The organism is Phaeobacter piscinae, from assembly GCF_002407245.1.
Classification (GTDB): Bacteria; Pseudomonadota; Alphaproteobacteria; order Rhodobacterales; family Rhodobacteraceae; genus Phaeobacter; species Phaeobacter piscinae.
Genome location: NZ_CP010681.1, coordinates 173015 through 286504, shown reverse-complemented (window position 1 = coordinate 286504; position 113490 = coordinate 173015). Strand labels below are relative to the sequence as shown.

General features: G+C 60.1%; 106 protein-coding genes and 1 tRNA gene (2 of these 107 only partly in view). 37 read left to right on the top strand and 70 right to left on the bottom strand.

What is annotated here, in order from left to right:
* Both gcvA and yddG read left to right on the top strand, forming a co-directional pair.
* On the top strand, positions 1-242 hold the 3' end of the coding sequence (gene gcvA / locus phaeop14_RS01295; protein WP_096788520.1) for a transcriptional regulator GcvA. The gene continues 700 nt to the left of window position 1, outside the view; the window shows 242 of its 942 coding nt (coding positions 701-942); the start codon falls outside the window, past its left edge; the stop codon is at positions 240-242.
* Positions 239-1105 (top strand): aromatic amino acid exporter YddG, encoded by an 867-nt coding sequence (yddG, locus tag phaeop14_RS01290; protein WP_096788519.1) that lies wholly within the window; start codon positions 239-241, stop codon positions 1103-1105. Before gcvA ends, yddG begins: the two co-directional genes overlap by 4 nt.
* A 115-nt stretch (positions 1106-1220) precedes the next feature.
* On the opposite strand, the gene phaeop14_RS01285 is transcribed toward yddG, so the two are convergent.
* The 3 genes from phaeop14_RS01285 to phaeop14_RS01275 form a co-directional block, all read right to left on the bottom strand.
* A complete protein-coding gene (locus phaeop14_RS01285; RefSeq protein WP_014873441.1) occupies positions 1221-1400 on the bottom strand; it encodes a YdcH family protein in 180 nt (59 codons plus the stop codon).
* 158 nt (positions 1401-1558) lie between these two features.
* Complete coding sequence (locus phaeop14_RS01280; RefSeq protein ID WP_096788518.1) at positions 1559-2326, bottom strand: tRNA1(Val) (adenine(37)-N6)-methyltransferase; 768 nt, start codon at positions 2324-2326, stop codon at positions 1559-1561.
* Positions 2326-2538, bottom strand: a complete 213-nt coding sequence (locus tag phaeop14_RS01275) for a putative signal transducing protein (RefSeq protein WP_024098507.1) — start codon at positions 2536-2538, stop codon at positions 2326-2328. The genes phaeop14_RS01280 and phaeop14_RS01275 overlap by 1 nt, the downstream gene beginning before the upstream one ends.
* Before the next feature lie 57 nt (positions 2539-2595).
* Here phaeop14_RS01275 and phaeop14_RS01270 point away from each other — a divergent pair, with 57 nt between their 5' ends.
* Entirely contained in the window at positions 2596-3594 is a 999-nt protein-coding gene (locus phaeop14_RS01270) for a polyprenyl synthetase family protein (RefSeq protein WP_040171280.1), read from the top strand.
* Between the two features lie 74 nt (positions 3595-3668).
* On the opposite strand, the gene phaeop14_RS01265 is transcribed toward phaeop14_RS01270, so the two are convergent.
* The 4 genes from phaeop14_RS01265 to soxR all read right to left on the bottom strand — a co-directional run bounded on the left by phaeop14_RS01265 (position 3669) and on the right by soxR (position 8685).
* Positions 3669-4505: a 4-(cytidine 5'-diphospho)-2-C-methyl-D-erythritol kinase gene (locus phaeop14_RS01265; protein WP_096788517.1), complete on the bottom strand. Its 837-nt coding sequence runs from the start codon at positions 4503-4505 to the stop codon at positions 3669-3671.
* A complete protein-coding gene (locus tag phaeop14_RS01260; protein WP_096788516.1) occupies positions 4495-6243 on the bottom strand; it encodes a tetratricopeptide repeat protein in 1749 nt (582 codons plus the stop codon). Before phaeop14_RS01260 ends, phaeop14_RS01265 begins: the two co-directional genes overlap by 11 nt.
* 140 nt (positions 6244-6383) lie before the next feature.
* Positions 6384-8033 carry an electron transfer flavoprotein-ubiquinone oxidoreductase gene (locus phaeop14_RS01255; protein ID WP_040171285.1) on the bottom strand — a complete coding sequence of 550 codons (1650 nt, stop codon included), beginning with the start codon at positions 8031-8033 and terminating at the stop codon, positions 6384-6386.
* A gap of 157 nt (positions 8034-8190) precedes the next feature.
* Positions 8191-8685 carry a redox-sensitive transcriptional activator SoxR gene (gene soxR, locus phaeop14_RS01250; RefSeq protein WP_040171288.1) on the bottom strand — a complete coding sequence of 165 codons (495 nt, stop codon included), beginning with the start codon at positions 8683-8685 and terminating at the stop codon, positions 8191-8193.
* 148 nt (positions 8686-8833) lie between these two features.
* Here soxR and phaeop14_RS01245 point away from each other — a divergent pair, with 148 nt between their 5' ends.
* The 3 genes from phaeop14_RS01245 (at position 8834) to phaeop14_RS01235 (ending at position 11346) form a co-directional block, all read left to right on the top strand.
* Entirely contained in the window at positions 8834-9217 is a 384-nt protein-coding gene (locus tag phaeop14_RS01245; protein ID WP_096788515.1) for a VOC family protein, read from the top strand.
* A gap of 530 nt (positions 9218-9747) precedes the next feature.
* Entirely contained in the window at positions 9748-10218 is a 471-nt protein-coding gene (greA, locus tag phaeop14_RS01240) for a transcription elongation factor GreA (protein ID WP_024098515.1), read from the top strand.
* A 108-nt stretch (positions 10219-10326) separates the two neighbouring features.
* Positions 10327-11346, top strand: a complete 1020-nt coding sequence (locus tag phaeop14_RS01235; protein WP_096788514.1) for a hypothetical protein — start codon at positions 10327-10329, stop codon at positions 11344-11346.
* Between the two features lie 11 nt (positions 11347-11357).
* Here phaeop14_RS01235 and phaeop14_RS01230 read toward each other — a convergent pair whose 3' ends face one another.
* The 5 genes from phaeop14_RS01230 to phaeop14_RS01210 form a co-directional block, all read right to left on the bottom strand.
* The gene (locus phaeop14_RS01230; RefSeq protein WP_096788513.1) at positions 11358-12614 is read right to left on the bottom strand and encodes a molybdopterin-binding protein; all 1257 of its coding nucleotides are present in this window, start codon (positions 12612-12614) and stop codon (positions 11358-11360) included.
* On the bottom strand, positions 12611-13423 hold the full coding sequence (locus phaeop14_RS01225; protein ID WP_096788512.1) for a molybdopterin guanine dinucleotide synthesis: 813 nt from the start codon (positions 13421-13423) through the stop codon (positions 12611-12613). The genes phaeop14_RS01230 and phaeop14_RS01225 overlap by 4 nt, the downstream gene beginning before the upstream one ends.
* Positions 13420-13911 carry a molybdopterin-guanine dinucleotide biosynthesis protein B gene (gene mobB, locus phaeop14_RS01220; protein ID WP_040171301.1) on the bottom strand — a complete coding sequence of 164 codons (492 nt, stop codon included), beginning with the start codon at positions 13909-13911 and terminating at the stop codon, positions 13420-13422. Before mobB ends, phaeop14_RS01225 begins: the two co-directional genes overlap by 4 nt.
* Positions 13908-14549, bottom strand: coding sequence for a molybdenum cofactor guanylyltransferase MobA (gene mobA / locus phaeop14_RS01215; protein ID WP_096788511.1), 642 nt, complete (start codon positions 14547-14549; stop codon positions 13908-13910). Before mobA ends, mobB begins: the two co-directional genes overlap by 4 nt.
* Before the next feature lie 62 nt (positions 14550-14611).
* Positions 14612-15514 carry a formate dehydrogenase accessory sulfurtransferase FdhD gene (locus tag phaeop14_RS01210; protein ID WP_096788510.1) on the bottom strand — a complete coding sequence of 301 codons (903 nt, stop codon included), beginning with the start codon at positions 15512-15514 and terminating at the stop codon, positions 14612-14614.
* Positions 15515-15573: 59 nt separating this feature from the next.
* On the opposite strand from phaeop14_RS01210, the gene phaeop14_RS01205 reads away from it, so the two are divergent.
* Both phaeop14_RS01205 and phaeop14_RS01200 read left to right on the top strand, forming a co-directional pair.
* Positions 15574-16299, top strand: coding sequence for an AzlC family ABC transporter permease (locus tag phaeop14_RS01205; protein ID WP_040171309.1), 726 nt, complete (start codon positions 15574-15576; stop codon positions 16297-16299).
* Complete coding sequence (locus phaeop14_RS01200; RefSeq protein ID WP_040171311.1) at positions 16296-16631, top strand: AzlD domain-containing protein; 336 nt, start codon at positions 16296-16298, stop codon at positions 16629-16631. The genes phaeop14_RS01205 and phaeop14_RS01200 overlap by 4 nt, the downstream gene beginning before the upstream one ends.
* 79 nt (positions 16632-16710) lie before the next feature.
* On the opposite strand, the gene phaeop14_RS01195 is transcribed toward phaeop14_RS01200, so the two are convergent.
* The 6 genes from phaeop14_RS01195 to phaeop14_RS01170 all read right to left on the bottom strand — a co-directional run bounded on the left by phaeop14_RS01195 (position 16711) and on the right by phaeop14_RS01170 (position 21408).
* Positions 16711-17379: a hypothetical protein gene (locus phaeop14_RS01195; RefSeq protein WP_040180635.1), complete on the bottom strand. Its 669-nt coding sequence runs from the start codon at positions 17377-17379 to the stop codon at positions 16711-16713.
* An 8-nt stretch (positions 17380-17387) separates the two neighbouring features.
* Positions 17388-17522: an aa3-type cytochrome c oxidase subunit IV gene (locus phaeop14_RS01190; protein WP_024098525.1), complete on the bottom strand. Its 135-nt coding sequence runs from the start codon at positions 17520-17522 to the stop codon at positions 17388-17390.
* A gap of 88 nt (positions 17523-17610) precedes the next feature.
* The gene (locus tag phaeop14_RS01185) at positions 17611-18096 is read right to left on the bottom strand and encodes a hypothetical protein (RefSeq protein WP_096790194.1); all 486 of its coding nucleotides are present in this window, start codon (positions 18094-18096) and stop codon (positions 17611-17613) included.
* 82 nt (positions 18097-18178) lie between these two features.
* Entirely contained in the window at positions 18179-18643 is a 465-nt protein-coding gene (locus tag phaeop14_RS01180; protein ID WP_040171316.1) for a DUF6173 family protein, read from the bottom strand.
* Positions 18644-18667: 24 nt separating this feature from the next.
* On the bottom strand, positions 18668-19705 hold the full coding sequence (locus phaeop14_RS01175) for an MBL fold metallo-hydrolase (protein ID WP_096788509.1): 1038 nt from the start codon (positions 19703-19705) through the stop codon (positions 18668-18670).
* A complete protein-coding gene (locus phaeop14_RS01170) occupies positions 19702-21408 on the bottom strand; it encodes an acyl-CoA dehydrogenase (RefSeq protein ID WP_096788508.1) in 1707 nt (568 codons plus the stop codon). Before phaeop14_RS01170 ends, phaeop14_RS01175 begins: the two co-directional genes overlap by 4 nt.
* A gap of 132 nt (positions 21409-21540) precedes the next feature.
* Between phaeop14_RS01170 and phaeop14_RS01165 the strand changes: the two genes are divergently transcribed.
* Complete coding sequence (locus phaeop14_RS01165; RefSeq protein ID WP_096788507.1) at positions 21541-22488, top strand: L-threonylcarbamoyladenylate synthase; 948 nt, start codon at positions 21541-21543, stop codon at positions 22486-22488.
* 36 nt (positions 22489-22524) lie between these two features.
* On the opposite strand, the gene phaeop14_RS01160 is transcribed toward phaeop14_RS01165, so the two are convergent.
* On the bottom strand, positions 22525-23082 hold the full coding sequence (locus phaeop14_RS01160) for a YqgE/AlgH family protein (protein ID WP_040180640.1): 558 nt from the start codon (positions 23080-23082) through the stop codon (positions 22525-22527).
* A gap of 177 nt (positions 23083-23259) precedes the next feature.
* Between phaeop14_RS01160 and phaeop14_RS01155 the strand changes: the two genes are divergently transcribed.
* Both phaeop14_RS01155 and phaeop14_RS01150 read left to right on the top strand, forming a co-directional pair.
* Complete coding sequence (locus tag phaeop14_RS01155) at positions 23260-24114, top strand: protein-disulfide reductase DsbD domain-containing protein (RefSeq protein WP_096788506.1); 855 nt, start codon at positions 23260-23262, stop codon at positions 24112-24114.
* A 32-nt stretch (positions 24115-24146) separates the two neighbouring features.
* Positions 24147-24656 (top strand): NUDIX hydrolase, encoded by a 510-nt coding sequence (locus phaeop14_RS01150; RefSeq protein ID WP_096788505.1) that lies wholly within the window; start codon positions 24147-24149, stop codon positions 24654-24656.
* Positions 24657-24693: 37 nt separating this feature from the next.
* Here phaeop14_RS01150 and phaeop14_RS01145 read toward each other — a convergent pair whose 3' ends face one another.
* From phaeop14_RS01145 to phaeop14_RS01130, 4 genes are all read right to left on the bottom strand, one after another.
* Positions 24694-28086 (bottom strand): efflux RND transporter permease subunit, encoded by a 3393-nt coding sequence (locus tag phaeop14_RS01145; RefSeq protein WP_096788504.1) that lies wholly within the window; start codon positions 28084-28086, stop codon positions 24694-24696.
* Positions 28087-28091: 5 nt separating this feature from the next.
* Positions 28092-29582, bottom strand: coding sequence for an efflux RND transporter periplasmic adaptor subunit (locus tag phaeop14_RS01140; RefSeq protein WP_096788503.1), 1491 nt, complete (start codon positions 29580-29582; stop codon positions 28092-28094).
* 137 nt (positions 29583-29719) lie between these two features.
* Positions 29720-30262: a molybdenum cofactor biosynthesis protein B gene (gene moaB, locus phaeop14_RS01135; protein ID WP_096788502.1), complete on the bottom strand. Its 543-nt coding sequence runs from the start codon at positions 30260-30262 to the stop codon at positions 29720-29722.
* Positions 30263-30337: 75 nt separating this feature from the next.
* Positions 30338-31099 (bottom strand): uracil-DNA glycosylase, encoded by a 762-nt coding sequence (locus tag phaeop14_RS01130; protein WP_096788501.1) that lies wholly within the window; start codon positions 31097-31099, stop codon positions 30338-30340.
* Positions 31100-31206: 107 nt separating this feature from the next.
* Between phaeop14_RS01130 and phaeop14_RS01125 the strand changes: the two genes are divergently transcribed.
* The 6 genes from phaeop14_RS01125 to phaeop14_RS01100 all read left to right on the top strand — a co-directional run bounded on the left by phaeop14_RS01125 (position 31207) and on the right by phaeop14_RS01100 (position 35837).
* Positions 31207-32202: an aspartate carbamoyltransferase catalytic subunit gene (locus tag phaeop14_RS01125; protein ID WP_040171340.1), complete on the top strand. Its 996-nt coding sequence runs from the start codon at positions 31207-31209 to the stop codon at positions 32200-32202.
* Between the two features lie 3 nt (positions 32203-32205).
* Positions 32206-32763: a hypothetical protein gene (locus tag phaeop14_RS01120; protein WP_096788500.1), complete on the top strand. Its 558-nt coding sequence runs from the start codon at positions 32206-32208 to the stop codon at positions 32761-32763.
* Position 32764: 1 nt separating this feature from the next.
* Positions 32765-33172 (top strand): hypothetical protein, encoded by a 408-nt coding sequence (locus tag phaeop14_RS01115; RefSeq protein WP_096788499.1) that lies wholly within the window; start codon positions 32765-32767, stop codon positions 33170-33172.
* Positions 33169-34479, top strand: coding sequence for a dihydroorotase (gene pyrC, locus phaeop14_RS01110; RefSeq protein ID WP_096788498.1), 1311 nt, complete (start codon positions 33169-33171; stop codon positions 34477-34479). Before phaeop14_RS01115 ends, pyrC begins: the two co-directional genes overlap by 4 nt.
* Positions 34479-35084 carry a glycerol-3-phosphate 1-O-acyltransferase PlsY gene (gene plsY, locus phaeop14_RS01105; protein WP_096788497.1) on the top strand — a complete coding sequence of 202 codons (606 nt, stop codon included), beginning with the start codon at positions 34479-34481 and terminating at the stop codon, positions 35082-35084. The genes pyrC and plsY overlap by 1 nt, the downstream gene beginning before the upstream one ends.
* A gap of 279 nt (positions 35085-35363) precedes the next feature.
* Positions 35364-35837 carry a YHS domain-containing (seleno)protein gene (locus phaeop14_RS01100; RefSeq protein WP_014873405.1) on the top strand — a complete coding sequence of 158 codons (474 nt, stop codon included), beginning with the start codon at positions 35364-35366 and terminating at the stop codon, positions 35835-35837.
* A 98-nt stretch (positions 35838-35935) separates the two neighbouring features.
* Here phaeop14_RS01100 and phaeop14_RS01095 read toward each other — a convergent pair whose 3' ends face one another.
* The 5 genes from phaeop14_RS01095 to phaeop14_RS01075 form a co-directional block, all read right to left on the bottom strand.
* Positions 35936-36190, bottom strand: a complete 255-nt coding sequence (locus tag phaeop14_RS01095) for a hypothetical protein (RefSeq protein WP_014873404.1) — start codon at positions 36188-36190, stop codon at positions 35936-35938.
* 215 nt (positions 36191-36405) lie between these two features.
* On the bottom strand, positions 36406-37776 hold the full coding sequence (locus phaeop14_RS01090) for a glutamate--cysteine ligase (protein WP_040171354.1): 1371 nt from the start codon (positions 37774-37776) through the stop codon (positions 36406-36408).
* Between the two features lie 64 nt (positions 37777-37840).
* Positions 37841-38368: a hypothetical protein gene (locus tag phaeop14_RS01085; protein WP_040180656.1), complete on the bottom strand. Its 528-nt coding sequence runs from the start codon at positions 38366-38368 to the stop codon at positions 37841-37843.
* Positions 38365-39273 carry a GNAT family N-acetyltransferase gene (locus phaeop14_RS01080; RefSeq protein ID WP_096788496.1) on the bottom strand — a complete coding sequence of 303 codons (909 nt, stop codon included), beginning with the start codon at positions 39271-39273 and terminating at the stop codon, positions 38365-38367. The genes phaeop14_RS01085 and phaeop14_RS01080 overlap by 4 nt, the downstream gene beginning before the upstream one ends.
* On the bottom strand, positions 39270-39998 hold the full coding sequence (locus phaeop14_RS01075) for a 16S rRNA (uracil(1498)-N(3))-methyltransferase (protein WP_096788495.1): 729 nt from the start codon (positions 39996-39998) through the stop codon (positions 39270-39272). The genes phaeop14_RS01080 and phaeop14_RS01075 overlap by 4 nt, the downstream gene beginning before the upstream one ends.
* 11 nt (positions 39999-40009) lie before the next feature.
* Between phaeop14_RS01075 and ubiA the strand changes: the two genes are divergently transcribed.
* From ubiA to phaeop14_RS01060, 3 genes are all read left to right on the top strand, one after another.
* Entirely contained in the window at positions 40010-40972 is a 963-nt protein-coding gene (gene ubiA / locus phaeop14_RS01070; protein WP_096788494.1) for a 4-hydroxybenzoate octaprenyltransferase, read from the top strand.
* 77 nt (positions 40973-41049) lie between these two features.
* A complete protein-coding gene (locus tag phaeop14_RS01065; RefSeq protein ID WP_096788493.1) occupies positions 41050-42960 on the top strand; it encodes an OmpA family protein in 1911 nt (636 codons plus the stop codon).
* On the top strand, positions 42957-43271 hold the full coding sequence (locus phaeop14_RS01060) for a hypothetical protein (protein ID WP_040171367.1): 315 nt from the start codon (positions 42957-42959) through the stop codon (positions 43269-43271). Before phaeop14_RS01065 ends, phaeop14_RS01060 begins: the two co-directional genes overlap by 4 nt.
* Positions 43272-43321: 50 nt before the next feature.
* On the opposite strand, the gene phaeop14_RS01055 is transcribed toward phaeop14_RS01060, so the two are convergent.
* The 9 genes from phaeop14_RS01055 to phaeop14_RS01010 all read right to left on the bottom strand — a co-directional run bounded on the left by phaeop14_RS01055 (position 43322) and on the right by phaeop14_RS01010 (position 51755).
* On the bottom strand, positions 43322-43783 hold the full coding sequence (locus phaeop14_RS01055) for a molybdenum cofactor biosynthesis protein MoaE (RefSeq protein WP_040180664.1): 462 nt from the start codon (positions 43781-43783) through the stop codon (positions 43322-43324).
* Positions 43784-43786: 3 nt separating this feature from the next.
* A complete protein-coding gene (moaD, locus tag phaeop14_RS01050; protein ID WP_040171373.1) occupies positions 43787-44032 on the bottom strand; it encodes a molybdopterin converting factor subunit 1 in 246 nt (81 codons plus the stop codon).
* The gene (gene pgsA / locus phaeop14_RS01045; RefSeq protein ID WP_096788492.1) at positions 44032-44703 is read right to left on the bottom strand and encodes a CDP-diacylglycerol--glycerol-3-phosphate 3-phosphatidyltransferase; all 672 of its coding nucleotides are present in this window, start codon (positions 44701-44703) and stop codon (positions 44032-44034) included. The genes moaD and pgsA overlap by 1 nt, the downstream gene beginning before the upstream one ends.
* A gap of 196 nt (positions 44704-44899) precedes the next feature.
* Positions 44900-46789, bottom strand: coding sequence for an excinuclease ABC subunit UvrC (gene uvrC, locus phaeop14_RS01040; RefSeq protein WP_096788491.1), 1890 nt, complete (start codon positions 46787-46789; stop codon positions 44900-44902).
* A gap of 314 nt (positions 46790-47103) precedes the next feature.
* Positions 47104-47880: an SDR family oxidoreductase gene (locus phaeop14_RS01035; RefSeq protein WP_096788490.1), complete on the bottom strand. Its 777-nt coding sequence runs from the start codon at positions 47878-47880 to the stop codon at positions 47104-47106.
* Between the two features lie 34 nt (positions 47881-47914).
* Positions 47915-48859 carry a calcium/sodium antiporter gene (locus phaeop14_RS01030; RefSeq protein ID WP_096788489.1) on the bottom strand — a complete coding sequence of 315 codons (945 nt, stop codon included), beginning with the start codon at positions 48857-48859 and terminating at the stop codon, positions 47915-47917.
* Positions 48860-49033: 174 nt separating this feature from the next.
* Positions 49034-49831, bottom strand: a complete 798-nt coding sequence (locus tag phaeop14_RS01020; RefSeq protein WP_096788488.1) for a S49 family peptidase — start codon at positions 49829-49831, stop codon at positions 49034-49036.
* A gap of 236 nt (positions 49832-50067) precedes the next feature.
* Entirely contained in the window at positions 50068-50829 is a 762-nt protein-coding gene (locus phaeop14_RS01015) for an ABC transporter permease (protein WP_096788487.1), read from the bottom strand.
* On the bottom strand, positions 50826-51755 hold the full coding sequence (locus phaeop14_RS01010; RefSeq protein ID WP_096788486.1) for an ABC transporter ATP-binding protein: 930 nt from the start codon (positions 51753-51755) through the stop codon (positions 50826-50828). Before phaeop14_RS01010 ends, phaeop14_RS01015 begins: the two co-directional genes overlap by 4 nt.
* 195 nt (positions 51756-51950) lie before the next feature.
* Between phaeop14_RS01010 and phaeop14_RS01005 the strand changes: the two genes are divergently transcribed.
* A complete protein-coding gene (locus phaeop14_RS01005) occupies positions 51951-52607 on the top strand; it encodes an NAD(P)-dependent oxidoreductase (protein WP_096788485.1) in 657 nt (218 codons plus the stop codon).
* A gap of 9 nt (positions 52608-52616) precedes the next feature.
* On the opposite strand, the gene pobA is transcribed toward phaeop14_RS01005, so the two are convergent.
* Positions 52617-53798, bottom strand: coding sequence for a 4-hydroxybenzoate 3-monooxygenase (gene pobA, locus phaeop14_RS01000; protein ID WP_167385669.1), 1182 nt, complete (start codon positions 53796-53798; stop codon positions 52617-52619).
* A gap of 88 nt (positions 53799-53886) precedes the next feature.
* Here pobA and phaeop14_RS00995 point away from each other — a divergent pair, with 88 nt between their 5' ends.
* Positions 53887-54759, top strand: a complete 873-nt coding sequence (locus phaeop14_RS00995; protein ID WP_096788483.1) for a helix-turn-helix domain-containing protein — start codon at positions 53887-53889, stop codon at positions 54757-54759.
* 91 nt (positions 54760-54850) lie between these two features.
* Here phaeop14_RS00995 and phaeop14_RS00990 read toward each other — a convergent pair whose 3' ends face one another.
* From phaeop14_RS00990 to phaeop14_RS00950, 9 genes are all read right to left on the bottom strand, one after another.
* Positions 54851-56194: a S41 family peptidase gene (locus phaeop14_RS00990; protein WP_040171398.1), complete on the bottom strand. Its 1344-nt coding sequence runs from the start codon at positions 56192-56194 to the stop codon at positions 54851-54853.
* 3 nt (positions 56195-56197) lie between these two features.
* Positions 56198-57382, bottom strand: coding sequence for a murein hydrolase activator EnvC family protein (locus phaeop14_RS00985; protein ID WP_096788482.1), 1185 nt, complete (start codon positions 57380-57382; stop codon positions 56198-56200).
* On the bottom strand, positions 57379-58899 hold the full coding sequence (gene gpmI, locus phaeop14_RS00980) for a 2,3-bisphosphoglycerate-independent phosphoglycerate mutase (protein ID WP_096788481.1): 1521 nt from the start codon (positions 58897-58899) through the stop codon (positions 57379-57381). The genes phaeop14_RS00985 and gpmI overlap by 4 nt, the downstream gene beginning before the upstream one ends.
* A gap of 119 nt (positions 58900-59018) precedes the next feature.
* Positions 59019-60089 (bottom strand): bifunctional transcriptional activator/DNA repair enzyme AdaA, encoded by a 1071-nt coding sequence (locus tag phaeop14_RS00975; protein ID WP_096788480.1) that lies wholly within the window; start codon positions 60087-60089, stop codon positions 59019-59021.
* 103 nt (positions 60090-60192) lie between these two features.
* Positions 60193-61194, bottom strand: a complete 1002-nt coding sequence (locus tag phaeop14_RS00970) for an endonuclease/exonuclease/phosphatase family protein (protein ID WP_040180683.1) — start codon at positions 61192-61194, stop codon at positions 60193-60195.
* Positions 61191-62237, bottom strand: coding sequence for an ABC transporter ATP-binding protein (locus phaeop14_RS00965; protein ID WP_040171407.1), 1047 nt, complete (start codon positions 62235-62237; stop codon positions 61191-61193). Before phaeop14_RS00965 ends, phaeop14_RS00970 begins: the two co-directional genes overlap by 4 nt.
* A 12-nt stretch (positions 62238-62249) precedes the next feature.
* Entirely contained in the window at positions 62250-63131 is an 882-nt protein-coding gene (locus tag phaeop14_RS00960; RefSeq protein ID WP_040171410.1) for an ABC transporter permease subunit, read from the bottom strand.
* Between the two features lie 10 nt (positions 63132-63141).
* Entirely contained in the window at positions 63142-64023 is an 882-nt protein-coding gene (locus phaeop14_RS00955; protein WP_024098571.1) for an ABC transporter permease subunit, read from the bottom strand.
* Positions 64024-64096: 73 nt separating this feature from the next.
* Positions 64097-65398, bottom strand: a complete 1302-nt coding sequence (locus phaeop14_RS00950) for an extracellular solute-binding protein (RefSeq protein ID WP_040171412.1) — start codon at positions 65396-65398, stop codon at positions 64097-64099.
* 267 nt (positions 65399-65665) lie between these two features.
* Here phaeop14_RS00950 and phaeop14_RS00945 point away from each other — a divergent pair, with 267 nt between their 5' ends.
* Positions 65666-66679, top strand: a complete 1014-nt coding sequence (locus tag phaeop14_RS00945; RefSeq protein WP_040171415.1) for a LacI family DNA-binding transcriptional regulator — start codon at positions 65666-65668, stop codon at positions 66677-66679.
* A gap of 295 nt (positions 66680-66974) precedes the next feature.
* Here phaeop14_RS00945 and phaeop14_RS00940 read toward each other — a convergent pair.
* The 11 genes from phaeop14_RS00940 to pcaQ all read right to left on the bottom strand — a co-directional run bounded on the left by phaeop14_RS00940 (position 66975) and on the right by pcaQ (position 79257).
* Positions 66975-67049 (bottom strand) — tRNA-Gln (locus phaeop14_RS00940).
* A 137-nt stretch (positions 67050-67186) separates the two neighbouring features.
* Positions 67187-68176 (bottom strand): NADPH:quinone reductase, encoded by a 990-nt coding sequence (locus phaeop14_RS00935; protein WP_040171418.1) that lies wholly within the window; start codon positions 68174-68176, stop codon positions 67187-67189.
* A 155-nt stretch (positions 68177-68331) separates the two neighbouring features.
* Complete coding sequence (locus phaeop14_RS00930) at positions 68332-69996, bottom strand: tetratricopeptide repeat protein (protein ID WP_096788479.1); 1665 nt, start codon at positions 69994-69996, stop codon at positions 68332-68334.
* Positions 69997-70402: 406 nt separating this feature from the next.
* Positions 70403-71320, bottom strand: a complete 918-nt coding sequence (locus phaeop14_RS00925; protein WP_096788478.1) for an MBL fold metallo-hydrolase — start codon at positions 71318-71320, stop codon at positions 70403-70405.
* Between the two features lie 154 nt (positions 71321-71474).
* Positions 71475-72635, bottom strand: coding sequence for an ABC transporter substrate-binding protein (locus tag phaeop14_RS00920; RefSeq protein ID WP_040171424.1), 1161 nt, complete (start codon positions 72633-72635; stop codon positions 71475-71477).
* A 46-nt stretch (positions 72636-72681) separates the two neighbouring features.
* The gene (locus tag phaeop14_RS00915; protein WP_096788477.1) at positions 72682-74619 is read right to left on the bottom strand and encodes an AMP-dependent synthetase/ligase; all 1938 of its coding nucleotides are present in this window, start codon (positions 74617-74619) and stop codon (positions 72682-72684) included.
* 43 nt (positions 74620-74662) lie between these two features.
* A complete protein-coding gene (locus phaeop14_RS00910) occupies positions 74663-75436 on the bottom strand; it encodes an ABC transporter ATP-binding protein (protein ID WP_040171429.1) in 774 nt (257 codons plus the stop codon).
* Positions 75436-76203 carry an ABC transporter ATP-binding protein gene (locus phaeop14_RS00905; RefSeq protein ID WP_040171430.1) on the bottom strand — a complete coding sequence of 256 codons (768 nt, stop codon included), beginning with the start codon at positions 76201-76203 and terminating at the stop codon, positions 75436-75438. Before phaeop14_RS00905 ends, phaeop14_RS00910 begins: the two co-directional genes overlap by 1 nt.
* Complete coding sequence (locus phaeop14_RS00900) at positions 76200-77285, bottom strand: branched-chain amino acid ABC transporter permease (RefSeq protein WP_096788476.1); 1086 nt, start codon at positions 77283-77285, stop codon at positions 76200-76202. Before phaeop14_RS00900 ends, phaeop14_RS00905 begins: the two co-directional genes overlap by 4 nt.
* 4 nt (positions 77286-77289) lie before the next feature.
* On the bottom strand, positions 77290-78165 hold the full coding sequence (locus tag phaeop14_RS00895) for a branched-chain amino acid ABC transporter permease (RefSeq protein WP_014878973.1): 876 nt from the start codon (positions 78163-78165) through the stop codon (positions 77290-77292).
* A 237-nt stretch (positions 78166-78402) separates the two neighbouring features.
* The gene (pcaQ, locus tag phaeop14_RS00890; protein WP_477646141.1) at positions 78403-79257 is read right to left on the bottom strand and encodes a pca operon transcription factor PcaQ; all 855 of its coding nucleotides are present in this window, start codon (positions 79255-79257) and stop codon (positions 78403-78405) included.
* Between the two features lie 149 nt (positions 79258-79406).
* Between pcaQ and pcaC the strand changes: the two genes are divergently transcribed.
* The 4 genes from pcaC to phaeop14_RS00870 are packed head-to-tail and all read left to right on the top strand — an operon-like array spanning position 79407 to position 82036.
* Positions 79407-79832, top strand: a complete 426-nt coding sequence (gene pcaC / locus phaeop14_RS00885) for a 4-carboxymuconolactone decarboxylase (protein ID WP_096790193.1) — start codon at positions 79407-79409, stop codon at positions 79830-79832.
* Complete coding sequence (gene pcaH / locus phaeop14_RS00880) at positions 79819-80544, top strand: protocatechuate 3,4-dioxygenase subunit beta (protein WP_096788475.1); 726 nt, start codon at positions 79819-79821, stop codon at positions 80542-80544. Before pcaC ends, pcaH begins: the two co-directional genes overlap by 14 nt.
* On the top strand, positions 80544-81188 hold the full coding sequence (gene pcaG, locus phaeop14_RS00875) for a protocatechuate 3,4-dioxygenase subunit alpha (protein WP_096788474.1): 645 nt from the start codon (positions 80544-80546) through the stop codon (positions 81186-81188). Before pcaH ends, pcaG begins: the two co-directional genes overlap by 1 nt.
* An 11-nt stretch (positions 81189-81199) precedes the next feature.
* Positions 81200-82036: a 3-oxoadipate:acetyl-CoA acetyltransferase gene (locus phaeop14_RS00870; RefSeq protein ID WP_096788473.1), complete on the top strand. Its 837-nt coding sequence runs from the start codon at positions 81200-81202 to the stop codon at positions 82034-82036.
* A gap of 293 nt (positions 82037-82329) precedes the next feature.
* On the opposite strand, the gene cueR is transcribed toward phaeop14_RS00870, so the two are convergent.
* A complete protein-coding gene (gene cueR, locus phaeop14_RS00865; RefSeq protein WP_040171445.1) occupies positions 82330-82731 on the bottom strand; it encodes a Cu(I)-responsive transcriptional regulator in 402 nt (133 codons plus the stop codon).
* The gene (locus tag phaeop14_RS00860; RefSeq protein ID WP_096788472.1) at positions 82728-85244 is read right to left on the bottom strand and encodes a heavy metal translocating P-type ATPase; all 2517 of its coding nucleotides are present in this window, start codon (positions 85242-85244) and stop codon (positions 82728-82730) included. Before phaeop14_RS00860 ends, cueR begins: the two co-directional genes overlap by 4 nt.
* Positions 85245-85574: 330 nt before the next feature.
* Between phaeop14_RS00860 and phaeop14_RS00855 the strand changes: the two genes are divergently transcribed.
* Positions 85575-86690 (top strand): S-(hydroxymethyl)glutathione dehydrogenase/class III alcohol dehydrogenase, encoded by a 1116-nt coding sequence (locus phaeop14_RS00855; protein ID WP_040171450.1) that lies wholly within the window; start codon positions 85575-85577, stop codon positions 86688-86690.
* 178 nt (positions 86691-86868) lie between these two features.
* Positions 86869-87534 carry a GntR family transcriptional regulator gene (locus phaeop14_RS00850; RefSeq protein WP_096790192.1) on the top strand — a complete coding sequence of 222 codons (666 nt, stop codon included), beginning with the start codon at positions 86869-86871 and terminating at the stop codon, positions 87532-87534.
* A gap of 7 nt (positions 87535-87541) precedes the next feature.
* Here phaeop14_RS00850 and phaeop14_RS00845 read toward each other — a convergent pair whose 3' ends face one another.
* From phaeop14_RS00845 to phaeop14_RS00835, 3 genes are read right to left on the bottom strand one after another with little or no spacing between them, the layout of a single operon-like run.
* Positions 87542-89050: a SpoVR family protein gene (locus phaeop14_RS00845; RefSeq protein ID WP_040171456.1), complete on the bottom strand. Its 1509-nt coding sequence runs from the start codon at positions 89048-89050 to the stop codon at positions 87542-87544.
* A complete protein-coding gene (locus phaeop14_RS00840) occupies positions 89037-90374 on the bottom strand; it encodes a YeaH/YhbH family protein (protein WP_096788471.1) in 1338 nt (445 codons plus the stop codon). Before phaeop14_RS00840 ends, phaeop14_RS00845 begins: the two co-directional genes overlap by 14 nt.
* A 21-nt stretch (positions 90375-90395) precedes the next feature.
* On the bottom strand, positions 90396-92330 hold the full coding sequence (locus phaeop14_RS00835) for a PrkA family serine protein kinase (RefSeq protein ID WP_040180704.1): 1935 nt from the start codon (positions 92328-92330) through the stop codon (positions 90396-90398).
* 704 nt (positions 92331-93034) lie between these two features.
* On the opposite strand from phaeop14_RS00835, the gene phaeop14_RS00830 reads away from it, so the two are divergent.
* The 4 genes from phaeop14_RS00830 to phaeop14_RS00815 all read left to right on the top strand — a co-directional run bounded on the left by phaeop14_RS00830 (position 93035) and on the right by phaeop14_RS00815 (position 101667).
* Positions 93035-96730: an Ig-like domain-containing protein gene (locus phaeop14_RS00830; RefSeq protein ID WP_096788470.1), complete on the top strand. Its 3696-nt coding sequence runs from the start codon at positions 93035-93037 to the stop codon at positions 96728-96730.
* Between the two features lie 103 nt (positions 96731-96833).
* Positions 96834-98138 carry a TolC family protein gene (locus phaeop14_RS00825; protein ID WP_096788469.1) on the top strand — a complete coding sequence of 435 codons (1305 nt, stop codon included), beginning with the start codon at positions 96834-96836 and terminating at the stop codon, positions 98136-98138.
* A complete protein-coding gene (locus phaeop14_RS00820) occupies positions 98135-100501 on the top strand; it encodes an ATP-binding cassette domain-containing protein (RefSeq protein ID WP_040171467.1) in 2367 nt (788 codons plus the stop codon). The genes phaeop14_RS00825 and phaeop14_RS00820 overlap by 4 nt, the downstream gene beginning before the upstream one ends.
* A complete protein-coding gene (locus tag phaeop14_RS00815; protein ID WP_040171470.1) occupies positions 100498-101667 on the top strand; it encodes an HlyD family type I secretion periplasmic adaptor subunit in 1170 nt (389 codons plus the stop codon). Before phaeop14_RS00820 ends, phaeop14_RS00815 begins: the two co-directional genes overlap by 4 nt.
* 235 nt (positions 101668-101902) lie before the next feature.
* Here the strand turns inward: phaeop14_RS00815 and phaeop14_RS00810 are convergent, their stop codons facing one another.
* Positions 101903-102616, bottom strand: a complete 714-nt coding sequence (locus phaeop14_RS00810; RefSeq protein ID WP_040171473.1) for a trypsin-like serine peptidase — start codon at positions 102614-102616, stop codon at positions 101903-101905.
* 456 nt (positions 102617-103072) lie between these two features.
* A complete protein-coding gene (locus phaeop14_RS00805; protein WP_040171476.1) occupies positions 103073-104314 on the bottom strand; it encodes an MFS transporter in 1242 nt (413 codons plus the stop codon).
* A 79-nt stretch (positions 104315-104393) separates the two neighbouring features.
* Here phaeop14_RS00805 and phaeop14_RS00800 point away from each other — a divergent pair, with 79 nt between their 5' ends.
* Positions 104394-104798: a helix-turn-helix domain-containing protein gene (locus phaeop14_RS00800; protein WP_040171477.1), complete on the top strand. Its 405-nt coding sequence runs from the start codon at positions 104394-104396 to the stop codon at positions 104796-104798.
* Positions 104799-104890: 92 nt separating this feature from the next.
* Positions 104891-106162 (top strand): MFS transporter, encoded by a 1272-nt coding sequence (locus phaeop14_RS00795; RefSeq protein ID WP_096788468.1) that lies wholly within the window; start codon positions 104891-104893, stop codon positions 106160-106162.
* A 32-nt stretch (positions 106163-106194) separates the two neighbouring features.
* On the opposite strand, the gene phaeop14_RS00790 is transcribed toward phaeop14_RS00795, so the two are convergent.
* The gene (locus phaeop14_RS00790; protein WP_244905795.1) at positions 106195-107163 is read right to left on the bottom strand and encodes a YihY/virulence factor BrkB family protein; all 969 of its coding nucleotides are present in this window, start codon (positions 107161-107163) and stop codon (positions 106195-106197) included.
* A 250-nt stretch (positions 107164-107413) separates the two neighbouring features.
* Between phaeop14_RS00790 and phaeop14_RS00785 the strand changes: the two genes are divergently transcribed.
* Positions 107414-108742: a dihydrolipoyl dehydrogenase family protein gene (locus phaeop14_RS00785; RefSeq protein WP_096788466.1), complete on the top strand. Its 1329-nt coding sequence runs from the start codon at positions 107414-107416 to the stop codon at positions 108740-108742.
* A gap of 104 nt (positions 108743-108846) precedes the next feature.
* Here phaeop14_RS00785 and phaeop14_RS00780 read toward each other — a convergent pair whose 3' ends face one another.
* Both phaeop14_RS00780 and phaeop14_RS00775 read right to left on the bottom strand, forming a co-directional pair.
* The gene (locus phaeop14_RS00780) at positions 108847-109008 is read right to left on the bottom strand and encodes a DUF1328 domain-containing protein (protein WP_096788465.1); all 162 of its coding nucleotides are present in this window, start codon (positions 109006-109008) and stop codon (positions 108847-108849) included.
* Between the two features lie 110 nt (positions 109009-109118).
* Positions 109119-109964, bottom strand: coding sequence for a formate/nitrite transporter family protein (locus phaeop14_RS00775; RefSeq protein WP_096788464.1), 846 nt, complete (start codon positions 109962-109964; stop codon positions 109119-109121).
* A gap of 616 nt (positions 109965-110580) precedes the next feature.
* Between phaeop14_RS00775 and phaeop14_RS00760 the strand changes: the two genes are divergently transcribed.
* The gene (locus tag phaeop14_RS00760) at positions 110581-111087 is read left to right on the top strand and encodes a fascin domain-containing protein (RefSeq protein WP_096788461.1); all 507 of its coding nucleotides are present in this window, start codon (positions 110581-110583) and stop codon (positions 111085-111087) included.
* A 112-nt stretch (positions 111088-111199) separates the two neighbouring features.
* Here the strand turns inward: phaeop14_RS00760 and gmd are convergent, their stop codons facing one another.
* Positions 111200-112327, bottom strand: coding sequence for a GDP-mannose 4,6-dehydratase (gene gmd, locus phaeop14_RS00755; protein WP_096788460.1), 1128 nt, complete (start codon positions 112325-112327; stop codon positions 111200-111202).
* Positions 112328-112368: 41 nt separating this feature from the next.
* Positions 112369-113490 carry the 3' portion of a DegT/DnrJ/EryC1/StrS family aminotransferase gene (locus phaeop14_RS00750; protein WP_096788459.1) on the bottom strand. It continues 75 nt past the right edge of the window, so 1122 of the gene's 1197 nt are visible here — the last part of the coding sequence; its start codon lies beyond the right edge, outside the window; it ends in the stop codon at positions 112369-112371.

The following is a 113490-nucleotide window of genomic DNA, read 5'->3' as shown; positions in this document are numbered from 1 at the left end:
CCGGTGCCGGAGTGGCCTTGGGAAGACGTGCGCTGGTGGTGAAGGATATCGCCGAAGGACGGCTGGTTACACCGTTCAGAGCGGCACTGACAGGCAAGGCCCGCTTTAGCTTTCTGTGCCAGAAGGGAGCCGAGAACCGCCCGCAAATTGTCGCCTTCCGAGATTGGATCCTCGCCGAGATCGAAAAGACGGCTGAAGTATCGGAGGGATTGACCATCGTCTCCGTGGACAGCCTTACATGAGCAGAAATCGCGCAACCGCCATCGGATTTATCGCTGTGCTGCTTTGGTCACTGCTGGCGGTTTTCACCGTTGGCACGGCCCCAACCCCGCCACTGTTGTTGAATGCGCTGTGCTTCACCATCGGCGGATCGCTGGGGCTGGTCTGGTGCTGGCGCAGTGGCGGCCTTACCGCATTGCGGGCGGTGTCTTGGCGGGTCTACCTCTTTGGCAGTCTGGGCCTCTTTGGTTATCACGCGCTCTATTTTTCTGCCCTGCGGCTGGCCCCCGCCGCTGAGGCCGGATTGATCGCCTACCTCTGGCCATTGCTGATCGTGCTGTTCTCCGGCCTGTTGCCTGGTGAGACCCTGCGGGCCGGACATCTCTTCGGGGCTATTTTGGGGTTTGCAGGGGCCGCCGCCATTATCACCGGCGGCGGCGCGGAGTTTGATGCCGCTGCCCTTCCGGGATACGCGCTGGCGCTGCTCTGCGCTTTGACGTGGTCCGGCTATTCCGTTCTGGCGCGGCGGCTCGGGACCGCGCCCACCAGCACAGTTGCCGTGTTCTGTCTGATCACGGCCGTGGCCTCCTGGCTGCTGCATTTCGCGCTCGAGGACAGCCAGTGGCCAATTGGCATCGCAGGCTGGGGCGCAACACTGGCGCTGGGGTTGGGGCCGGTTGGGCTGGCGTTCTACGTCTGGGACATCGGTGTGAAACAGGGCGACATCCAATTGCTGGGCACCAGCTCATATGCGGCGCCGCTTCTCTCAACCCTGATCCTGGTGCTGATCGGAATTGCCCCTGCCACCTGGACGCTGGCCATTGCAGCCTGCCTGATCACGGGCGGAGCTGTTATTGCCGCCCGCGCCAACAGAGGTCTGTCCTAGCGGGTGCAATCGAAAAGGGGTCACCAGCCGCGCTGATGACCCCCTCACATCCTACTTTCAAGCTCCCGGTACCGCAGCGGTGGGGCCGCAGGTCACACGGGAGACAAGGTGCCCCTCAGACGGCTAGCTCCTCCGTCGAAAGGCGTTCAATTTCTTCTTTCAGCTTTAGTTTCTGCTTCTTCATCGACGCGATACTTAGCCCGTCTGTCGCGGGCGAACGTTGCGCGTGTTCGACTTCCATGCTCAGGTGCTCGTGCTTCTTCTTAAGTTCGGTGAGATGCGAGCTGAGGCTCATGTCATTCCTCCTTCTTTGAGCGTGTTGCGTACAAACTGAGTGGAACACAAGAATATTGCCCTGTCACGCTGCAGAAGCATATATTTTGTCATGAAACCGTCATTTCGGCAGGGACCCGCCTAATGAGGCCCGGATTTTTCACGAATCATCCGGAAATTTCAGCGGGGCCAGGGCAGCGCACATCCGTCCCGAAGGACCGCCCGGACATCCGGCCGGTAGCTCTCCGCATCACACAGATGCGCCTCACCATCATGCAGGATCAGTGGCGCGTGTAGCTTGAAACCCGCACGCCCGCCCTTGCGCGCGCGCAGCAGAACAAGCTCAGCGCTCCGGCCCACACGGGCGGCCAATGGCAGAACCTCAAGCGATCCCAAACGTCCCAGACAGGCCCCCAGCATTTCCGGCAGGCGATCGGCCCGCTGGATCATATGAAGATACCCTTTGTGAGAGAGACGCCGCGCAGCCGTGTCGAACCAGAGGCTCAATTCGGTTGCGCCACCCAGCGCGATTTGCCGCCCAACATCCTGCGCAGGACTGTGCGCGCCTGCGCGGTAATAGGGCGGGTTGGCGATAACCTGGTCAAATTGCTGCTGCCGCAGATCCATCGGCAACTCCGCCAGATCCGCTTCAACCACGGTCATATCGACAGAGTTCAGCGCGGCATTGCGTCGCGCCAGATCCGCATAGTCGGCTTGCAGCTCCACGCCGGTCAGGTTCAGGTCCGGCACCCGTGCCGCCAGACACAGCAGGCCCGGCCCACCACCGCAACCCAGCTCCAGCACCCGGTCACCAGGGCGTGCAGGGACAGCCGCAGCCAGCAACACCGGGTCCACGCCGGCACGATATCCCTGTTTTGGCTGCAACAGCTGCAGTTCCCCCCCCAGGAAGGCATCCTGACTAAGCGCCGCGTCATCAAAGCCGGGCATCAGCGCAACGGAATATCATTGTCGCGCATCACGCGCTCGGCAGCGGCATGATCATCGCTGCGCACCATCAGCCTGCGGGGGAAGATTCCGATGCCGCCTTCAAGGATGCTCATATTTACGTCCATTTGAAAGCAGTCTATATCCTCACCCTCAAGAAGGGCGGTGGCAAAGGCCATAATGGTTGGGTCGGTGCTGCGCAAAAGTTCCTTCATAGGGATGGATCTAAGGGCAAGGCCCGCGCCTTGTCGAGCCTTGCAAGCGGGAAAACAATGAATCAAATCCTGACGCAAAAGCCGCATGATATGCTGGCCGCGACACTCAGCGACGAAATGGCAGCGGTGAATACGCTGATCCAGACCCGGATGGCGTCCAAACACGCCCCGCGCATTCCAGAAGTGACGGCCCATCTGGTTGAGGCCGGCGGCAAACGTCTGCGCCCGATGCTGACGCTCGCAGCAGCGCGCCTCTGTGGTTACAGCGGCGACAACCATGTGAAACTGGCAGCCACTGTGGAGTTCATCCACACTGCCACCTTGCTGCATGACGATGTGGTGGACGAAAGCGGCCAGCGCCGCGGTCGCCCGACGGCAAACCTCCTCTGGGACAACAAAAGTTCCGTCTTGGTCGGCGACTACCTGTTTGCCCGCAGCTTTCAGTTGATGGTGGAAACGGGATCATTGCGGGTTCTCGACATCCTCGCCAATGCTTCTGCCACCATCGCCGAAGGTGAAGTCCTGCAAATGACCGCTGCCAGTGATCTGGCCACGGACGAGGACATCTACCTTCAGGTTGTGCGGGGCAAAACCGCGGCATTGTTCTCAGCAGCTACGCAGGCTGGTGGTGTTGTCGCAGGCGCGCCTGAGCCGCAGGTTGATGCCCTCTTTGCCTATGGTGACGCCCTCGGAATCGCCTTTCAGATCGCAGATGATCTTTTGGACTATCAAGGTGATAGCGCCGCGACGGGCAAGAACGTCGGTGATGATTTCCGCGAACGCAAGCTGACCCTGCCCGTGATCAAGGCCGTGGCGCAGGCCACCGCAGAGGAGCGTGCATTCTGGGTCCGGACTATTGAGAAAGGGCGCCAGGACGAGGGCGATTTGGATCACGCACTGGCGCTGATGGACAAATACGACACCCTGACCGCAACTCGCCGCGACGCCATGGACTGGGTGGCAAAAGCGCAGGATGCATTGACCGCGCTGCCCGATGACCCAATCCGCCAGATGCTGCATGATCTGGCCGATTACGTGGTGGCCCGGCTCGCCTGATATCGCAAAAATAAAGTGGTGATTTCGCCAAAACGAAGCCAGCGCCCATGCGCTGGCTTTTCGGTATCAGGGCCTCAGGCCAGCAAACGCCCCGCGCGCACCCACCACGCAGGATGCACCACCCGCAAATGGTCTGCGGCGGCCTGCGCCTCTGCCTCTGTTGGGTAGAGACCATAGCAGGTCGCGCCCGAACCAGACATGGCGTGATACAGGGGCGCCGTCCCAGACAACGCTTTCAGAACCTCTCCAATCACCGGCTCCAGTTGGATCGCTGGCAGCTGAAGGTCGTTGCGCTGTGTCTTGAGCCATACCGCCAAATTCCCAACTGTGTCCCAGGTCGGCAACTCGGCAGGCATGGCCGGGTTGTCCCGTTTGCCCATCGCGCGGAAAATTGCAGGCGTGGCAACAGACACGCCCGGATTGATGAGCACAATCGCGCAGTCTGGCAGCGGCGGCAGACCGTCCAGCCGCTCACCGATCCCGCGCATCCGCTGCGTGCCCGGCGACATGCAGACCGGCACATCGGCACCCAGCGGCAGAACATCCTGCGTACCCGGCATGGGCAGCCCCCACAGTTCAGACAGTGCCCGTAGAGTCGCCGCCGCATCAGAGGACCCACCGCCAATACCAGATGCGGGCGGCAGGTTTTTCTCCAGTGACAGCGCAGCACCCCGCGCAGGATCCATCAACGCTGCGGCCTTCATCATCAGATTGCCGGCATCCACCGGCACGCCTGCTGCCATCGGCCCGGTCACCTGCAGCGATCGCTGATCCGACACAGCAACCGTGATCCGGTCACCGATATCAGCAAAAACCACCAGCGAATCAAGGAGGTGATAGCCATCTGCGCGCTGGCCAGTCACATGCAGGGTCAGATTTATCTTGGCCGGGGCAAAGGCCTCAACCGTCATGGGCAACCTTCAACGGCGCTGCACCCTCTTCCGCAAGCACAGCATCCAGCCCGGCGTCCAGTTTGCGGCGAATACGCTCTGGGTCGGCCTCGCTGTCAGTGTCCTCCGGGTCGATGAAGGACAGCGCCCGCTTCCACTGGAATTCAGCCTCACGGGCCCGACCAACGGCCCAGTAAACATCGCCAAGATGATCATTCACCACCGGATCCACCGGCATCAGCTCAACGGCAGTCTCCATATGGCCAACCGCTTCTTCATAGCGCCCCAGTCGATAAAGGACCCAACCAAGGCTATCGACGATATAGCCCGCATCAGGCCGTGCTGCGACAGCGCGCTCGATCATCGAGAGGGCCTCATCCAGTTTGATCTGCTTTTCCACCAGCGAATAGCCAAGATAATTCAGCACCTGGGGTTGATCGGGGCGAATATCCAAAGCTGAGCGGAAATCGGCCTCCGCCTGCTCCCAGTTCTTCAGCCGCTCGTGACAGATTCCGCGGGCATAGAGCAGGAACCAGCGCCCCTCGACGCTCTCACCCAGTAGATCCAGCGCGGTATCATAGGCGGCGACCGCGCCGTTATAATCTTCCTGCTGGCGCAGAAGGTCACCCAAATTGGTATGAACCGGCACCTCATTTGGGAAATCACGCGCCAACTGCTGCAACACCTCTGCGGCAGCATCCGGCTTGGCTGCACGACGCAGGGCCTCAGCCCGGCCCAGTTCAGCCGCGTGGTAATCGGGATGATCGCGTGGCACCTGTTTGTAGAGATCAATCGACAGCGTATAGCGGCCCAATTGGTCAAACAACTCAGCTGCCAGCAGCAGCGCATCCACGTGATCTTCACGCAGCGCCGCGGCGACGCGTGCATACATCAGCACATAATCATCCGCCATCTCACCATTGAGTGCAGCACCCATGGTGAAAAACACTTCGGCAATGCCCTGTTGCGGTGTGGCGGCCAGCGCGTACGGCAGGGTTTCACCGTCTTTCAGCCGCGTTGACATAGCCGCCAGGCCCGGATCCAGCTGTCCACTGAAAGCCTCGGAAAGAACCTCCAGCGCCTGCTCGTTGCGGCCCAGCTGAGACAGGATCTCAAGCCGCGCAATCACCGCCCGGCGTGAGGTATTGGTCAGCTGCCCCTCATCGGCGGCAAAGAGCGCCTCCGCCCCTTCATAATCGCCAACGGATGCTAGCGCCAAGGCGCGGTGATAGCGCGCAAAGAGGCCCAGCCCCTCTTTCTCACCCAGTTGGTCAAACTGCGCCAGCGCATCACTCACCGATCCAGCCCCTAGATGCGCCCAGCCCAACAGCAGCCCATCCACCAGAGCGTTGATTTCATATTGTCCGTCTTGCTGCGAGGTCACGCGCTCAATGATGGTCTGGTAGTCCTCGGCCATCACCAGACTCGCGGTCATGACGATATTGGCAACCTGACTGCGCGCGCCCATTTCGGACAGGCGTTTCGCAACCGGCGCTGCCCCTTTGACGTCGCCCAGCGCCAGCCGCGCAAAGACCACATGCTCCATCAGCAGCGGGTTCTGCGGATCGCGCACCAACGCCCGATTGTAATAATCTGCCGAGGCCTGAAAATCGCTATCCAATGTCGCCGCCCGCGCCGCCAGATACGCCCCGGCAAGCCCATCTGCATGCGCCGCATCGGCCTGCAAAACCATAGGCAGGGTGGTCGTCGCGGCAAGGGCGGCCGCACATGTCAGGCTGCGAAAGAATCGGACGGGCACGGGGGGCCTCCTCTTTGGTGACTGGTCAATATCTGCCTCGCCACAAAGCGTAGAGCGCCACCCCTTAACACGCAATGGGGCAGCCCGCAGGCTGCCCCTATTATTCCGGCAAATACCCGCCGAAACCGCTCGCGACACGATCACATGTTCGGGTAGTTCGGCCCGTCACCGCCCTGAGGCGTGGTCCAGGTGATATTCTGGCTCGGATCCTTGATATCGCAGGTCTTGCAGTGAACGCAGTTCTGGAAGTTCACGACAAACTCCGGTTTGCCATCCTTTTCGACCACCTCATAGACACCGGCCGGACAGTAACGCTGCGCAGGTTCAGCGAATTTGGGCAGGTTAACACTGATTGGCGTGTCCAGATTGCCGAGACGCAGATGACACGGCTGGCTTTCCTCGTGGTTGGTCGCCGCAAAGGCCACGTTGGTCAAACGGTCGAAGGACAGCACGCCATCGGGCTTGGGGTAGTCGATCGGCTTGTGTTTGGAGGCTTCTTCGGTCGCCTCGGCGTCGTTCTTGTCGTGACCAAGGGTGCCAAACAGCGACACGCCCAGAATATTGTTGGTCCACATATCCAGACCACCGAGCATCAGCGACGCGGTGAGGCCCCACTTAGACCACATCGGTTTCACGTTGCGCACCATCTTCAGGTCTTTGCCAATGGCACCGTCGCGCACGCTGACCTCATAGTCGGCCAGCTCATCGCCCGAACGCTCAGCCTTGATCGCGTCGAAGGCCGCTTCGGCAGCGGCTTTGCCCGACAACATGGCGTTGTGGTTGCCCTTGATGCGCGGCACGTTGACCATACCGGCAGAGCAGCCCAGCAGAGCCACGCCGGGCGCAACCAGCTTCGGCATCGACTGATAGCCACCTTCGGTGATCGCACGGGCGCCATAGGCGACGCGCTTCCCCCCTTTCAGCAGCTCAGCCACCATCGGGTGATGCTTGAAGCGCTGGAATTCCATGTAGGGATACAGATGCGGGTTCTTGTAGTTCAGGTGGACTACAAAACCGACGTAAACCTGATTGTTGTCGAGATGATAGATGAAGGAGCCACCACCCGCGTTGGAGCCCAGCGGCCAGCCCATGGTGTGGGTGACAGAGCCCTCTTTGTGCTTGGCGGGATCAATCTCCCAGATCTCTTTCATGCCAACGCCGTATTTCTGCGGCTCTTTGTCATCAGAGAGGCCGTATTTGGCGATCACTTCCTTGGACAGCGACCCGCGCACACCTTCGGACAGGAACACGTATTTGCCGTGCAGTTCCATCCCCGGTTCGGTGTTGGGACCATAGGAGCCATCCGCTTCCAGACCAAAGACACCGGCAACCACGCCTTTGACTTCGCCGTTGTCGCCGTAAACCAGCTCGGAGCACGCCATGCCCGGGAAAATCTCGACGCCCAGCTCTTCGGCCTGCTCTGCCATCCAGCGGCAGACGTTGCCCATGGAGACGATGTAGTTGCCGTGGTTGTTCATCAGCGGCGGCATCGGGAAGTTGGGGATGCGGATCTGACCCGCCTCACCCAGCATGTAAAAATTGTCGTCCTTGACCGGCACGTTCAGCGGCGCGCCTTTGTCCTTCCAGTCAGGGATCAGCGCATCCAGACCGCACGGGTCCAGCACCGCACCGGACAGGATATGCGCACCCACTTCGGAGCCTTTTTCCAGCACCACGACCTGCAGGTCGCTGTCCAGTTGCTTCAGTCGGATCGCCGCAGACAGACCAGCCGGGCCTGCCCCAACGATCACAACGTCGTATTCCATCGCTTCACGTTCAATCTCGGCCATTGCGGGCTCCTTGGCTGTAGGTCTGGGCCATCCCGTGCGGGTGGCGTATCCTTGGCGTAATTTTGTTTCGCGGTTGCTTAGCGGGTGGCAGAGGCACTGGTCAATCCAAACTCTACGTTACACTGCTGTAGAACCCTCAAATGCGACAATTCGAGCGTCAGTTTTCGTCATTTGGAAGAGTATTCCCGTCGTTCACCGTCTCTGAGGGCTTATCCCCCATCAGATAGCGCGGTCCCTGCCCTTTGGCAGCGGCCGCGTCATCGGGATTATACAGCTTGCAGGTGGGCAAGGACAGGCAACCGCAACCGATGCAGCCGTCCAGATTATCGCGCAAACGCTCCAGCGTTTCGATTCGGGCATCCAGATGGCTGCGAAAAGCGGCGGACAGATTGGTCCAGTCAGCCTTGGTCGGGGTCCGCCCGCCCGGCAGGCTTTTCAGAAAGTCGCGGATCTCCGGCAGTGTGAAGCCGAACTTCTGCGCAATCATAATGAAACTCAACCGCCGCAGATCCGCCCGGTGAAACCGCCGCTGTCCGCCCGTGTTGCGCCAAGGCTCAACCAGCCCCTGTGCCTCATAGTAGCGGATTGCCGATACCGCCAGGCCTGTGCGTTCCGCCAGATAGCCGATGGTCAACCCGTGAGATGCAGCCATGAAATACTCCCTACTAGTCCCTGAGATTCCGTCGCGTCTCAGCCTGCGGGCCGAGAAAAATCACCAAACAAAAAAAAAATGCTTGAGCTAAAGTTAGGTTTAGAAATTACGACTCAATCAGGCAAGAGAAAACACAAAGGAGCCTGACATGACCGTACGTCTTGAACACGCAAACATCACCGTGTCCTCTCCCGAGAGCACTGCCGCCTGGATGCAGGATATTTTTGGCTGGCACATTCGCTGGCAGGGGGAGGCCATCAGCGGCGGCTACAGCCTGCACGTGGGCGAGGCTGACAGCTATCTGGCGCTGTACTGCCCCCCGGCCCCCCTGACCGAGGCCCCGACCAGCTACGCCATCAACGGGGGTCTCAACCATATCGCCGTTGTTGTCGACGATTTGGACGCCGTTGAGACACGGGTCCGCGCGGCTGGCTTCACCCCGGGCGAGCATCACGACTATGAACCGGGTCGCAGGTTCTATTTCCGAGACCGGGACAATATCGAATTCGAGGTGGTACAATATGATGCTTGATCTTCTCTGGCACAGCAGCCACCCGCGCGCGGTATTACCCACCCAGCGGCGGCACCCGGCCCCGACGATATTGTCACAGCAGCGCGCGACGACACGCCAGCTGCAACGGATCCGACACTCTTCCCCGATCAGCCGCCTGATCAGCTTGCTGCAACGGCTGGATCCCCGGCCACGGGTGCCCCGCCACAGCATCACAGGCAGAACATCCAGCCTACCGGAGGTTCTCTGACCGCACCAAGACGCTGCCGCGGTGAAGACAAAACCGGACCGAAGTCGGCCGACACATTGCAAGTTTCTCGCCGACCCTCTGTCCGGGGGCGTCTAAAAAAGCGGAGTTTTCCGCCTGTTGGCATGAAATCGCTGTGGACAGACAACCCCGCCCTCTTGCATTCGGCGGCAGGATTGGGTCAGGTAAATACGACACAACCGGTTTGTCCCGCTGTCAGTTCGGCAGTGAGACAACCGGTTTTCCTATAGACGCGAACCGCCACGCCTGGTGGCCAAACCTGACACGATATCTGGACACAGACATGGAAAAGATCCCGATGACCCCCACGGGTCACGCCGCCCTCGAAACTGAGTTGAAGACCCTGAAATCGGTGGAACGCCCGGCGATCATCAAGGCCATCGCCGAAGCCCGTGAACTGGGCGACCTGTCGGAGAACGCCGAATACCATTCCGCGCGCGAAAAACAGTCCTTCATTGAAGGCCGCATCAAAGAGCTGGAGGGCATCCTGTCGCTGGCCGATGTGATCAACCCGGCCAAACTTTCCGGTGCGATCAAGTTCGGCGCCAAGGTCACCGTCGTCGACGAAGACACTGACGAAGAGAAGACCTGGCAGATCGTCGGCGAACATGAGGCCAATATCGAAGCCGGTCTTTTGAACATCAAATCCCCCATCGCCCGTGCCCTGATCGGCAAGGAAGAAGGCGACAGCGTCGAAGTCCGCACTCCCGGTGGGGACCGCGCCTATGAGATCCTCAAGATCATCTACGCCTAACTCACTGCAACGGCGTGGCGCGCCATGCAGGCGCCCCGCCCACCTCACCCAGCCGCCGCACCCTGCGGCATATGCCAACCCAGTACACCCCTGTTTCCGAGCAACAGTATGACCCGTTCCAGTTCCCCAGCCGCAACGCCGCCCACCAGCGCCCTTGATGCGCCACCGGAACGACCAGTCTTTGGCCTGATCGAGGCCGCAGCACTCGGGCTCAGCGCCCTGTGGTTTTTGGCGGTGGTTGCGATCTTTGTATTGGGTGGCACAGCAGACGCGCCAGCAGCGGGATGGCCGGATATTCTGCTGCGCATCGTCGCAGTGATCCTGCCGGTGCTGCTGATCTGGGTGGGCGCCATCGCCTTGCGATCAGCGCAGGTGATGCGGGATGAATCACAACGGCTTCACGCTGCCATCGACGGGATGCGCAACGCCTATATTGCCCATGCCCAGCAGGCGGCCTCGGTTGCCGAACCCTCGGTGACGCGCAAGCTGGATGAAATCGCCGCCGCGACCCGCAAGACGGAAACCGCCCTTGCCACCTTCCACACCAGCCGCCGTGACCGGCCGATGCCGGGGATCTCGACCACCGCCGCAGCAGGGGGCGAGGTGACCGATCAGGGGCTTCTGGCACTTGGCACCCCCGCCGAGGATCTGGCCACTCCGCTGCCCTCCACCCAGTTGATCCGCGCGCTGAACTTTCCGGAAACCGCAGACGATGAGGAAGGCTTTGCCGCGCTGCGTCTGGCCCTGCAGGATCGTAAGGCTGCACAGGTTATTCAGGCCGCGCAGGATGTGCTGACCCTGCTCAGCCAGGATGGCATCTACATGGACGATCTGCGCCCCGATATGGCCCGTCCAGAGATCTGGCGTCAGTTTGCCCAAGGCACCCGTGGCCGCGCCGTGGCCGCCCTTGGCGGGGTCCGCGACCGCAGTTCCCTTGCCCTGACCTCCGCCCGGATGAAGCAGGATCCGATCTTTCGCGATGCGGCCCATCACTTTCTGCGCCGCTTTGATCAGATGCTGGCCGAGTTCGAGGAAGAGGCAAGCGATACGGATATTTCATCGCTGGGCGAAACCCGCACCGCGCGCGCTTTCATGCTGTTGGGCCGTGTGGCTGGCACCTTTGACTAACACCGCGCGGGCTACAGGCCGAAACTTGCATATGGTATGAAACGCACCGGGTCACCGGGTTGGATCGTGGCCGCGCCATCTCCCAATTCAACCAGCCCTTCCGCCCAGCTGAGGGAGCTGACCCGTCCTGACCCTTCGGATTTGAACACCTCGACCTCGCCATCCCGCACGCGGGCACGCAGATATTCCCGCCGCCCCGGCTTCTTCCGCTTCTGAAAGGCGGCAGGCAGATCAAAGCCCTGAGGCTCCAACCAGCGCGCACCCGCCATCAGCCCCATGGCCGGGCGCGCAAAAATCAATGTGCAGACCATCGCCGCAACTGGATTTCCCGGCAAACCAAACACCGGCACCCCCTGCCACAGCCCCAGCGCCAGCGGGCGGCCCGGCTTCAAGGCAATCCGCCATTGCTGCATCGCCCCGCTTTCGCGCAGCAATGCCGACATATGATCCTCATCCCCCGCAGACGCCCCGCCGCTGGTCAAGATCACATCGACCTGTGTCGCCGCGCGATCCAGGCGGTTGCGCAACGCCGCGCGATCATCGGGCGCTTTCCCCAGATCCACAGCAACGAAACCCATCCGGGTCAGCAAGCCCAACAACATCGGACGATTGGCGTCATAAATCTGACCCGCCGCCGCAGGCTCCCCCGGTTCCACCAGCTCATCGCCGGTAGAGAGAACACCCACCCGCAGCAGCTGCCGCACTGGCAGTTCAGACACGCCCGTCGCCGAGGCCAGCGCCAGATCCGCAGGTGTGATCACCCGCCCCTTGGACAGGATCAGATCACCAGCAGCCGCATCCTCGCCTGCCTTGCGGGTATTGGCGCCCGTCTTCAGCGGCCCATGAAAGGCGATCTCGGCGCCCTCCCGGCTGACATCCTCCTCAAGGATCACGGTATCCACACCAGACGGCAGCGCCGCGCCAGTCAGGATACGAATAGCCTGCCCGGCGGCGACCTCCCCCTCATAGGCCAACCCGGCAGCGGCCCGCCCGTCAGTGAGCGGCAGCACCTGCGGCCCATCTCCTATCGGGCCGGCAAACCCGTAGCCATCCACGGCGGTATTCGCCTGCGGCGGGTTGCTGCGGGCAGCCAAAACGTCCTCAGCCAGCACCCGGCCAAGGCTTGCGGCCAGCGATACACTCTCAACCGCAGTCACCGCAGTCAGGTTCTGTCGCAGATGGTCCAGCGCGACATCCACCGGCGTCCAATCCACCCCGGCGGGCAGAGCAAAGCAGTCATTGCGCAAGGGCGGCGGGGCAAGGGTCATATTTGATCTACTCCCAGGATCCAGCCCTCTTCGGGCGCGGTAACGGTCAACAGCCGCTGTAATTCTGCCACGGGTAGGCCCGCAAGTTCCAGCGCCACCTTATGGACCTGCCAGGCATCCTTGATCCAATGATCCGGTCCCGTTCCAGCCAGCAGTGTCGGCCAGATTTCAACCAGCACCACCGGTTTGTCCAGCGGTTCGAACGGCCAGACTGCAACCTGTCCAGCAAAGCGGCGGCGCAGGCGCTCCAAAACCGGCAGCCCCATCATCACCTGACTGCCAACCGCTCCGGCACCGGCCATTTGCCAGCAGGTGAAACTGCCCTTGGCGTGATGCTCAACCGCGCGGCGCTCGGGAAACGGATTGCGGTAGTTGTCTTTCTTGCGTGGCAACCCCGCAATATCGCGGCTGAGGCCATTGGCCCAGAACGGCCCCAAACCACCAAACTGTCGATTGATGCTTCCGGCGAGATCAAACCGGTTGTTATCATGGGGCGCATCCTCGATGCGCGCCTCGATCCAGTGCCAGAGGGCAAACGGATCATCCGATCCGGTCATCGCCCTGCAAAATCCAGCCGGGTAGCCAAAGGGAAAATCAAACCCAAGCATCAATCTGCGCCCAGCTGTCAGTTCGACCTCAATCAGATCGGTCAACCAATCCTCTGCCAGTCGGCGATTGCGCAGATAAACAGGATCATCCGCGGCACCGTCACGCCAGACGCAGGCCCAGATGGCATCTTTGCACGGTGTTGCCCCACGATCCTTGCCGCCCGACCAGTCCACCATGGCAAAGCTCTGCCACGGGATCACAGGGCAATCTCCCCCGCGATGAAATCCGCAATCGCGGCTGTATCGTCCAGATCAAACACTGGCCGGTCGAGATGAAGCGGAACATCGCTGGCAACAGCACGGATCGTCGCATCCTCGGGCGCGATAAGCGGCTGCCCCGCAGCCGTACGATAGGCTTCGATCTTCGGGTGGGTCTCGCGTTTGAACCCTTCGACCAGCACCAGATCGACCGGGCGCAGCCGCGACAGCAGCTCAACAAAGCTCGGCTCATCCGCTCCGCGCAGCTCCTGCATAATTGCAACCCGGTTTGGCGAAGCAAGGATCACCTCAGCCGCCCCCGCCGTCCGGTGACGATAGCTGTCGGTGCCTGGCTGATCCACATCCGTGCTGTGATGGGCGTGTTTTAACGTCGAAACACTGTGGCCGCGCCGACAGAACTCAGCGACCAATCGCTCCATCAATCCGGTCTTGCCGCAGTTTTTCCAGCCCGTGACACCGTAGATCTTCATCGCAGCAATGCCTCCGCCTGCGCCAAATCGTCCAGTGTATTGACGTTGAAAAACGGATCAAAAGGCTCGGCCTCAAACAGGGCTTCGCGCCCCTGGTGCTGATCGGTCCAAAGCACCACCTTGCGCAGACCACCCTGCAAGGCCGCACGCAGGTCATCGCGCAGGGCCACCGGCCAGAGGCCAAAGGTCGGATGTCGGTTTACCCGGCGGTGCCCACCGGATTTCAGCTCTTCTCCAGTGCGTGGCGTTGTCGCCAGCACCAACGGATGCACCTGCCCGGCGGCGCTTTCGCTCAGGCGCGCGACGAGATCCTGCGGGAAAAAAGGAGTATCGGCCGCGACGGTCACGATGCTGTCAGCCCCCTGTTCGGCGGCCCAGTCCAGTCCCGCCAGCACCCCGGCAAGCGGCCCGGCAAACCCATCGATACTATCCGCAATCACCGGCAGCCCCAGGTCGTCGAAACGCGCAGGCTCCCCATTGGCATTCAAAGCCACCTGTTCCACCTGCGGCGACAGGCGATCGATCACATGACGGATCAGGCTGCACCCACCAACCTGCAGGCGCCCCTTGTCGCCGCCGCCCATGCGGGTCGCGAGACCTCCTGCGAGGATGATGCCCAACGGTCCGTTTTGTCTCATGACATCTCCTCTTTGCGCGCGAATTGACCTGCCTTCAAAAGCAGAGCCCACATGCAAGGCACCTATCGTTCCGCGCTCTTGCGCCGATGCGCCTTTGCCTCTGCGGGCACATTGGCCGGATCCATATCCCGGATCAGCCGCGCCTCCCCGGACAGACAGATAAACCGCTGCCCACGCATCCGGCCGATGAGTGTCAGGCCCAACTCCTGTGCGATCTCCACCCCCCAGGCGGTGAAGCCGGATCGCGACACCAGCGCCGGGATCCCCATCATCGCGGTCTTGATCACCATCTCTGAGGTCAGCCGCCCGGTGGTGTAGAGGATCTTGTCGGACACCTCTGCGCCCGTGCTCTGGATCCAGCCCGCAATCTTGTCCACGGCGTTATGCCGTCCGACATCCTCCATATAGACCAGCGGGCGGTCTTCTTGGCACAGCACTGTGCCGTGAATGGCGCCGGCCTCAAGATAGAGCGAGGGCGTGCGATTGATCTTATGGGCCAGCGCATAAAGCCAGGAGCTGCGCACGGGCGTCTGAGGCAGCACGACCCCCTCAAGCCCTTCCATCATATCACCAAACACCGTGCCCACGGCGCAGCCGGATGTGCGGGTCTTCTTCTGCAGCTTGTCTTCATAGGAGGTTTCAACCGCGGTTCGAACCACCACCGTCTCCAGCTCTTCGTCATAGTCGATGGCGGTAATCTCATCACCGGGCTGCAACATGCCCTGATTGCGCAGAAAGCCGAGCGCCAGATACTCAGGATAGTCCCCAATGGTCATCGCCGTCACGATTTCCTGACGGTTGAGGTAGATCGTCAGCGGTCGTTCCTCCACCACCGAGATTTCTGTTGCCGTGCCGGTGTGGTCGATCCCCTGAACCGCCCGCGTCAGCCGCGCATCAGTCGGCGCAGGGGCGATCACATATTCGGCCAATACCGACGCCAGATCAGAGCCTTCTTCAGCCATCATCAATTGCAAACCTCCGCCACCAGGCTTATGCCATCTGAGCAGTAACCTAGGACCAGATCATGGCAATCACCACCACGAAATCGGCGTTTTGGAAGGGGTTTCGCGACGGCGCGCCCTTCCTTCTGGTCTCGGGACCATTTGGGCTTCTGTTTGGCGTTCTCGCCGCCGAAGCGGGACTGATTGTCCCCGAAGCCATGATCTTCTCGCTCTCGGTCTTTGCCGGGTCCGCACAGTTTACAGCCCTGCAACTGATGGAAGAGAACACACCGCTAGTGATCATCCTGATTTCCGCTCTCGCAGTGAACCTGCGGGTTGCGATGTATTCTGCCTCTCTCACGCCGTACCTCGGCGGCGCTCCTCTGTGGCAGCGCGCCTGTGCCGCGTATCTGACGGTTGATCAGTCTTATGCACTCTCCATTGTGCAGTTCGAAACCCACCCGCAGATGACCCTGTCGCAGCGTATGGCCTATTTCTTCGGCACCAATGGCTGCGTGGCGCCGGGCTGGATGATCGCCACCTATATCGGCGCATTGGTCGGCACCCAGATCCCCGCCAGCTGGGGACTCGATTTCGTCTTGCCGCTGGCATTTTTGGCTATGATCGGGCCAATGCTGCGCACGCCCGCCCATGTTGTGGCCTGTTTCGCCGCCGTCGCCACCGCTCTGCCTGCTACCGCGCTGCCCTATAACCTTGGCCTGATTGTTGCAGGCCTCGTCGGCATGATGGCCGGTGCCCAGGCCGAGGTCTGGCTGGAGCGCCGCCAAACTGCAAAGGATCCGTCATGACACAGGCCCCCGATCCAACCCTGCTCTGGACCATTATCATTGGTCTTGCCATCGGCAGTTTCGCCCTGCGGTTTGCCTTCATCGGGCTGATGGGCGGGCGCAGCATGCCACCCTGGCTGATGCGTCATCTGCGGTACACGGCGGTCGCGATCATACCGGCACTGGTGACACCTCTGGTGGTCTGGCCAACCCCGACTGGCGGCACGCCCAGCCTTCCGCATCTGGCGGTCGCCGCCGCCGTCTTTGCGCTAGGCTATTGGACGCGAAATGTGCTGATCGCCATGGGTAGCGGCGCGGTCGGCTTTCTGCTGCTGTTTCTGTTTTCAGGCTGATCCGTTCCGGCCAAAACAAAAGCCGCAGGCGATGCTGCGGCTTTTCAAATATCTTCAGTCGCGGCACGCGCCGAGGAGATCAACCGCCCGCGTTCAACGCTGCGTTGTTCTTCGCCAGCCCTTCTTGCAGGTCTGCGCTGTCATTTTCCCGGTAACGCTCCGTTGTGACACCCGGCAGGGCGCCGAACTGCTCCGACAGGTTACCCGGATAAAAGGTCACGTTCAGGCTCTCGAACCCCGGAATCTGTTTCAGAATTGATGCCGTAGCATTGGCACAAAACGCCCCCGGTACGCGTCCGTTCGCCCGGACCAGCTGATAGGCCCGTTGCGCTTGCTCCGGCGTCACCTCAAGCCGCTGCACCACCACATGATGCGTGCTGCGTGCATGAGACCCGCGATAGGCCTTCTCTACGCCCGGCGTAATGCCGAAGAGCACATCGTCGCGCTCTGGCACCACATCTGCATAGAACGAACCCGCTGGATCAAAAATCACCCGTTCGGAGGCGTTGACCATCAGCGATGTATGCGCGCCCTTGCCGGTGCGGTTATTGATCATGGTGTACAGCGTCAGCGCAGGCGGACCATTGTGACGATAGGCCACCCGCTCAAGCGTGGCGTCATCGGCATTGGGCTGCTGTTGGGCCGCACAGGCCGTCAGCGCAGCAACCGCCACACCGAGCGCTGCAACCCGCAATCCGGTCGACAGCCGCCGAATACCGGAACGCCCGTTAAGATCAGAACCGCTCACGAGGGTGATCAGGTCGCGAAAATTGCAAGGAACACCGCAAAGAGCAGCGCCGCAATGCAGAACCGGGTGGTGAATTTGAGGAAGCCTTCGTAGGTTTTTTCCTGAACGGTAATATCCATCGAACCGTGCTTATGGTCAGCCATATGTCCATTCCTATACGCGTCTGTTTTCCGCTGAATACTGGATTTCACGGACCCTGTCACCACGTCAATCGGGCGCAGTCGGATCAAATCAGCGGGTGAAATAGCCACGGCAGGGCCGGTAGCCATACCCCCAACGCCAACTCAACCCCGAGCAGGGCGCACCACCGAATCGCACGGCTGCATAGACCGCAGTCGCCACTGGTGACGCCAGATTGGCGATTGTGGGATCGTTGACGCTGAGATTTGTCTCTACGCAGCGGCGCAGAGCCTGATCCGCAGCCAATCGCGCACCTTGACTGGCCGCCGCCGGTTCTACCCCTTCCGACACGGCTGGATTCGCACCGCCAATCCCGGCCGCGTTGTGATATTTCCGGTCATGGATCACACAGCAGGCCTCAAACGGTGGTCCGCCATCAGCCCCGGATTGTCCGCTCAGCTGCCGCCAGATCGTCGACAAACCACCGCTACACCCGTCCGTGGTGAACGGTGCAGTCTTCCCCCCAGCCGCTGCGACCTCCTGCATCAGCGCGTGATGCGCGGCCCGCTCCAAGCGCTGCCAATATCCGTCTGGCACATCCGCATCCCCGGCAGCAGCGCCCGCGGCGACGCCGCAAAATAACGCAACGCCACCCCACAGGGATAGTGCTACCCCGCGATCAGGTCTCAGACCCATCGCCCTCCAGATCAGAGACCAGACGAAAACCGATCCGATTAGCGGGTGCTGCCTCATTGCGCTTGGGCAGGGCGCGCAGCATCACGTTCAGCTGGCTCACATGCTGCACCAGCTGGGTGCGCGCGCCGCTGGAATCGCTGCCGTAATAGGTAATGATATCGGGATCAAAATACCCCATGCCTTCAATCCGCATCACCCCGGCATCGCCACCGGCAAACCCCATGGCGACCTCATGCTCGCCATCCAGCTGCTCTTCGAAATTCTTGATGTAGAGGATCAGCCGCTCATAGGCCCAGCGTGCAGCGCTTTTGTCTGCGACCGGCTTTTGCAGCGGCTCAGGCAGCTTTTTGATGCCTGCGCAGGCATCAGGATCTGCATGGACCTCATGTACACAGGGCAGAACAGCCGCCTCGGCAGCCTCGGCGCTTGTTGCGATTTCATCTGTCATGATCTCTCCCTTCCCAGGGGTCGATCACCCCTTACGCTGGTAGAGCCAGGCCCCGTCAGCCCGGCGGCTGCGGTCCACCTGACCCAGGTGGTACAGATGATTTACATGGGCCACCGCCTCAACCAAAGCAAGCCCGTATTCCCCGCCCCCGATCTTGCGCTTGAACAGCGGGGCAAAGCACTCTGCTGCAGTCCTCGGTTCATCCAGGTGGTCAAGCAATCGCGCCAGCGCACCGTGATGATTGTCAATGAGCTGCGCCATGCGGTGCGGCAGACCGAGAAACGGCAGCTTATGCCCTCCCAAGGCCAGCTGATCGGGCTGTGTCAACGGTGCCATGCGCTCGCAGGCCTCCAGCCACTCCGCCACCGGATCGGCCATGGGTTCAGTGGCATAAACGCCGATATTGGGGCTGATCGACGACAGGATCTGATCCCCTGTGATCACCAGATTGTCATCGCGGCTCCAGAAGGTTGCATGCTCCGGCGCGTGGCCATTGCCCATATGCACATCCCAGTCGCGCCCGCCCATGCGCAACACGTCGCCCTGTTTGATACGGGTAAATCCTAGCGGCATGGGATAGACCGTATCAGAGAAATTGAATGGCCGCTCCGCCACCCGCGCGTCATAGATCGCCGGATCCATCCCGGCGCTGCGATAAAACGCCAACGTCTCCTCCGGCCAACTCTCCTGCACATCCAGCGTCAGCATACGGGCAAACAGCCAAGCGGTGCGCGTGGTCACCAGCTCCGCACCATGCACCGACTGGAACCATCCCGCATTGCCGATGTGGTCCGGGTGATGATGGGTCACGACCACCCGGCGAACCGGTTTACCACCCAATGGCCCCGCCATCAGCTCTTCCCAGATCCGACGGGTCTTGTTCGACGACATACCTGTGTCCACGATGGTCCAGCCATCACCGTCGTCCAGCGCATAGACGTTCACATGATCCAGCTTCATCGGCAGTGGCAGGCGCATCCAGAGCACGCCTTCCGCCACCTCGATCGCCTCGCCCTGCGCGGGAGGTTCACTCCATGGGCCGTCTGGGCGCGGGCTGGTCATCCGTCTGCCAGCTCATCCAGTGTCAGCGCCCGCGCGCCCGCGCTCCCCGCCTGCGCATGCGCCAGTAGGGAGGCGTGCTCTGGCAGCATCCGGTTGATGTAAAAGCGCGCCAGCTTCTCACGCGGCCCGCCCAGATCCGCCATCGCCGCCGCCAAATGGTAATGCCCGCCCAGAACCCGTGCAAAAGCATGCAGATAAGGCACCGCCCCGGCAAAACGCTCGTCCAGATCATCCTGTGCTGTCAGCCATTCAGTCGCCTCGCGCAGGGATTCGCAAGCCTGCCAGACCGCTTCGGCCATATTCGGATGGGTGGTGCGGGCGCGTTCGGCCTGTTCCTCTATCTCGTCAATCAGCCGGTGCGCCATATCGCCACCGTCCATCATCTTGCGGCCCACCAGATCCATCGCCTGAATACCGTTGGTGCCCTCGTAAATCGCCGTCACCCGCACATCGCGGTAGAATTGCGCCGCGCCGGTTTCTTCGATGAACCCCATGCCGCCATGCACCTGCACACCGGTCTCAGAGATCCGCATCCCGGTTTCGGTGCCAAAACCCTTGGCGATCGGCGTCAGGAAAGCCGCCCGCGCTGCCCACTCCTGCGCACCGGTGGCGGTCTGCATATCAATCGCCTGCGAACACGCCAGAAGGATCGCACGCGCGGCAAACAGATCTGCCTTCATCTCCATCAGCATCCGGCGCACATCCGCATGATCAACGATGGTACCGGACGCAGATTTGCCCTGCTTGCGCTCCAGCGCGTAGGCCAGCGCCTTCTGATAGGCCGCGCCGGCAATGCCAACGCCCTGACCGCCAACGCCAAGACGGGCGTTGTTCATCATGGTGAACATCGCCGCCAGACCACCGCCCGGCTGACCGATCATCCAGCCAATGGCACCATCATATTGCATCACACAGGTGGGTGAGCCGTGCAGACCCATCTTGTGTTCCAAGCTCACCACCTTCAGGTTGTTGGCCTTGCCGGGATTGCCCTCGGCATCCGGCAGATACTTGGGCACCAGAAATAGCGAAATTCCCTTGGTCCCCGGCGCCGCATCAGGCAGGCGCGCCAGCACCAGATGGCAGATATTGCCCGCAAAATCATTGTCACCCCAGGAGATATAGATCTTCTGCCCGCTGATCGCATAGGTGCCGTCGTCCAACGGCTCCGCCTTGGAGCTGAGCGCCCCCACATCGGACCCCGCCTGCGGCTCGGTCAGATTCATGGTGCCGGACCATTCGCCCGAAATCAGCTTCGGCAGATACAGCGACTTGATCTCATCGCTGGCGTGATGTTCCAGCGCCTCGATCTGGCCCTGGCTCATCAGCGGTGCCAGTTGCAGCGACAGACAGGCCCCCGACATCATTTCGTTCACGGCGGTGGTCAGGGTCATCGGCAGCCCCATGCCGCCAAACGCCTCAGAGGCGCTCATCCCGATCCAGCCCCCCTCGGAGATCGCCTGCCACCCTTCGGCATAGCCCGGCGATGTGCGCAACACCCCGTTTTCCAGATGTGCCGGCTGCAGATCGCCGCCCCGGTTCAACGGCGCCATCACCTCATCACAGAACTTCCCGGCTTCGGTCAGGATTGCCGTCACGACATCGTCGCTCGCCTCGCTGAACCGCTCAGTTGCGGAAATATCGCTATAGCCAACGATGTGGTTCAGAAGAAACTGATACTCGGGAACGGGGGCGCGGAAGGTCATGTCTGGCCTCTTTCAGAGAGAGCTGGTCGGGGCAGCCTTGGCATCATTGCCCCAAACCTTTATGTTGAACGTCTTGTCCGATTACCTAACCGGGCCCTTTATTCAAGCAACCAAAACGCCGCGTCACCAGCCATGTCCAGCCCAACAACCCGCCTCCTGACCGCTCAGCCGCAGGAAATCAGCACCGCTGCGGACCTGTTGCAGGAGGGCCAGCTTGTCGCCTTTCCGACAGAAACCGTCTACGGACTGGGCGCCGATGCCCGCCAGACCGACGCGGTTGAGGCGCTTTATGCCGCCAAGGGACGCCCCAGCTTCAATCCGCTGATCGCGCATGTCCATTCGGTCGAAACCGCTCAGCGCCATGTGATCTGGTCCGATATCGCCGATCGGCTGGCGGACGCCTTCTGGCCCGGCCCGCTGACCCTGGTCCTGCCGCTGCGCGAGGACCACGGTATTTCACCTCTGGTCACCGCCGGGCTGAGCACCCTTGGTATCCGCATACCTGCCCATCCCGCCGCCCGCGCGCTGCTGTCTGTGCTGGATGGTCCGGTGGCCGCGCCTTCGGCCAATCCGTCGGGCAAGATCAGTCCGACAACCGCCGCCCATGTTATCGCCGGTCTCGATGGGCGGATCGCCGCGGTTGTTGACGATGGCCCCTGCGGTGTTGGTGTGGAGTCAACAATCATCGGACTGGCCACCGGCACCCCCTTGTTGCTGCGACCCGGAGGGCTGGCCACCGAAGAGATCGAGGTGGTTCTGGGCCAGCCCCTGCGCCTGCGCGATGCCAGCGATCCGCTCACCGCGCCGGGACAGCTGCTGTCACATTACGCCCCCCGCGCCAGCGTCCGCCTGAACGTCACGGCCCCGCAGGACGGTGAACTCTACCTTGGCTTTGGCGCCATGGAATGTGATTTGAACCTATCCGCCAGCGGTGACCTGCACGAGGCGGCCGCGCAGTTGTTTGGCCATCTGCACCGCCTCGACGCCAGAGCACAACCCATCGCTGTCGCCCCCATACCGGAGACCGGGCTGGGCGTCGCCATCAACGACCGGCTGCGCCGCGCCGCTGCGCCGCGCTGACCGGCAGTCCCCAAAACGTCAGCATGTCTTGATCGGTCAGGCGTGACCGGCACTGGTTGACAGGGTCAACGGATCAACCCCCAGCGACCGCAAGGCCGCCTCCCATTTGGTGAGATCATCCAGACCGAACACCAACTCCGGTGTTGCCGGAGCGGTCAGCCAGCCATTATTGGCAATCTCCGTCTCCAACTGCCCCGGCCCCCACCCTGCATATCCCAGCATCACCATAACCTGCTCAGGCCCGCGTCCCATCGCGATGTCTTCCAATACATCCACGGTCGCCGTCATTGAGAACGCATCGGCCACCCGCAGAGAACTGACGTTGGATTTATATTCCGGCGAATGCAGCACAAAGCCACGCTGCGTCTCAACCGGCCCCCCGAAACGGACCGGCAGCGCCGCCTCCTCTGCACTGCGCGGTGTGATGTCCAATTGCTCCAGAAGGTTGGACAAATCGACACCCGCTGCGGGCTTGTTCACGATCAACCCCATTGCGCCATCATCTTCATGTGAGCACAGCAAGATCAGCGAATGTTCAAACCTCGGGTCACCGATGCCGGGCATCGCAATCAGCAGTTCGCCGGTAAGATCCATATGAAGCTGTCGTCCTTCTTGTAATTGCCGTCATCCGCGCGCGGCAACGGGCCTGCCCTTTCACAATGGCCACCCGCAGCGAGAGGTTCAAGGCCAAGCCGTGCCAAAGCGTCAGCTCGCAGGCGCTGACCGGAACGTGACTTGGCATTTCAGGCGGAATTGCGCATGTAACCTGACATGACGACACATCCGCTTCTCTCTGTTCTCGCGACCGCTGCCAGATCACTGGCGAAGGGTCTTTGCGCACCGCTTGTGCTGGGGCTTCTGGCCTTGCCAGCCAGCACGTCAGCCGAGCAAATGTCCGATATCGTGCAGATCGAGGTGCTGGATGGCGGCCCGACCCGGCGCGGCACCCATATGGGCGCATTGCGACTGACGCTCTCGGAGGGCTGGAAAACCTACTGGCGCGCACCCGGTGACGCCGGCATCCCGCCCCGGTTCAGCTGGCGGGGATCGCGCAACGTCGGTGCGGTGGAAATCCGCTGGCCCACGCCCGAGGTTTTCCTGACCTCCGGATTTCGCACCATCGGCTACCATGATCAGCTGGTGCTTCCGATTGAAATCACCCCCGCCAAACCCGGCCAGCCACTACGCCTGAAAGGCCGGATGGAGCTGGGCATCTGCAAAGATGTCTGCATCCCCTCCGAACTGCGCTTTGATCGCCCACTCCAACCCGACAGCCGCCGCAATCCGGCGATTGTTGCAGCGCTTGCGGATCGCCCATGGTCGGCGAAAGAGGCCGGCGTGCAGGCCGCAACCTGTGCGATCACCCCCAGCCGCTACGGTATGGAGCTGGTCGCCCGGATCACCATGCCCAGCGCGGGCGGAGATGAGATCGTGGTGGTTGAGCCTGGCCCTCCAACTTTGGTGACGACCGAGACGACAACCACCCGGCAGGGTCGCCATCTGACCGCCAAAACCGAGATCATCTCCGCTGAGGGTGGCCCCTTCGCCGTTGATCGCTCGCAGATGCGGTTTACCGTGCTGGGCCGCAACCATGCGGTGGACATTCAAGGCTGCACCCGACACTAATACGGGCATTGTCAGCCGGATCGGATCCAGCCATGCCCAACGATGCAGCCATCCCCGATAGCTCCGGCGGACCAAATCAGCCCCGGCGCCCGATCCTTGGCGCCCTTGCGGTGGTCTGCCATGCAGATCAGGGCGGCGATCAGGTCATTCTCATCCAGCGCAAATCGCCCCCGAATGCCGGCTGGTGGGGCTTCCCCGGCGGCCATGTCGAACTGGGCGAAACCGCGATGCAGGCTGCCGCCCGTGAACTGCTTGAAGAGACCGGCGTTATCGCAACCCCGCGCGAGGTGCTGACCCATGTCGATGTGATGCTGCGCGATGAGGCCGGGAAGATCCAACGACAGTATCTCTTGGTTGCTGTGCTCTGTGATTACATCTCAGGTCAACCAACCCCGGACGATGATGCCCTGCAGGCGCTATGGGTGCCGGTCGCCGATCTGACCAGCCGTTTTGGCGCTACCCCTGACCGTATGCTGATCGATCAGGTGGCAGAGGTCGCCTCCCTCGCCCAGGAGCGACAGCATCGCACAACGCGTGCGTGACCTCCATTTCGCAGGTCGAACCAGTGGCAGCCGATCGTCAGATCCCTGCGCGACGCCCGCCCAAGACCCGCGCGCTGACATAGGCAATCGCACTCAACAGCGCCGCGCCGGTCACAAACAGCAGCAGGGCGCCGCGCAGCGGATCCATCTCCACCAGCCCGGGCGCGACCGCTCTCAGCACCGGATGCAGCGCCCCCACCGCCATCGCATAGCCAACAGTCGCCGCCAGCCACAGGATCTGTGCCGCTCCCAGCCCCAGCGTCAGCCAACGCAGGTCACCAGCCCGCGATGACATTCCCCGCCGCAGCGCTGCAAGGGGACGCGCCACATCCGCCTGCACTGCCACCAATGCGGGCACAACCAGCAGCACCAGAAACATGCCGAACCCAAGGCCATAGACCAGCGTGATCACTGTGGGTTTGAGGAACTGTGCTTGTTGCGAGCCCTCATACATCAACGGGGCCAGCCCCAGAACGGTTGTCAGCGTGGTCAGCATCACCGGCCGCAACCGATCCGCAGCCCCGTCAATGATCGACGGGATCAGCCCGCGCTCTTCTGCGTATTCGTCAATGGTTGTCACCAATACGATCGAGTCGTTGATGATGATCCCCGTCATTCCCAACAGGCCAACAACGGTGAACATCGACAGCGGCACCTCCCACAGGTAGTGCCCCCAGATTGTCCCGACGAGGCCAAAGGGAATGATCGCCATAACCACTAAGGGCCGCGTCCAGCTGGCGAAAATCCACGCCAACACCAGATAAATCCCCGTCAAACACAGGATCAATCCGGTTCTGGCGTCATTCAGAAACTCGTTTTCCTGCTCGCTCAGCCCCGCCAATTGCCAATCCACCTGTCGCTCACTGGCGATCTTCGGCAGGATCTCCTCTTGCAGCGCTGTGGCAATGGCCTGTGCCCGTGTCGGATCATCCTCTGAGATATCCCCGGTGACGCTGATCACACGGACACCATTTTCACGCCGAACGGTGGAAAATCCGTTGCGCTGGGTCACCGACACGATATCGGCCAGGGGCAGATAGACACCCGCCGGGCTGCGCATCAGCGTACGCTCCAGAAAATCAGCGGTCAGCTCGCCCTCCGGCAGTTCAACCCGGATCGCGGCACTGCGCGGCCCGTCTGGATAGGTCGCCGCCTCTATGCCGTTCAGCCGTGCCCGCAAGGCCCGCCCCAGCGTCTCCACTGTGAACTCCAGCGCCCGCCCCTGCGGGGTCAGTTCGAGCACCAGCTCTTCCTTGTCATAGGCAAGATTATCCTCAACTGCTGACACCTCCGGGTAGCGCAGAACGGCGGTTTTCAGATCCTCTGATGCAGCCTTCAACACCTCGACCGCAGCACCGCTGAATTGCACATCCAGCGCATCACCGCCGGGACCCGACCGCCAGCCCCTGAACGATACCGTCTCCGCCAGCGGGTGGCGGCGCACAGTGTCCTGCAGCTCCGCCACGAAGGCAAAGCTGGAATAAGGCCGCAGATCAGCATCAATCAGCTCAATCGAAATCCCGCCAAGAAGATCGCCGTCCTTGGCGTCCACCCCGGCCAGACCACGCCCGGCGTTGCCACCAATCTCGGCCATGACAAAATCAACCGGGTTGCGGCCATGCCGGGCCTCATAGTCACGCCCCAGCGCCTCAACCGCGCGCTGCATTTCCCGCATCATCGCCAGCGTATCCGCCCGGGTTGCCCCCTCGGCCATGGCAAAATTGCCGGTGACCGATCCACGCTCCGGCGCGTTGAAGAACCGCCATTTGACGTCGCCGCCAATGAACAGCGCCAGCTGGCTCGCCAGGATCACCGCAGCAGCAGCCAGCACCACGTAGCGGGCGCGAACCACCAGCGCCATCAAAGGCCGAAATAACGTGTCACGCAGGCGGCGGAACCCCCGATTTACCACACGGCTGGGCAGGTCATACCAATGCTCCTTGGCACTATGTGCCAGCGCATGGGCCAGATGGTTGGGCAGGATCAGGAAACACTCGATCAAAGATCCCAGAAGCACCGCAATCACTGTCAAAGGAATGTCGCGGATCAACTCGCCAAACCGCCCGCCAATCGACACCAGCCCGAAAAACGCAATCACCGTGGTCAATGTGGCCGCGAAGACCGGCATCGCCATGCGGCGCGCGGCGTTCTCTGCCGCAGCAACTGGGTGTTCGCCCAGACGCCGCGCCCTGAAATCGGCATGTTCCCCCACCACGATTGCGTCATCCACCACAATACCAAGGGTGATGATCAAACCAAACAGGCTGATCATATTGATGGTCAGCCCGGCCATATACATCAGTGCAATGGCGGCAAACATTGCCGCCGGAATGCCCGCCGCCACCCAGAAGGCGATGCGTGCATTGAGAAACAGGAACAGCAGCGCCAGCACCAGACCCAACCCCATCAGCCCGTTATCGACCAGAATATCCAGACGCCCGGTGATCGCTTCCGCGCGGGTGCGGATCAGATCTGCACTGACGCCATCCGGCAGGCTGGCCTGCAAGGCCTCCACCACATCTTCGACCTGATGCTGAATATCGATGGCGTCGCCCTGATCCGACCGGTCCACCCGGATCGACATCGCGGGATTCTCCCCCACGAAGTAGGAGCGATTGCGATCCACGCCCTCCACCCGGATCGTGGCGACATCACCAACCGTCAGGGCCGACCCATCCGGATTTGTCCGCAACACGATACCGGCCAGCTCCTCCGGCGTGCGTTTCTCGCTGCCAGTGCGGATGCGCGCATTGGCGCCACTCACGTCACCCGCCGGATTGGCGTCAACCTCCGCTGCAATCGCCGCCGCAATATCAGCCATCGCAATATCATGGGCGATCAAGCTGGCAGAGGGCACTTCGACCATGGTCTGCGGGGCCGCAATGCCGCGGATCGTGGTGCGGGTGACACCCACCTCAAACAGGCGCACAACCAGCTCATCTGCAAACAGTCCCAACTGGCGCGGTGCAATTGGCCCGGTGATCACCACATCTGTGACCCGATCGCGCCATGCCCCGCGGCGCACGCTCGGATCTTCGGCCTCCTCCGGCAGTGTGGTGATCCCGTCTACAGCACTTTGGACATCATCCGCTGCGCGCGCCATGTCCCAGCCCGGCTCAAAGTCCAAGGAGATGCTGGCGCGCCCCTCGCGCGATGTGGCACTGGAGCTTTCGACGCCATCAACGGCCAGCAGCGCGGGCTCCAGCGCCTGCACAATGGCGCTGTCGATGTCCTCAGGCCCGGCCCCTTCCCATTCGACAGAGACGGACACCCGGTCCACGATCACATCCGGAAAGAACTGCGCCCGCATATTGGGAATCGCCGCCGCGCCCAGCACCAGCAGCAGCACCAGAAGCAGGTTCGACAAGGTCCGGTGGCGGGTAAAGTAGCTCAGAACGCCGCCAGCCGAGCGGGGGAGGTTCCGCAGCATGATTTCTAGCCCCCCATACGGGTTTCAATACGGTTGATCAGCCGCGCGGGGACCTTTGCAGCGGCCAGCTGTTCCAGCATCCGCGCCCGCACCGCCTCTGGCATCCCGCTATTGCCTTCAACCATGGCAACCAGCCTGGCCCGGCGATCTTCCGACAGTTCAATCAATTCAGCCTCTGCCGCTGCGGTGTCGCGCGGGGTGTCAGCATTGGCACCGGTAACCTCAGCGCCCTGCCGCAGGGGCCGCACCTTGATGCCTGCGCCCAGCAGGGGCGTGCGCCCGGTGACAACCTCGCGCCCCTCCAGCCCGGCGCCACGCAGCAGCACATCGTCCCCTTGTCTGCGCACCAATGTCACCTCCAGCGCCTGTAGCCGGTCCTCCTCCCCCAGCACCAGCACGGTGCCGTCCGACCCCAGCGCAGAGGCGGGCAGCCGGGCCACCTCGCTCACCACCGGCTCCTCAACCTCAACCGTGACAAAATCACCGGGCTTGAAACCGGGCGCCGGGTTCAGCCGAGCGTAGATCAGCCGACCGGCCAGCCCCTCACCTGCATCGCCACTGTCGCGCACCACCACGCCGGATGCTGTCAGCGCCGCACCGGTTGCGTCCAGCGTAACCGCCACCGGCGCCGAGAGCAGCTGCCCCGTCGCGTCCAGCAGTCGGGCGTATTGCACGGTCGAAACCCGAAACGCCACATCCAGCTGCGCCGGGTCCACCAGATCCGCAAGCTTTTCATTGGCCGAGACCAGCCGCCCCTCAACCAGATTGACCGACTGCAAAGTTCCGTCAAAGGCGGCTGTGATGGTCGTATCATCAAGATTGCGCCGCGCCTCATCCAGCGCGATTTGTGCCCGCGCCAGCCGGGTTGCCGCCTGATCAATGCGCGCCTCCGCCAGGGACAGCGCCTGCCGACGAGAGATTACCGCCTGCCGGGCCTGTGCAGCAGCCAGCTCCGCCACTTCCACTGTTGCAGCTGATCCAACACCGCGGGTTTCCAGATTTTGCTGCCGGTCCAGCGCACGGGCCCGCAGCGCTGCCTGATCCTCGGATGCCGACAGCTCATCCTGCGCCAGCGCCAATCCGCGCCGGGCCTCGCGGGTTTCTGCCTCGGCATCCCTCATGTCCGCTTCTGCCCGTTGCAGGGCCGCGCGCGCATCGGCCGGATCGATCTGCACCAGCAGAGTGCCCGCCGTGACGTCGCCGCCATCTTCGAACCCGGGCGCCAGCTCAACCACCCGACCAGCCGCTGCCGTGCGCAGTTCCAGCCTGCGACGGCTCTCGATCCGGCCAAAGGCGGTCAGCACAGGCTGCACTACGCCCAACTCGGCCCGCACCACATTCACGGCAAACACCCGTTCGCGGGACGGCGGCGCACGGCGCTCCTCCCCCATACGGGTCTGGATCGCGGACAGCACCATTTGTACCGCCAACAGCAGCAGCGCCGCTGTCAGCGCCGCCAGGAAAACCCCAATCACCGTTTGCCGCAAAAAGCGCATTCTCTATCCCTCAATCGGCCAAACGAACCGGCACAGACAACTGCCGCAGTACCCATGAACGGGCCTCGTCAGGCCCAAAGAATACCAGTTTGCACAAAGCTATACGAGGTTACACGCAGTCGCGGATCAATTCCGTCTCACTTGCGACGCAAATGTTCGTCAAGCCGAGGCATGATTTCCACGAAGTTGCAGGGTCGGTGCCGGTAGTCGAGCTGCTTCACAAGGATTTCATCCCAGGCGTCCTTACAGGCCCCCGGACTTCCCGGCAGCGCAAAGAGGTAAGTGCCCCCCGCGACCCCGCCTGTGGCCCGTGACTGCACAGCCGAGGTGCCGATTTTCTGCATCGACACGATGGTGAAGACCGTCCCGAACGCGTCGATTTCCTTCTCGTAGACATCGCGGTGCGCTTCCACCGTGACATCGCGCCCGGTCAGACCGGTACCTCCGGTTGAGATCACAACATCTATCTCCGGGTTGGCAATCCAGTTCCGCAGTTGGCCTGCAATCTTTTCCCGTTCATCCGGCAGGATCTTGCGGTCTGCCAGCACATGCCCCGCAGCGTCCAGCCGATCAACCAGCACCTGACCGGAGCGATCTTCCGCCAGTGACCGGCTGTCCGATACGGTCAGCACTGCAATGCGGACCGGAATGAAATCCTTGCTGTTGTCGAGTTGCGCCATGGTCCTGGCCCCTATCGCTGATGTTGTCACAGTCTTTAAGAATGATGTCCGAAGATCGCGTGGCCTGATCAGGTTTCAACCTGCCGTCAGCCGCGCCTTGATCTCCAGCAGATCCGCCCAGGCGGCCCGTTTCTGCGCGGGCTGTCGCAACAGATAAGCTGGGTGGAACATCGGCATCACCGGCTTACCCTGCGCCTCCTGCCACGTGCCACGCATCCGGGTGATTCCGCGTTTGCCGAGCAGCGCATCACAGCTGATGTTGCCCATGGCAATCAGGATATCCGGCTTTGCCAGCGCAATATGACGCTCCAGAAACGGGGTCATCATGGCGATTTCTGCCGGCAGGGGATCGCGGTTCTGCGGCGGCCGCCAGGGCAGAACATTGGCGATATAGACGCTGTCCTTGCGCGACAGACCGATGGCCGCAAGCATTCGGTCAAGAAGCTGCCCGGCGCGGCCCACAAACGGTTTGCCCGCGATATCCTCATCGCGGCCAGGCGCCTCGCCCACCACCATAACGCGGGCACCGGGCTGGCCATCTGCAAACACAAGATTGCGCGCACCTTTTTTCAGCTCGCAATGCTCAAACTGGGCCAGCGCCTCATAAAGACCCTCCAGCGACCCGGCGGCTCCCGCCATCTGTCGGGCCACCTCAACCGGATCAATTTCCCGAGGTTTCGCCGGTGTCGCCTCAGCCGCGGCTGCGCCGGGTTTGGGCAGACGCGCCTGCAATTCATAGCGATTGACCGGCGCGTCCCCGATCGCATCGGTCGCCCCCAGTTCGATCTGCCACGCCAAGAGCGCATGGGCGCTGTGATAATCCAATGCCGATTCCATGCCCCAAGCTACCCTGCCTAGAGGCGGATCAAAATACCCGCCGTGCGCGCCGCTTGCCGCAGGTCACAGCCCTGCTATAAGAGCGCCAAACATCGCGGAGCCTGCCCATGCCCACAGCCACCTCGTCACCTGATCCGATGGCCTTTTCTCAACGGCATCTCTTGGGCATCGAACCGCTGAGACCGCATGAAATCACCGCAATCCTTGACCTCGCGGACAGCTATGCCGATCTGAACCGTCGTCCCGACAAACACGCCAATGCGCTGTCAGGGCTGACCCAGGTCAATATGTTCTTTGAGAACTCCACCCGCACGCAGGCCAGCTTTGAAATCGCGGGTAAGCGGCTGGGCGCGGATGTGATGAACATGGCGATGCAGGCCTCCTCGATCAAAAAGGGGGAGACCCTGATTGATACGGCGATGACGCTGAATGCCATGCATCCCGATCTGCTGGTGGTGCGCCATCCGCATTCCGGCGCCGTGGACCTTCTGGCGCAGAAGGTAAACTGCGCGGTGCTGAATGCCGGCGACGGACGGCATGAACACCCCACCCAAGCACTGCTTGATGCCCTGACCATCCGCCGCGCAAAGGGCCGTCTGCACCGGCTGAACATTGCGATCTGTGGTGATGTGGCCCATTCCCGGGTGGCACGTTCGAACCTGATCCTGCTGGGCAAGATGGAAAACCGCATTCGTCTGATTGGCCCGCCAACACTGGTGCCCGGCCATTTTGCCGACTTTGGCGCCGAGATTTACGACGATATGCGCGAAGGCCTGAAAGACGTGGATGTGGTCATGATGCTGCGCCTCCAGAAGGAGCGTATGGACGGCGGTTTCATCCCGTCGGAACGCGAATACTACCATCGCTACGGGCTTGATGCGGAGAAACTGGCGCTGGCCAAACCTGACGCCATCGTCATGCACCCCGGCCCGATGAACCGGGGCGTCGAAATTGACGGCACGCTTGCCGATGACATCAACCGCTCTGTCATTCAGGAACAGGTCGAAATGGGTGTCGCCGTGCGGATGGCGGCGATGGATCTTTTGGCCCGTAACCTGCGCGCCAGCCGCGAGCGTGCAGCGTCGCAACCGGGCGTGGCCTGATCCATGGCTGGCCCGGTGGCACAGCCCCTGATCATCGCCGCAGGTGAGCAGCGGATGATCCATGTCTTCGACCTCGATATGCGGCCCGAACAGGCACGTTTCCTCCGTGAACCCGGTGCGTTGGCGCAGGTTTTGGGCATTGATGAGATAGATCTGGATCACGTGGAGATCTTCCCGGTGAGCGATCTGGAGGACCTGGGACTTGTCGGCTATCTGCGCGATGGCTGCGGGATCCCGAAAGAGCAGCTGGCCTCCGACGCGCAGAAACTCGCCGCGATCGAAGGCTATGTGCTGCTGCTGCGGTCGCGCGCGCTGCGGGGCGAGGCAACGCGCCTCACCCCGGCCAGTCAAATTCGACACATTGGCGACTATAGTGAGGTGGGCGCGGATTGGGCCAGCGTTCCCAGCAATCCTGACGACGCACCGGAAAGCGCCAAACCCTATTCCGCATCACGCCCCTCCCCACGGGAGGCCCGCTCTCGCGCACGGCGCATCGGGGCAACGATCTTTGTAATCGTGATGGCGCTGATCCTGCTTGTCGTGCTGATGCTGGCGACCTGAGATGTCCGAAACCGTCTTCCCCCCTGATCGTATGGCATACTGGCGCAGCCACGCCTGGCTCGCCGTGATTGCCATGCTGGGCGCCATGGGCATTCTTTGGGTGATGGGAAACCCGCATGTCTGGACCGGTGCCATCGGCGGGCTGGCCGCCATTGGTCTGCGCGGCGGCTACCTCATGTCCGATGAAATGACCCGCGTCTGGTCGCTTGGGGGCGAGGTTATCAAAGGCCCCGATCAACAGACCATTCCGCTCGCGGATGTCGCCGAGCTGAACCGCATTGGCAGCACGGTCCAGATCGTCACCCATGAGGGTCACAAGCACCTGATCAAATACCAGCCCGACGCCGCCGCAACAATTGCAACGCTGCAAAATGCCCTGTCCACCCTGTCCGAGAGATCCCGCGTATGACCCTTCTGTTTACCAACGCCCGCCTGATCGACCCAGAAGCCGGAACCGACAGTGTTGGTGCGGTTCTGGTGCAGAACGGGCGCATTGCGGCGGTTGATAAAAATGGCACAGAGTCTGACCAATTGTTTCGCACGCGAAACATTGTGGCAGAGGATGCGACCCTTATTGATTGCGGCGGCAAATGTCTGGCTCCCGGCATCGTCGATATCGGCGTGAAGGTCTGCGAGCCGGGTGAGCGCCATAAGGAAAGTTATAAATCCGCAGGCCTCGCAGCGGCGGCGGGCGGAGTCACCACCATGGTGACGCGCCCAGACACCACCCCATCCATCGACAGCCCGGAAACGCTCGAATTCGTGACCCGGCGGGCGCAGGCCGATGCGCCGGTGAATGTTCTACCCATGGCCGCCCTGACCAAGGGCCGTGCAGGCCGGGAGATGACCGAGATCGGCTTTCTCATGGATGCGGGCGCGGTTGCCTTCTCCGATTGTGACCATGTGGTTGCCGACACCAAGGTCTTTTCCCGCGCGCTGTCTTATGCGCGCAGCTGCGGCGCACTGGTCATCGCGCATCCGCAAGAACCGGGATTGAGCAAAGGGGCTGCGGCAACCTCGGGTAAATTCGCCACCCTGCGTGGGCTGCCCGCCGTCACGCCAATGGCCGAGCGGATGGGACTGGATCGCGATATCGCGCTTTTGGAGATGACCGGCGCCAGATACCACGCCGACCAGATCACCACCGCCCGCGCCCTGCCCGCCCTGCAGCGGGCGAAGGCAAACGGGCTGGATATCACCGCAGGCACGTCGATCCATCATCTGACGCTGAACGAACTGGACGTGGCGGACTACCGAACTTTCTTTAAGGTGAAACCACCGCTGCGCTCCGAAGAAGATCGTCTGGCGCTGATCGAGGCGCTGCGCGAGGGGCTGATTGACACGATCTCCTCCATGCACACCCCGCAGGACGAGGAAAGCAAGCGCCTGCCGTTTGAGGAGGCCGCCGCCGGTGCCGTGGCGTTGGAAACGCTGCTGCCTGCCGCGCTGCGGCTCTATCATGCGGAGCAGCTGGATCTGCCGACATTGTTCCGCGCCATGTCCCTGAACCCGGCCAAGCGCTTGGGGCTGAACTGTGGTCGTCTTTCCGAAGGGGCACCTGCGGATCTGTTGCTATTTGATGCGGACCAACCCTTTGTGATGGACCGGTTTGCGCTGCACTCGAAATCACAGAACACCCCCTTTGACGGGCAGCGGATGCAAGGTAGGGTGCTGGCAACCTATGTGGCCGGTGAACCGGTCTACCGGAGAGATTGATGCCGCCTATTGAAACTGCCGCCCCTGTCCTGCTGCTATGGGCCGTGATTGGCTATGCACTAGGGTCTATTCCCTTCGGCCTGCTGCTGACCCGGATCATGGGGTTGGGCAATCTGCGCACTATCGGATCGGGCAATATCGGCACCACCAATGTGCTGCGCACCGGCTCAAAAAAAGCCGCTGCGTTGACCCTGCTGCTGGATGGCGGCAAGGGGGCCGTGGCGGTGCTGCTGGCCCGCGCGCTGGTCGGTGAAGATGCCGCACAGCTGGCCGGTCTGACGGCTTTTCTCGGCCATTGCTTCCCGGTCTGGCTGAAGTTTCAGGGCGGCAAAGGCGTCGCCACCTTCCTTGGTCTGATGCTGGCGCTGGCCTGGCCGGTGGGGATCGCCTGCTGTCTGACGTGGCTGGCGGCCGCCTATCTGAGCAAGATTTCCTCAATGGGGGCTTTGGTGTCTGCAGTGGCGGCACCGCTGTGGTGCCTGCTTCTGGGCGCACCAATGACGACCGGTCTGGCAGCCCTACTGGCGGTGATCATCCTGTGGCGGCACAAGGAAAACATCGCGCGACTGCGCCTCGGGACCGAGCCAAAGATCGGGCAAAAGTAACCCGTTACCTGCTAAACCTTTGTTTTACAAAGATGCCCTCCTCCGCCATGGACGAGGGCTTTTTCATGTTCACAGGAATGTGCCACCGCGCCTGTGCAGAGATTTTGTGCATCAACGCACATACAAAAGGAGTTGTTTTGAACGTGATCGAGGGAGTCCTCATATCGGTGTCGTGACCAAAACGGTCCAATTTTAAAGACCTGAATTTTGATGACGTAACGCTTTGATCATTCCAACTCCGGGTGCCGAGGTACCCGCTACATCGAAAGGTTCATACCGATGAACACCGTAAAATCCCTTCTGGGCGGGATCGCCCTCTCCGTTACTCTGGCAACCTCCGCGCTGGCCGCTGGTGTTGATGTCAACGCCTCCTCTACTGGTCTGGCCATGCAGGGATACGATCCCGTCGCCTATTTCAACGCCGGTGAAGCGACCAAAGGCTCCTACAAGGTGACCGCCACCCACGACGACGCCACATATTGGTTCGCCACCGAAGAGAACAAAGCCCTGTTTGAGGCCACCCCGGACGCCTACATCCCGGCGTATGGCGGCTACTGCGCCTTTGGTGCGGCGATGGGCTTCAAGTTCGACGGTGATCCGCATCAGTGGAAAATCGTGGATGATGTCCTCTACCTGAACCTGTCAAAGGACATTCAGGAACGTTGGAGCACAGACATTCCCGGCTTCATCGAAAAAGCCGATGTGAACTGGGATGAGATCGCTGACGCCGAACCGGCGGAGCTGCTGCAATAAGCCTGTAACGGCAGATCCAAATTGCAGATGGGCGGCAGGATATCCTGCCGCCCATTCTGATCCACATCTCAGAGGGGACACTCCCTCCGCGCGGGGTATTACTTCGAGGCCAGCCGTTCGACCGCTTCAGCCGTACGCTTGGTGTTGTTGTAAATCCCCAGCGCCAGATAGAGTGAACCGGCGATCAGGATCACATAAAGAGTGCCCACAACCAGCACACCGAGTGCCGCGAGGATACCGCCGCCGCCCGGCTGCATGGTTGCCAGAACCGCGCCACCGACAACTGCGAGCAGCAGCAGCACAACAACGACACCAACCAGTTTCTCAAATGCCGAAATGAAGAAATTGCCCATATCAATACCTTTCAGAGCCATAGATTGCGCGCTCTTTTAGGGGGGCAATATTTAGAGAACAAGCTCTCAATTAGGGGGAAAATCAAGCGGATAGCGCCAGAGGACGCTTCCGCCAACATCCGCAAAACCAGTCGCACAACCGCCCGCCGCCCAGGCAGAAAAAGGGGCGCCTGCCAGCGCCCTTTCCGTGATCTCAGCCTGATCCCTTATGGGGCTCAGTAGCTGTATTCAGAGTAGATGCGGCTCAGATCGCCATTCCAGTCGCCATGATAGCGATCCAGCAGCTCATCCGCGGGGACTTTGCCGGTTTCGATACTGTCCTTCAACGCATTCAGGAAGTGGGTTTCATCCGGCACCAGCCCCCCGGCCCCGGCGCGTGCGCGGGATTTGAGGCCCGCCTCTGAGATCGCCACAACTTCGCGGGCCAGATCATGCATTTTGATGTTGCCGACCTGTGCCTGCAGCCCCTGTTCCGATGCGGCCACACGCAGGGCCTCGCGGGTCTCGGCATCCCAGCCCTTTGCCAGATCCCAGGCGGCATCAAGGCTGGATTGATCGTACATCATCCCCACCCAGAAAGCTGGCAGGGCACAGAGGCGGCGCCAGGGGCCGCCGTCGGCACCGCGCATTTCCATGTATTTCTTGATCCGCGCTTCGGGGAAGGCGGTGGTCAGATGATCGGCCCAATCGCTCAGGGTGGGCGTTTGCCCCGGCAGTGCGGGCAGCTCCCCCTTCAGGAAGTCGCGGAACGACATGCCAAGCGCGTCGATATACTCACCGTCGCGGTAGACAAAATACATCGGGACATCGAGCGCATATTCGACCCAGCGCTCGAAACCGAACCCCTCGTCAAAGACGAACGGCACCATGCCGGTCCGGTCCGCATCCAGATCGCGCCAAACGCGCGAGCGCCAGGATTTGTGGTTGTTCGGCTTGCCCTCAAGGAAGGGCGAATTGGCAAAGAGAGCGGTTGCGACGGGTTGCAGGGCGATGGCCACGCGCATTTTCTGCACCATGTCCGCCTCGGACCCGAAGTCGAGGTTCACCTGAACGGTGCAAGTCCGGCGCATCATGGTGCGGCCCATAGTACCGACCTTGCCCATGTAGGCATCCATCAGCTTATAGCGGCCCTTGGGCATCAATGGCATTTCTTCGTGGGACCAGATCGGAGCGGCCCCAAGACCGATGAAACCGACGCCGATTTCATCGGCGATATCCTTCACCTCGCGCAGGTGAGTGTTCACCTCGTCGCAGGTCTCATGGATCGTCTCCAACGGGGCCCCTGAGAGTTCCAGCGCGCCACCTGGTTCCAGCGAGACATTGGCGCCGTCTTTTTCAAGGCCGATCAGATGGCCGCCTTCGCGCACCTCCGACCAGCCGTGGCGGTCGCGCAAGCCCTCAAGAACGGCCACAATAGAGCGCGTCCCCTCAAACGGCAGCGGCTTCAGCGAGTCCTTGCAATAGCCAAATTTCTCATGCTCGGTGCCGATACGCCATTGGTCACGGGGCTTGCAGCCAGAGGCAAGATATTCCGCCAATTGTTCGTGCCGTTCGATCGGCCCACCGCCGGATTGAGGGATAGACATCTGGGGCTCTCCGTAAGGTTGATCTGTCTTGCGCTGCAAGTCGTGGTCGGTATTTTCGGCAGTGTCAATGCAGCCTGTGCACGGTTGGTCGTGTTGGCGCGCGCTCCCAGATCACGACCTGGTGACCGCCGGATCTGTGCAATTCTGCCAGCATCCGCTCCATGCGCAACCCCGGCAGGGTCGCGAAGGCATCAAAGAGTGCATCGGTGTTGGTTGCATTGACCGGGATCGCCAATGCGGACTGCCCCGGTTGATCCAGCAGCCAATGGGGTGGTTTGGCGGCGTGATCCAGTGTCAGGCGCTCCAGTTCGGAAAGCGCAACAGCACCGCCAGTGAGGGGGCCGAAATAGGCGATCTGCCCTTCGTCCACCTGAACCACACCGGGGCCGCCGCCGCCGAGGCGAAACCGCATGCGCTGCATGCCGATTACCGCGATCACAACGCCCAGCCCCAGCAGCGCCCAGCCCAGCAGCGCCTGCCCTCCATAGCTGCCAAGCGCCCAGAACAGGCCAAGCGCACCAAGAGCCGTCGCCGCAATCATCTCGCGCCAGCGCCAGAGGGCCGCGCGGGCTTCTGGTCGAATGAAGGTCATGAGGCAGACGCTCCCCCAGCCATCGCAGGCTGCGGTGCGTGATCAAAAAGGATCAGCGAATAGCCGCCAATGGGCTGGAACCCGATGGCCCGATAGGCCCGCACGGCGGCCTCTCCCGCAGCAAAGAGCACAGACTGTTCCACCCCTGCCGCATGGGCCTCCTTCAGGTGCAGTGCCAGCGCGCAGCGGGCGTAGCCGTGGCCGCGTTGTTCCGGCGGTGTGTAGACCCCGCCGATCTGCACCACCTCTGGCAGCTGCGCGTTAAATCCTGTCATCGCGACCCAGCGGTCTGCGATGTTCAGCACCCGATGACTGTCGCGCAGCAGGTAACTGTCGATATCCTGTGATGCGACGGCCACGGCCTCGGCCGCGGAGGTGCCAAGAATTTCCTGATGATAAGCCGCCCGCCACTGCACCAGCATCGGACGGGGCGCAGCCGACAACGGGTGTAGCGTCGCGCCCTTTAGTTGCGGTCGGTCTAGGCTGCGCAGATCCAGATCCGTCAGCGATAGCGCCAGCCCCGGTTCATCCCGATCAAGCCGTTTGGGGTGCTGGTCGAGCCCGGTGGCCGCAAGGTAGCGACGCGCTTGCGTCGTTTCCCCCAAGACGCCGACCTGGGGGTGCGATGAGGTCTCTGCCAGTCGCTGCTCGACCAGCTGTTGCAATTCGTGCCAGTCCGTGGCGCTGGCCTCCGCCGACTGCAACAACAGGGTGCCATCGTTGGTCAGACCCGCCACGCCGCCATTGCCACTGCCGCGCACCCACAGGCGCATGGCCTTGGCCTCGGCCCCGTGCAGGCCGTGGTCGCGCAGATTGATCAGTAGAAACATGGAGCTGGCGACATTGCGACGCAGCAGATCATGGACCGCAGCGAGGTCGCCGTCCTGTGCCGGACGCCAGCTCATCCCCAATCTCCATAGCGTTGCTGCCAAACGGTTAGTGCCGCGACCGCAGCGGTATCAGCGCGCAGGATGCGCGGGCCGAGGCTTACGACATGAGATTGCGGCAGCGCGTGCAGACGCTTGCGTTCGGCCTCAGAAAACCCACCTTCGGGACCAATGAGAATCGCCCAGGGCACCTGTGCCGCTGTCTCGCTGGCCAGTGCCAAGGCGCTGCCGACCTCGGCTTCGTCGCAAAACATCAGCTGGCGCTCTTCGGGCCAGTGGTCCAGCACGCGGGAGAGTTTTTGCAGATCCACCACCTCTGGCACATAGGTGCCACCACATTGTTCGGCGGCTTCAACCGCGTGGGCTTGAAGGCGGTCCTGGCGAATGCGGTCGGAATTTGTGAACTCGGTCTGTACCGGCAGAATCCGCGCCGCGCCCATTTCGGCAGCCTTCTCCACGATAAAATCGGTACGGGCCTTTTTGATCGGGGCAAACAACAGCCACAGATCCGGCGGCAACACCAGCGGGCGGGTTTGCTCCTGACAGATAAGAACGCCACTGCGCTTGCTGGCCTCGGCCACCTCGGCGCGCCATTCGCCGTCTTCTCCGTTGAACAGCAATAGCTGCGCCCCAACCGCCTGCCGCATCACCCCAAACAGGTAATGCGCCTGATCCCGGTCCAGAGGAACCGATTGCCCTGCCCCCAGCGGGTGCTCTACATACAGTCTGATCTTTGCACTCATGAGGCATACATATGCAAGGCGGGACGCCAACACCAGATGGACAGGTCGCAGATGCGGTCAAAGGCAATTGGGTCGATCGCTACGCCCCTGAATGGAGCCGCCCCTATCTGCGCCTCAGCCGCGCGGATCGACCCATCGGGACCTGGCTGCTGTTGATCCCTTGCTGGTGGGGGCTAATGCTGGCGATCCTATGGGATCAAAGCCCACGCTGGGGGGATCTGTGGATTTTTGCCGCCTGCGCCGCCGGAGCCTGGCTGATGCGCGGAGCGGGCTGCACCTGGAACGATATCACCGACCGCAATTTTGATGGGCAGGTGGAACGCACCCGGTCACGACCCATTCCATCGGGTCAGGTCACGGTCACCGGGGCTGTTGTCTGGATGGGGCTGCAGGCGCTGGTCTCGCTGGGTATTCTGCTGAGTTTCAATCAGGCCGCGATCGCGATGGGCATTCTGGCCTTGTTCCCGGTGGCGATCTATCCCTTTGCCAAGCGGTTCACCTGGTGGCCACAGGTGTTTCTGGGGCTGGCCTTCAACTGGGGCGCAATGCTGGCCTGGGTGGCCCATACCGGCACGCTGAACTGGCCAGCGGTTATCCTGTATCTGGCGGGAATTGCCTGGACGCTGTTCTACGACACCATCTATGCCCATCAGGATACTGAGGATGACGCACTGATCGGGGTCAAATCGACGGCACGGCTGTTTGGCACGCAGACGCCCATGTGGCTGCGCCGGTTCATTGTCGCCACCGTCAGCCTGATGGCGATTGCCATCATTTTGGCTGTGCAGCCGCAGGGATCGGTTCTGGCGCTGATGCTGGCGCTGGTCGCGCCTTGGGCGATGGGCTGGCATATGACCTGGCAGCTGCGGGTGTTCGATGCGGAGAACACTGATCGTTTGTTGCAATTGTTTCGCCTCAACCGGGATACGGGCTTGATTCCGCTGATCTTCTTTGCCGCAGCTCTGTTCGCATGATTGAACCCGTCGCGCAGCCCCTGTAAGACAGGCAAAAGCCGTCTCAGACGGACGCCCCAACGGAGACCAGCCTACCCATGCGCCTGTCCTCGCTTTTGATCTCTGGCCTGACCTTTGTCGCCGCTGCCGCGCTGAGCCTGGTGGTGGCCGGTTTTGCGGTGACGGGCATCGAAGCAGGCAGCGAAACCGCCGTACGCCGTGCGCTGGACAAAGCCGGTCATACCTGGGCCGAAGTCACCGCTGACGGGCTGCGTGTGATCCTGAATGGCACCGCACCCGATGAGGCTACACGGTTTGGCGTGATATCGCTGGTCGGCGGCGTGGTCGACGCGGCGCGGGTGATCGACGAGATGCAAATCACCCCCTCAGAAGGCATAGCCCCGCCCCGGTTTTCAGCGGAAATTCTGCGCAACGACAGCGGCATTTCGATCATCGGACTGATCCCGCGAGTGACCGACCGCGACACAGTGATCGCCCGGCTGAATACGATCGCAGGTGAGGATCAGGTGGCGGATCTACTGGAAACCGCAAATTACACCGCCCCCAAGGGCTGGATGCCCGCAATGGACTACGCATTGGATGCTCTGAGTCTGCTGCCCCGGTCAAAGATCTCGGTCGAGGCGGAGGAAGTTTCCATCACAGCCATTTCCGATAGCGCCGAAGCCAAGGAACAGATCGAGAAACGCCTGACCCGCATGGCGCCTGCCGGGCTGCGCCTGTCGCTGGATATTGCGGCGCCGCGCCCGGTCATCACCCCGTTTACGCTGCGCTACAGTCTGGATGACACTGGCGGCCGTTTTGATGCCTGCTCTGCCGAAAGCGAGCTGAGCCGCGACCGCATTCTGCGGGCGGCGACCAAGGCCGGGTTTGACGGCAAGGCTGATTGCGTAATTGGTATGGGCGTGCCCTCGCCCAATTGGGCCCGCGCCGCAGAGCTGGGGATTGCATCCCTGGCAGAGCTGGGCGCGGGATCGGTGACGCTGGCCAATGCCGATATGACGCTGGTTGCAGCGGAGGGGACCGCACCGGCACTGTTTGATCATGTGGTCGGCGAGCTGGAGAGCGCGCTGCCCCAGGTTTTTGCCCTGCATGCGGTCTTGCCCGAGCCGGAAACCAATGAAGGCAGCGGCCCACCTGAGTTTACCGCAACCCTGAGCCCGGAAGGACAGGTGCAGCTGCGGGGGCGGATTTCGGATGAGGCGCTGCGCCAGATCAGCAGCAGCTATGCCAAGGCGCGGTTCGGTTCACAGAATGTCTATAGTGCCACGCGGGTGGTTGAGGATCTGCCTGCCGATTGGCCGGTGCGGGTGCTGGCCGGGCTCGAGGCGCTGTCCCATCTCCAGCGCGGCGCGGTGTCGGTGACCCCGGACAGCCTGAGCCTGAGCGGAATGAGCCACCGCGAAGATGCGCCCTCCGAGATCGCCAAGCTGTTGTCCGCCAAACTGGGTGAGGCAGAGAGCTATGAGCTGAACGTCACCTATGAGGAGCCGCCGGAACCTGCGGATAAGCCGATGTCGCCGGAACTGTGTGAGGCGGAGCTGGCTGCGGTGCAGACAGTCTCAAAAATCACCTTTGAACCGGGGTCGGCGACCGTGGCCGCCGACAGCCGGGACACATTGGATCAGATCGCCGACATCCTGGCGCGTTGTAACGGGGTGCGGCTGGAAATCCAGGGCCATACCGACAGTCAGGGGCGCGAAGAAATGAACCAAAACCTCAGCCAAGCGCGGGCACAATCGGTTCTCAATGAGCTGCGCGGCCGTCGTCTGGTCACCAGCAGCTTCACCGCCAAGGGGTACGGCGAAAGCACCCCGATCGCGAGCAATGACACCGAAGATGGCCGTGAAGCCAATCGTCGGATCGAATTCCGCCTGATCCGCCCGGCCAATGAGGCCGCCAGCGAAACCACGCTTGATGAGGCCGCCACCGCCCCTGAAGGCACCTCAGAGACCCCTTCCGACAGTGAACAGGAGACATCCGGACAATGAACAGGACAGAGTTCATCATCACCACTGCCATTATCCTGTTTGTCGCCTTTGCGATGGGGTGGTTTGCCAATTGGCTGGTGCATCGCTTTACCCGCGTGAAGCAGAGCGACGTGGCCGATCTGGACCGGATGAGCCAGGAATTGCACGAAGCAGAAGAAACCCGCGATCAGGCGATCACCTATCTGCAACAGCGTGAGGCGGAGCTGTCCAATCAGCTGGCCCAGACCGAGGCAGAGTTGCGGGCGGCGATGGACGGTCTGCGAGATGCGCGCCGCGAAGCCGAAGAACTGCGCGGACAGCTGCACGCCTGAGGCGCTCTGCGGGGACTACAATCTTCCCAGCGGATCAAACCGCAGTGGGGTCAGTCCCAGCGGGTCAGCGCCTCTTCGTCGCTGTCCTTGGCCTCGACCCAGTTGCCGGTGCCGTCCTGTGTCAGCTCTTTCTTCCAGAAGGGGGCGCGGGATTTGAGGTAATCCATCAGATATTCCGCCGCCTCAAACGCATCGGCGCGATGACGTGCCGCGGTGGCGACCATCATGATCTGCTCGCCCGGAACCAACTGCCCATGACGATGAATGACCAGCGCATCCGCAAGGGACCAGCGCTGTTGTGCCTCCTGCGTGATCGCCTCTATCGCGCGCTCGGTCATGCCGGGATAATGCTCAATCTCCATCGCCACCATCTCACCGCTGTCGGACCCCCGCACCACGCCGGTGAAGGTTACAATAGCGCCGGCATTCGCGCCGGAGGTCGCAACATCCGACGCAAAGCGCTGGCTTTCCTCCCCCAGATCAAAGGCGTCCGTCTGCACTGCGATCCGCATCGCTCAGCCTCCGGTCATCGGTGGGAAAAACGCCACCTCTCGCACGCCATCAAGCGAGGCATCAAAATCTGAAAGATCCTGATCCAGCGCCACACGTAGCGCCGACAGATCGGCGAAGGCGGCCGCATAGCGCGGATCGCGGGCGCTGAGTTCAGCCACCAGATCGCGCACATTTGCGGCCGTGCTGTCCACACGCTCCTTGGGCAGTCCGATACGCTCGCGCACCCAGGCAAAATAGAGAACATCCATCAGCGCGTCTCCTTCAGATGTGGCAGCGCCTTGCGCATGTAGTCGGCGCCAGTGATCAGCGTCAGCGCCGCCGCGATCCACAGCAGCAACAGGCCCAACCGGCTGGTCCAGATCATACCCTCGTATTTCCAGCGCAGGCCAAATTCATCGCTGACCTCCCCCAGCATAATCTGATCGACAAGCGCCTGATCCATGCCAAAGGAAGACATCACCAGATAGTGTTCAAAGATGCCTTGGGAAAACAGCGTGGCAATGGCGATCATCTGCGCGGTGGTCTTCCATTTTGCCAGCGCCGTCACCTTGAGCGTGCCCGCCGTATCGCCGAGAAATTCGCGCAGACCGGAGACAAATACCTCACGAAACAGGATCACCGTGGCGGGCAGCACCAGCCAGGGCGTCCAGTGTTCGGCGGCGTATCCAACGAGGATCATCAATGCGATCACAACCATCGCCTTGTCAGCGATGGGATCTAGCATCGCCCCCATCTTCGTCTCCTGCCCCCAGGACCGGGCGAGGTAGCCGTCAAACCAGTCGGTAATCGCCGCGCTGACAAAGAGGATCAGCGCAAACCAATCCGCATAGGGGCGCGAAAAATAGAGGAACATAATCGCGAGCCCCGGTGCTGCCACCAGGCGCATCAGGGTGAGGATATTGGGCACGGTCCATTTCATGGCTGCACACTAGCCCGCAGTTTCACGGGTGAAAAGCGGTACAGATGAATTTTCGGAGGCGAATGGCCACATCTTCGCGACTGTTTTTTGACCATCAAGTCAGGACCTTGTCGCCGCGATACCTTATGCCACCCACGGAGCGCGCCGCGCCCGGCACCAGATCGCTGCCAGGCAGGCTGACACTGGAGTTCGGCACCTACCCCTGCGCGTGGAAGAAATCATAGATCCGTTGCGCCAGCGCCGCCGAGACCCCCTCTACCGCCTTCAGGTCTGACAGGTTGGCCCGGCTGACCGCCTTGGCGCTGCCAAAATGCGCCAACAGCGCACGTTTGCGGGCTGCACCGACGCCCGGCACCTCATCCAGCGGCGTGGCGCCCATGGCTTTCGCCCGTTTGGCGCGGTGGGTGCCAATCGCAAACCGGTGCGCCTCATCCCGCATCCGCTGCACAAAATAAAGCACTGGATCATTGCGCTGGAGAGCAAAGGCGGGCTCACCCAAGCGGTGAAACTCTTCCTTGCCGTGGTCCCGGTCGACACCTTTGGCGACACCAATCATAGGGATGTCCTGCACACCATATTTAGCCATGATCTCCGCCACCGCGCTGACCTGTCCGGCGCCGCCGTCAATCAGCAGAAGATCCGGCCAGAGGCCCTTCTCACGGTCGGGATCCTCCTTCAACAAACGAGAGAAGCGGCGGTTGAGAACTTCCTTCATCATGCCGAAATCATCACCGGGCGTGAGGTCATCCCCTTTGATGTTGAACTTGCGATAGGCGTTCTTCATGAACCCTTCGGGGCCGGCGACGATCATGCCCCCCACCGCATGGCTGCCCTGAATATGCGAGTTGTCGTAGACCTCAATCCGCTGCGGCGGCCCTTCCAGACCAAAGGCCTCAGCCACACCGCGCAGCAGTTTTGCCTGTGTCGCGCTTTCGGCCATGCGGCGGGCCAGGGATTCGCGGGCGTTGCGGACGGCACCCGCCACCAGCTCTGTTTTCTCCCCGCGTTGCGGCACCAGGATTTCCACCCGGCGCCCGGCCTTGTCGCTGAGTGCCTGCTCCATCAGGTCGCCGTTTTCGATCTCATCAGACAGGATCAGCTGCCTGGGCGGCTCCTTGTTGTCGTAGAACTGGCCGATGAAGGCCTCCATCACCTCCGCCGGGGAAACATCACCGTTGATACGGGGATAGAAATCCTGGTTGCCCCAGTTCTGATTGGCGCGAATGAAAAACACCTGCACACAGGCCTGTCCGCTGTCGAGATGCAGACCGATAACATCCGCCTCCGCCACACCACGGGGATTGATGCCTTGCGAGGTTTGCACCTGCGTCAGCGCCTTGATCCGGTCGCGCAGGGCGGCGGCCCGCTCAAACTCCATTGCCTCGGAGGCGGCGGCCATCTGTTCGGCCAGCTCTTCCTGGATCTTGGTGGAGCGCCCGGACAGAAACCGCTCGGCATCCCGCACGGAGGCCGCATAGTCCTCGGCCGAGATTTCACCGGTACAGGGCGCGGTGCAGCGCTTGATCTGATATTGCAGGCAGGGACGCGTGCGGCTTTCGAACATCGCATTGCTGCAATTGCGCAGCAGGAAAGCCTTCTGCAACTGGTTGAGCGTTCGGTTGACCGCGCCTGCACTCGCGAAGGGACCAAAATAACTGCCCTTCTCGCGCCGGGTGCCGCGGTGTTTCTTGATTTGCGGAAACGCGTGATCCTTTGCGACCAGAATATTGGGGAAACTTTTGTCGTCGCGCAGCAGCACGTTGTATTTCGGCTTGAGCTGCTTGATCAGGTTCTGCTCCAGCAGCAGCGCCTCAGTCTCCGTGCGGGTGGTCAGGAACATCATCGATGCGGTTGCCGCGATCATCCGCTCAATCCGGGGCGAATGGCCCGGACGGGAATAGTTCGACACCCGCGCCCGCAGATTACGCGCCTTACCGACGTAGAGGACACGGCTCTCGCTATCCAGCATCCTGTAGACGCCCGGAGAGCTGTCCAGGGTCTTCAGATAGTCCTGTATTACGGCGTACCCCGTCCGGAGGGTCGGGCGTGCCGTTTCCGGCGAGGATTCGGGCTGATGGTCTGTCATGTTTCGAGATCTATGATTCCCGCAGGTGGTCTGCAATGTTAGCGCATCGGGATCAACATGGAACAAATCCACTGATGCTGTGGATAAGTCTGGTAATATCTTATGGCTATCCGCGATTTTTCCTTATTTTTGGCTGATTTCCAGCGTTTGCCTAAAAATTAGGCACAACCGCAAGGCACTGATAATAATATATAATTTTTATTTCTGCGGACAAGTTAATGATTCCAAACGGATTTTTGTAACGAATTGACGACGGATTGACGCTACGTGCACAACTTCGGCGCTACCACTTTTGAACCGCGCCGCAAAGCGGGTTATTCCAGCCCCACAACGTCCGGTGTTTCCCAGCTGAGATGCTGACCGCTATCGATGCAAATCAGCTGCCCGGTGACCGATGGCGCGCGCAAAAGATAGCTCAGCGCCGCTCTGATATCAGCCGGGTCGGCACCGCGCTGCAGCGGGGTGTTGGCACATTGGCGGGCGAATTGGCTTTCGGTCTGCCGCGGACCTCTCAGCGTGGGTCCCGGGCCGATACCATTGACACGGATGCGGGGCGCAAGCGCCTGCGCACTGGTGCGGGTCAGCGTCCAAAGCGCGGATTTCGCCAGCGTATAGGTCATGAAGTCCGGTGTCAGTTTATGCACGCGCTGATCAATGAGATTGATGACGGAGGCAGACGCCAGCGCCCGCCCCTGCTCATCAACCTGTTGCGGCAGTTCCTGCGCGGCCAACTGCTGCGTCAGGATAAAGGGCGCACGCAGATTGCTGTCCATATGGCGATCCCAGCTGTTGCGGGTCGCCGTCTCCAAACTGTCGTGCTCAAATATAGAGGCGTTGTTCACCAGACAGGTGATCGGCCCTCCCAGAGCCTCCGCTGCAGCAGGCAGCAGAGCCTCAGTCGCTGCCTCCTCCAGCAGGTCGGCCTGCAGGGGAACAGCAACGCGGCCCATCGCACGAATATCTGCCGCTGTGGTTGCTGCTGCGTCAGCTGAGCTCGCGTAGTGGACGGCGACATCGTAGCCGTTTGCCGCCAGTTCCAACGCCATCGCGCGGCCAAGTCGCTTGCCCGCGCCGGTTACCAATGCCCGCATTTTGCTCTCTCCTCATCTGCCTGTTGGCAATGAGTTAGAACAGCTGCACCAGGTAGACCACATAAACGGCAGATAAAATCACACCCCAGGTGCGGGTGATGTCCATTTTGAAGAAGACAAAGGGCACCAGCAGCAGTGACGAGGCCAGCATCACCCAGAGATCCGCCCGCAGGAAAGAGGGGTCAACACTGATCGGACCAACAAAGGTCGCGATGCCGACGATCGCCAGCAGATTGAACATGTTGGAGCCAATAACATTGCCAAGCGCGACATCCGCCTGACGGCGCAACGCGGCCATGACGGTGGTCGCGAGTTCCGGCAAAGAGGTGCCAATGGCCACCAGCGTCAGGCCGATCACAGTTTCCGTGACCCCATAGGTGCGGGCGATGATCGACGCGTTGTCGACCAGCAAATCAGCCCCTAGTGGCAAGCCGATCAGCCCCAGGAAAAGGTAGATGCCGATGCGCCAGTAAGGCATATCGGGATCGGCCTCCTCGATGTCATCCAGATCACTGTCCTTGCCATTGCGGCGATGGGCGCGGGCCTCGCGGAAGGCAACGCCAAGAACCACAGAAAGGGCCGCCAGCAGGATCAGGCCGGACCAGACCGTGAAAGTCCCGCAGAAGGCCAGTCCGATAAACAGGACCGAGGCGATCAGCATAAAGACGTAGTTCTTGCGCGTGTCGCACTCGCTGGTGTGCAAGGATCGCATCAGGGCAGGAATGCCCAGGACCATCAGGATGTTGGCCGTGTTTGACCCGACCACATTGCCAAGCGCAATCCCGTCCGCGTTTTCCCCGACGGCGCGGACGGCGATCAGCAGCTCCGGCGCCGAGGTGCCAAAAGCCACGATCGTCAGACTGACGATCAACGCCGGCACACCCAGCCGCAGGCTGAGGTTCACAGCCCCGCGCACCAAAGCGTCCCCGGCGAGCAGCAGGATCACAAGCCCAAGTCCAGACAACAGCCATGGCATCATTGCCGAGGCCCTCCATTCTTTTTGCAGGCGCAGGGGCCTTTTCCGATCTTGAAGCGGCCGCAGCTGCCACAGCGCCGCGAGGCCAGGTGTTTTTGGCCGGGCATCCGCAGCTTGCCGAACATCGCCAGCACAGCCATCACCACAAGAAACAGGGAAACGATCTTAAAAATCACGTCAGAGGCCAAACCGCGCGTATTCGGCGCGTTCCTCAATGCCGCTCAGCGCGTCTTGCGCAATCTGCATACCGATCCGTCCCAGAAGCGGCTTCTTAATGCCGTAGCGGCGGAACCGCACCTTGGGACCAAAGCGCGCCTGCATTTTGGGGCGCAAATGGCCGATGCCATCAATCAGACCAAGGGAGGCGGCGCGTCGTCCAAGCCAGATCTCACCGGTGTAGAGATCCTCGCTGCTGTCCAGTTTGTCGCCACGACGATCTTTGACATGGGCGATGAAATTGTCGTGGATATCGCCCAAGAGCTGCTTCAGGCGCTTCACGTCCTCGGCATTTTCCGGGCGGAACGGGTCCAGCATCGATTTGCTGCGACCGGCCGTATAGACCCGCCGCTCAACGCCCTGACGCGCCAGGAACACATGGGCACCGAAGCCTGCGGAAATGACGCCAATGGAGCCAAGGATCGAGCTTTCATCGGCCCAGATCTCATCCGCCGAGGCCGCCAGCCAGTAGCCACCTGAGGCCGCCACGTCTTCGACAAAGGCGATAGTGGGGACCTCCAGCTCTTCCGAGAGGCGGCGAATACGCGCACCGATCAGGGCGCTTTGCACGGGTGAGCCACCGGGCGAGTTGATCTCGAGCGCGACCGCAGCCGGTTTGCCCTTGCGAAAGGCACGTTCCAGCACCGGGCCCAGCGCGGCATCATTCAGCGCACCGCGACCGGCCATGCCAATGGCGCCATTGAGGCGCACAACAGCAACCAGCGGTGGCTTGTTCAAGAAGGGCAATTTCAGGTTCATGGCGCCGATGTAGAATGCCGACTGCCCTGAAACAAGGGATGGCGCCGGAACGAAGCAAGCGCAGCGGCAAAAAAGCCGCGCAGCTTGGGTAAAATTGCAACGTTCCCTCAATACGTGCGACGTCCGCACAGATTGTCTGCCGTTGGGGCAGCCTGATCAGGGCCGCCCCGATATCGTGTGTGTGATGCTCAAGACCCGTCGCCGGGGCTTGATGGCTTAACCAAATTGCCTGGCCATCAGGTCCGAATGCGCCAACCGGTTTTGAAGATCCACCAGATCACCGCAAGACAGAGTGCTGTAAACCCACCGATCGCCAGAAGGCTAAGCCCGACAGGCACATCTGAGGCGCCGAAGAACGACCAGCGGAAACCGGAGATCAAATAGACCACCGGATTAAAGAGGGTGATCTTCTGCCAGATTGGCGGCAGCATCGAGATCGAATAAAACGACCCGCCCAGGAACACCAGTGGCGTGACGATCAGCAAAGGCACCAGTTGCAGCTGTTCAAAATTTTTGGCCCAGACCCCAATGATGAAGCCCAACAGAGCAAAGCTGACGCATGTCAGCACCATGAACAATACCATAGCCAGCGGGTGCGCGATGGTCAGATCAACAAAGAGCGACGCCGTCACCAGAATAACCACGCCGATGAACAGCGCCTTCGTCGCCGCCGCACCCACATAGCCAATCACGATCTCCAGGAAATTCACCGGCGCGGAGAGCAACTCATAAATGGTGCCGATAAATTTGGGAAAATAGATCCCGAAGGACGCGTTGGACGTGGCCTGAGTCATCACGCTGAGCATGATCAGACCCGGCACGATGAAAGCACCGTACGGCACCCCTTCGACCTGATCAATGCGGCTGCCGATGGCGGCTCCGAACACTACGAAATAAAGCGAGGTGGACAGCACCGGAGACAGGAAGCTTTGCATCAGCGTGCGAAAGAACCTTGCCATTTCAAAGCGATAGATTGAAGAGATTGCTGTCCAGTTCATGTCGACTCTCCTGAAACCAGCCCGACAAATATGTCTTCAAGGCTGGATTGCCGGGTTTGCACATCCGCCAGCGTAAGGCCGGATTTTGCCACGTCGTTCAGCAGCGCCGTGATGCCGGTGCGCTCGGCGTTGGTGTCGTAGGAATAAATCAACCCGCGCCCGTCCTCAGTCGGGGTCAGCCCATAGGCAGCAAGGCTGTCGGGGACCGCTGTCAGTGCGTCGGTCAACTGGACTTCCAGCTGCTTCTTACCGAGTTGCGCCATCAGCTTGGCCTTCTCCTCGACCAGCAGGATTTCTCCATTTGTGATGACGCCGACCCGGTCGGCAATGGCCTCGGCTTCCTCGATATAATGGGTGGTTAGAATGATGGTGACACCATCGCGCTTCAGCTCTGCCACCACATCCCACATGTCTTTGCGCAATTCCACGTCGACGCCAGCGGTCGGTTCATCGAGGAACAGGATGCGGGGATCATGGCTAAGCGCCTTGGCTATCAGGACGCGCCGTTTCATGCCGCCTGACAGTTCCTTGATCTGGCTCTTGCGTTTATCCCAGAGCGACAGTTTGCGCAGGATATCCTCAAGCAAGGCATCATTGCGCGGTTTGCCAAACAGCCCGCGGGAAAATCTGACGGAGTTCCAGACCGTTTCAAAGGGCTCAAGATTGATTTCCTGCGGCACCAGCCCGATCAGGCTGCGCGCGGCGCGAAAGTCTTCAATAATGTCGTGCCCGCCGACCGAGACATGGCCTGATGTGGGTGTTGTGATGCCGCAGACAGTTGAAATCAACGTGGTTTTACCGGCGCCGTTTGGACCGAGCAACGCAAGGATTTCGCCCTCCTCAATATCGAGCGAGACTCCCTTGAGGGCCTGGAACCCACCCTCATATGTCTTTTCCAAATCACGAATGGATAGGATGGCTGACATTGCTGCCTCCTTCAAAAGTAAACTCATCAGTTCAGTGCAAGGTAGCGCCAACATTGCGCAACCGCCAGCGGGGATTGCAGCGCCAGCGTTTACAGGTGCGCATTATCTTGTGCACTGGTGCAGGACGAAATTTATCTTGACGTCAAACTATTTTTACATCATCAATTATCTCGACATCAAGATATGAGGCATAACATGGATATTCTTCTTTTTGGGGCAACCGGAGATGTCGGCCGCGCCACGGCGCAGCAGGCCATTGAACGCGGGCACCGTGTGACTGCGATTGCGCGCAATCCCGACCTGCGCGGACCACTGGGCGACCAGCTGGTGACACCGCTCGCCCTGGATGTGTTGACCAGCGCTGAGCAACTGGCCGATCTTGCCCGCCGCCATCAGATCATTATCAGCGCATTGCGCCCGATCGCCGGGCAGGACGCCTTGCTGGTGGCGTTGACGCAAGCGGTGCTGCGGGCCGCAGAAGCGGGCAATATCCCCGCTCTGATCACCGGCGGCGCTGCCCTTTTGAAACTGGCTGACGGCAGCGGGGAAACGGTGCTGAGCGCACCAGGCTTTCTGCCGGATGCCGTACGTCCGATTGCAGAGGCCTGCGCCACGCAGGATCATTTGCTGGAGAGCACATCATATGTGGATTGGACCTGCCTGCGCCCACCTGCGATGCTGCAGGAGGGAGAGCGCCGGGACCGCTACGAATGGGGCACCGATACGCTGGTGACCGATGCCGATGGGCTGTCGCAGATTTCCTTTGCCGATTTTGGCGGTGCCCTGATGGATCTGGCAGAGCAGCAAAATCGCCCCGAAAAGCGGCTGACTGTCGCTTGGGGAAACGCCTGAGTTTAGACCCTAATAAGGCAAACCAACGTAGTTTTCGGCCAAAGATGCCTGCGCCGCATCGGAGGAGAACAGATAGTCGAGATCGGCCTGCTGCAGCCGCAGATCCGCTGGCGACATGTCAGGGAAGCGATGCAGCAGGTTGGTCATCCACCAGCTGAACCGTTCAGCTTTCCAAATCCGCGCCAGCGCGCGCTCGGAATAGCTGCCCAGCGCAGTGTCATCACCGCGCAGGAAGTGATCAGACAAACCGTCGTAGAGATAATGGATATCCGAGGCCGCAAGGTTCAGCCCCTTGGCCCCGGTGGGGGGCACGATATGGGCGGCGTCGCCCGCCAGAAACAGCGCGCCATAGCGCATAGGCTCTGCCACGAAGCTGCGCAGCGGCGCGATGGACTTCTCAATTGAGGGCCCGGTTTGCAATCCACGTGCCACATCGTCGGGCAGACGTCGCTTCAACTCCTCCCAGAAGGCGGCATCGCTCCAGTCCTCGACCCGGTCGGTCAGCGGCACCTGAATGTAGTAGCGGCTCAACTGAGGATTGCGCATCGAACACAGCGCAAATCCACGGTCGTGCCGGGCATAGATCAACTCATCCGCAGCGGGCGATGTCTGCGAGAGCACGCCGAGCCAGCCGAACGGGTAGACCTTTTCGTATTCACGTAGGACATCCGACGGGATCGACTTGCGGCTGACCCCGTGAAACCCATCCGCGCCAACAATGAACTTGGTATCAATGCGACGGGTTTCGCCCTGCTGTTCATAGGTAACATAAGGCCGCACCGTCGTCAGATCATGCAGCGCGACATTCGCGGCCTCGTGGATAATCTGCCCTCCCATGGCGTCACGGGCCTCATAGAGATCGCGCGTCACCTCGGTCTGGCCGTAAACCATCACCGTCTGTCCCTTGGCGCTGCCCGCAAGGTCGATACGGTCTAGCCGCCCCTGATGGGCAATGTGAAATCCATGGTGCACCATACCGTCGCGGTCCATGCGCGCGCTGGCGCCAGCCCGGCGCAGCAAGTCCACAAACCCGTGCTCCAGAACGCCTGCGCGAATGCGTCCCAGCACGTAGTCCCGGGTCTGACGCTCCAGCACGATTGTGTCGATCCCGGCCCGGTGCAGCAGCTGCGACAGCAACAGCCCGGAGGGACCACCTCCAACAATCACCACCTGTGTTGTCTGGCTCTGCATCAGCTCTCTCCTGTTCGCCCACACATCATGCCGAAACTCCGCCATCTTGCGAATAGACCCAATCGCCGCATTCTTGTATATTTCGCACATGACCGACCCAAAGGCGATAACCACCTACTCCCTGTTTGGGGAGAATACAGAACTGGCCGATCTTCTGCATATCGAGAGCATTGAGGCACGGTCCTCGCTCCACGATTGGTCGCTGACGCCCCATCGCCATGCCCGGTTGCATCAGATTTTGACGCTGACGCAAGGCGGTGGTCTGACCACGCTTGACGGTATCGAGCAGGATCTTCATTCCCCGTGCATGATCAATATCCCTCGGGGTGCCGTGCATGGGTTCCGGTTTAGCAGCGATACCAGAGGATGGGTGCTGACATTGACGTCCGACCTTATGGATCAGGTGCTTGGCGATAGTTCCGACATTCTGACAACGCTGGATCGTGCGGCGGTCACCCCCCTGCGGGATGACTTGTTACAGCTTATCACCGCGATCCGTGATGCTTATGGTGCCGACGGGTTTGCACGTACAGCGATCCTACGTGGACTTGTGGGCGCGGTCACCGGCACGGTCGCGCAATACATCGGTGCGCAGCAGTCCCGCGATGCCAACCCGAAGGCGCATCAATTGTTTGCCCGGTTCGAAACACTGGTAAACCGGGATTTCCGTGCCCGGCGTCAGGTCAGCGACTACGCACGTGAACTTGCCGTTTCGACAACGCACCTCAGTCGGATCAGCCATCAGGCCACCGGGCAATCCGCCTCACAGCTGATCAACGAGCGGATGCTGCGTGAGGCGCGTCGCCTGCTGATTTACACGACATTGAGTGCAGCACAGATCGCCTATGAGCTTGGCTATGCTGACCCCGCCCATTTCAGCCGTGTGTTTGCGCGGGGGACAGGGCTGCCGCCAAGACGGTTTCGTCGGCATGTCACCGCAGGTGGATTGCCACCTGAATAAACCGCCGCTGTCTTGGCAGATGATTAAAAAAGAAACCGCCCCGGATCGCTCACGGGGCGGTTTTGATTGGTTTTGGGCAGATAGCTGGCGGTTACTCTTCCGGGCCCAGCTTTGACAGACCTTTCAGAATATCGATGGCATAGGCCAGTTGATAATCCTCTTCGCGGCGCTCCGCTGCGGCCTCCGCTTTGGCGCGGTCTTCCTCGATCTGGCGGACCTCATCCTCGGAAAGGCTGTCGTTGTTCAGACGCCCCCGCAGATCTGCCTCAGACCGGGTCCGGCGGGCGGCGGAGGTATTTTCCTCTTCCTCTTCCGCATTTGGATCCCGGCGCGGCTGTTCCACGACAATATCCGGGGACACCCCAAGCGCCTGGATCGAACGGCCGGAGGGCGTGTAATACCGCGCTGTGGTCAGGCGCATCGCACCATCCCCCTTCAGTGGCATCACCGTCTGGACCGACCCTTTACCAAAGGATTTGGTGCCGACCACAATCGCACGGCGGTGATCTTGAAGGGCACCCGCGACAATCTCAGATGCTGAAGCCGACCCGCCATTGATCAGCACCACAATGGGTTTGCCGTCGACCAGATCGCCGGGAGTGGCATTGAACCGTTCGCCGTCCTCAGGATTACGCCCACGGGTAGAGACGATTTCACCGCTGTCGAGGAAGCTGTCCGCCACTTTGATCGCCTGCGTCAGCAGACCACCCGGGTTGTTGCGCAGATCCAGTACGATACCGTTGACATTGTCCATGCCGCCGGCCTCTTCCAACTGCTTTTTCAGGCCCGCCTCAAGGTTGGGCGTGGTCTGGTCGTTGAAGGTGGTCAGGCGCAGAACAACCGTTTCATCTTCGGTCCGGGCGCGTACGGCCGTCAGCTTGATGGTGTCGCGAATGATCGACACATCAAAGGGCTCCGCCTCACCTTCGCGCACAACGGTGATGACGATCTCGGAGCCAACCGGCCCGCGCATCAGATCCACCGCCTCGTCCAGAGCCAGCCCCAGAACGCTTTCGCCATCCACATGGGTGATGAAGTCGCCCGATTCCATCCCGGCCTCATCCGCCGGGGTGCCATCAATGGGCGAGACCACTTTGACGAAGCCTTCTTCCTGCGTGACCTCAATGCCCAGCCCACCAAATTCGCCACGGGTCTGCACCCGCATATTGGCGGCATCATCCGGGGAGAGATAGCTGGAATGCGGGTCCAGCGAGGCGAGCATGCCACCGATGGCGGCTTCAATCAGCTCGGTCTCATCGACATCTTCGACATATTGCACGCGGATGCGTTCAAAGATGTCCCCAAAGAGGTCCAGCTGCTCATAAACGCTGGCCTCCCGGCTGCCTTCCTGGGCCAGAAGCGGCTCAGCTACATAGGTGGTGGCAAGTATCCCTGCCAGCGTGCCGCCCACTGCGGCCATCGCGAATTTTCTCATGAACTAATTTCCATCCTTGTCGGTGCGGAACCAGGTTTCGGGGTCCACCGGACTGTTGTCCATTCTCACTTCTATATAGAGCGTTTCTGTGCGGTCAGTTCCAGCCCCTTCACCGCTTAGTGACAAAATGGCGCCGATTTCCGGGTTTTTACCCCCCATCAGGCCAATCGGGGTTCCTGCGGGGATGACCTCCCCCATGGTTCCGTAAACTTCGGCCAGTCCCGACAGCACAAATAGCGTCTCGGGCTGCGGTTCGAGGATGACCACATTGCCAAGATCCAGCAGCGGCCCCTGATAGCGGATCGTGGCGGCGGTGGGCGACACCACCAGCGCGCGCGGACGTGCCGCGATCAACCAGCCGGGACGGGCGATGCCTGCGGCGTCTTTTTCACCATAGCCGCGCAGGACCAGCCCTTCGACGGGGATCGGCAGCTCGCCCCGCAGGGCACTGACATCGGCCTCAATTGTTGCGATCTCCCCTTCGGCGATTTCAGCCAGCCCGCTGGCAAAGCCGCTGAGCGTCTCTGTCGAGGATATCAGGATCGCAGTGCGTACCGGATCCTGAGTAAAGCGACGCGGAAGGTCGGTGCGGTCGGCGATGGCGGCAGACAGTTGCACACGGGCCTCTTGTACACCGTTCAGACCTTCCTGCAGGGTGTTGGCGGCGCTTTGTTGCAGCAGGCGCAGCGTCTGGACCTCCTCCAGATCACGGCGCAGCGCGGTTGCTCGCGCCTGCAAGGCCGGTGTCACCTCAGCCAATGTCATGGCAGAGCGGGCGGCCCCAAGCGGCCCCGAGGGGTGCAGCATCAGCACCGGTGGTGGTGCGGTCTCAATGGTCTGCAAAACCCCGAGCAAATCCGCCACGCCATCTTCGCGCGCTTTCAGCTGGGCCGCCAACTGCCCCTCGCGCTGCGCGACACGGCGCAGGCCATCGCGCATGGCAGCCAGCCCGGCCTCATAGGCGCGGACGGTTTCGGTCAATGCAGCTACGCGGTCCCGTGCAGTTTCCGCCTGCTGAAGCGCAAGCGTGGCAGTCTCCAGCTGGTTGGCCGCCCGCTGCGCCGCTGTCGCGGGATCCTCTGCCGCACTTGCCCCCATTGCCGATGCGGACAGAGCCAGCGCAAGGGCGCAGATCTGAAAGCCACGCCAGACAGCAACCGGCCCCAAGATGCCAAATGCTGAACTCATGCCAGCAGGCTCTCTCCGGTCATTTCATCCGGTTTCGGGAGGTTCATCAGCTGCAAAAGCGTTGGCGCCAGATCTGCGAGACGGCCATCACGCAGTTCAGCCCCAGCCGGTCCACCAACCAGCGCCGCGGGTACCAGATTTGTGGTATGGGCGGTGTGCGGGCCGCCTGTGTCAGGATCGACCATCACTTCACAATTGCCATGATCAGCTGTGACCAGCATCACGCCACCTGCAGCCTTCAACGCGGCGACGACCTTGGCCAGCCCCTGATCGACCGCTTCGCAGGCCTTGATCGCAGCATCGAGATCACCGGTGTGACCAACCATATCCGGGTTCGCATAATTGGTGACAATCAGGTCATAGCCCGCCTCAATCGCCTCGACAAACCGCTCGGTCACCTCAGGCGCTGACATTTCCGGTTGCAGATCATAGGTCGCAACCTTGGGCGATTTCGGCATGGCGCGGTCTTCCCCCTCCTCCGGGTCTTCTTTGCCACCGTTGAGGAAGAAGGTCACATGCGGATACTTCTCCGTCTCGGCGAGGCGGAATTGACGCTTGCCCTGTTTCGCCACCCAAGCGCCCAAAGTATTGATGATCGCGCGTTTGGGAAACACGGTTTGCATGTATTCGTTATGGCCTGTGGAATATTCCACCATGCCCAGCAATGCTGCCAGCTCCGGGCGTGCCCCAGTATCGAAGGCATCAAAACCCGGCTCTCCCATAGCGCGCAGGATCTCGCGGGCACGGTCGGCGCGGAAATTCAGGCAGAAAATGCCATCCCCGGCCTTCACGCCACCATACCCATCAATCACCGTGGCCTTAACAAACTCATCCAGCTCATCGCGGGCATAGCTGGCCTTGATCGCGTCCGCGGCGGTCTCCGCCTCATATTGCCCGCGGCCATGGATCATGGCGTCATAGGCCTGACTGACACGTTCCCAGCGATTGTCGCGATCCATCGCATAGTAACGCCCCGTCACGGTGGCGATACGCGCGCCCTCCGCGAGATCGCCTTGCAGGGCGGTGACAAAGTCCAGAGCAGATTTCGGGGCAACATCGCGCCCATCGGTCATCACATGCAGCCAGACAGGCACACCCGCATCGCGGATCGCCTTCACCGCAGCAAGGATATGGGTGACATGGCCATGGACGCCGCCATCCGAAACCAACCCCATGAGATGTGCCGCACCGCCGGTCTCCTTCAGCCGGGCAATAAAGCCCTGCAGCGCCTCATTGTCGAAAAACGAACCATCCTCGATTGCGAGATCAATCTGGCCCAGATCCATTGCCACCACCCGGCCGGCGCCGATATTGGTGTGGCCCACCTCTGAGTTCCCCATTTGCCCGCTTGGCAGGCCGACATCCGGCCCATGGGTGATCAACCGTGCCATTGGGCAGGTCTTGGCAATCTCGTCAAGCGTTGGTGTCCGAGCCAGATAGGGCGCATTGGCGGTTCCTGGATCGGCATTGCCCCAACCATCAAGGATACACAGAACAACTGGTTTGGGCGTCGACATGGTTTCAGGCTCCGGCTCTGAGTGGCGTTACTGCCTTCTACAGATTTGCCGGGGGTTGGGAAACCGCCGATCGGTCTGGAGGGGCTATCCACGCGCCCCTCCGGTCTTGGGCGAGACCCTCAGACCGGCTGCGCCGCCGATGTGCGATACTGGCGCTCAATGTCCAAGAGCCGCTGTTTGCGCCACAGCCCCCCACCGTATCCGGTCAGCGACCCATCCGCACCAATCACCCGGTGGCAGGGCACCACCAAAGCGATCTGATTGGCGCCATTGGCGCGGGCAACAGCACGGGTGGCATCAGGGCGGCCAATGATGCGCGCAATCTCCGAATAGCTGCGGGTGATGCCCGGTGGGATCTGTCGCAGCGCATCCCAGACCTGTTGCATGAAGGCTGTGCCATGATAGGCCAAAGGAGTCTCAAATCGCGCCGAACGCCCCGCAAAAAACGCATCCAGTTCCGCCCGGATCTGCTCGCTCGGCGGTGTGGGACCTATGCCGAGGTCGCCTTTCACGGCGCGTTGCAATTTATCCAATTCGCCCTTGAGCGCCTTGCGCTCCACAAATTCCAGCAAATGCAGTTCTGTCTTGCTGGCAACGGCAATCATGTCACCAAGCGGTGTCGCAATCCAATCCGCCAGCAACAGGCCTTCGCCGGTCAGGCTGCCAGGCGCACGTCCCAACAGGCGGGCAAATGCGGCGCGAAACGCGCTGGGGGAGTCAAATTGCGCATCCAGCTGCGCCTCGATCACCTTGCCGCCGTCCGACAACACGGTGAAGCCTTCGCGCAGTCGGCGCTGGCGGGCCATCTCCAGAAAGGTCATGCCGAACTGTCGCTTGAAACTGCGCCGCACCGTGGAGAGATCAAAGCCCATGCGGGTGATATCCCCCTCCCCCCAGCGGTAGTCCGGGCGTTGGTCCAAGGCCGCCAAAAGGGTGGCCACTGCGGGATCCGCCTCTGCCATCGGGCGCAGGGGGTGGCACCGTTTGCAGGCGCGAAACCCGGCTTCGATACATTCGCCTACGCTGCCGAAAAACTGGCAGTTCTCGCGTTTGGGTTTGCGTGCCGGGCAGATCAGGCGACAGAAGATGCCGGTGGTGGCGACGCAGACATAAGCCTGCCCGTCATACCGGTCATCGCGATTGAGCAGCGCCTGATACAGCGCCTCATGGTCAGGAAGATCAAACAACATATGCCTTGTTTAGCATATGGTCGTCAGCCTGCCGCCGATAATCAGGCGTGGATTATGCGGCGGCAGGTTTTTTTGGTTTAGCAGCCTCTGGCATGCGCCCGTGTCAGTCCAGCGCGACGCGGCACCAGACAGCATCGTGATCGGACAGCGGGCGGCCATTTTCATCAACTGAAGACACCAGACGGTTTTCCGTTGAGCGCATGCCACGGGTGCAGAACCAATCCAGTTTCATCTGCCGGTCCGGATGCGGCGTGATGAGGCTTGGCCGGGTGGTGACACCATCCGGGGTCGCGGACCAGTCATAGCCATGCGCGCGCGCCAGATCGAACAGCGTCTCACGTTGCCAATCGAAATCAGGCGGCAAATGGTTGCCGGTGTTGAGATCCCCGCCGATCAACACCGGCATATCCGGCGCAAACGCCTCAATTGCATGCAGCAGACGGTCGAATTGCGCATGGCGGTGTTCGGCGTCAGCATTGCTTTCCAGATGGGTGGAGACAACGCAAATCGGCCCCGCCTCAGTCGGCAGGACCGCCGCGATAGCCATCCGCCCGCCAAGACGTGGCTGCTCCGGATCGGCGGGCACCTCATCGGAGGAAAACCAGTGGCCGTGGTCATCCAGCCGGATCAGGGTGACACGCTCTGGCGGAACGGCCGAGAGGATGGCGTTCCCGTGCCAGCCAAACAGGTTGAAATCATCCGTACAGAAGGCCTGCTCGGTCGGGCCCCCCAGATCCAGCTCATGGAACTCAACGCCAAAGACGTAAGCCATGTCCAGCGCTTTCGCCATGGCCTCGGTGGTGTGGCGCTGACCGGTGCGGGCCATGCCGTGATCCACCTCCGACAGCAGGACGACCTGCGGGGCGAGAGGTTGAATATGGCGGGCCGTATCCTCCGGGAACAGGCAGCGCTCGACGTTCCAGGCAACAACGGAAACCGAGGCGGTCAAGACCTCCAGAGAGGCCTGACCGCCGGATTGCAAGGTCGACATTGCCGGCACCTCAGCCATCAGCGCCCGGTGCGCCACCGCATTGCGCGGCGCCGCCTTGATCCGCGCCTGCAGATCGGATGAAACCGTCGGCAGGCTGTCCAGAACCCGTGTCATCGTCGCTGGCCGCTTTCCGCGTCAAACAGGCAGATCGCTGCCGGGTCGACCGATATCTGATGGGTGCCGGGATCAACCGGGATGTCCTTCAGTACGTGAATGGTGAAGGGTTGCCCCCCCAGCTTGCCATGCAACAGACGATGGGCGCCGAGTTCTTCGATCAGCTCCACATTGATGGCAAGGCCACCTTCGGCAACCAGCTGGACGTCCTCCGGCCGGATACCCAGCTTGACCGCGCCCTGGGCCGAGGTGTCCAGCGCGCCCATGGAGACACCATCCGGCAATGTCACCTGGCCGTTGGCGATGGTGGCGTCGATCAGATTCATCGGCGGGGCGCCCATAAACGACGCCACAAAGACAGACGCCGGGTTGTGGTAGATCTCAGACGGGGTGCCGATCTGTTCGATACGGCCACCGTTCAGCACGATGATGCGATCCGCCATGGTCATCGCTTCGACCTGATCGTGGGTCACATAGATAGAGGTCACGCCCAACCGGCGCTGCAATGCCTTGATCTCAATCCGCATCTGGTTGCGCAGCTTGGCATCGAGGTTCGACAGAGGTTCGTCGAACAGGAACAATGCCGGGTCACGCACGATGGCACGGCCCATGGCAACCCGCTGGCGCTGTCCACCGGACAACTGAGACGGTTTGCGATCCAGATACTCTTCGAGGTTCAGCATCTTGGCGGCCTCGGCCACCTTGCGCTCGATCTCATCCGCAGGGGTTTTGCGGTTTTTCAGACCGTAGGCGATGTTCTTGCGCACGGTCATATGCGGGTAAAGCGCGTAGTTCTGGAACACCATCGCAATATCGCGATCTGCGGGATCCACGTTGTTCACCACCCGGTCGCCGATCTCCAGCGAGCCTTCGGTGATATCCTCCAGACCGGCGATCATGCGCAGCAGGGTGGATTTGCCACAGCCCGACGGGCCGACCAGGACGACGAACTCGCCGTCCTCGATCTTGAAGCTGGAGGAGGTGACGGCCTCAACCCCGTTGGGGTAGACCTTGCGTACAGAATTCAGGGTAACCTGAGCCATTGTGTGAAGTCCTTACTTATCGGATTCCGTCAGGCCCTTGACGAACCAGCTTTGGAAGAAAATGACGACTGCCACCGGGGGCAGGATGGCAATCACTGCCAGAAGATTTGCGCGACCGAATTCCGGCACATTTGTGCCTTCCAGGGTCTGAGTGATCTGTTTGATCCCCCGCACCAGCGTATACATGTCCTCTTCGGTCGTGATCATCGTGGGCCAGAGATACTGGTTCCAGCCAAAGACAAACATGATGATGAACATCGCTGCGATCATGGTTTTGGACAGCGGCACGAGAATATCGATGAAGAACTTCACCGGCCCTGCCCCGTCGATGCGGGCAGCCTCAACAAGTTCTTCGGGGATCGACCGGAAATACTGCCGGAAGAAGAACGTCGCCGTGGCCGATGCGATCAGCGGAATGATCAGCCCCTGATAGGTGTTCAGCATACCCAGCTGCTGCACGACCTCATAAGACGGCAGAATACGCACCTCCAGCGGCAGAAGCAGCGTGGTGAAGATCACCCAGAATGCCAGCGAGGCGAACCGCAGGCGGAAGTAAACGATGGCATAGGCCGCCATCATCGCGATCACGATCTTGCCAAGCGCAAAGCCGATGCCCAGCACGAAGGAGTTGAACAGCATCCGGGTCCCGGTATTCGCTCCGGAGAACCCAGACGCCTCAAACATCGCCTTCTCGAAATTCTCATCGAACTGATCGCCGATTTTCAGCTGCGGGCCGTATTTGATGATGTCCACATCCGGCACCGTGGTGGTCAGCACCACCATGATCAGCGGCACCAACATGAACAGCGAGCCGAGGATCAGCACAGTGTGGTCGCCAATAGCCCCCCAGTTGATGGAGCGGCGTGGCGTTTGGACGGGTGTTTGGTCAGCCATGTCAGCCCCCTCAGGTATAGTGGATGCGGCGGTCGATCAGCCGGAACTGAAAGATCGTAAGCGCCAGAACAAGGACCATCAGAATAACCGACTGCGCCGACGAACCACCCAGATCGTTGCCACGGAAACCATCCACGTAGACCTTGTAAACCAGGGTCATCGGGTTGTTTCCCGGCTCACCTTTCACAAGGGTATCGACGATGCCGAAGGTGTCGAACAGCGCATAGGTGATATTGATGATCAGCAGGAAGAAGCCGGTCGGCGCCAGCAGCGGAAAGGTGACATCCCAGAACCGGCCTGTGGCTGAGCGATTGTCGATCAGGGCCGCTTCGCGCACGGAACGCGGGATCGACTGAAGCCCGGACAAAAAGAAGATGAAGTTGACCGGAATCTGTTTCCAGACCGACACCAGAACCATGGCGGCAGCAGTGTCATTGAAATTCACACCCAGCACAAAATCCCAACCAAAGACGCCAGCAAGGCGCGTCAGCGGCCCCCAGCTCTGGTCGAACATGATCAGGCCGATAAAGCCTGCAACCGGCGGCGCCACCGCGTAGACCCACATAAGAAGCGTCCGGTAGGTGCGGGCACCGCGCAGAACATTGTCCGCCTTCACCGCCAGCAGCAGTGCAATCGCCAGCGAGAAGAAGGTTACCAGCACTGTAAAGACGAGAGTGAAGATCGCGACACGGCGATATTCGGAATTGCCCAGAAGATCGGTATAGTTATCCAGCCCCACGAAGGTCGAGCCAAACCCAAACGGATCCTGAAGGTAGAAGGACGACTGGATTGCATGCCAGGCGGGCCAATAGAAGAAAATAGCGATAATGACGAGCTGCGGCATCAGCAACAGGATCGGCATCCACTTGGTCGAGAATCCGGCGCGTTTCACGGTGTGCCTCTTCGTTGGAATGCGTGACGGCCGCAGGGGCTGCGGCCGTCACAAGTAAGGGGAAGCCCCGCGATTAGCCTTGGGTTTTTGCGAAACGGGCCAGCAGGTTGTTGGCTTCGGCTTCGATGGCGTTGAACGCGTCTTCAACCGATGTTTCACCAGTCAGGATGCGGCCGTATTCACGGTTCATTACATCGCGAATCTGCACGTAGAAGCCCATGCGATAGCCTTTGGTGTTGTCACCACCGGGCAGCGACAGCTGCTGGATACCAACCTCGGCAGCAGGCGCGCGGTCATAATGACCGTCCGCTTTTGCCATTTCATAGGCGGCTTCTGTGATTGGCACATATCCGGTCTCTTTGTGCCAGAAATACTGCACCTCAGAAGAGGTCAGGAAGTCGAAGAACGCAGCGGTTGCCTTGTTTTCTTCGGCATCATGACCAGCCATCGCAAACAGGGACGCGCCGCCGATGAACGTCTGCGTCGGCTCTTTGGTCACACCTTCCCAATAGGGCAGCATGGTAGCGGAGAAATCAAACGGCAGGTCTTTTTTGCTCAGACCACCAAAAGAGCCGGAAGACCCCAGCCACATGGCAACCTTGCCTTCTTCAAACGGCGTCTGGTTGTCCCCCCAGCCCGTGCCGAACCATTCAAAATGGCCCTTTTCCTGCCAGTCAGTCACGGCGGTGAAATGCGCTTTGATCGCGTCATTGTTCACCAGAATCTGAGTGTCGACGCCGTCGTAACCATTGTTGTTGGTTGCAAACGGCAGGTTATGGCGGGAATGGAAGTTCTCGGTGAAGATCCAGGGCAGGTGCGATTGCGACAGGGCGGTATACCCAGCCTCTTTCAGCGCGGGCGCAGTCACGGTCTGGAATTCTTCCCAGGTCTTGGGTGCGGTAACCCCCGCTTTCTCCAGCGCCTGAATGTTATAGTACATAATGGGCGTGGAGGAGTTGAACGGCATGCCGATCATCTTGCCATCGCTGTCGGCGTAGAAATAGCGCACACCAGCGATATAGTCATTGATGTCGAAATCAACGCCATTGTCGGCCAAGAGATCCTGCACCGGAATGGTCGCGCCCTTCGCGCCAATCACGGTAGCGGCGCCGGCGTCAAACACCTGCATCACATTGGGTTGCTCACCCGCGCGGAAGGCGGCGATGCCTGCGGTCAGGGTCTCCTCATAGGTGCCCTTGAAAACCGGGGTGATCTTATACTCATCCTGGCTCGCGTTGAAGTCAGATGCGATCTGGTTGACGGTATCACCCAGCGCACCACCCATGGCGTGCCACCAGGTGATTTCAGTTTCGGCAAATGCAGCATTGGCGGCGAATGCCAGCGTGGCAGCGGTTGTGAACGCAATACGTTTCATCTTCTGTCTCCGGTCCTCCGTCGCCCCCTAAAGAGCGAGCGGTTCCAATTGAACCACGGCGACCGGTTTAGCCCGCCGTGGTATTATGAATTGGCCTCCCCTTAGGCCAGTGAGCTCTGCTGCAGCAGCGCTTGAAGCGCTTTTGTCTCAGGAACGAGTCCGTTGCACCAGATCTGCACACGTGTTCATATAGGGGCGGTATGTAACGGTTATGTCAAGGGTTTCGGTGTTTGAAGAAAAAAACATCCCGCCCGAAAGGGACGACAGATGAAACGACAAGGGCCAGCAGCTGGTAGGCGGCTTTCGCGCGTGACAGCAGCGGATGTCGCTGAAATTGCAGGTGTTTCGCGTTCGGCAGTGTCGCGGGCCTTCACCGAGGGCGCCTATCTTGATCAGGAAAAGCGCGAACGCATCCTGTTGGCCGCCCACGAGTTGGGCTATCAGCCAAACGCACTGGCGGCCACGTTGCAGGGCGCCCGCTCAAATCTGGTTGCGGTCTTTGCGGGTGAGATGCGGAATGAATACGACAAGGAGGCCACCTCGGCCCTGATTGCTGGCCTAAACGCTGCGGGTAAATGGCCAGTGGTGATCGCCGGTAGTGGCGACCATGCCCGCGATGCCGTCACTCAGGTGCTGCGATATCCGCTGGACGCGATGATTCTGCGCAGCGGCAGCCTCGCCACCGAGATTGTCGATCTTTGCAGCAAACTGCATATCCCCGTCATTGCCTCTGGCCGTATTATCGACGCTGAGCGGGTCGACAACATATGTCTGCGCAATCATCAGGCCGCCCTGCTGGCAGCAGATCTGTTTGCGCAACGCGGGCGGCAGCACGTCGCACTTGTGGGCGGGCCGGACGACTTCGGCGCGACCGCTGAGCGTCGGAATGGGCTGCTCGAGGGCCTGGTGAAGCATCGGCTCACCCTTGCTGGAGAAATCAAAGGAAACTACACGACCGAGAGCGGATATTTCGCCACCCAAAGACTGTTGGAACAGGCCGACTTTGATGGGATATTCTGTGCCAATGATGCCATGGCCATCGGCGCACTCGGGGCGCTGAAGGATGCCGGGCGTGCCGTATCACAGGATATCTCGGTCATCGGTTTTGACGATATCGAAATGGCCCGCTGGCCAACCATCCGGCTGACCACATTGCGAAACCCCATTGATGACATGGTCGCTGCGGTGTTGTGCTGTTTGGATCGACGCCTTGACCATCCGCAAGCGCAAGAAGAGACTGTGCTGCTGGATGCGGAACTCATTCTGCGTGACACGCACTAATCTCCACATCCTGTTTCTAAAACAAATCCAATATCTTACCCCGTCTAAGACAGGTCCATCTGACTTCGCTCCCAGACGATGAAAATCGGCTGGTCCGCCCCATAGGCTCAGGCACAGGTCGGCGGCGCCGATCAACACGCGATTTGAGTATCATCGCATCTGCCCAGCAATATGAAGAAGAACACTCACCTAGCAGTCAGAGCCACGATTTACGTGACCACCGCGTCAACGCCCTGAAACGCCCGCACATGCGCCCGGGGAAAACTGCCTAGTTCATCGGATGTTCAGAGAAAAATGGCTGGGGTGGTAGGATTCGAACCTACGATCTTCAGTACCAAAAACTGTTGCCTTACCACTTGGCCACACCCCATCGGTGAGCGGCTGTCTAAAGGCAGATATCGGGAGGCGCAAGGGGGTTTCTGGAAAAAAATGCAGTTTTCGCGCTTCCCTTTGATCGCGTGGATTGGCCTTGGAAATCACCACCTGCGATCTTTGGTTTTTCGTGGCTCACCCAGTCTTTACAAGGATCGCGCCTGCGCGTTTTCCGGCCTCCACGGCCTGATGCGCCTGAGCTGTATCCGCCAGATCGAAAACCGCAGCGACAGGAGGCTGTAGCGCGCCCTGCGCCGCAGCGGCATTGATACGTTCGATGGCATTGCGCCGGGCCTCTGCGGGCAACAGATAGACCAGCGCCATCTCCAGCGTTACGGCTTTGAACATCAAGGGATAGAACGGCAGGCTTGGGGTCATGTCCCGTGCTGATCCATATGCGGTGATGCGTCCGTTGGGGGCGATGACGGCGGTGTCGACCGCACAATTGGCGCCAAATTCGACCTCAACAATGTGATCCACGGGACGGCCCCCGTTTGCCGCCAGGATCTGGTCAGCCAGATCATCCTCAGCGTAACTCAGCACTGCATCAGCTCCGGCACGCTGCACCCGTTCGAAATCCGCGGACGAGCAGGTGGCAACCACCCGCGCGCCGCCCCATTTGGCCAACTGCACCGCCAGCAGACCAACCGTACCGGCGCCACCTTGGATCAGCACCGTTTTGCCACCGACATCGCCGCCAGAAAACACTGTATGAGCCGCTGTAAGTGCAGGAATACCCAAGACTGCCCCCTGTTGTAGGGTCAGCCCTGCGGGCAGAGGAGCAGCCTGATTCGCGGGCAGGGTGATCGAGCTGGCTGCGGTGCCATTTGGACGTTGCCACTGACCATTCCAGATCCAGACCTCCTCACCGATCCGGGCCGGATCAACCCCCTCGCCCACCTCGACGACCACGCCAGATCCGTCGCTATGCGGGACAATCACAGGATAGGGCAGTTCAGAGACGCCAGCACGGGCACCGGCCCTTGCCTTCACATCTGATGGGTTGACGCCGGAATAGGCCAGTTCAACGCGCAGTTCGCCCCGCGCAGGCGCAATATCGGGCAGATCCTCCAATTGCAGCACAGTTTCCGCCGGTCCAAATGCCCGATATGTGATCGCTTTCATGATGTGGCCCCTCTCGCCCTATGCGACCGAGCGCCTGCGTCGGCAAGACCTGGCACCAGTCACCCCCGCAAAAGAACGAAGACGCGGCAGGCTTGCAAGCCCCCGCGTCTGCCTTGTTTTCACCCGGATTAACGATCACCCGGCTTTCATCCTGTTCAGGCAGGAACGCCTGCGGATCTCAGCGCCTTGCTCCAGTCTTTGCCGAAAGGGGCATTGGGGGCGGCATGGTCTTTCTCATAGCGGGCGATATTGAAGCCCGGCTGGACATCCAGCAGGGATTTCACAACATCCCGCGCCTTGGCCGTTTGACCCATGGATTGCAGGGCAATGGCCTTCGTCCGCAACGTTGACGGGAACGTCGGGTTGGCCTGTAGCGACCGATCCGCAAGGCTGACCGCGCGATCATAGTTCTGCGCCCCAAGGTTGGCAGTTGCCGAGAGCGAATCAAAGTAATATCGCTGCGGCCCAAGCGGTGACAGACGACGCGCGGCATCAGTCAGGCGCACGGCATCTTCCGGCTGGTTCTGATAGGCAAGCGTTGTCCCCTTGAGCAGCAGAGCCAGAGCCTCGTTCGGATTGTCCTTCAGCGCAAGGTCATAGGAATCCTGCGCCAGATCGAAGCGGAACATCAGGTGGCTCGCGATCAATCCGCGCACGGTCAAAGCCAGCGAAAAGGACGGATCCTGCGCCAGTGCCGCCGCAATCAGCTGATTGGCCAGATGCGCATCCAATTGTCGGTCGGTCGAGAACCCCTTCTGTACGCGCATCACGTGCCACATGGCCATCCAGGTCAGAGCAACCGGGTGCTGCACCTCACGCTCCAGCAACACCGCGAGAATTTCCTGCGCCTGATTGAACTGCGGCAGCTGCATGTCCTGCATCAGTGCAATCGCAGCCATCAGCAGCGTGTGACTGTCGTGCTTGGACAAGGGGCGAAAGCCGACAAGTCGTACTGACTCCCCCACAACCGTCCATCCGATCTGCGCAGTCACATCCCGCAATGCGGCGCTGCACCCGCTGGTCAGTGTCGACAGGGACTCTGTGAAATCACGGGACCAGATAACCCGCTCACGTTCGGCATCATGCAGATCGACCTGAAGCCGATAGGTCTGTCCGGTGAGATTTACCGTTCCCGAGACCAAATAATTGGCACCCGCCATTGAATAGACTTCACTTGGTCGGATCTGATGCGGGTCAAACTGCCGCGAAGCCAGGTAAGACGTCACGCAAAAGGCGTGACTGCGCGACAGATGGCGCACCAGTTCCTCGGATAGTAAGGCACCGAGCGGCGATTTCGCATCTCCTGGCGCACGATGCACAAAAGGCAGCACCGCTATCGGTGGCAACAGGCTATCAAGCACGGCACGGCTGTAGTCTCTCAGCATTCCGGTTGCAGCCCGGTTCCGCGCATCCGCTCGTGTCAACTCATTGCGCTGCTGTTCCAACCAAACCGCAAATGTCGTCTCATGAGGAAGTTCGAATCCCTCCATGAAATCGCCTTTCCCCGGGTCTGCATCCACTTCAATTTTGGACAAATCTAGCACCACGCGCTCTCGATTTGCAGAGAGCAGAGACGCGCATTCCGTTCCAAGATGTCGTCGAAGTGTCGATAGTGCGGTGCGCAGGCTCGCCTTGGCCTGTTCTGGCTGCGCCAAACTCCAAAGGGTGCGCTCCAGAAACGCCCGCGTTCGTACTCCGCCCTCGGCGGTAGACAAAAGTGCCAACAATGCTTGGTGCTTTGAGCCGAGAAGAATACTCTCTCCATCGGGCAGAAAAACTCCAAACGCGCCGAAATGGCGAATTCTAAGTTTATTTTCCATATCCCAAACCCACTACCTCTAGCAATACAACCGGAACCAAAACCCCCTACCCCGATCAAATTGATTACCCACGCGTTAACCATCTCACAGAGGCAAATGAAAGTCATCAAAAATAATACAACCTAAGGGGTTTCAAGCATTTCCAATAAAAACTGTTGCAGGTAGCACCACCTTCTCAGACATGGAGTTGCGCTACTTCTCACGGGTGCTCCGCTGACTGAGGACTATGTCAGCCAAGAATGGTCTGATTGGGCAGGGCACACCCCTCCTTGTGAGCTGTGTGTGCCAATCTACAACCATCTCAGGCAGTTATTAGGATGCGTTAGCAACGTGGACCGGCTGATATAGCCCCATTCACACCCCGCATATTTATAAAAAATAAATACATGCAAAGGTTGTCTTTATATCATGCACCTTGCACGAACCGGTACCCAGCCCCCGATGCCTCAACATAACCTACGCCGCCAGCTGGCAAATGATAGCCCACCACCATCATCTGTTCCGCAGCCAGTTGTTGTAACAGCATTTGTCGCACCTGTGCTGCGAGGGCAGGGTCCTGATCTGACGCAATCTCCCAACCGGGCTCGGAGAAACTGACATGCGCGTTGGTAACCGCATCCCCCAAAACCATAACCCTGTCTGAGCCACGGGCGATCTCAAACGACATATGGCCAGGCGAATGGCCAAAAGTGGCCCGCGCAGCAACATTGGGAAGGATCTCGGCACCATCGTCAAACAAGGTGATTCGCTCTGCCAATACTTCCATCCGGCGACGCGCACCGACAGCCATGGACGCCCTATCCTCGCCAACCATATCGACAGTCGCCGGGTCGAACCAATAGTCCCACTCCTGTCGCCCCATCAAATGCTTTGCGTTACCAAAAAGCGGATCATCAAAATCGTCCAAAACTCCCCAGAGGTGATCCGGGTGACAATGGGTAAAGACAACATGGGTAACGTCCTCTGGGCTGATGCCAACCGCGGCCAGTGCATCCGGCAATTGCCCTGTCCCATCCTGAAAGGCTGGCCCAGCCCCCGCATCGAAGAGAACAATGCGGTCCGCGTCACGCAGAAGCGTGATATTGATCGCCGGCGTCAGCGGATCGTCAGGCGTCATCCCATGCTCTGCCAGAACCGGGGCAAGCATGGCGGGATCCAGATCACCGTATAGGAACGACGGCGGCAGACGCATCTGACCATCGGACAGGCTGAGAACCTCCGCACCACCAAGCGAGATTCGGGTTTCGGCCCAAACGCGACTCGCTGGCAACAAAGCCATGCCCGCCCCCAGCCCCTGCACAAAACGCCGTCTTGTCACTGTCATGATCTGCCTCCCTCGACACATTCTTATGATATTCAAATATGTGCATGATATGAAGCCCGGTCAGACCTGATATCTCGGATTGTTTTTGCAGAATAAGAAAGAGCCTACAGATCGCGATCTGCAGGCTCTTTGGTTTTCATTGCAAGAATACGGCTTACTTCCGGCTCAACTCTTTCCAGACGCCGTTTTCAACCACCGAAATAACAATGACATCGGCACCGCGATGGTCATCAGGACCATAGGTGATCTGTGTGTCAGTCAGCGCATCAAAGAAATCGAGGCTTTCCATCCCCTTGATAAAGCTCTCATGCGTCAGCTCGGGGCCCGCCGCCTCCAGCGCGTTCACCACGGTATTGGCAGCGCTATATCCAAGCATGGCAAAGCCACCGGCGGGCTGGCCGAACTTGGCCTCATAATCCGCCATAAACTTGGCGGGCACTTCATCATCGGCCCGGGCGATCAGATCGGCCCAGCCTGCCGCCGCATATAACCCGTCTGTCACGCCGCCCGGTACGGCGGCCACCACCTCAAGAAATCCGGCAGAGGTGTTGAGGAATTTCACATCTGTCCAACCCAGTTTCTTGGCCGTGCCAACCACGGTGATCCCCTGCCGCACGCCAAGCGCCATGGTGACGACATCGCACCCTTCCGCCTTCAGCTTGGTGAGGGAGCCAACAAAATCCAACTCATCCGGTTTGTGCGTCGTCTCAGCAGCGAAGCGCAGGCCCAGGTCGGCGGCAATATCCGCACTGCCCTCCTTGATCTCCTTGCCAAAGTCGGACGGGATATACATGGAGCAGACTTCCTTGGCATCGAACTCCTCTGCCAGATAGCTCACCCCGGCCCGCACCTGATCATAGTAGCTGGAAAAGCCGATAAATTTGTTGTCCACCGGGTCCTGCAGCATCTGTCGCGCAGCGGTCAGCGGGCTGATGTTGGGAATGCCCTTCGGGTCGAGCAGTTTAAAACCGGCGATATTCATCGGTGTGCCAAGCGACAACAGCATCGCAAACACCTGATCGCGGTTCAGAAGCTTGTTGTAGCCCTGCATCGCCCGCGGGATCTGGTAGCCATTGTCTTCCACCACGAAACGGAGCTGACGGCCATGGACCCCGCCATTTGCATTGGCTTCCTCGAAACGTAGATTGGCGCCATTTACAGCAGGCACGCCCACCGCGGCAAAGATCCCGCTTAGGTCATTGACTGACCCCAACACGATTTCGCTGTCGCTGACGCCCTGAGTGTCCGCCATCGCCTGCGGCGCAAGCCCCGCTGCCAGAGCTACCCCGACAAGCTTCGCTGTCCATGTCTTCATCTGCGCTTACTCCCTTGTGTCCCCCGGCGCGGATGCGCCCGTTATGTCAGTACATCTGGTCAATCAGGTGCTTGTGCTTTTTCTCCACCAGCCCGCGTTTCAGCTTCATCGTTGCGGTCAGCTCGTCATCCTCAGCCGTCAGCAGGACATTGATCAGGCGAAAATCCTTGATCTGTTCGACGCGCGCAAAATCCCTGTTCACCGCATCGACCTCCCCCCGGATCAGATCAACCACCTGTTCCGCCGCACAGAGCGAGGCAAAATCACTAAACGGGATTTTTCGATCCTGGGCAAATTTCTCGACGTTCTCCTGATCAATCATAATCAGGCAGGTCAGGAATTTACGCCGATCACCAATCACCACTGCATCGGAAATATAGTGGCTGAATTTTAGTCGGCTCTCGATTTCCGCCGGGGTGATATTCTTCCCACCAGCAGTGATGATAATGTCCTTGATCCGCCCGGTGATGGTTAAGAAACCTGCATCATCCAGCTGTCCGACGTCTCCTGTGCGCAACCAGCCGTCCTCAGTATAGGTTTCAGCGGTTTTTTCAGGCTTGTTCCAGTAGCCCTGGAAATTGTTCAGCCCCCAAAGCTGAATTTCGCCATCCGGCGCGATGCGGATCTCGACGCCTGGCACTGCCTGACCAACAGTGCCTGGACGATGCGACAAAACCCGATTGGCTGCGGTTAGCCCGGCGTTTTCGGTCATCCCGTAACCTTCGATCAGAGGCACCCCGATCGACCAGTACCAGCGCAGCAACTCAGGTGAGATCGGGGCCGCCCCCGTACCGCCCCGGCGCAACCGGTCCAGCCCCAGCATCCGCCGCAGATTCCGCAGGACCAGCAGATCCCAGATACGGTAGCGCAGCGCGATGCCGCTCGGGACGGGTTTCGCGGCCAGCACATAGTTGGCCCGCGCCGCGCCCGCCGCCACCGCCCGGTTAAAGGCCCAGCGACCCAGCCAGGTTGCCTCCTGCGCCAGCACCAGAACGCGGGAATAGACTTTCTCCCAGACACGCGGCACCGCAAAGAAGGTTGCAGGCGAGACTTCCTGAATATTGTCAAAGACCGTCTCCGGGCTTTCGGCGAAGTTGACCGTACTGCCCGCCGCCATCGGCAGATAGACCGAGACGTTGCGCTCAAGAATATGGCACAGCGGCAGGAAACACAGCTGTTCATCCGTGGCATAACACTCCAGCGACCGCGCACCTGACTCCATCGTGGCCAGAATATTCTCATGGCTCAGCATGGCGCCCTTAGGCAGACCCGTGGTGCCCGAGGTATAGATCAGCAGCGCAGTATCATCCGGTCGAGATCGCGCCACCGCATCCTCAAACGCCGTTGGATTGGCGATTTTATAGGCTGCCCCCTGATCATAGAGCTGATCGAGAAACAGACATTTTTCATGCCGGAGATCATGCAGCCCGTCGCGGTCCAGAATGATCACCCAGCGCAGGTGCGGAACCTCCGCCTCAATCTCCAGAAACTTGTCCAGCTGTTCGTCATTCTCCACCACCAGAAACCGGCTGCCGCTGTCGTTGACCAGATAGACCAGCTGCTGCGCTGAATCCGTGGTGTAGACCCCCGAGGCAATTGCCCCGGCGCCCTGAATACCCATATCGAGGTAGAGCCATTCCTTGCGATCTTCGCTGAGGATTGAGACAACTTCGCCGCGCTCCAACCCAAGCGCCATCAGGCCGAGGCCGATCTTCTCAGCGTGGTCCCAATAATCTTGCCAGGAATAGGCCTTCCAGATGCCCATGTCCTTCTCTCGGTGCGCGGTGCGGGGACCAAGCGTGCGGCAGCGCAGTGCAAAGAGCTTCGCCACCGTATCGCAGCGATCCACCATGACCGGCCGTTGTCCGGGCGTTGCGTTGTAGCTGGCACCGTTCAGCACGACCTGAGGCAACGGGGCCGTTGCCCCATCCTGCTCTGCTCTGCGATCTGCCGCCACCACTGTCTGTGTCACCGTCATTCCCATCCGCGCTTGAACCCATGTTTTTGCGCCTGTTCAGGCCTCTTGGTCAGCGCCATGTCTTCTTGCGCTTCCAGCGTTTTTCACTGCGTTGGCCCGCCTCCTGATGGCCCAGATAGAAGGATTTGATATCCTCGCTCTCCATCAGCCGGTCGGCGCTGCCGTCCATGACAATGCGCCCGATTTCCATGACATAACCGACATGAGCCAGTTCAAGCGCGATACGCGCGTTCTGTTCCACCAACATCATGGTCACCCCCTCATCACGGTTCAGCCGTTTGAGGATGCCAAAAATCTCCTGCACCAGTAGCGGCGACAACCCCAGGCTTGGCTCATCCAGAAGCATGATCCGCGGGCGCAGCATCAGGCCGCGGCCAATCGCCAGCATCTGCTGCTGACCGCCGGACAACGTCCCGGCCTCCTGGTGGCGCCGTTCCGCCAGAATGGGAAAATAGTCAAACACCATCTGGCGATCACGCTCGATCTCCGCTTGATCCCGGCGGGTGTAGGCGCCCAGTGTCAGGTTTTCCTCAACAGTCAACAGGGGGAAAACCTCCCGTCCCTCCGGCACATGCACGATGCCGCGCCGGACAATGCGGTGTGGCTCCTCGCCTTGGATCTCTTCACCATCAAAGCTGACACTGCCCTTTTCAGGATCCATGATCCCAGAAATTGTCTTTAGCAGCGTCGATTTCCCGGCCCCATTTGCACCCAGAACAGTGACGATCTGACCAGCCTCCACCGACAGGGAGACACCGCGAATGGCCATGATGGGGCCGTAGAAACTCTCCAGATTGCGGATGTCCAACAAGGCTGCCCCCATCACACCGCCCCCGCGCCCAAATAGGCCTCAATCACCGCAGGATTGGCCTGAACCTCAGCCGGGGTTCCTTCCGCCAATTTGGCGCCATCCGCCAGCGCCAGCACCCGGTCCGATACGCTGGAGACCAGCCCCATATCGTGCTCCACCATAAGAACGGTGATCCCCATCTGCTTGCGAATATCATCAATCCACCAGCGCATGTCCTGAGTTTCTTCAACCGACAGGCCGGAGGCGGGCTCATCCAAGAGCAAAAGCCGTGGGCCGGACGCCAGCGCGCGGCCCAGTTCAACCACCTTGCGCACCCCATAGGGCAACCCGGCGATCATCTTGTCGCGGTAGGCCTGCAGGTCGAGGAAGTCGATCACCTCTTCCACCGCGGCCCGGTGGCGGCGCTCTTCGCGCCGAACGCGCGGAGAAAAGAACAGCTCCTCCATCAGCGTGCTACGCCGGTGGCGATGCCGCCCGACCAGCAGGTTCTGCAACACGGTCGCATGGTCGAACAGCTCGATATTCTGGAACGTGCGCGCAATGCCCAAGTCGGCCACCGCATCGGCTTTGGACTGCAGCAAGTCCTGCCCGTCAAAACTCAGACGGCCCGAATGCGGTTGGTAAAACCGGGAAATCAGGTTGAAAACCGTCGACTTGCCAGCCCCGTTAGGACCAACGATGGCATAGACCTCCCCCTCCTCCACCGAGAAACTGAGATCGTTCACCGCCACCACGCCGCCAAATTTCAGCGTCGCATGTTCAATCTCCAACAGGCTCATCTGAGGCGCTCCGTCTTGAGATAGGATTTCTGGCGGCGGAACATGTCTTTGCGGGCAAAGGGGAACAGCTCAAACCAGATACGGATCTTCAGCCAGCGCCCATAGAGGCCCATTGGTTCAAACAGGATGAACAGGATTAGGATCATCCCGAAGACGCCGGTTTCCAGCCCCGGAATGGCAACACCACTGCCCAGCACGCTGTCCTTCAGGATCGACAGCCCCTGCGGCAGGAACGCAACCACCACCGCGCCAAAGAACGCGCCATGGATGGACCCAAGCCCCCCGATGACGATCATCATCAACAAGGTGATGGAGATCACCAGGGAAAATGTTTCATTGTTGAAAGCGCCAGCGTAGTAGCCCATCAACGCCCCGGCCCAACCGGTGATCATGCAGCTCAGCCCGAAAGCGGTCGCCTTGGTGCGGGCGATATGAACCCCCATCGCGGTGGCGCTGACCTCACTGTCGCGCACTGCGGCAAAGGCCCGGCCAAGCGGTGAGCGCAGCAGGTTTCGATAAAACAACGTACAGATTACCGTGACACCGAGCACAAGATAGTAGAACCGGACCGGCATCGTCCAACGCTCGATCTCAATACCGAACAGGCGGATCACATCAGGGAACTTACCCGAGACACCACCGGTCCAGGGTTCCAGCAAAACGATGATATCATCGGCAAGGATCGACAGGGCAATCGTCGCAATAGCAAGGTAGATCCCGTGCAGACGCAGCGCCGGAATGGCGATGATGCCCCCGACGATCCCGGTAATCACCCCAGCCAGCGGAAACGCCACAACAAAAGGCAGCCCTTGTTCAATCAGGATGGTATTGGCATAGCAGCCAATTGCCAGAAACGCGGCGTGGCCAAGGCTGGCCTGACCGGTCTGCCCGGTTAGCAACATCAGTCCCAGACCTGCTATTGCCCAGATCAGAACATTTGTGACTTCGCCAATGTAGAACTCATTGATCAGCAGCGGCAGCACCAGTGCCAATGCGATCAATGCGCCATAAACGATGAGGCTGTGACGGTCGGGAAACAGGCGGATATCGTGGTCGTAGCTGGTTTTGAACTGGATCCGCATGACTTCAGACCTTCTTCGTGCGGACTTGGCTGAACAGGCCGTGTGGGCGGAACACCAGCACCGCGAGCAACAGCACGTAGGGGGCAATCTGTGAATACCCAGCCGCGAGGTATCGCGCGGCAAAGGGTTCAATGACACCCACGATCAACCCGCCTGCCAAGGCACCAGGCAGCGAGCCGAAACCGCCGATGACCGCTGCCGCAAAGGCCTTGATCCCCAGCAGCCCTGCATTCGGATCAATCGCCCCTTTGGAGGCAAAGAGAATGCCCGCAACCGCCGCAGTTGCCCCAGAAAGCCCCCAGATCAGCCCCTGCACCCGCTTGACAGGAATGCCCATGAAATACGCCGCCATCTGGTTCTGACTGGCCGCCTGCATCGCTAGCCCCAGCTTGGTGCGCTGAAAGAACTGATAGAGCGACCAAGTCAGCAGCACGGTCACAATGATGATCGCCAGATCCGCCAAGCCCAGAACAACCCCTGCAAGTTGCACATCACCGAGGGCAAGCGGGCTCTCTAGCGTTTGCGGTTCATGCCCCCAGATGGCACCCGCGAAAAACCGAATGACAAAGCCGAGCGCGATGGTCAGGATGACCACCGCCGTCTGGTTCTGACCGAAGAGATGGCGCAGGATCACCAGATCCAGCAGATACCCGAGCCCGGCCATGATCGCGATCGACAAGGGCGCGGCCAGCCAGAACGGCAGATGCAGATATTCGGCGTTGGTCAGCCCCAGCGTGACAAAGGCGCCGAGCATCATGAAATCGCCCTGCGCGAAATTGACCGCTTCGGTCGCCTTGTAGATCAGCACAAAGCCAAGCGCGATCAGGCCGTAAACACAGCCATTCGCAAGCCCGCTGACCAGCAGCTGCACTCCGTCCAAGATGTCCTCCCCTGCCCGTTCAGGGCGGCTTTCGCGTATTTTTGCACGATGCAGGCCTCCTCAAGCCTGCTCGTTACCGCGATTAAACCCAGAGTAGAGAGATACATTTTCACCTGTCAATCCACGCGACCCTGCGTCAGAGCCAGAAAAACAGGCTATCAGATTCGCAGAAAGCACCTAACATTCGCATCGGATCAACCGCCTACAGCATCACCAAAATAGGTCGTATCGTCGCTGTCAGCTGCAGACGTTTTTCAGTGCAGCGCAGAATCTCGCGGCGGCTGGGGACAGGCGATGTTCACTGCGCAGGCACAGCCCCACTGGCCCACGGGTGCTGTCCGTATCCAAGGGCAGTGCCACCAGAACACCGCTGGCAAGATCGGACCTCACAACGCCGTGGCTGATCACCCAGATGGCCTGATGGGCCAACGCGAATTGGCGACCAAACGTCGACGACACCGTCTCGATGGGCGCATCGGGCATCGGGATGCCCTGCTCCAGGAACATCCGCTCAACTGAGGAACGTATGATCGACGCAGGCGGCGGCATCAGCACCGGGTATTTGCCGAACAGGGCATCCGGCAAATGCGCAGCATCCAACCTTGTCAGTGGATGGTCCGGCGCCACAACCACCGTGACCCGCTCGCGAAACAGCGGATCGAAATCCAAGCCAACCATGTTTTCAGGCGCAGGCAAACGCCCCACCACGACGTCCAGCTCTCCGCGTCGCAACAGATCAAGGAGATATTGATTGTCACCTGACATCACCGAAAACCGGTTGCGCCCGCCTTGCTCCCAGATACTGGCCAGCGCGTCTGGCACCACGGTGGCCGATACCGTTGGCAAAGCCCCAATAGTGACTTTCGATCCTTCCGCCGCATCCAGCCCGCGCAGCAGATCAACACCATCACGCGTCAGTGCCAAGCTGCGTCCGGCGTAGTCCCGAAACATTTCACCATAGGCAGACAGACGAATACCGCGTCCATGCTTCTCCACCAGCGGCTTCTCGCAGACCGCTTCCAGCTCACGCAGAGCGCGCGTCACCGCCGGTTGGGTCATACCCAATCGCTCCGCTGCCTGGGTGACGCTCATCTTTCGCGCAACCTCGACAAAGACCTCCAGATGGCGGAGTTTCAACTGAGACGAAAGACGCATATCATTTTCGACATAAAACTATCCATATTGCAGGATTATACAGACCAATTACGATATGAGATAACACATAGCGAATGGAGGAGCAGATGCGCAAGCCACAGTATGACGCAGGTCAGAACATTCGCCGAGAGGTCTTGGGAGCCGCCCATGTCACCAACGCAGATGCGGCCACAACCCCGTTGGACGCGCCGTTTCAGCAGCTGATTACCGAAGCCGCGTGGGGCACGGTCTGGGCTTCAGATCAGATCAGCCGCCGCGAGCGGTCTATGCTGACGCTCGCGCTCTTGGCAGCACTCGGCAATTTTGACGAGATCCCGATGCACATACGCGCGACCGCAAACACAGGGGCAACCCCCGAAGATATTGCGGAAGTTTTTCAGCATGTCGCCATTTATGCCGGGGTGCCACGCGCCAATCATGCGTTGAAGCTCGCCAAGACAACCTATGCCGAGATGGCCGCCGAAAAAGAGGCCACAGACGATCATGCAGGAGACAGCCATGACGCCCCCTGATTACTTCTCCCGCGACCGCCGCTGGCACCCGCCCGCTTTTACACCGGACTACAAAACATCGGTTAGCCGGTCACCGCGATTGCCCCTGCTCAGTCTGGAGAACACGGCGAGCGAAATCACCGGCCCGACCTTTGCGCCAACTGACATCGCAGAATGCGATAACGATCTTCTGACCAATTTCGCGCGTGATGGCGGCAGTCCGGTCGGCGAGCGGATCCTGCTGCATGGCCGGGTCCTGGACGAAAACGCACGACCTGTCCCCAACACGTTGGTCGAAATCTGGCAGGCCAATGCCTCTGGCCGGTACCGGCACAAGAAAGACGGCTATTTGGGCGCATTAGACCCGAATTTCGGAGGCTGCGGTCGGGTGCTGACAGATGACAATGGCGCCTATGCCTTTCGCACGGTGAAACCAGGAGCCTATCCCTGGCGCAACGGTATCAACGACTGGCGTCCGGCGCATATTCACGTTTCGGTCTTCGGCAGCGCCTTTGCCCAGCGCCTGATCACCCAGCTTTACTTCGAAGGCGACCCGCTGATTGCCCGCTGCCCCATTGTCAGCACCATCCCGGATCCAGTCGCCGTACAGCAGTTGATCGCGCGGCTCGATATGAATGAAACCCGCCCACTGGATCTGATCGCTTATCGGTTCGACATCGTTCTGCGCGGACGTCGGTCGACGATGTTCGAGAACCGAATGGAGGGGAACTGATGACGTCGCTGAAGGAAACACCCTCACAAACTGCAGGGCCTTATGTCCATATCGGTCTGGCTCCCGGCGCTGCCGGGTTTGACATCTACGAGACCGAGCTGGGGCAGGATATCGCGGGGCCAGAGGCCAAGGGCCAGCGCATCCGCATCGAAGGCCAGGTTCTGGATGGCACTGGCGCCCCGCTGAAAGATGTGTTGCTCGAGGTCTGGCAGGCCAACGCCAAGGGGATATATGCGCACCGGGAGACGCCCCAACCGGAAGGGAAGCCGCAACAGGTCGAGGCCGGGTTCCGGGGCTGGGGGCGCGTGATTTCAGATTTTGATACCGGCGACTGGCAGTTTGAAACCGTGAAGCCCGGTCCGGTTCACGGCCGCGGCGGCCAAATGATGGCGCCCCATATCAACCTCTGGATTGTGGCGCGCGGCATCAACGTTGGCCTGAATACCCGGCTCTACTTCGAGGAAGAGCATGAAGCTAACGGTAACGACCCTGTGTTGAAGCTGATTGAGCAGACCGCTCGACGCAGCACTCTCCTCGCTCGGAGGCAGGGGCAAGCAGACACGGACACCGCCGAAACACCTTTGGTCTATCGCTTCGACATTCATCTACAGGGACCGGATGAAACCGTGTTCTTTGATATCTGAGGAGGCTGATCATGAACAATCCTTGCATCATCTGCGTCGCCATTACCGGCTCTGTTCCGCGCAAAGCTCATAATCCGGCCGTACCAATCAGCATTGAAGAGCAGATCGAAAGCACCCATGAAGCCTATGAAGCCGGTGCCAGCATCGCACATTGCCATGTCCGGCTTGAGGATGAGACGCCGACCTCGGATCCCGACCGCTTCGCCCGGCTCATGGGCGGGATCCGTCATCACTGCCCTGATATGATCATCCAGCTGTCGACTGGCGGGCGGTCAGGGGCCGGGCGCGAACGCGGCGGCATGTTGTCGCTGCGACCCGACATGGCCTCGCTCTCTGTCGGCTCCAACAACTTCCCGACCCGCGTCTATGAGAACCCACCGGATCTGGTGGACTGGCTGGCGGAGCAGATGCTGGCGTATGACGTCAAACCGGAGATTGAGGCCTTTGACCTCTCGCACATTCATCAGGCAGTGGCGATGTCACGGGACGGTCGACTGAAGGCCCCGCTCTATGTGCAGTTCGTACTGGGTGTCAAAAACGCGATGCCGGTGGATCGCGACGTCTTCGACTATTACGTGAAGACCATGCAGCGGCTTGTTCCGGACGCGCAGTGGTGCGCCGCTGGGATTGGTGCCGGTCAGCTGGACGTCAACGAATGGGCCATCGCAGCGGGTGGTCACACACGCACCGGGCTGGAGGACAATCTGCGGCTGGACCGCCATACGCTTGCGCCCTCCAACGCCGCATTGGTGCGCCGCGCCGCAGATCTATGTGATCGCTACAACCGCCCTGTGGCAACATGCGCCGAAGCCCGTGCCATTTTAGGTCTGCGCGCTGCCAACTGCTGAAACCCTTCGCGCACAACCTCTTGGGCCTAGGTTGTCGCGAGCCCTCCGCCCGCCCCTCTTTCGGCTGTTTTATGCTGAGAATTGCGGACGCCGCGTCAGGCGGCTCTCGCCTCTTGTTTGCGCGGATAGCGCACCTTATCTCGGTGATGCGCGCGACGCATTCGCAGCAAGAGCCGCTCCTCCCTCGGCTGCTGTTGCCCCACTGCCTGACCCTCCCGAGTTGCATAGGGCCTCGAATGCGCCGCGCGTCACCTCACATCACAAACATCGGCTGATCTGATTGAACTGCCCGATTATTCACCCGTTTCAGGTGGCTGCGACAGATCACGCAGAATGGGGCAGTCAGGCCGATTGTCACCTGCGCAACAGGTCACCAGCTCCGACAGAGTATCCCGCATCGCTTCAAGATCGGCGATCTTGATATTGATCTTATCGAGATGCTCCTGCGCCAATTGTTTCACGTCGGCACTGGCCCGACTCTCATCCTCATAAAGCGCAAGCAGCGTCCGGCAATCTTCGATGGTAAAGCCAAGCGCGCGGGCGCGGCCCAGAAACGCCAGCTTGTGCAGGTCGGTCTCCGCAAAGCAACGATAGCCATTATCACTGCGCCGCGGTTTAATCAGACCAATGTCTTCGTAATAGCGAATGGTCTTGGCCGGCAGGCCAGAGCGGCTGGCCACATCACCAATGTTCATGGTCGCACCTCTTTCATCTGCTGCGCGGGTGTTGGATCCGCCGGTGTCTCTGACTGACCTATGTCCGACCGCAGCCCACGCAAGCGCAGCGCATTGCTGAGCACAAACACACTGGACAGCGCCATCGCACCAGCCGCCAATCCAGGCGACAAAAGCGGCCCGCCGAAGGGCACAAGGACTCCCGCAGCCACAGGCACCAGAAGTATATTGTAACCAAAGGCCCACCCCAAATTCTGCCGGATATTGCGCAACGTCGCCCGGCTGATCTTAATGGCGTTGACCGCCCCGCGCAGGTCGCCAGAGACCAGGACGATATCAGCTGTCTCAATGGCCACATCGGTGCCAGTGCCGATTGCAATCCCGACGTCTGCCGCCGCGAGAGCCGGGGCATCATTGATCCCGTCACCAACGAAGGCAAGGGCCCCATGTTGCTTCTGCAGCGCCTCCAATGCGCTCACCTTATCACCGGGCAAACAGTTCGCTTCAACGATCTCAATCCCCAGATCATCAGCGATAGCCTGCGCCGTGGCCGCCCCATCGCCGGTCAGCATCGCAACCTTCAGCCCCTGCGCGGCCATGGCCTTTACAGCGGCACGGCTGCCCTCTTTGACGGGATCGGTTACGGCCACCAACCCGGCCAGGCGCCCATCAACTGCCGCATATAGCGTGGTTGCACCGCGCGCGGCGAGACTCTCAGCCTCCGCCTCAAATGGCGCACAGGAAACACCCTCACGCGTCATCAGTCGTGCAGCCCCGATAAGAACCAGCTGGCCCGCTACAGTGGCACGCAAACCATATCCTGGGATGGCCTCGACCTCTGTCGCCTGCGGGATATCCGCCCCCGCTGCCGCCGTTATGGCCCGTGCGATCGGATGTTCCGACTGGGCCTCTGCCGCCGCCAGCAGTGGCAGCAGCCCGGCCCTGTCAAACCCGTCGGCACAGCGCAGCATGGTCAGTGTCGGGCGGCCTTCCGTCAGGGTGCCCGTCTTATCCAAAGCAACCACGCGCGTATCCTGCAACCGTTGCAGAGCGTCTCCCTTGCGAAACAGCACGCCCATCTGTGCCGCACGCCCAATCCCAACCATGATTGACGTTGGCGTCGCCAGCCCCATTGCACAGGGGCAGGCGATGATCAGCACAGACACCCCCGCAACCAGCGCCAAGGGCAGGGCCGGGTCCGGGCCAAACAGCAGCCAGACAGCGACCGTCAGCGCCGCAATCACGATCACCGCCGGGACAAACCACAGTGTCACACGATCCACCAGCGCCTGCACCGGCAGTTTGGCGCCCTGCGCCTGCTCCACCATGCGCACGATCTGCGCCAGCAGCGTATCGGCGCCGACATGGGTGGCGCGATAGTCCAAAACCGCAGCCCCATTGATGGTGCCTGCCGTTAGCACATCGCCATCAGCTTTCTCCAAGGGAATCGGTTCTCCGGTGATCATGCTCTCATCAACAAAGGAGCGTCCGGTCAAAACCGTGCCATCTACGGCGATCCGCTCACCCGGTCGCGCCCGCAGATGATCGCCAACGCGCAGCTCCGAGACCGGACGCTCCTCCGCCTTGGTGCCCGTAACAACCAACGCGACCTTGGGCTGCAGCCCGACCAGAGCACGGATCGCAGCGCCGGTGCGCCCCTTGGCGCGGGCCTCCAGCCAGCGCCCCAACAGGATCAGGGTGACGATTACCGCTGCCGCCTCGTAGTAGACATTGGCGGTTCCCGCAGGCAGCAGGTCCGGGGCAAAGGTTGCCACCACCGAATACCCGTAGGCCGCCGCGGTCCCGATCGCCACCAGCGCATTCATATCCGGCGCAGCGCGCAGCAGCGCAGGCACCCCCTGGCGGTAGAACCGCAGACCGGGACCAAACAACACCAGTGTTGTCAGCAGGAATTGCAGAATATGGCTGTTTCCGGTGCCGATGGTGCGCGCAACCCAATGGTGCAGCGCAGGGATCATATGGCCACCCATCTCAATCACAAAGACAGGTAGCGTCAGGGCCGCGGCGATAAGGAATTCCCAGCCAAGACGCTGAATTTCAGCTTCCTTTTCAACCTTCAGGCTATCGGCGTCGCTTTGCGTGTTCCCGATTGGGGTCGCGGGATAACCTGCGTGCTTGCTGGCCTTCAGCAGATCCTCGGCGGTCAGCACCCCGGCCAGATAGGTCACATGGGCCTGCTCCTGTGCAAGGTTCACGTCTGCCGAAACCACCCCGTCGACCTGTTGCAGAGCGCGTTCGACGCGACCAACGCAGCTTGCGCAGGTGAGACCACTGATCTGCAACTCAATCGTCGCCTCTGCCGCCGGGTATCCGACCGTTTTCAAGGCTCCGCGCAGACCCTCCGCCGATACCTCGGACGAACCAACAACGCGCGCCTTGCTGGTTGCCAGATTGACGGACGCCTCCTTCACCCCTGGCACCGCAGCCAACGCCCGCTCTGCCCGGCCAACACAGCCCGCACAGCTCAGGCCGGTCACCTCAATAGTCCGCTCCCTGACATGTGATTTTTCCATGGCTGACACCTTCCAGACATTGTCATTAAGATCGTAACTTCGCTGATATGGGGCTTCCAGTCACAGGAAGGTCAAGAGCCTATCCGTGTGAAATTAAATCCTTTCAACATCGAAGCCACCCTGAGCGCGAACTGGCTCCGGGATGACGGGAACGGAAGCCCCGCTGTCGTATTTTTTCAGGGCGCAATCGATCAGCATCGTTAGACTGGCGACAGCAAGAAATGCACATCCCGCGACGGCGGGTGGTTTACGCCCCCCCAACGGGTCTGCCAATATGCGGCTCAGCGCAATTGGCGCCTGCCGTCACAGACAGAACAAAGGAATTTCACCATGATACGCACTCGCGCCGCTGTGGCCGTTGCCCCGGGCAAACCGCTGGAGATTATGGAGGTGAACCTCGAAGGCCCGAAAAAGGGCGAGGTGCTGGTCGAAATCAAAGCAACTGGTCTTTGCCACACGGATGAGTTCACCCGCTCTGGTGATGATCCCGAGGGGATCTTTCCGGCAATTCTGGGCCATGAGGGTGCAGGCGTCGTGGTCGAAGTGGGCGAAGGCGTGACCAGCCTGGAAGTGGGCGACCATGTGATCCCGCTTTACACGCCGGAATGCCGCGAATGCGAATACTGCCTCAACCCCAAGACCAACCTGTGTCAGGCGATCCGCTCAACGCAAGGGCAAGGCCTGCTGCCCGACGGCTCCACACGGTTCTCAATGCTGGATGGCACGCCGATCTACCACTACATGGGGTGCTCCACCTTCGCCAACCACACGGTGGTGCCCGAAATCGCCTTGGCCAAAATCCGCAAAGACGCCCCTTTCGACAAGGTCTGCTACATCGGTTGCGGTGTCACCACGGGTATCGGCGCGGTGATCAACACCGCCAAGGTAGAGATCGGCTCACGCGCGATTGTCTTTGGTCTCGGCGGGATTGGCCTCAACGTGATTCAGGGCCTGCGCTTGGCCGGTGCGGATCAGATCGTCGGTGTGGACCTCAACCCCGGCAAGGTCGAGATGGCCACGCAGTTTGGCATGACCGATTTTGTGAACCCGGCTGAGGTTGACGGCGATTTGGTCGCTCATCTCGTGGAGCTGACCAAAGGTGGCGCAGATTACACCTTCGATGCCACGGGCAATGTACAGGTGATGCGGACCGCGCTTGAAGCTGCGCATAAAGGCTGGGGTGAGAGCATCATTATCGGCGTTGCACCGGCAGGTGCCGAAATCTCCACCCGTCCGTTCCAGCTGGTCACAGGCCGCAGCTGGCGCGGCACCGCCTTCGGCGGCGCGGCCGGGCGGACGGATGTGCCCAAGATTGTAGACTGGTATATGGACGGCAAGATCGAAATCGATCCGATGATTACCCACAAGCTGTCTCTTGATGAAATCAACCACGGGTTCGACCTGATGCATGAAGGCAAATCGATCCGCGCCGTCGTCGAATTCTGATCCTGCATCGCAAATAAGACACGACAGACAAAACCATGACGCAGGCCACCCGGCCTGCGTTTTCATTTGGGCTGCGCATCCGTCGAATCCGGATTCAGACACGCCCACAGGGCTGGCGGCAAGGTTCAACCACAGGCATAATCAACCTCACATGCTCCGCTTTGGCCGAGGAACCGGATTGAAACTGCACGCTATCGATATCTCCAAGAGTGAGTCTGCGGCGACGATCATTTTTCGTGCCCTGCAGAAGGCAATCATCACCGGCGAGCTCTCTGACGGCACCCCCCTGCGACAGGATGAAATCGCCAAGGCCTTTCGCACCTCGCGCTTTCCCGTACGCGAGGCCATCGCCCGTTTGGAACAACAGGGGTTGGTCACCTCACAGCGCTACAAAGGAGCGGTGGTCGCGACCCTGTCGATGCAGGATGCCTCCGAGATTTTTGATCTGCGCGCAAAACTTGAGGCCGATATTATCCGCGCCGCGGTTGCCAACATGACGCAAGAGATCACAGATCAGGCCCATGCGCATCTGGATGCCTTTGCGGCCTGCAATGATCCGATGCAATGGGGACCGCTGAACCGGCAATTCCACGGCACGCTCTATGGCGTCAGCGGCCTGCCCTACCATGTCGAAGTCGTTGAGGGCGCGATGGATCGTATCGACCGCTATCTGCGGGCGCAGTTGATCATGAGTGACGGCATGGCCCGCAGCGACCAGGAACATCGCGCTATTCTCCGCGCCTGCGAAGCGCGCGATGCTGAACAGGCCGCCCGGCTCACGGCAGAACATATACTGGCGGCCAAAACCTCACTTGAGGAGCAATTGCGGGCTCAGATCCCCTGATCCAGCCTCATTCCCCTGCATCGACTGCCGCAAGACTGACATCGTATCCCCATAGCCTGCGCAGGTGCTTCAGCACCTCGTCGCGGTCCTCCTCCGACAGGTGGATTCCGTCCCGAACGGTATGGGTCAGCTTCAGCTCGCGATCGCCCTTCAGGTCGGCGTCGGTGACCTGAATATCAGGCTCTAAATAGGCCAGATCGTAAGAATGGGCGAGATCCCGGCGCACGGAGCGATAGCCGGTTCGGTTGTGAATCTGGCTCACCACCAGATGTGATTGATCCGCATCATCCGCGAGGGTGAACAGCTTGAACTTGCGAATGAGATGCGGCGACAGGAACTGCTGGATGAAGCTTTCATCCCGGTAGTTGGCCCAGGCGTCCCGCATCACCCGGCGCCAATCCGGATCACCTGCAAAATCAGGGAACCACTCCCGGTCCTCATCGGTCGGCGCCTCGCAGATCCGCCGGATATCCTGCATCATCGCAAAGCCGAGCGCATAGGGATTGATGCCCGAGTAACGCGGGTCGTCATACTCGGGCTGGAGCACTACATTGGTGTGGCTGTGCATCATTTCCATATAGGAGCCTTCGGTCAGGCGCCCCTGCTCGAACAGCTTGTTGATGATGTAATAATGCACAAAGGTCGCGCACCCCTCATTCATGACCTTGGTCTGCTTCTGCGGATAAAGATACTGCGCCAGCATCCGCACAATGCGCAGGATCTCGCATTGCCAAGGCTCCAGCACCGGACTGTGCTTTTCCAGAAAATACAGCAGGTTCTCCTGCGGCAGATTCATCAGCTTGCGGCGGGCACTGTAGGGTTCATCCTTGATCTGTTCCAGCTTGTCCCGGCCCAACGTCGCATCGGTCCAGATGTCCAATACGCTCTGCGCGCTCTCATGACCCTCGCGCACCTTCTGCATCGCGGCCAATTCTTCGGTAGTTGGTTTGGGCGGGCGCCCGTAGCGAAACACCCCCTGCGACTGCAATGCATGGGCCGCATCAAGGATTTCCTCAACCGCGCTGAGGCCATAGCGTTCCTCGCAGGCCGAGATGTAATTCTTGGCGAAGGCCAGGTAATCATGGATACCAGCCGCATCGGTCCATTGCTGGAACAGATAGTTGTTCTTGAAGAAATGATTATGCCCAAAGGCCGCATGCGCCATGACCAGCGTCTGCATGGCCATGGTGTTCTCTTCCATATTGTAGCTGATACAGGGGTTTGAGTTGATGACAATCTCGTAGGCCAGCCCCTGTCGCCCGGTCCGGTAAAGCGCCTCATCACGGGCAAAATGCTTCCCAAACGACCAGTGCTGATACATCAGGGGCAGGCCGACGCAGGAATAGGCATCCAGCATCTGTTCGGCCGAGATGATCTCGATCTGGTTTGGATAGACGTCCAGCCCCAGATCATTGAGCGCGATTTCCTCAATCGCATCGCGCGCGACTTCCAACAACTCAAAGGTCCATTCCGGCCCTGTGAACATCGGTTTCGCGACAGTGTCACCCGCCTGCATTCTGCGCCCCTTTTGCCTTGGGAAGGAAAAACTCCCGGAAAATCGGATAGATATGCGATGGCTGCGACACGCGCTGCATTTCAAAATGCGGAGCCTGTGCCTTCACCTGCCGATAGTTCTGCCACAAATCCTCGCCCGCCTCGGGATTGTTCAACAGCATCTCTGCGTTTTCATCGACGATTTCGACGTAAGCGTAGTACTGACAAACCGGCAGCAGATCCTCCAGTAGCAGCGCCTTGCAGCGCGCCGAGTCATTGCCGAAGTTTTCCCCGTCAGACGCCTGCGCGCCATAGATGTTCCATTCATCCGGCGGATACCGTTCAGCGACGATCTCCTTCATTTTTTCCAGCGCGGTCGAGACAATGGTGCCACCAGTTTCGCGCGCATAGAAAAACGTCTCTTCATCGACCTCCTGCGCGTGATGGGTATGGCGCACGAACACCAGTTCGGTGTGTTCATAGCTGCGCGTCAGAAACAGATGCAGCAGCAGGAAGAAGCGTTTCGCCAGATCCTTCTCCCGCTCCTGCATGGAACCCGACACATCCATAAGGCAGAAGACGACCGCGCGCGAATTGCGGATTTTCTCTGGCACATGCGTATCATACCGCAGATCCAGCGGGTCAATGTAGCCCACTACCCGACGTTTGCGCTCCAACACCTCCAGCCGATGGCGCAAATCCTCGAGATGGATCTGCTGTTTTTCGCTACGCTCCGACAGCGACTCCAGCTCTTCAATCTCGGCCTGTAGCTCGGCAATAGATCTGGCGGAGGGCCGCTGCAACGCGATCCGGCGCCCCAAGGAATTGCGCATGGTCCGCACAAGGTTGAGGTTATTCGGCGTGCCCGCCGTGGTCAGCCCGGCGCGGCGTGTTCCGATAGTTTCTGTCTCTACAGTGGCCTTTTCGACCAGATCCGGCAGCTCCAGCCCATCGAACAGAATTTCAAGATATTCGTCCCGCGTCAGGGTGAAGGAGAATTCATCCGCGCCATCACCATCCTCGGAGGCCTGTTTGCCGCCCTCACCCGCACCGCCCTGGGGTCGTTTCAGCGTATCGCCAACCACGAATTCCTTGTTGCCCGGCAGCACATGGCGCCGCCGCCCCCCCTTGGGGGAATGGTGAAACCGGGGTTCCTTCAGCCCGCGGGAGGGGATGGTGACCTTCTCGCCCTCGGCCGGGATGCCACCACCATCCTTGATCGACTTATCTCGGACCGATCTGTCGACACGTTCCTTGATACTTTCGCGGGCACGTTCAAGGAACCGTTGCCGGTTCCCCAAACTCTTGCCCTTGGGATTGGCGCGCCTGTCGATAAAATGATGCATCTGGCACCCACCCTTTTTCTGTTAGCCCGCCTTGTTCACGCGCATGTACCACTCCACCAACCTGCGGACCTGCCGGTCGGTGTAACCGTGGCTGCGCATCCGTTCGACGAACTCCTGATGTTTGCCCTCGGTTTTGCTGTCCTTCTTGGAGCCAAAGGAAATCACCGGAAGCAGCTCCTCGACCTGGCTGAACATGTGTTTTTCGATCACATCGCGCAGCTTCTCATAGGAATTCCACGCCGGGTTTGAGCCGGTATTGGCGCGGTGGCGCAGGGCGAATTTCACAACCTCATTGCGGAAATCCTTGGGGTTGGCGATGCCGACGGGTTTTTCAATCTTGCTGAGCTCCGCATCCAAAACCTCGCGATCATAGAGCTGGCCAGTATCGGGGTCCTTGTAATCTTGCTCCTCAATCCAAGCGTCAGCGTAGGAGATATACCGGTCGAACACGTTCTGCCCGTATTCGGTATAGCTCTCCAGATAGGCCTTCTGGATTTCGTTGCCGATGAACTCCTCATAGCGCGGCGCCAATTCTGTCTTGATGAAGGCAAGATATTTTGCCTCCGTCTCCGTTGGGAACTGCTCGCGCTTGATCATCTGTTCCAACACATACATCAGATGAACCGGATCAGCTGCGACCTCATCGGTGTCGAAGTTGAACGTGGTCGACAGCACCTTGAAGGCAAACCGCGTGGAGATCCCGTTCATGCCCTCATCAACTCCGGCGCGATCCTGATACTCCTGCACGGTTTTCGCTTTGGGGTCGGTGTCCTTCAGGCTCTCGCCATCGTAGACCCGTAGCTTCGAATAGAGGTTGGAGTTCTCATGCGGCTTCAGCCGGGTGAGAACCGAGAACCGGCTGAGGATTTTCAACGTCTCAGGGGCACAGGGCGCTGCTGCAAGCTCGCTGTGCTCAATCAGCTTGTCGTAGATCTTCGCCTCCTCGGTGACGCGCAGGCAGTACGGCACCTTCACAATCGATACCCGGTCAATGAAGGCTTCATTGTTCTTGTTGTTCTTGAACTGCTGCCATTCAGATTCATTGGAATGAGCAAGGATCAGGCCGGTAAAGGGGATCGCGCCGAAGCTTTCGGTCCCCATATAATTGCCTTCCTGCGTCGCGGTAAGCAGCGGGTGCAGCATCTTGATCGGAGCCTTGAACATCTCAACAAATTCAAGAATGCCCTGTGTTGCGCGGTTCAGACCGCCTGAGAAGCTATAGGCATCCGGGTTGTCCTGGCTGAAATGCTCCAGCTGGCGAATGTCGACTTTGCCCACCAGGGTAGAAATGTCCTGATTGTTCTCATCCCCCGGCTCAACCTTGGCCACGCAGATCCGGCGCAGCCGAGACGGATACAGTCGCACCACCGAAAATTTATTGATATCGCCGCCGAATTCATCAAGCCGCTGCACCGCCCAAGGTGACATCAGCCCGGGCAGGCGGTGCTGCGCGATCCCGTATTCATCGTTCAGAAGTTTGCCCATCCGCACCGGATCGAAGAGGCCAAGCGGGCTCTCGAAAATGGGGGACAACTGGTCCCCTGCCTTCAGAACGTAGATCGGCTGATCCTCGACCAGACGCTTCAGCCGTTCCGCGAGAGAGGATTTGCCGCCGCCAACGGGGCCCAGCAGGTAGAGGATCTGTTTGCGCTCTTCCAACCCCTGCGCGGCGTGGCGGAAGTAGCCCACGATCCGCTCAATCGTGTCCTCCATGCCGTAGAAATCTTTGAAGGCAGAGTATCGTTTGATTGTGCGGTTCTGAAAGATCGGCCCCAGTCGCGCATCTTTCGATGTATCGACCAGTTCTTCTTCGCCAATCGCCTTGAGCATACGCTCAGCGACATTGGCGTACATGCTGGGATCATCGCGGCAGGCATTCAGATAGTCCTGCAACGACATCTCCTGCTCGCGCGTTTCGCCGTATTGTTCGGCAAAGATTTCGGCAATGTCTTTCATCTGGCTCTAGCCTCCTAGTTACTGCGCGCCGGTCCTCCTGGGGTCCAAGATCGCACACGGACAGAGGGCGCCCAGCGCGAGGGCCAAGGAATGTCCGCGTGAAAATATTCGTCTGAATTCTGCTCGGCACCGGATCCGGCTATACAAGACAAGCGGGTCACTCTGAGCGGTGACATTCCAGCTGCGGCCTGGGTTTCGGCGTCGTGTACTTAGGATCAACTCTACACCAATTATGCCCTTTATCCTATCTGAAACTGGTGTCTTTTTGGTTAATTGCCAGTGCGTTTTAAAAGAACACTCGTTCACACATCGGCGATATCCACGTGACCCGGGCTGGCAAAGCTGCGCGCGACTCGCGCCGCCCAGATTACGCTAAGTTTCAGAAACTGCCTGTGATACAAGGCCGATGAACGCTCCGGGTTGACGCAAACATATCGCAAAACCACTTCGGTCAATTCCCTAACGTCAACCAGAGGGGGACATTAACAAAAATGTCCCGATAAACTTTGATGCAAATTGACTACAAATTAGCCACACCCCGATCTTTTCGGTAAAAATCCGCTCATCAAAACCTAGACAAGGCTGCTGGGAAGGCAGCAATATGGCGGCAATATGACCGCGGAGACGGTCGATGGGCAAAACAATGCAGGCTACCTTGGCGCTACGATTCTGGCGCTTTGGTCTTTGACGAGCGGTATATAAAAATGAGTACGGTTGGATACATCGTCCGCGACATGGCGGGCACCAAGCAGCATGGTACATCTGCTGACACCCCCCAAGCGACGATTGCAACGGCAGCAGCGAAAGACATTTCGCTGAACCTCGGACCGTCCGATGTCGAGAGCTATGCGCGGCGCGGACAAGACCTTCATATTACGCTGATCGACGGCCAGGTGGTGGTACTGGATGATTTCTTCAACACCGGTGCAACAGGAAGTAAAAACCTGTTCCTCAGTGAGGAAGGCAACTTCGTCGAGGTGGTTCTGGAGGACCGCACCGATGGGATGCTCTATGCCAGCTACGAACCCCTCGATCTGAGCGGCAAGTGGAGCGCCTATGATGATATGGTGTTCCTTGACGTAGAACGTATTGAGCCAGTTGTTGCGCCTCTTGTGGCTCCTCTGATCGGCGGTCTCGGCACCGCTGGTGCAGCAGCCGGTGTGGTCGGTGCAGCTGCCATCGTTGGTGGCGGTGGCGGTGGTGGTGGTGGTGGCGGCGGCGGTGCCGTGACACCAACCGTCGACAACCCCGATGCAACATACCCCGTCGCCGGTTCCACTACCGACGATGTGGTCGTCAGCGGCACCGGTGCCCCTGGCTCCACCGTCGAGGTGACACTGGGCACCATCACCGAAACGGTCACGGTTAAGGACGATGGCACCTGGGTTGCCAATTTCCCGGTCACCAACATGCCGCCGGACGGCTCGTATGAGACAACAGTCTACGTAAAGGACCCGGACGGAACCGAATTTAATCTTGATGGCCCTTCGGTCATCATCGACACCACACCGCCACCGATCGCTGTCAACACCGTCGAGGGCGATGATCACATCAACTATATCGAAGTGGCCGATGGTGTTGTGATCAACGGTACTGGTGAAGCCGGTGCCAGCGTCAGCGTGGAATTCCAGGGCGTCACCCGCACCACTACGGTCGCGGATAACGGCACTTGGTCGGTGAACTACAGCGTGAACGAGGTGGCGACGGGCATTTACAGCTCCACCATCGAAGTCACCAGCGCCGATTCCTTTGGCAACACCAGCACCACCTCCCACACTGTTGATGTCGACACCGAGACCCGTGTGACCATCAACACCCAAGTGGGCAACGATCACATGATCAGCGGTGCCGAGCAGGCGGCAGGCATCACCCTGACGGGTACGGCCGAAGCCGGATCAAGTGTTGTGGTGACCTTCCAGGGGGTTAGCCGCACCGTGACAGCTGACGCACAGGGCAACTGGTCGGCTAGCTATCTCAGCTCGGAGATCGCAACCGGCACCTATGACGCTAGCGTCTCTGCCGTGGCAACGGACACCAGTGGCAATACCAGCTCCACCTCAACCTCGATCCCTGTGGACACCGAAACTACGGCGTCTCTCGACGCAGTTCAGGCAGGCGACAATGTGATTTCCGCGCCGGAAGTGACCAGCGGTGTAACCCTAACCGGCAAGGCCGAAGCCGGTGCCAGCGTCGCCGTGACGCTTGAGGGCACCACGCATACCGTGACAGCGGATGCGCAGGGCAACTGGAGTGCGGATTTCGCCACCAGCGAGATCCCGACCGGCGAATATGACGCCAACGTCTCGGTCACTGCGACCGACGCACTCGGCAACACAGCCTCCACCACCGGCACCGTCCGGGTGGACACCGAAACCGAGGTCGCACTCAGCAACCCCATTGCGGGGGACAACCTGATCAACGCGGTCGAGGCCAACAACGGCCTGGATCTGACCGGCACCGCCGAGGCAGGCGCCAGCGTTGTGGTACAGCTGGGCAATGCAACCCGCACCGTGACGGCCAATGCTCAGGGGCAATGGACTGCGAGCTTTGCCGGGTCCGACATTGCCGATGGAACGTATGACACAACCGTGACGGCGACGGCGACCGATGCCTACGGCAACACCGCCTCGACAAGCAGCCAGATCCACGTCGACACCACGACCAGCGTCGGTCTCGACAACGGGCAGGCCGGGGGCGATGACGTGCTGAATGGTGCGGAAGCCGCAGGCGGCCTCACCTTGACCGGCACTGCTGAGGCCGGTGCATCCGTTGCTGTCACCTTCCAGGGCATCACCCGCACCGTGACGGCGGATGCACAGGGCCGCTGGAGCGCGCCTTATACCACTGGTGAAATCACCCCCGGCGAATATGACGCTCCGGTCAGCGTCACCGCGACCGATGCCGCCGGGAACAGTGAGAGCACGACAGGCACCCTGCGCGTCGACACCTCGACCGCGGTCAGCATCGATCCCAATCAGGCAGGCGGTGACAATATCGTCAACGCCGCCGAGGCACAGGCCGGTGTGACGCTTACCGGCGCTGCCGAGCCAGGGTCTGCCGTTGAGGTAACTGTCGCGGGTGTGACCCGTACTGCGACCGTGGCTGCAAATGGCACTTGGAGCGCCCTTTTCGAGCCGGGCGCGCTGGCGGCTGGCGAATACAATACCTCGGTCACAGTGTCGGCAACGGACGCGGCGGGTAACACCGCTTCGGCCTCCTCTGCCCTGCGGGTAGACACCGTTGTAGGCACTGTGGCGCTATCTCCCGACCCGATCGAACTCGACGATGTGATCAACGCCGTCGAACGTGCGGACGGTGTCGAAATCAGCGGTACCGCGACACCGGGTCTGACCGTGACTGTTGGCCTCGGCGCGGCGAGCCGCCAAGTTGTCGCAGACGGAAACGGCAATTGGGCCACCACCTTCCCGGCCAACGATATCCCGACCGGTGAACGAACGCTGCCAATCTCGGCTTCGATCGTGGATGACGCGGGCAACACCGCAAGTGTCTCTGACACTGTCGCCCTCGATACACTTGTTGACCCGCTCACTGTTCGACCAAACCAGACTGCCGATGACATCATCACCAAGGCAGAACAACAGGCTGGCGTCACCTTCAACGGGACTGTTGAACCCGGATCGAGTGTGAAGGTCATTGTGGATGGAATTGAGGTGACAGCAACAGTCGATGCACTGGGTAACTGGAGCGCCACGCTTAACGATGACGATCTGCCAGACGGCGACCGTTCGGTCCTCGCGACCATTTCGGCAACCGATGCGGCCGGAAACACCGACACGGTCACGGAGCAGTTCGATATCGACACCGTGGTGGACCCCGCCTCGATCTACGCACTCAAGATTACGGGCCAAGGCATTCTTGAGCTTGAGACAAAGGACGCCACCGACAACTATGCGGTCAACACTCTTGATCCGGCCGGCACAGTGAGTACGCCTGCCGCGAGCAAGACCGTAGACCCCCAAGACGGGACCGAATTTGCCTTTGGAACCCCCATTCCCGATGGCACCCATCTTGTCTTGTCGCGCAGTGACAACCTGGGCAATACGTCCAGCACGCTTGTGATCTTTGACGATAACGCGACGAACGCAGGCACGCTTGACCATGCCCAGCTTGGCAATTTCAATATTGACAACCTCGATCTGAAATTTTCCACCGACGCCCAGCTGACGCTGAGCGAAGCTGACATCAAGGCGCTGTCGAACAATTCTAACACGCTGACCATTCACGGTAGCGATAACGACCAAGACAAGATCACAGTGACGGGGGGCAACGCATCTAGCACTGGAACCCGCATCGTCGATGGCGAGCTGTATAATGTCTATACGATCGGAAATGACGGCACGACACTGATCGTCGATCAGGACGTACAGGTCGTCATCTGATCCGAAAACAGGTCGACCGGGGGGCGGTCAAACACTATAGCTGACCCTCTCGACCAAATACCCGGACACAAGGGTAAGGACACAGGCGATGCGAGGGGGCAGGATGCAATTGGGACGACCCATTGGCGCGGTGGCACTGTTGTGCTGCCTGTCTGCCTGTATGCAATCCCTGCCCTTTGCCAAACCCGGCGAAGGCGCCGATACGGATGTCAGCCGTCGCGCCAGCAGCTTTGCCCAGCCAGATGCCAAGAACCCTTCAGCCGTGATCTCCACGCTGATGCAGCGCCAATCGCTGCTGGAAGACGGCAGCGTCTATGACGTCGTGGCCAAGTCAACGATCTCCGCCTCTGCCCGTGCCGCGGAGGCAGAACTGACCAGCGCCAAACTGCGCGCCGAAGCTAAGTCGAAAAACTGGCTACCCACGCTGGGGCCTTCTGTCAGTCTCACGGATCTCGGCGACCTGGTGGCGGGTATCCTGATTGAACAGGTGCTGTTCGACAACGGCCGTCGCAAGGCAGAGCGCGCCTTTGCTGCCGCCGACGTCGAGGTGGCCGCCGTCAACCTGTCGATTGATATGAATGAGCGTGTCGAAACCGCTCTAAGCCTCTATGTGTCCGGGCTGCGCGGCTCCGAGAAAGCCGCCATCGGCACCCGCGCCCTGTCACGGATGTATGAATTCGAGCGTATCGTGTTGGGCCGCGTTGAAGGCGGCGTCTCGGATCGCGCCGATCTCAATGTGGTGCAGAGCAAAATCAATGGTATGCGCTCTGCTGTGGCGACAGCCAAGGACGCCAGCGCAACGGCGACCGCAGAGCTGAAGGCGATCACCGGTCAGAGCTTCGCTGAAACCCCGAGCCACCTGCATCTGGCCTCCCCGCCGGAAGCCGGAACCTATCTGACTGTTCTCAAGGCGGAAGCCGAGGCCACCCGCAGTGTGGAACAGGCCAAAATGGAACGCGCCGGTCTGCTGCCGCAGGTCTCTGCAGCGGGCAATGTCACCAGTGATGGATCCGGCGCGGGTCTGACACTGGATCTGGCGCAGCCCTTTGGCCTTGGTACCCCGGCCGCGCTGAAGGCGATTGAAGCCTCCAAGGAAATTGCCAAACGTCAGGTCTCCGAAGTCGAGGAAGACGCGCGCCGCGACTACAGCCGGCAGATGCAGCGCCTTGCCTCCTATCGCAGACAAGAGGCCGAAGCCGCAACTCTGGCGCAGACCAGCCGCGAGACCTATCGCCTGTTTCAGGCACAGTTTAAGGCCGGGCAACGCTCGGTCATGGATGTGGTGTCCATCTATGAAGAAGTGGTACGCCGCGAACACGCCCATATCGATGCAAAATACGAAGTCGTTCTGATCCAGCTGGCACTGGCAAGCGATATGGGGCTTTTGGCCGATGGGGACCGGATTTGAGCAATTCCAACCGCCCGACAGATGACACCGTGCTGCGGACCGTCCCCCCAGCCCCCCGCGCGCCGGATGATGCTGCACGCGCCAGCGGCGGCAAACCTGTACTCCGTGCTGTAGAGACCCAAGCCGCACCACATCTGGCGCCAGCTTCGGCTGCACCTACGCCCACACCCGGCCCCGCAGCCCCGCCGATGGCTGAGGTGGATCTAACTGGCCTGCTGGAAGACGGTGACATAGGTGAGGTCAGCGCACTGATTGAGGATGCGACAGCCCGCATTCAGCACCGCGCCGCATTAATCGCGACCTTTGCCGCCCTCAAAGGGACCAATGTCGCCCTCAGTGACGTTGCCGAACACATGTGGCGCAACGATCCCGGCGATGTCTCTGTGGACTCGCTTGCGCGTGCGCTACAAACCACCGGCATGCAGGCCCAGATCAATCATCAGGTGCCTCTCACCGCCGAGAGCTGGCCCGCGCTGGCAATGATGAACAACGGCCAATGTGTGCTGGTGCTGTCGCAAAGTCGCGACATGCTCAGCGTCTATGACACCACCTGCACGGACAATCGCGCCGATGTTCCGGTGGGCGAGTTCGGCCCCTATTTTACCGGCACCACGCTGGGTGCGCGCAATTCGCTGAAACAGATCGCCGCGCGTCATACGCCGCAGCTGGAAAGTGACCATTGGTTTTGGGGGGAATTCCCCAAATACCGCCGTCAGGTCGGTGAAATCATGCTCGGCTCGCTGGTTGCCAATATTCTGGCAGTCTCGGTCGCGCTCTTCTCCCTGCAGGTCTATGACCGTGTCGTGCCGCACCAGTCCCACGCGACGCTTTGGGTGCTGGCGGTTGGTGCTTTCCTCGCCATCATGCTGGAGGCGCTGCTGAAACTGGCCCGTGCCCGGCTGACCGATGCCGCCGGACGCCAAATTGAGCTCTCGGTTCAGAACAACCTGATGCGCCGTCTGATCGGGATGCGGTCGGACAAGAAACCGCTGCCCCCGTCAGGCTTGTTTGCCGCGATGCGTGACTTTGGATCGGTGCGCGAGTTCTTCACCTCGACAACGATTTCGACACTGGCTGATATCCCCTTCATCGCCGTGTTCCTGCTGCTGGTGGCATCAATTGCCGGCCCGATTGTCTGGATCATCATCGCTGGCGGCATTCTGATGCTGTTGCCCGCCTATTTCATGCAGAAGCGCATGATTGCTCTGACACGTCAGACCCAAGGGGCCAATGCCAAGGCTGGTCGCCTGCTGCATGAGGTGGTGAATGAGCTGGACACCCTCAAGAGCCAGCGCGGCGAAGATCGTGTGCTACGCCTTTGGGACGAGTTGAACACCTTGTCCACCCATGCCGCAACCGAGCAGCGCCGCCTGTCCAGCGCCCTGACCCATTGGTCGCAGGGTGTGCAGCAGGCGACCTATATCGGGTCGGTTGTGGTTGGTACGTTGATGGTGTTTGCCGGTGAATTCACCGTCGGGACCATCATTGCGACGGGCATTCTGACCAGCCGGACGCTGGCTCCCCTAACCCAGTTCGCCGCGACACTTGCCCGCTGGAGCAATGTGAAAGGCGCGCTGGAGGGGCTGGATGCCATCGCCAATTCTGCTCAGGAAAAAGAAGACGAACGATCCTATCTGCGCCGTGACAGCCTGCAAGGGCGGTTTGAACTGCGCGAAGTGATGTTCCGCTATGACGAAGATGGCGCGCCGACGCTGGATGTGCCGGGTGTCGCGGTGACACCGGGCCAGCGGGTTGCCGTGCTGGGCGTCAATGGCTCGGGCAAATCCACGCTGCTCAAACTGATGTCGGGGCTTTATGCGCCGGATCGCGGCCGGGTGATGATCGACGGCACCGATATGACCCAGATCGACCCGCGCGATCTGCGCCGCCACATTGGCTATCTCAGCCAGGATGTCCGCCTGTTTGCCGGCACCCTGCGCGAAAACTTGAACCTGAACCAGCTGGAGCGCGACGACGACCGGTTGATGACAGCGCTGGATTTTGCCGGCCTGGGCGCGCATGTGCGCAACCACCACAAGGGCCTCGATCTGGAAATTTTCGACGGCGGCGGCGGTCTTTCCATCGGGCAACGCCAATCCATCGGCTGGGCACGCCTGTGGTTGCAGAACCCGTCAATCGTGCTGCTGGATGAGCCCACGGCGGCGCTGGATCAGACGTTGGAACGCACCCTGGTCAGCCGTTTGGAAACCTGGCTTGAAGGCCGCACGACCGTGATTGCGACGCACCGGATGCCGATCCTGTCGCTGACCAATCGGACGCTGATCCTGCAATCGGGCCGGATGGTGGTCGATGGCCCGCGTGACCAAGTTCTGGCCCATCTCGCGGCAGGGGAAACCAAATGACCTCAACCGGCTACGATCTTCGCGAAACCTCACGCGGGGCCAGCCGTATCATCTATCTGGTCGCAGGCGCGCTGGTGGTGTTTCTGCTCTGGGCCAGCTTTGCCTGGGTTGATGAAATCGTGCGCGCGGATGGCGAGGTTGTCTCTTCTTCGCGCTCCCAGATCGTGCAGAACCTTGAGGGCGGCATTCTGGCTGAATTGCATGTCCATCAGGGCGATGCGGTGAAGGCCGGACAGATCCTTGCCCGCCTGCAAGACACCAAATTCCGCGCCGCTGCAGATGATCTGCAGGACCGGATCGACGCCTTGGAAATCAAACAGTACCGGCTTGAGGCCGAGCTGGAAGGTGCCTTCGACTTCAAGGTGCCGGAGGAATTGGCGGATCGCTCTCCCGGAATTTATACGTCTGAACGGGCGCTTCTGAATGCCCGTCAGACAGATTTTACCAGCCGTCGCGCCAGTGCCCGCGAAATCCTTGACCAGTTGAAGGATGAATTGGCCAACATGCAGCGCCTCTATAAAAAAGAGATCGTCGCGCTGATCGAGGTCAATCGCGCGCAAAAATCTGTGAGCGATGCGCAGGCGAAATACAATGAAATCGGCACCCAGTCAGAGCTTGAGCTGGCGGAGGACTACTCCAAAACGCTGCGTGAGCTGACCTCCTACCGGCAGGAACTGCGGCTGGCGCAGGATCAGTTGAACCGGACCGTGATCACCTCCCCCATGGCAGGGATTGTCAACAGTCTGGCCGTTACCACCATCGGTGGCGTGATCCGCCCGGGCGAGGAGATTGTCGAAATCATCCCGCTGGGTGAGGAGATGTTTGTCGAAGCGCGGGTGAAGCCCGAGAATATCGCCAGCGTGCAACCCGGACAGGATGCCACGATCAAACTCTCGGCCTATGACTACACCATCTATGGCTCGCTGCGTGGCAAGGTGGATTTTGTTTCCGCAGATACATTCGAGGACGAACGCAATCCGCGTGCCGAACCTTATTATCGTGTTACGGTGAAAGTGGACCGGTCGGAGTTTACCGAACGCCAGCAGGCGATTGAGATCCGTCCAGGTATGCGCGCCACGGCAGAATTGCAGACCGGTAGCAAGACGATCCTCAACTACATGCTAAAGCCGCTGTATAAATCCCGCGAGGCGCTGCGCGAACCTTAGGGGCACACCTCAACGCGCCCGCTGCGATCCAGTCGGGGCCAGGCTCTATAGTAGCGTCTTGTTGCTGAACTGATTTCAGTCCAAGGCTGCGCCGGTCAGGGAGCGCAGTTCAAAGGAACTCTAGTATCAGGCAGATGCTTTGCCGGTAGAACATCTGAAATGCCTCTGTCCGAATGGGCCAACGGGGGCTGCTCGACCCGGTCTCAATGCCGGTTTACCCCGTCAGATCCTCACATCAGCTGGCAGAACGCATCATCGCAATCACTGTGCGGTCAAATGAGGTTCCGATGGAAACCCGGCGATTGCCCACCGCCGCCTTGGCCGAAATAACTGAGACCAGTCGCGGCATCCGGCCCGGCGCCACATCAAACACCGGCGCTCCGGAAGCACCGAAATCAACCCTGCAGGTCATCACCAATATTTGCGCCTGCCGCGCCAAGACATGGCAGTTTTGCTCCAGATTAGGGCGGTTCTGTTGCGCCATCGAATACGAGAGGACCTCAACTGACGCGCCGCGCGCCGGGCGATTGGCCAATTCAAAAGGCTGGATCATCTTGCGACTGATGGGGCGATCCAACCGAAGGATCGCGATGTCATTGCCAAGCTGAGAGTCGCCCGGTTGCCCGTATTGATAACTTGGATGGACAACCGTCTTTGTAATTGACCGCGCCGCCTTTGCTCGACGTCCGTTTAGCCCAGCGTCGAAGCGGATGCTGGTCGGGTCAACCTGACGCCCCGTGACCGGGTCGTAGACACAATGCGCGGCTGTCACGACCAAATCAGGCGCCACCAGCGCCCCGGTACACATGTTCCGCCCCGAAATGTTCAGCCGACCTACGGCCTCCCAACCGACGACGGAGGTAATGCTGGTCTGCGGTTCCTCCGCAGCAGCGCTATCAGGCATGCCAAGCAGGAGGCATGCCGCAAAAGCAGCTAAAATGCGTTTCATCGCCCTCTCCAAATTCCCACGCTCACACATTGGTGCAAGGCTGCGGCTGGATTGAGGCGCGAAACTGCCAAACATGGCCGAAACCATGGGCGAAATAAGTCACTACTAACAAATCAGTACCCCCCCCAGGGTTTTGATGACCCATCATCGCAAAAAAACCTCAGAGCGCACACAATTTCTCAGTGTTTTTATTAACTTTTTAATAAACCCCTATAATTACTCGACAAATCTAGATGGCAAACCACGACTGTTCGGCCATCGACTTCCGGCACCCGCCCCAATGCGGCAGCGCCGTGGCAAGGCTGCCACAAAGCGGCAGGCCCGGCTCTCACTGACGACAAGACCCGCGGCAAACAGCGGGATTAACTTTCAGAAAACCAAAACTCGACCTTAACGCTCTGTTAGGTTTTATCTGCAATATCTTAACGCGCGGTGGTGTGATGCTGCCAATTTGACCTATCTTGAGCGGCGTAGCCCCCTGAATGGCTCAACAAGAATCATATTGAGCCGGGGAATCAGGGCCCACATTGCAGCACCAAGTGCCAGACAGGCCAACAGCACAGCCGCCGCACGAAACATCCCCTGAAATCCAAGTGCGGCGATTCCCGGAATGCTCACAGCCGGTGACAGTATCTGTCCCAGAAACACCGAGGCCATCAACGCCCCTGCAACGATACCGCGCCGGTTGGCTGGCGATAATGCAAGAGCCAAGGCAATGAAATTTGGCATCACGGTTGCCAACCCGCCACCAATCGCAACCATCGCAAGGCTGTGCCACAGATCACCGTCAATCGTCAGCAGCAGGAACCCACCCGCCATCAGGGTATACCCCAACGCATAAGAACCAGCCTCCTGAAGAATGCGGTTGATACGGAGGTAGAAGAATCCCGTCATGGCACCAGTTAGCGTCAGCATGCCCAGCATCAACCCGGTTTTTGCCGCATGGTCCCCGCCCTGTGCAGCAAGGAAAAACGGCAATTGGGTTGGCATCATGAAGAAGACCAGACTGGTGATCATCTGCAGCAGCGCCAGTCCTGCAAGCAACATCCGCCATCTTGCGTGAGCTGTACCACCTTCAGGCCCGGCAGCATGTTTGTTCTGACGCAGAGGATCCGGCTCTGTCACGTGCCGCCAGACCAAAGGCGCCAAGATGATTGCGGCCCCGTAGATGGCAAACGGCAGCCGCGAAGATATCAGCGCCAGCCACCCGGCAGAGGTGATGAACAGCAACCCACCAAAGTTGCGCGCCGAGGTCTGCAACCCCATCATACTGCGCCGCGCGTCGCCGACGAAATAATCGCCGATCAGCGCGGTTTGTGCGGTCATGATCATAGCGACCGCCACCCCGAGCAGCAGCCTGCTGATCATGATGGAAGTCAGGTCCGGCAACATGAGCCCCGCGACACCGCTGAACGCAAAGAGCACGACACCAAGCAGCAGCATCCAGCGCCGCCCGTATCGATCTGCAAGCCATCCTGCAACGGGCGCGAAAATCAGAACGGAAAGCGACGGTGCAGGTACCAAGAACCGCGTCAGCAAAGCCGCATTCGGGCTTCCGGAGAATTCTGCCTCGATGCCAGGCAGCGCCGGGCTGATGGTCGCATTTGCCATGATCGTCAAGGTTGCCGCCAGCAACAATGTTATGGCGCGCGGATCCTTCCAGATGGCGTCGGATCCTGAAACTATCTGCCCGGACATGCGATACTCCTGTTGTGATATTCAGCACTCTCAAGCACCCTGCAACTTCAAGTCCACTTTAGGTCAAGAGGGGAAATCGATGCGCCTATATGATATCGGAGAGGTTGCTGCCCGCTGTGGCGTCACTCCCGCCACGCTCAGGTATTACGAGGAACTCGGCCTGATTACCTCGCTGAGCCGCAAGGGATTGCGGCGGCAGTTCGGACCGGAGACGCTCTTGCAGCTCTCGCTGATCGCGCTTGGCAAGGCTGCCGATTTCACGCTGGCGGAAATTTCCGGTATGTTTGGTTCCGACGGCCAGCCAGACCTGCCCCGCGCAGAGCTACATCAGCGCGCAGACCAGCTGGATCAGCAGATCCGCAGCCTGTCGACCCTGCGTGACGCAATCCGCCATGTCGCAGACTGCCCTGCCCCATCGCATATGGAATGCCCGACATTTCAACGTCTGCTGAAGGTTGCGAAGCGCGCGCGTGCAAGCGGCTGACACCGCATATGTGGCGCGCCGCCCATAGACTTATTAATGCTCTGAACCATATCGCAGGGAGCGAGAGGTACAGTTGCGAGGCAAAAGACATCATGGGTGTGGCACATTCGATTTATAGGCTGATCACAGATGCGAAGGCTCCAAATCAGCAGGCTGCTGACCGGGTTGCCACCCATGTTACCGCACTGACTGCAACCAAGCTGGCCGACGGGTTGATTGACCCTAAACTGGTGCTGGCGTGGCTGCTTAACGCCATCGGAGCACCGGGCTACCTGATCGGCGTACTGGTTCCGGTGCGTGAATCCGGCTCACTGCTGCCGCAGCTGGCGCTTGCGCAGCGCATCGAACAAAGTCGCCAGCGCAAATACTATTGGGCTGCAGGATCGGGCCTGCAGGGACTGGCGGCACTCGGCATTGCAACAGCGGCTTTGCTGCTGCCGGGGGTTGCGGCAGGCTGGGTCATTCTAGCTTGTCTGGCGCTGCTCGCGGTGGCGCGGTCGGCATGCTCTGCCAGCTACAAGGATATTCTGGCCCGCACCGTGGACAAGGGCAAACGCGGCTCGGTCTCGGGGACGGCGGGGACGCTCGCGGCCAGTGGCGTGTTCCTCTTCGCCGTTCTTCTCAGCACTGGCCTCTTGCCACGCACGACTGTCGCAATCTCGCTGGTGGTTGCCTTGGCAGGGGTGTTCTGGCTTGGTTCAGCAGCCATTTTTGCGCGGCTGGATGAGCCCGAAGCCGCACCCCAGGAGGCTGAAGGTTTTGCCCCGAACCAGCTGCTGCGCCCCCTCAAGGAAGACTACGAACTGCGCCGTTATATCGGCACAAGAGCGCTGCTGGTCTCAACCGCCCTGGCGCCACCGTTTCTCGTGATGCTTGGTGGCCGGGACGCGGAGAGCGGTTTTGGCAACCTTGGCCTGTTGGTCCTGGCGTCATCGATTGCCGCGATTGTGTCGTCATATATCTGGGGGAAGCTGTCGGATCGCTCCAGCCGCCAGACCCTGATGATCTCAGGTGCATTAAGTGCCGTGACACTGGCTGCGGCGGCAGCTGTCGGCTGGACCGCCGGAGCGCCTGCAGGTATCGTGGTCGCTGGTTTCGTCTTTGTGGCGCAGATCGCCTATCAAGGCGCGCGCGCCGGACGAAAGACCCATCTGACGGACATGGACACCGATGGGCACACATCTGTCTATACCGCGCTTTCCAATACGCTGATTGGAGTGCTCATACTGCTCGGTGGTGGCTTTGGGCTACTTGCCGATGCGTTTGGAGCCGCCCCTGTTTTGGCCCTCCTCGCCATTCTCAGTGGGCTTGGCGCGGCCCTTGGCGCGCGGTTGAGTGAGGTACAGGACGAGTCTGCCAACTGACAATCGATCTGGTCGCTGCTCGCCAGTGTTTCTCAGGCGGCAGCGGAGGACGACCGGCTATCACCCACCTCCGCGCCGCTTTCCGCCTCTGCCGACAGTGGGGCACAATCGGCCATGGTGTCTGCCCGTCTTTCAGCGTCCAACCCTGCGCCAAACAGGATGACAAAGGCGGAAAGCCACATCCAAGTCAGCAAAATGATCACCCCCGACAAAGCCCCGAACGTTTCGTTATAGCTGCCGAACGCCTGCACATAGAGGCTGAACCCTATGCTCCCGGCCACCCAAAGCGCGCAGCTGAGAATTGCGCCGGGGGTGAACAGCTTCCAGCCCTCACCCGACCTGTCAGGGCCAAAGCGGTAAAGCAGCGAAATTCCGGCGATCCCCACCACAAACATCAAAGGCCAACGCAGCAGTTGAGTTACACCAGCCAGCAGGGCGGAGTCCCCAAATAGCGCAATTGCTGCCGGAATTGCTGCGACGATCAATAAGAGCAGAAGCGCACCACAGATTGCGGCAAGCGTGATGGTGACAGTCACGAGCTTTAGAACAATAAAGCTGCGCTGCTCCGTCGTGCCAAAAATGACGTTCAAACCTTGGATCACACTATCGGTGCTGCGCGACGCCGACCACAATGCCAGTGCTGCTGAGGCAGCTGCGGCCCAGCCGAGCGTGTCGGGCCGTGCCCCTGCAACCTGAACCAGTTGCTTGTTCACCAGCTCCGCCGCCGACGACGGTAGCAGACTGGTAAGCCAGGTGGACTGTTCGGTAATCAATGTCGGATCAGCAAACAAACCAAACAGGGCAACCGCTGCAGTGATGCCGGGAAACACGGACAGAAGCCCGTAGAATGCAACACCGGCCGCCAGTAGCCCGCCATGGGCCTCACCCATGCGGGCCCAAGCGCACCAGAACAATTTCACTGAGGCGGGAAACTTCCCCAGCCAACCCTCTGCGCCGGAGGGTCGCTCCTGATTGGTGGCGACAGCACTATTACCTGCCATGCCCTCAGTACGCAGTTCATCTCGGCCTCGAGGTTTATTCGTCGCATTCCCCCCCATAACCTGGGTATCGTCCCCAGCGTGGAGCATAGCGGAAGCTGTCTCTTTGGACTTATCCCCTCGATATTCTGGCTGATTTGGCATGATGTCTCTCCTGAATTGACAAACCAACGCTTCAGACGCGGTTTTGTTTCTTGGAACTTACACAGTGCCTGCGGGTTGGGGTCATGACTCAATCTGATCGGAGATACCCATGAGCCATTTAACCTCTTACCCCACCGCCACCCATGACCTCGTGGTGATTGGTGGTGGTTCCGGCGGGTTGGCCGCAGCAAAAACCGCCGCACGGCTGGGCGCTTCTGTCGTCATGATCGAGCGGGCTGAACTGGGTGGAACCTGCGTCAACCGGGGCTGCACGCCGAAAAAACTAATGTGGTGCGCAGCGGCCCAGCAGCAGGGCTTGAAAGAAATGGCCAAGGTTGGCCTGACCGACAAGCCTCCGTTTGGCTTTGCCGCCCTGCGCCGCCGATCAGACGCAAAGATTGATCGGCTCAATCGCCATTTCGAAGAAGATCTGCAACAGGCCGGCGTTCACCTGCTGCGCGCAACCGCCGAGATTGACGAGGGCGGTCAGGTTCACGCCGGCGGCGATATCTTTCGACCGGGCAAGTTGTTACTTGCAACCGGTGCGCGGCCGCGCGCTCTGGATATTCCAGGAGGAGAACTTGCCGCGACAAGCGATGATGTCTTCCGCTGGGCCGATTTGCCTGGTCGGTTGCTTATTATCGGCGGTGGCTATATCGGCTGCGAGTTCGCTAGCATATTCGCAGCACTCGGTAGCGAGGTCCAGCTTATGACCGATGGCAACCGGTTGCTGGAACAGTTTCACGCCCCCGCTGTCGACTGCGTTCAAGCTGGTCTCGAAAAACAGGGCGTGACCATCGGGTTTGGCTGCAAACCGGTTAAGATCGATCTCAATGGGGCCATGTTTAAGGTCAGCTTTGACGACGGCAGCATTCAATATGCTGATCGTGTCATTGCAGCGGTCGGGCGGGTGCCTAATACGGACAATCTGGGGCCGGGCCTCCAGGGCATTGCTCACGCGAAAACCGGAGCCTTGGCCATTGATGAACGTTTCCAAACCTCGATTCCCGGCATCTATGCGATCGGTGATGTCGCAAACCGTCTGCCCCTGACACCGGTGGCGACACGCGATGGCGCCTGTTTCGCCGCGCAACATTTTGGGGCGGGCGCCGATCAGATCAATCTGGATCTCGTTCCGCAATCAGCCTACACGATCCCGCCCGTGGCCCAGATTGGGTCCTTGTCAGAGGGGCAGGACGACGGAGAGGTCATTGCGAATCTCGCCAGCGATGTATTGGACGACGGCACCGCAGCGAATTCATTTTTCGCGAGTACCTTTGTCGACGATGTTCTGACTGGCGTTGCCTTGGTCAACCATGCTGCACCTGAGATGATCGCCCCATTTGCTGCTCTCCTGGCAAGCGGTGCGACCGCTGAAGCCTTGGCAGCTGTCACCGGCATTCATCCTAGTTTCGCGGAGGAGACCGTCGGCCCCTAAGGCCCCTAAGGGCAAAAAAACGCGTTCCCAAGGGATCGCGTTCCTTTTGTCTCAGACAGGTCAGGTAACCTAGCTTTTTGCGCCGCCTGCTGAGTGTTGTAAATTCAATCGCAGAGTGTCCGATCGATCAGTGCCAATCCAAGTAAAAACATTGAAATCAGAAACACCACATTTGCAGCCAAGGCTAATCCGGTTGCGATGCCTCCGAATGCCAGCACCGCCGAAGCCGCTGCAATCAGAGAGAAAATCAATGGCCAGTTTATCATCGCTCTTCCTCATTCTGTCGTTATCGTCTGCTGAGAAAACGCTTTTAACAACGGAAAGTTCCCAATCTGACCCCAACCGCAAAGACGTCCGGTCCGGATCTGTTCTGAGATCATGGCCTGTGTTCGGGTATCTCCGGTTTGATCTGCGCATAGGTCAACACGGTGAACACCGCGGTGCCGCCAATGACATTGCCAACAAGAACCGGGATGAAGAACCCAAAGATCGCCTGTCCCAAAGGCAGTAACCCCTGCACCATCAAAAACGCCATTTCGACCGATCCGGCCACGATATGAGTGAAATCGCCCGCCGCAATCATCCAGGTAAAGATGACAATTAGAGGAATTTCGCTGTGCTGTGCTGAGGGCAGCATCCAGACAATAGCAGCGATCAAAATTCCCGATGGAATACCGCTGATCAGGCCTATAAGAGGCGGCATACCGGTCGCATGCTCACTGATTTTCAACATGGCCGCACGCAGATCTGCATCCAGCACAGGTGTCAACGCAAAAAACGAGGCGATAAGAAAGGCACCGACGACATTCGCTGCCAGCACAACCGCCCAAAGCCGCGCCGTGCGCAGAAAACTCGCTTTGTCTCCGCGCAACATGACAGGCACCACGGTGGTGATAGTGTTCTCGGTGAAGAGTTGCATGCGCCCCAAGATCACCATCAAGAAGCCTAAAGAATAGCCGAGGTTTTCGACCAGAGGTGACCAACTGGCCTCCGGCAGATGTGTCTTGAATACCGCCTTGCCCAGCACCGAAAAACTGATCAGCAACCCAGCAGCAATCCCTGACCACCAAAGCGCCCGGATCGGGCGTTCGAGCTCTTCTTCGCCATTGCGACGTATGGTTTCAAAGATTAACCTGGGAGAAAGGCCCGTCGCCTCCTCGACCGCCTCATTCTCACATTCTTCTTGAATGAGATCCTCGCCGGGGGGTCTGGCCTCGGTCATATGCAACTCCTGTTTTTCCAATACTACACAACGTTCAGCTGCCTTGGAATGTTCCGCTACTCGGTCCCTTTTCCGAGGACTGCGATAACAACCGTCACCTTCAGAAGAGCCACGTCCATGGTCGAAATTCTTAGCATGATCTTAATGAAACAGACGATAGGCCGACTGGCCGGTGCCCTGGCAGCGCCCCTTTTCCTCTGACCTGCGGTCAGCTGATTTTGTCTCAATGTACAGTTTTCCTCAACATGCGGTTACGGTCACGCCAGGCGGGAGCTAGCAGTGCCACACCGATCTGCGCCGAAGCCTATGGCAGGAATGCCAATGCGACCTGTGGCGCTATCTCCTCACCGGGTCAGAATATGAACAGTGTCCGCGACGATACCCGTACGGGTCAGAGCCTTGCAAAGAACGTTTGTGCGTCCTCTACCGACTTCCAGCGCACCCTGCGGAACATGACTGAACCTCTGGATATCCTGGACAACCGGAAAAAGCGGTTGAAACTGCCACTTACGCTCCAGATCACTTTGCAATTGCGATGGGGTAATGAGGATTTAACTCTCCTATAGGTTGTATCTGTGCTATTCAAACCTTCTTTGACCCTAAAGGAGTATTCGCAATGAACCTTGGTATACTTGACGAAAATGCTGCTGCAGTAGCGACCCAAAATCTGACCTATGCTCTCAAATGTGTCGCATATGATGACGCTTATCTTCGAATGGATGCAAATGGCGTCGACAAGCCCGCCCCTGAAGGGGCAGGAACGGTTAATGCCCAAATTGGGGCCGGACCATGGGAACAGTTTATTCTGACCCCACAGGATGGCGGCACAGTAGCCCTATTGTCGGCGGAATGGTCCAATTGCTATGTGCGCATTGGAACGCCATCACCGCAACAGATCAAGCCGATTAACTGCCAGTTTAGCTGCGGCGCACTTGAAAAATGGCTAATGCGCTTTGTCGGCCCCAATCGTGTTGCCTTCGAATGCTCGACACTGTCTGGCTACTATCTATCGCTCAACACGGAAGGCGCCAAAAATGGGAGCGGGAATGGTGTCGGCATCGCGCAGGGGATCCAAGAGTTAAACGAGAACGCGACATTTGAACTCGTGTCGCAATCCGGCTGATTTCCTGATCTACGATGGAAAGTCGCCCATCTCTCTCACTCTGAGGTATTGGCCGACAACAGCCCCAATGGGTGGCCTGTGTAGCTTTGACAGGCCACCCGAAAGGCTGCTCTCAGCCCTCTATGCTGACCGGAAGATCCATGCCGTGCTCTTTCAGCAGGGCGTGGCGGCGGGCGGTCTTGAGGTCTTCGCGCACCATTTCGGCGCACATCTCTTGGGTGGTGATTTCCGGCTCCCAGCCCAGTTTTTCCTTCGCCTTTGACGGATCGCCCAGCAGTGTCTCCACCTCAGCGGGGCGGAAATAGCGCGGGTCAATGCGCAGCACCACATCGCCCACCTTCAGCGCCGGGGCCATATCGCCCTCAATCGCGGTCACCGTGGCAATTTCCTCGACACCTGCGCCCGAAAACGCCAGCGTCAGCCCCAGTTCCTGCGCCGACCAGGTGATGAACTGGCGCACCGAATATTGCTTGCCGGTGGCAATCACAAAATCCTCAGGCGCCTCCTGCTGCAGCATCATCCACTGCATGCGCACGTAATCTCTGGCATGACCCCAGTCGCGCAACGCGTCGATATTGCCCATATAAAGACACTCCTCGAGGCCTTGGGCGATATTGGCGAGGCCGCGGGTGATCTTGCGCGTCACAAAGGTCTCGCCCCGGCGCGGGCTCTCGTGGTTGAACAGGATGCCGTTGCAGGCATAGATGCCATAGGCCTCGCGGTAGTTGACCGTGATCCAGTAGGAATACAGCTTGGCCACCGCATAAGGCGAGCGCGGGTAAAACGGCGTGGTCTCGCGCTGCGGGGTTTCCTGCACCAGACCATAGAGCTCAGACGTGGAGGCCTGATAAAACCGGGTCTTCTTCTCCAGCCCCAGAAAGCGGATCGCCTCCAGCAGGCGCAGGGTGCCGATGCCATCCACATCGGCGGTATATTCCGGCGCCTCAAAGCTGACCGCCACATGGGACTGCGCGCCGAGGTTATAGACCTCATCCGGCTCGATCTCGCTCAGCAGGCGGGTCAGGTTCGACGTGTCGGTCAGATCGCCGTAATGCAGTTTGAACCGGGCATGATCCACATGCGGATCCTGATAGATATGATCCACCCGCGCCGTGTTGAACGACGACGCCCGCCGCTTCAGCCCATGCACCTCATAGCCCTTCTCCAGAAGAAACTCCGCAAGGTAGGACCCATCCTGACCCGTTACACCGGTGATGAGGGCTTTTTTTACAATTGGCATTATTTTATCCGTTGTTCTTGCAATCAGACCTCAGATGCAGCTCAGGCTGCACGATCACGCATAGTTTTGGGCTGCGCCACATCTTTGAAGGCGCTGGCGACGCTGATCACATCCGCAGTCGACAGGTTGTGGTGGTTTGGCAGGTAGATCCCGTAGTCATGGATCATATCCGCATTTGGCAAAACCTGACGCCCATAGTGCCGGATCCAGAATGGATGACGAGCGATGTTGCCGCAGATGAGCGGCCGGCATTCAATCTGCTGCGCTCTCAAATGCTCAAACACGTCCATTCTATTTTCAACCAGCGTGCCATAGGCAAAAGAGGACAGTAGATCAGTCTCGCTATCCTGAGCATAAAACCCGTGCAATTCTTCGGCATAGGTGTCGAAATTGCGTGCCCGTACGCGGCAGATATCGTCAAGCTTCAGGATCTGCTGTCGCCCGATGAATGCCTGCAGGTCGGTTGAGCGCAAGTTAAAGCCGGCGTAATAAAAAGTATAAAGATTGCGGAAATCGTCAATATTGTGGTCCTGCTGCAGTTGATCCCGCAGCGTTGGGTTCAGATCCCGGCTCCAGCCGTGGGAGCGAAGCGACAACATGACCTGATGCAACTCACTGTCGTCGGTCACCACCATCCCACCCTCGATCGTTGAGATATGGTGGCCATAATAGAATGAAAAACTACCCGCAGCACCATGGCAGCCGAGTTTGCGTCCGCCGCTGACCGAGCCAAGCGCTTCGCAGCTGTCTTCCAGCAACAGCACATCGTAACGGTCACAAATGTCTTGGATCGCTTTCATGTGATTGGCATGACCCAACACATGCACAAGGATCAGCATCGCAGGGGCCTCATCCTTGCAGAGCTGTTCCAAATGCTCCAGATCCAGACCAAGGTTCACCGGATCACAGTCACAGAGCCTGACATCGAACCCGAACTGAATGAGCGGCGACACGGTTGTCACCCAGCTAACCGCAGGAGCAATCACCTTATTGTTCCGCAGCCGCCCTGCCTCACGGGCAGCATATATCATCAACAGATTTGCTGAAGAGCCGGAGTTAACGAATACTGCATGTTTGGACCCCATCCAGGCCGCAAACTCTTCCTCAAATGCGACGGTTTCCTCGGCCTTTGTCAGGCGGTTACCAGCCATCATCCAATCTGC

What these genes read in the sequence shown, in the direction of transcription:
- yddG (WP_096788519.1), top strand. Translation starts at nt 239, where the DNA reads ATGAGCAGAAATCGCGCAACCGCCATCGGATTTATCGCTGTGCTGCTT.
- phaeop14_RS01285 (WP_014873441.1), bottom strand. Translation starts at nt 1,400, where the DNA reads ATGAGCCTCAGCTCGCATCTCACCGAACTTAAGAAGAAGCACGAGCAC.
- phaeop14_RS01280 (WP_096788518.1), bottom strand. Translation starts at nt 2,326, where the DNA reads ATGCCCGGCTTTGATGACGCGGCGCTTAGTCAGGATGCCTTCCTGGGG.
- phaeop14_RS01275 (WP_024098507.1), bottom strand. Translation starts at nt 2,538, where the DNA reads ATGAAGGAACTTTTGCGCAGCACCGACCCAACCATTATGGCCTTTGCC.
- phaeop14_RS01270 (WP_040171280.1), top strand. Translation starts at nt 2,596, where the DNA reads ATGAATCAAATCCTGACGCAAAAGCCGCATGATATGCTGGCCGCGACA.
- phaeop14_RS01265 (WP_096788517.1), bottom strand. Translation starts at nt 4,505, where the DNA reads ATGACGGTTGAGGCCTTTGCCCCGGCCAAGATAAATCTGACCCTGCAT.
- phaeop14_RS01255 (WP_040171285.1), bottom strand. Translation starts at nt 8,033, where the DNA reads ATGGCCGAGATTGAACGTGAAGCGATGGAATACGACGTTGTGATCGTT.
- soxR (WP_040171288.1), bottom strand. Translation starts at nt 8,685, where the DNA reads ATGGCTGCATCTCACGGGTTGACCATCGGCTATCTGGCGGAACGCACA.
- phaeop14_RS01245 (WP_096788515.1), top strand. Translation starts at nt 8,834, where the DNA reads ATGACCGTACGTCTTGAACACGCAAACATCACCGTGTCCTCTCCCGAG.
- greA (WP_024098515.1), top strand. Translation starts at nt 9,748, where the DNA reads ATGGAAAAGATCCCGATGACCCCCACGGGTCACGCCGCCCTCGAAACT.
- phaeop14_RS01235 (WP_096788514.1), top strand. Translation starts at nt 10,327, where the DNA reads ATGACCCGTTCCAGTTCCCCAGCCGCAACGCCGCCCACCAGCGCCCTT.
- phaeop14_RS01230 (WP_096788513.1), bottom strand. Translation starts at nt 12,614, where the DNA reads ATGACCCTTGCCCCGCCGCCCTTGCGCAATGACTGCTTTGCTCTGCCC.
- mobB (WP_040171301.1), bottom strand. Translation starts at nt 13,911, where the DNA reads ATGAAGATCTACGGTGTCACGGGCTGGAAAAACTGCGGCAAGACCGGA.
- mobA (WP_096788511.1), bottom strand. Translation starts at nt 14,549, where the DNA reads ATGAGACAAAACGGACCGTTGGGCATCATCCTCGCAGGAGGTCTCGCG.
- phaeop14_RS01210 (WP_096788510.1), bottom strand. Translation starts at nt 15,514, where the DNA reads ATGATGGCTGAAGAAGGCTCTGATCTGGCGTCGGTATTGGCCGAATAT.
- phaeop14_RS01205 (WP_040171309.1), top strand. Translation starts at nt 15,574, where the DNA reads ATGGCAATCACCACCACGAAATCGGCGTTTTGGAAGGGGTTTCGCGAC.
- phaeop14_RS01200 (WP_040171311.1), top strand. Translation starts at nt 16,296, where the DNA reads ATGACACAGGCCCCCGATCCAACCCTGCTCTGGACCATTATCATTGGT.
- phaeop14_RS01190 (WP_024098525.1), bottom strand. Translation starts at nt 17,522, where the DNA reads ATGGCTGACCATAAGCACGGTTCGATGGATATTACCGTTCAGGAAAAA.
- phaeop14_RS01180 (WP_040171316.1), bottom strand. Translation starts at nt 18,643, where the DNA reads ATGACAGATGAAATCGCAACAAGCGCCGAGGCTGCCGAGGCGGCTGTT.
- phaeop14_RS01175 (WP_096788509.1), bottom strand. Translation starts at nt 19,705, where the DNA reads ATGACCAGCCCGCGCCCAGACGGCCCATGGAGTGAACCTCCCGCGCAG.
- phaeop14_RS01170 (WP_096788508.1), bottom strand. Translation starts at nt 21,408, where the DNA reads ATGACCTTCCGCGCCCCCGTTCCCGAGTATCAGTTTCTTCTGAACCAC.
- phaeop14_RS01165 (WP_096788507.1), top strand. Translation starts at nt 21,541, where the DNA reads ATGTCCAGCCCAACAACCCGCCTCCTGACCGCTCAGCCGCAGGAAATC.
- phaeop14_RS01160 (WP_040180640.1), bottom strand. Translation starts at nt 23,082, where the DNA reads ATGGATCTTACCGGCGAACTGCTGATTGCGATGCCCGGCATCGGTGAC.
- phaeop14_RS01155 (WP_096788506.1), top strand. Translation starts at nt 23,260, where the DNA reads ATGACGACACATCCGCTTCTCTCTGTTCTCGCGACCGCTGCCAGATCA.
- phaeop14_RS01150 (WP_096788505.1), top strand. Translation starts at nt 24,147, where the DNA reads ATGCCCAACGATGCAGCCATCCCCGATAGCTCCGGCGGACCAAATCAG.
- phaeop14_RS01145 (WP_096788504.1), bottom strand. Translation starts at nt 28,086, where the DNA reads ATGCTGCGGAACCTCCCCCGCTCGGCTGGCGGCGTTCTGAGCTACTTT.
- phaeop14_RS01140 (WP_096788503.1), bottom strand. Translation starts at nt 29,582, where the DNA reads ATGCGCTTTTTGCGGCAAACGGTGATTGGGGTTTTCCTGGCGGCGCTG.
- moaB (WP_096788502.1), bottom strand. Translation starts at nt 30,262, where the DNA reads ATGGCGCAACTCGACAACAGCAAGGATTTCATTCCGGTCCGCATTGCA.
- phaeop14_RS01130 (WP_096788501.1), bottom strand. Translation starts at nt 31,099, where the DNA reads ATGGAATCGGCATTGGATTATCACAGCGCCCATGCGCTCTTGGCGTGG.
- phaeop14_RS01125 (WP_040171340.1), top strand. Translation starts at nt 31,207, where the DNA reads ATGCCCACAGCCACCTCGTCACCTGATCCGATGGCCTTTTCTCAACGG.
- phaeop14_RS01120 (WP_096788500.1), top strand. Translation starts at nt 32,206, where the DNA reads ATGGCTGGCCCGGTGGCACAGCCCCTGATCATCGCCGCAGGTGAGCAG.
- phaeop14_RS01115 (WP_096788499.1), top strand. Translation starts at nt 32,765, where the DNA reads ATGTCCGAAACCGTCTTCCCCCCTGATCGTATGGCATACTGGCGCAGC.
- pyrC (WP_096788498.1), top strand. Translation starts at nt 33,169, where the DNA reads ATGACCCTTCTGTTTACCAACGCCCGCCTGATCGACCCAGAAGCCGGA.
- plsY (WP_096788497.1), top strand. Translation starts at nt 34,479, where the DNA reads ATGCCGCCTATTGAAACTGCCGCCCCTGTCCTGCTGCTATGGGCCGTG.
- phaeop14_RS01100 (WP_014873405.1), top strand. Translation starts at nt 35,364, where the DNA reads ATGAACACCGTAAAATCCCTTCTGGGCGGGATCGCCCTCTCCGTTACT.
- phaeop14_RS01095 (WP_014873404.1), bottom strand. Translation starts at nt 36,190, where the DNA reads ATGGGCAATTTCTTCATTTCGGCATTTGAGAAACTGGTTGGTGTCGTT.
- phaeop14_RS01090 (WP_040171354.1), bottom strand. Translation starts at nt 37,776, where the DNA reads ATGTCTATCCCTCAATCCGGCGGTGGGCCGATCGAACGGCACGAACAA.
- phaeop14_RS01085 (WP_040180656.1), bottom strand. Translation starts at nt 38,368, where the DNA reads ATGACCTTCATTCGACCAGAAGCCCGCGCGGCCCTCTGGCGCTGGCGC.
- phaeop14_RS01080 (WP_096788496.1), bottom strand. Translation starts at nt 39,273, where the DNA reads ATGAGCTGGCGTCCGGCACAGGACGGCGACCTCGCTGCGGTCCATGAT.
- phaeop14_RS01075 (WP_096788495.1), bottom strand. Translation starts at nt 39,998, where the DNA reads ATGAGTGCAAAGATCAGACTGTATGTAGAGCACCCGCTGGGGGCAGGG.
- ubiA (WP_096788494.1), top strand. Translation starts at nt 40,010, where the DNA reads ATGCAAGGCGGGACGCCAACACCAGATGGACAGGTCGCAGATGCGGTC.
- phaeop14_RS01065 (WP_096788493.1), top strand. Translation starts at nt 41,050, where the DNA reads ATGCGCCTGTCCTCGCTTTTGATCTCTGGCCTGACCTTTGTCGCCGCT.
- phaeop14_RS01060 (WP_040171367.1), top strand. Translation starts at nt 42,957, where the DNA reads ATGAACAGGACAGAGTTCATCATCACCACTGCCATTATCCTGTTTGTC.
- phaeop14_RS01055 (WP_040180664.1), bottom strand. Translation starts at nt 43,783, where the DNA reads ATGCGGATCGCAGTGCAGACGGACGCCTTTGATCTGGGGGAGGAAAGC.
- moaD (WP_040171373.1), bottom strand. Translation starts at nt 44,032, where the DNA reads ATGGATGTTCTCTATTTTGCCTGGGTGCGCGAGCGTATCGGACTGCCC.
- pgsA (WP_096788492.1), bottom strand. Translation starts at nt 44,703, where the DNA reads ATGAAATGGACCGTGCCCAATATCCTCACCCTGATGCGCCTGGTGGCA.
- uvrC (WP_096788491.1), bottom strand. Translation starts at nt 46,789, where the DNA reads ATGACAGACCATCAGCCCGAATCCTCGCCGGAAACGGCACGCCCGACC.
- phaeop14_RS01035 (WP_096788490.1), bottom strand. Translation starts at nt 47,880, where the DNA reads ATGCGGGCATTGGTAACCGGCGCGGGCAAGCGACTTGGCCGCGCGATG.
- phaeop14_RS01030 (WP_096788489.1), bottom strand. Translation starts at nt 48,859, where the DNA reads ATGATGCCATGGCTGTTGTCTGGACTTGGGCTTGTGATCCTGCTGCTC.
- phaeop14_RS01020 (WP_096788488.1), bottom strand. Translation starts at nt 49,831, where the DNA reads ATGAACCTGAAATTGCCCTTCTTGAACAAGCCACCGCTGGTTGCTGTT.
- phaeop14_RS01015 (WP_096788487.1), bottom strand. Translation starts at nt 50,829, where the DNA reads ATGAACTGGACAGCAATCTCTTCAATCTATCGCTTTGAAATGGCAAGG.
- phaeop14_RS01010 (WP_096788486.1), bottom strand. Translation starts at nt 51,755, where the DNA reads ATGTCAGCCATCCTATCCATTCGTGATTTGGAAAAGACATATGAGGGT.
- phaeop14_RS01005 (WP_096788485.1), top strand. Translation starts at nt 51,951, where the DNA reads ATGGATATTCTTCTTTTTGGGGCAACCGGAGATGTCGGCCGCGCCACG.
- pobA (WP_167385669.1), bottom strand. Translation starts at nt 53,798, where the DNA reads ATGCAGAGCCAGACAACACAGGTGGTGATTGTTGGAGGTGGTCCCTCC.
- phaeop14_RS00995 (WP_096788483.1), top strand. Translation starts at nt 53,887, where the DNA reads ATGACCGACCCAAAGGCGATAACCACCTACTCCCTGTTTGGGGAGAAT.
- phaeop14_RS00990 (WP_040171398.1), bottom strand. Translation starts at nt 56,194, where the DNA reads ATGAGAAAATTCGCGATGGCCGCAGTGGGCGGCACGCTGGCAGGGATA.
- phaeop14_RS00985 (WP_096788482.1), bottom strand. Translation starts at nt 57,382, where the DNA reads ATGAGTTCAGCATTTGGCATCTTGGGGCCGGTTGCTGTCTGGCGTGGC.
- gpmI (WP_096788481.1), bottom strand. Translation starts at nt 58,899, where the DNA reads ATGTCGACGCCCAAACCAGTTGTTCTGTGTATCCTTGATGGTTGGGGC.
- phaeop14_RS00975 (WP_096788480.1), bottom strand. Translation starts at nt 60,089, where the DNA reads ATGTTGTTTGATCTTCCTGACCATGAGGCGCTGTATCAGGCGCTGCTC.
- phaeop14_RS00970 (WP_040180683.1), bottom strand. Translation starts at nt 61,194, where the DNA reads ATGACACGGGTTCTGGACAGCCTGCCGACGGTTTCATCCGATCTGCAG.
- phaeop14_RS00965 (WP_040171407.1), bottom strand. Translation starts at nt 62,237, where the DNA reads ATGGCTCAGGTTACCCTGAATTCTGTACGCAAGGTCTACCCCAACGGG.
- phaeop14_RS00960 (WP_040171410.1), bottom strand. Translation starts at nt 63,131, where the DNA reads ATGGCTGACCAAACACCCGTCCAAACGCCACGCCGCTCCATCAACTGG.
- phaeop14_RS00950 (WP_040171412.1), bottom strand. Translation starts at nt 65,398, where the DNA reads ATGAAACGTATTGCGTTCACAACCGCTGCCACGCTGGCATTCGCCGCC.
- phaeop14_RS00945 (WP_040171415.1), top strand. Translation starts at nt 65,666, where the DNA reads ATGAAACGACAAGGGCCAGCAGCTGGTAGGCGGCTTTCGCGCGTGACA.
- phaeop14_RS00935 (WP_040171418.1), bottom strand. Translation starts at nt 68,176, where the DNA reads ATGAAAGCGATCACATATCGGGCATTTGGACCGGCGGAAACTGTGCTG.
- phaeop14_RS00930 (WP_096788479.1), bottom strand. Translation starts at nt 69,996, where the DNA reads ATGGAAAATAAACTTAGAATTCGCCATTTCGGCGCGTTTGGAGTTTTT.
- phaeop14_RS00925 (WP_096788478.1), bottom strand. Translation starts at nt 71,320, where the DNA reads ATGACAGTGACAAGACGGCGTTTTGTGCAGGGGCTGGGGGCGGGCATG.
- phaeop14_RS00920 (WP_040171424.1), bottom strand. Translation starts at nt 72,635, where the DNA reads ATGAAGACATGGACAGCGAAGCTTGTCGGGGTAGCTCTGGCAGCGGGG.
- phaeop14_RS00915 (WP_096788477.1), bottom strand. Translation starts at nt 74,619, where the DNA reads ATGGGAATGACGGTGACACAGACAGTGGTGGCGGCAGATCGCAGAGCA.
- phaeop14_RS00910 (WP_040171429.1), bottom strand. Translation starts at nt 75,436, where the DNA reads ATGGGGGCAGCCTTGTTGGACATCCGCAATCTGGAGAGTTTCTACGGC.
- phaeop14_RS00905 (WP_040171430.1), bottom strand. Translation starts at nt 76,203, where the DNA reads ATGAGCCTGTTGGAGATTGAACATGCGACGCTGAAATTTGGCGGCGTG.
- phaeop14_RS00900 (WP_096788476.1), bottom strand. Translation starts at nt 77,285, where the DNA reads ATGCGGATCCAGTTCAAAACCAGCTACGACCACGATATCCGCCTGTTT.
- pcaQ (WP_477646141.1), bottom strand. Translation starts at nt 79,257, where the DNA reads ATGAGCGTCACCCAGGCAGCGGAGCGATTGGGTATGACCCAACCGGCG.
- pcaC (WP_096790193.1), top strand. Translation starts at nt 79,407, where the DNA reads ATGCGCAAGCCACAGTATGACGCAGGTCAGAACATTCGCCGAGAGGTC.
- pcaH (WP_096788475.1), top strand. Translation starts at nt 79,819, where the DNA reads ATGACGCCCCCTGATTACTTCTCCCGCGACCGCCGCTGGCACCCGCCC.
- pcaG (WP_096788474.1), top strand. Translation starts at nt 80,544, where the DNA reads ATGACGTCGCTGAAGGAAACACCCTCACAAACTGCAGGGCCTTATGTC.
- phaeop14_RS00870 (WP_096788473.1), top strand. Translation starts at nt 81,200, where the DNA reads ATGAACAATCCTTGCATCATCTGCGTCGCCATTACCGGCTCTGTTCCG.
- cueR (WP_040171445.1), bottom strand. Translation starts at nt 82,731, where the DNA reads ATGAACATTGGTGATGTGGCCAGCCGCTCTGGCCTGCCGGCCAAGACC.
- phaeop14_RS00860 (WP_096788472.1), bottom strand. Translation starts at nt 85,244, where the DNA reads ATGGAAAAATCACATGTCAGGGAGCGGACTATTGAGGTGACCGGCCTG.
- phaeop14_RS00855 (WP_040171450.1), top strand. Translation starts at nt 85,575, where the DNA reads ATGATACGCACTCGCGCCGCTGTGGCCGTTGCCCCGGGCAAACCGCTG.
- phaeop14_RS00845 (WP_040171456.1), bottom strand. Translation starts at nt 89,050, where the DNA reads ATGCAGGCGGGTGACACTGTCGCGAAACCGATGTTCACAGGGCCGGAA.
- phaeop14_RS00840 (WP_096788471.1), bottom strand. Translation starts at nt 90,374, where the DNA reads ATGCATCATTTTATCGACAGGCGCGCCAATCCCAAGGGCAAGAGTTTG.
- phaeop14_RS00835 (WP_040180704.1), bottom strand. Translation starts at nt 92,330, where the DNA reads ATGAAAGACATTGCCGAAATCTTTGCCGAACAATACGGCGAAACGCGC.
- phaeop14_RS00830 (WP_096788470.1), top strand. Translation starts at nt 93,035, where the DNA reads ATGAGTACGGTTGGATACATCGTCCGCGACATGGCGGGCACCAAGCAG.
- phaeop14_RS00825 (WP_096788469.1), top strand. Translation starts at nt 96,834, where the DNA reads ATGCAATTGGGACGACCCATTGGCGCGGTGGCACTGTTGTGCTGCCTG.
- phaeop14_RS00815 (WP_040171470.1), top strand. Translation starts at nt 100,498, where the DNA reads ATGACCTCAACCGGCTACGATCTTCGCGAAACCTCACGCGGGGCCAGC.
- phaeop14_RS00810 (WP_040171473.1), bottom strand. Translation starts at nt 102,616, where the DNA reads ATGAAACGCATTTTAGCTGCTTTTGCGGCATGCCTCCTGCTTGGCATG.
- phaeop14_RS00805 (WP_040171476.1), bottom strand. Translation starts at nt 104,314, where the DNA reads ATGTCCGGGCAGATAGTTTCAGGATCCGACGCCATCTGGAAGGATCCG.
- phaeop14_RS00800 (WP_040171477.1), top strand. Translation starts at nt 104,394, where the DNA reads ATGCGCCTATATGATATCGGAGAGGTTGCTGCCCGCTGTGGCGTCACT.
- phaeop14_RS00795 (WP_096788468.1), top strand. Translation starts at nt 104,891, where the DNA reads ATGGGTGTGGCACATTCGATTTATAGGCTGATCACAGATGCGAAGGCT.
- phaeop14_RS00790 (WP_244905795.1), bottom strand. Translation starts at nt 107,163, where the DNA reads ATGGCAGGTAATAGTGCTGTCGCCACCAATCAGGAGCGACCCTCCGGC.
- phaeop14_RS00785 (WP_096788466.1), top strand. Translation starts at nt 107,414, where the DNA reads ATGAGCCATTTAACCTCTTACCCCACCGCCACCCATGACCTCGTGGTG.
- phaeop14_RS00780 (WP_096788465.1), bottom strand. Translation starts at nt 109,008, where the DNA reads ATGATAAACTGGCCATTGATTTTCTCTCTGATTGCAGCGGCTTCGGCG.
- phaeop14_RS00775 (WP_096788464.1), bottom strand. Translation starts at nt 109,964, where the DNA reads ATGACCGAGGCCAGACCCCCCGGCGAGGATCTCATTCAAGAAGAATGT.
- phaeop14_RS00760 (WP_096788461.1), top strand. Translation starts at nt 110,581, where the DNA reads ATGAACCTTGGTATACTTGACGAAAATGCTGCTGCAGTAGCGACCCAA.
- gmd (WP_096788460.1), bottom strand. Translation starts at nt 112,327, where the DNA reads ATGCCAATTGTAAAAAAAGCCCTCATCACCGGTGTAACGGGTCAGGAT.